We start from the raw sequence: 110,511 nt of genomic DNA on the forward strand, positions 1-110,511 counted from the left end.
GGCATCGTGCGCGAGCTGGGCGGCGAGGGCTTCCAGCCCGGTGTCGAGGCCCGCTTCACCGAGGCCGTCGAGCTCCTGACGTCCGCGGGCGCCGAGGTCGTCGAGGTGTCGATCCCCAGCCTGACGTACGCGCTCGGCGCGTACTACCTCGTCATGCCGAGCGAGGCGAGCAGCAACCTCGCCAAGTTCGACGCGATGCGCTACGGCGTGCGCGTGCCCCCCGCCGGCGTCGACGACCCCAGCGCCGAGCAGGTCATGGCCTCGAGCCGTGACGCGGGCTTCGGCGACGAGGTCAAGCGCCGCATCATCCTCGGCACCTACGCCCTGTCGAGCGGCTACTACGACGCCTACTACGGCTCGGCGCAGAAGGTCCGCACGGTCCTGTCGCGCGACTTCGCGGCGGCGTTCGCCGACGTCGACGTGCTGGTCTCGCCGACGTCCCCGACCACCGCGTACCCGCTGGGCGACAAGCTCGACGACCCGTTGGCGATGTACCTCGGCGACGTCGCCACGATCCCGGCGAACCTCGTCGGCATCCCGGGCCTGTCGCTGCCGGTCGGCCTGGCCGATGAGGACGACCTGCCGGTGGGCCTGCAGTTCCTGGCCCCCCAGAAGGCCGACGACCGCCTGTACAACGCGGCGGCCGCACTCGAGCAGCTGCTCGAGCAGAAGTGGGGCGGCACGCTGCTGTCCCGCGCACCCGAGCTGGAGGCCATCCGATGACCGTCGAGACGCTGGTTCCCTTCGAGGAAGCCCTCACCCGCTACGACCCGGTCATGGGGCTCGAGATCCACATCGAGCTCAACACCGCGACCAAGATGTTCTGCGGCTGCCCGACCGAGTTCGGCGCCGAGCCCAACACCCAGGTCTGCCCCGTGTGCCTGGCGCTCCCGGGTGCGCTGCCGGTCGTCAACGCCAAGGCCGTCGAGTCGGCGATTCGCATGGGCCTGGCGCTCAACTGCGAGATCGCCGAGTGGTGCCGCTTCGCGCGCAAGAACTACTTCTACCCCGACATGCCGAAGAACTTCCAGACGTCGCAGTACGACGAGCCCATCGCCTTCGACGGCTACGTCGACGTCGAGGTCGACGGCGAGACGTTCCGCATCGAGATCGAGCGGGCGCACATGGAGGAGGACACCGGCAAGGCCCTGCACGTCGGCGGCTCGACCGGACGCATCCACGGCGCCGACTTCTCGCTGGTCGACTACAACCGCGCCGGCATCCCGCTGATCGAGATCGTCACCCGCACGATCGAGGTGCCGCCCGAGAAGGCGCCCGCGGTCGCCCGCGCCTACGTGTCGCACGTCCGCGACCTCATCGGCGGCCTCGGCGTGTCCGACGTCCGCATGGACCAGGGGTCGCTGCGCGCCGACGTCAACCTGTCGCTCAAGCCCAAGGGCTCCACGACGCTCGGCACCCGCTCGGAGACCAAGAACGTCAACTCGTTCCGGTCGGTCGAGCGCGCCGTCCGCTTCGAGATCTCGCGTCACGCGGGCATCCTCGACGCCGGGGGCAGGGTCGTGCAGGAGACCCGGCACTTCCAGGAGGACACCGGCACGACGCTCTCGGGCCGTGAGAAGTCCGACGCCGACGACTACCGCTACTTCCCGGAGCCAGACCTGGCCCCCGTCTCGCCGTCGCGCGAGTGGGTCGAGGAGCTGCGGGCGACGCTGCCCGAGCCGCCGGCCGTGCGTCGTGCGCGCCTGCAGGCCGACTGGGGCTTCTCCGACCTCGACATGCGCGACACGATCGGCGCGGGTGCGCTCGACCTGATCGTCGCCACGGTCGAGGCCGGCACCACGCCGCAGGCCGCCAAGAAGTGGTGGCTCGGCGAGATGGCGCGTCGCGCCAACGAGTCGGGGCACGACCTCGATGCGCTGGGCATCACGCCGCAGCAGGTCGCCGAGATCCAGGGGCTGATCGACGCCAAGCGGATCAACGACAAGCTCGCGCGGTCGGTCTTCGACGGCGTCATCGCCGGGGAGGGCACGCCCGAGGAGGTCGTGGTCTCGCGCAAGCTCGAGGTCGTCTCGGACGACGGCGCTCTCGGTGCGGCCGTCGACCGCGCGATCGAGGGTGATCCCGATGCCGCCGCCAAGATCCGTGCCGGCAACCTCGGCGTGGCCGGGGCCCTGATCGGTGCGGTCATGAAGGAGATGCGCGGACAGGCCGACGCGGGCCGCGTCCGCGAGCTGATCCTCGAGAAGCTGTCGTAGCCCGGCTGAGCCGGCCGGGCGACCGCCGGCTCAGTCGACGCGGGCCAGCAGCTCGAGCAGCTCGTCGCGCACGACGTCCGGGAACTCCACCGGGATGAAGTGCGTGCCGCGCAGCTCGCGGTAGCGCGACCCCCTGACCCGCTGCGAGGCCGTCAGCATGTCGCGGGCGCCCGTGAAGACGTCCCACCGGCCGGCGACGAACGTGACCGGTATGTCGAGGTCGCTGAGCGAGACACGGGCGTGCTCGGCCACGCTCAGCGCGAGCTTGGCGTACCAGGCGGGGTGCGTCGTGAAGAACTCCTGCAGGAGCGTCCGCAGCTCGGCGGTGTCGGCCGCGGGCGAGATGATGCGGGCCCGGCGGACCAGGTCCGTCGTGAAGTTGGTCCACGGCAGCTTGCGGGTCACGGGCGCCAGCGCGTGACCCGTGACGGTCGCCGAGTGGGCCAGGCCCACCATGAGGGCCCGCGCGACCGGCGGCGGCACGTGGAGGGGAGCGAGCATCGTCGAGAACGTGTTGCCCGGGACGCCGGCCACGGCCAGGATGCCGGCGACGCGCTCGGGGTGACGGGTGGCCAGCTCGAAGGCGATCGTGACACCGGTCGACCAGGCGGCCACGACGGCGCGATCCAGGCTCGCGTCGTCCATCACGGCAACGGCGTCCTCGATGAACGACTCGAGGTCGACGCGGCCGTCGTCGGGGCGCGCGGACCCGCCCGTCCCGCGGTGGTTCCAGCCGATCACCCGGACTCCGCTCCCGGCGCGCAGCAGCGAGGGCCAGGCGTGCGGATTGGTGCCGAGACCGTTGGAGACCAGCACGGTGGGGCCGTCGGCGTCGTTGGTCCAGGCGCGGATGCGGGTGCCGTCGGCGCTCGTCACGTCGTAGTAGCGCACGAGGGCCGCGGTCGGTGTGGTCACGCGCCGATTGTCCACGGGGTGCCGGGGGTCTGCAATGCCAATCGCATCCGGCGGTGGCCGCGGCGCGTCCCCGTCCGCGCGGACGCGGCGTGGCTCAGTGCAGGGCCAGCACCGCGTCGACGAGGCGGTCCGCCGCGCCGTCGGCGTGGGGGAGGAACAGGCTCGGCTCGGTCAGCTCGAGCTCGATCACCAGCGGGGAGCCGTCGGCGGCCGTCACGAGGTCGACGCGCGCGTACAGCGGGGCGCGGTCGACGCCCATGGCCTCGCACGCGGCGGCGACGGCACGCTCGGCCACCTCGCGCTGCGCGTCGCTCGGGGTGCGCGGCGTGATGCTCTCGCGACTGTCGCGGTCCTGCCGGACGCCCTCGCCCCGCTCTAGCAGCGGACCCTTGCGGATGGCGTGCGAGAACGTGCCCGCGAAGAGCAGCATCGCGGTCTCGCCCTCGTCGTCGACCGAGGAGATGTACGGCTGCGTCATCGACGTGCGGCCGGCCGCGACGAGCTCTGCGCTGTGCGCCCACACCTCGTCGCGCGTGCCCCACCGCGCGGTGTCCTTCGATCCCGCGGAGATCGTGGGCTTGACGACCCACTCGTCGTGCTCGCCGATGTCGTCTCCCGGGGCGACGTCCCACTGCGTCTCGATGATGGGGACGCCGGCCGACTCGAGCTGTCGGAGGTACGTCTTGTCGGTGTTCCAGGCCAGGACGGCGGCGTCGTTCTGCAGGGTGGGCACCGATCGCGCCCAGGCGAGGAACTCGTCGCGCCGGGTCGTGTAGTCCCAGCACGACCGGACGACGACGGTGTCGTAGGCGCTCCAGTCGACGGCCGGGTCGTCCCAGACCACGATCTCGGCGGTGGTGCCGCGCGCGGCTGCGGCTTCCACGACGAGCGGCAGGTCGGCGTCGACGTCGCGGGCGGTCGAGCTGGTGGCGAGGGCGATGGTCACGCTGCCATCGTGGCACGGGCCGTTCACTGCATGAATCAATGCTGTGAAATTGATTGAGCCACATCAATGATGAGTCATTGATTACGTGGTATCAATGTCTGGAAGTTGATACCCTGTGATCATGTTCGTCATGACGATCGATCAGCGGCGCAGCCGGTCCGAGCCCGACGCGGTGCCGGCGCTCGACCTCCTCCTGTCGCCCGACCGCACGGTGCGACCGTTCGAGCGCACGGCCGGCGACGAGGTGCAGGGCCTCCTCGACGATCCCGACGCCGTCGTCGACATGGCGCTGACGCTCGTGCGGGACGGCGGGTGGTCGATCGGCATCGGCGTCGGCGAGGTCGAGCGGCCCCTCGCCGACTCGGTCAGGGCCAACCGCGGACCGGCGTTCGTCGCGGCGCGCCAGGCGGTCGAGCGGGCGAAGTCGTCACCCCTGCACGTCGCGGTCGAGGCCGAGTCGTCCGGTGGCGAGCTCGCCGAGACCGCCCTGCTGCTGGTCGCCGGCATCGTCGACCGGCGCAGCGAGGCCGGCTGGCAGGCCGTCGACGCCATGGCGACCTCCGAGACCCAGGCCGTGGCCGCGGCATCGCTCGGCATCTCGCCGCAGGCCATGAATCGTCGGCTCCGGGTGGCAGGCTATGTCGAGGAGCGGCGCGGACATGCCCTCGTGACCCATCTGCTGGAGGCGGCCCGATGATCCTGCTCGTCCTCGTCGCGGCGGCCCTCGTGCCCGTGGCCGCCGGATGGACCGGTCGTCACCGCGTGGTCGCGGCGGCCGTCGCCACCGTCCTGCTGGCCGCCGCGGTGATCGTCCGGGTGGTCGCGAGCATCTCGGTCGACCAGGGCGTCCTCGGCATCGTCGCGTCCGTGCTGGCCGTGGCCGGTGGATCGGTCGTCACGACGGCGGTGTTCGACGTCATCGACGACCGCTCGACCGATCGCACCGAGTCGCTCGAGGCGGCCGGGCACATCCTGCGCGGCGGCACGTGGGTCGGGGCGCTCGAGCGGCTCGCGGTGTTCGGCTCGCTCGTGGCCGGCATGCCGTCGGGGGTCGCGCTGACCCTCGCCGTCAAGGGCCTCGGCCGCTACCCCGAGCTGCGCAGCGGCGACCGACCCGCCACCGCCGAGCGCTTCATCATCGGCACCCTCGTCAGCGTGCTCTGGGCGGCCCTGTGCGCCTACGTGGCCACGGGATTCGCACCCCTCGACGCGGGCCGCGCGGCCTTCGACGCCTGACCGCTGCCCGGGCTGGTCGGGCGAAGTCGTAATCTTTGGCCATGGCCTCCGAGAACGAGATCGACATCAAGCCGCGCAGCCGCACCGTCACCGACGGCCTCGAGGCCACCGCGTCACGAGGCATGCTGCGCGCGGTCGGCATGGGCGACGACGACTGGCCCAAGCCCCAGATCGGTGTCGCGTCCAGCTGGAACGAGATCACCCCGTGCAACCTGTCGCTCGACCGCCTGGCCAAGCGCGCCAAGGAAGGCGTGCACGCCGGCGGCGGCTACCCGCTCGAGTTCGGCACGATCTCGGTGTCCGACGGCATCTCGATGGGCCACGAGGGCATGCACTTCTCGCTCGTGAGCCGCGAGGTCATCGCCGACTCGGTCGAGACCGTCATGATGGCCGAGCGCCTCGACGGATCGGTCCTGCTGGCCGGCTGCGACAAGAGCCTGCCCGGCATGCTGATGGCCGCCGCCCGCCTCGACCTGGCCAGCGTGTTCGTCTACGCCGGTTCGATCATGCCGGGCAACGTCGACGGCAAGGACGTCACGATCATCGACGCCTTCGAGGCCGTCGGTGCGTGCCTGGCCGGCAAGATGTCGCGTGAGCAGGTCGACAAGATCGAGCGCGCGATCTGCCCCGGCGAGGGCGCCTGCGGCGGCATGTACACCGCCAACACCATGGCGTCGGCAGCCGAGGCCCTCGGCATGAGTCTGCCCGGCTCGTCGGCCCCGCCGGCGATCGACAGCCGCCGCGACGAGTACGCCATCAAGTCGGGCGAGGCGGTCGTCGAGCTGCTCCGCCGCGGCATCACGGCCCGCCAGATCCTGACCAAGGAGGCGTTCGAGAACGCCATCACCGTCGTCATGGCGCTGGGCGGCTCGACCAACGCGGTCCTGCACCTGCTGGCGATCGCGCGCGAGGCCGAGGTCGACCTGACGCTCGAGGACTTCAGCCGCATCGGCGACAAGGTGCCGCACCTCGGCGACCTCAAGCCCTTCGGCCGCTACGTCATGAACGACGTCGACAAGGTCGGCGGCATCCCGGTCATCATGAAGGCACTGCTCGACGCCGGGCTCATGCACGGCGACTGCCTGACGGTCACCGGCAAGACCATGGCCGAGAACCTGGCGCACATCGAGCAGCGCATCGACGGCGACGTCATCCGCGGCCTCGACCGGCCGATCCACCAGACCGGTGGCCTCACGATCCTGCACGGCACGCTGGCCCCCGAGGGTGCCGTCGTCAAGAGTGCCGGCTTCGACTCCGACGTGTTCACCGGCACGGCCCGCGTCTTCGACGGCGAGCGCAAGGCGATGGACGCCCTCGAGGACGGCACGATCGTCGCCGGTGACGTCGTCGTCATCCGCTACGAGGGCCCCAAGGGCGGCCCCGGCATGCGCGAGATGCTCGCGATCACCGGCGCGATCAAGGGCGCCGGCCTGGGCAAGGACGTCCTGCTCATGACCGACGGACGGTTCTCGGGCGGCACGACCGGCCTGTGCGTCGGGCACGTCGCGCCGGAGGCCGTCGACGGCGGACCGATCGCCTTCGTCAAGGACGGCGACCAGATCACCCTCGACGTGGCCAACAAGCGCCTCGACGTCGCGGTCGACGCCGACGAGCTCGAGGCCCGCAAGGTCGGGTGGGAGCCGCTGCCGCCCAAGTACACCAAGGGCGTGCTCGCGAAGTACCGCAAGCTCGTCAGCTCGGCCGCCGACGGCGCCGTCTGCGGTTGATGCAGGCCTTCGCGACCCGGTGGGACTTCCTGTTCGCGTCGGTGCTGATCGGCGTCGACCGCTCGACCGGGGTGTTCTCGGGCAGCGAGCCGGCGCCGGGGCAGCAGATGGTCGCGGTCTGGACGAGCGCCGAGATCGCCGAGGAGGCGCTGCACGTCGAGTCGTGGGAGCTGCGGCCGATCCTGGTCCGTGACCTCCTGCCGCTGCTGCCCGCGGGCGTCGGCGTCCAGGTCGACCCCGAGCGCACGTCCGGCATGACGGCGTCCGCCGCCTACGTGGCCGGCATCCGGCGGTTCGCCGAGCCGTTCCCGGTCGACGCGGCCGTCCGCGTCACGACGTGGGACGAGATCCCCGACGGCGCTCTGGCAGCCGTCGCGCAGGCGGCCGACGAGCAGGGCGTCCGCGAGCTGCACGCGCTGATGTACACGGTCGACGACAGCCCGCCGATCGGCTGCCTCGCGTGGGTCGCGGACGAGTCGGCCGACCCGTCCGCCGTCGGCTGGGCGCTCGAGACGGCTCTCCTGACCGCCGCCGGGCCCGCCGACCTGGCAGTCGTCACGGTCCGCGTGCTGCCGCTGTCGTCGGTGCCGCAGGAGATCCGGGCCGCCATCGGCGACCGTCACGTGCTGCGGCGTCGCCGTCGGACGCGGTTCTGGCGCCGCTGAGCCCGCGCGGGCCCTGTCACGGGGCCTCGGGGACAATGGAGGAATGCCATCTCCACGTCCCGCGTCCTTCACCGAGGACGAGCTCGCGACCGCGCTGAAGGTCCTCGGCGAGGCCCAGTTCCTCGAGGACGAGGACGCGGCCTACGTCGCCCTGCGTCACGCCTGCGGCAAGTTCTACAAGGACGTCAAGAAGCAGCGCCGGCTCGCCAAGCGCGCCGAGGTCGCCGCCGCCGACCGCGCCGTCGTCGCCACGACGGCCACGGGCTCGCCGACCCGCATCGACGACGAGACCGAGGGCATCCCGCTGGTCTCGAACGCCGCCGGCGCATCGGCCGGCACCCTGCTGGTGCCCCGGCCCTGCTACATCTGCAAGCAGAAGTACACCGTCGTCGACGCGTTCTACCACCAGCTCTGCCCCGACTGCGCCGCCCTGAACCGGGCCCGGCGCGACGCCCGCACCGACCTGACCGGCAAGCGCGCCCTGCTGACGGGCGGTCGCGCCAAGATCGGCATGTACATCGCGCTGCGCCTGCTGCGCGACGGCGCCCACACCACCATCACGACCCGGTTCCCGCACGACGCCGTGCGCCGGTTCACCGCGATGCCCGACAGTGCCGACTGGATCGACCGGCTGCGGATCGTCGGCATCGACCTGCGCGACCCGGCGCAGGTCGTGGGCCTGGCCGATTCCGTCGCGGCGCAGGGTCCCCTCGACATCCTGATCAACAACGCCGCGCAGACCGTCCGGCGCACGCCGGGCGCCTACGCGCCGCTGGCCGAGGCCGAGTCGGCGCCGCTGCCCGACGGGCCCCTGCCCGAGCTGCTGACGTTCGGTCACACCAGCGACGCGCACCCCGCCGCGCTGGTGGGGTCGGTGTCGGCGCACCCCGTCCTGGCCGGCGACGCCTACACCGCCGACGAGCTGACGTCGCTGGCGATGGCGGCGGGCTCGGCGGACCTCGAGCGCATCGACGCCGGGGGACTGGTGCCCGACACCGTCGACGTCAACAGCTGGACGCAGCGCGTGCACGAGGTCGACGCCCTGGAGCTGCTCGAGGTGCAGCTGTGCAACACGACGGCGCCGTTCATCCTCGTCAGCCGGCTGCGGCCGTCGATGGCGGCGTCCGCGGCGCGCCGCACGTACGTCGTCAACGTCTCGGCGATGGAGGGGCAGTTCAGCCGCCGCTACAAGGGGCCGGGCCACCCGCACACCAACATGGCCAAGGCCGCGCTCAACATGCTGACCCGCACCAGCGCGGGGGAGATGCTCGAGCAGGACGGCATCCTGATGACGGCCGTCGACACGGGCTGGATCACCGACGAGCGCCCGCACCCGACCAAGGTGCGCCTGGCCGAGGAGGGCTTCAAGGCGCCGCTCGACCTGGTCGACGGGGCCGCGCGCGTGTACGACCCGATCATCCGCGGCGAGGCGGGCGACGACGTCCACGGCGTCTTCCTGAAGGACTACGCGGCCTCGCCCTGGTGAGCCGTGGCCGGACGCACGACGGCCCGGCGAGCGTGCTCGCCGGGCCGTCGTGTCGGTGCTGGGGTCTGGCTACGGGGCCGGCGTCGTGGCCGACGGAGCCGGCGTGCTCGCCGTGATGCACTTGCCGATCTCGGTGGCCGCGTCGCCCTGCGCCTTGGTGTCCTCGTCGCTGGGCTTGTAGTCGGTGTCGTTCTCGGCGACGGCCTTGACGGCCTCGTCCGACAGGTCGGAGTCGACGATCGCCTTGGCGGCGCAGTCGGCCTGCTTGTCGGTGATCGCGCTGCCCGCGGACTTCTTCAGCTGCGCGGCGACGTCGTCGGCGCTCGGGCGGTCGCCGCCACCGCCGCAGGCCGAGGTGAGGGTCAGTGCCGCGACGACGAACGCCGCGCTCAGGGTCTTCTTCATGGCATCTCCAGGATTCGGGTCCGCGACGGAGGGACGCAGCGGACGGGCAGCATTCATGGTCGCACCCGATCGTCCGCCGTGCCGCGTCGGCCCGGGCAGTGAAAGACCCGGCGGGAGGTGGGCTCCCGCCGGGTCGTCACGGTGCCGGTCACCCGGCGGTCGGCATCAGCTGCCGGACGTCGCGCACTTCGTGAGGTCGGACTGGAGGCCGGTGAGGGCGTCCTTGTCCTTGTCGCTGCCCTTGTAGTCCTCGTCGCCCTCGACGATCGCGTTCAGCGTCTTGTCGGAGACGTCGGACTTCTCGAGCGCGCCGGCGATGCAGTCGGCCGCCGCCTCGGGGATCTTCGTCCCGAAGACGCTGTCGTCGCTCGTGATGGCCTTCTTGAGCTCGGCCTGCGTCGGGCGGTCGCCTCCGCCGCCACCGCAGGCCGACGTCAGGGACAGGGCGGCGACTGCGAACAGCGCGGTCAGGGTCTTCTTCATGTGGGTTCCCCCTCGATAGGCGCCTGCCGTCTTCGTGCAGGTCGCCCCCATCTCATCGCATCGAGACAGGTCGGTGCCAATCGGGGAGCCGAACTCACGCCGAGCAGTCCACATGGTGGTACAAGTCGTCTCGCGACTTGATATCTGCGCGCACACGGCCCATGCTGGGGGCATGCATGCGCACCTTCTCGTAGTACGCCACTGACGCGGCGCCCCACCAGGCATCGCGTCTCCCTCGATCGCACCCAGTGAATGCTTCTGGGGCCGGGGGATTTTTTTATGGCTCCACGCTTGACGGGGTCGCAGACGGGGAGGTGCCGGTCCGACCGGCCTCCGAAGAACCGAGCAGTGAGGTAGCACCAGACATGACAGAGCAGATCGCGGAGCAGCTGACCGGGGCCCAGAGCCTCGTCAGGTCGCTGGAGCACGCCGGCGTCGACACGATCTTCGGGATCCCCGGCGGCGCGATCCTGCCGGCCTACGACCCGTTGTTCGACTCCGAGCAGATCCGTCACATCCTCGTCCGCCACGAGCAGGGTGCGGGCCACGCCGCGCAGGGCTACGCGATGGTCACGGGTCGCGTCGGCGTCTGCATGGCGACGTCGGGCCCGGGGGCGACCAACCTGGTCACGGCGATCGCCGACGCCTTCATGGACTCCGTCCCGATCGTGGCGATCACGGGCCAGGTCGCGACGCACCTGATCGGCACCGACGGCTTCCAGGAGGCCGACATCCGCGGCATCACGATGCCGATCACCAAGCACAGCTACCTCGTCACCGACGCCGCCGACATCCCGCGCGTCATCGCCGAGGCGTTCCACATCGCCGGTACCGGGCGTCCGGGCCCCGTGCTCGTCGACATCGCCAAGGACGCCCTGCAGTCGTCGACGACGTTCCACTGGCCGTCCGAGCTGGCCCTGCCGGGCTACCGGCCGACCACGCGCCCGCACGGCAAGCAGGTGCGCGAGGCGGCACGGCTCATCGCCGCCGCCGAGCGGCCGGTGCTGTACGTCGGAGGCGGCGTCATCAAGGCCGAGGCGTCCGCCGAGCTCAAGATGCTCGCCGAGCTGACCCAGATCCCGGTCGTCACGACGCTGATGGCACGGGGCGCGTTCCCCGACTCGCACGAGCTGCACCTCGGCATGCCGGGCATGCACGGCACCGTCGCCGCCGTCACGGCGCTGCAGCGCAGCGACCTGCTGATCTCGCTCGGCGCGCGGTTCGACGACCGCGTCACGGGCCAGCTGTCGTCGTTCGCGCCGCTCGCCAAGGTCATCCACGCCGACATCGACCCGGCCGAGATCTCCAAGAACCGCACGGCGGACGTCCCGATCGTCGGCGACTGCCGCGAGGTCATCTCCGAGCTCATCGGCACGCTGCGCAAGCAGGCCGACGAGGACGGCGTCGAGGGCGACTACGCCGCGTGGCGCGAGCAGGTGCTGGGCATCAAGGCGCGCTTCCCGGTCGGCTACGACAAGCCCGCCGAGGGTCTCGCCCCGCAGACCGTGATCGAGCGGCTCAGCGCGCTGTCGGGCTCCGACGCGACGTACGTCGCCGGTGTCGGCCAGCACCAGATGTGGGCTGCGCACTACGTCGACTACGAGCGTCCCCGCCAGTGGCTCAACTCCGGCGGCGCCGGCACGATGGGCTACTCCGTGCCCGCGGCCATGGGCGCCCAGGTGGGCCTGCCCGGCTCGGTGGTCTGGGCGATCGACGGTGACGGCTGCTTCCAGATGACCAACCAGGAGCTCGCGACGTGCGCGCTCGAGGGCATCCCGATCAAGGTCGCCGTCATCAACAACTCCTCGCTCGGCATGGTGCGCCAGTGGCAGACGCTGCTGTACGAGGGCCGCTACTCCAACACCGACCTCAACACGGGGCCGGAGTCGATCGGCGCGCGTCGCATCCCCGACTTCGTCAAGCTCGCGGACGCCTACGGGTGCGTCGGGCTGCGGTGCGACAGCGAGGCCGACCTCGACGCCACGATCGAGAAGGCCCTGGCGATCACCGACCGACCCGTCGTGATCGACTTCGTGGTCGAGCGCGACGCCATGGTGTGGCCGATGGTCCACGGCGGCGCCTCCAACGACGACATCCAGATCGCCCGCGATCTGGCCCCCACCTGGGACGACGAGGACATCTGATGACGACGCAGCACACCCTTTCCGTCCTGGTCGAGAACACGCCCGGCGTGCTCGCGCGCGTCTCGAGCCTGTTCATGCGACGCGGCTTCAACATCGAGTCGCTCGCGGTGGGCCAGACCGAGATCCCCGAGATCTCGCGCATGACGATCGTCGTCAACGTCGACGAGCTGCCCCTCGAGCAGGTCACCAAGCAGCTCAACAAGCTCGTGAACGTCCTGAAGATCGTCGAGCTCGACTCGGGCAGCGCGGTCGAGCGCGAGCTCATGCTGATCAAGGTGCGCACCGACCCGCAGACCCGCGGACAGGTGCTCGAGACCGTCAATCTCTTCAGGGCTAAGGTGGTCGACGTGGCCACCGACGCCGTCACGATCGAGGCGACGGGCGATGCGGGCAAGCTCGCCGCGATGCTCAACGTCCTCGAGCCGTTCGGCATCCGCGAGATCGCCCAGTCCGGGCGCGTGGCCATCGGCCGCGGGCCCCGCTCGATCACCGACCGCACGCTGCGCACCGTTCCGGGCACGCAGGCGAGCTGACCACCCCCGACCGTTCCACAAGCCCCTCACAAGGAGACATGACCCGTGGCTGAACTCTTTTACGACGACGACGCCGACCTCAGCATCATCCAGGGCCGCAACGTCGCGGTCATCGGCTACGGAAGCCAGGGGCACGCGCACGCGCTCAACCTGCGCGACTCCGGCGTCGACGTCCGCGTCGGCCTGCCCGAGGGCTCCAAGAGCCGTGCCAAGGCCGAGGCCGAGGGCCTGCGCGTCCGCGACGTCGCCGAGGCGGTCGAGGAGGCCGACGTCATCGTGATCCTGGCGCCCGACCAGGTGCAGCGTCACGTCTACGCCGAGCACATCGAGCCCAACCTCGTCGACGGCGACGCCCTCGTCTTCGGCCACGGCTTCAACATCCGCTTCGGCTACATCGCGCCGCCCAAGGGCGTCGACGTCGTGCTGGTCGCCCCCAAGGCGCCCGGCCACACGGTCCGTCGCGAGTTCGTCGACGGCCGCGGCATCCCCGACATCATCGCGGTCGAGCAGGACGCCAGCGGCAAGGCGTGGGACCTCTCGCTGTCGTACGCCAAGGCCATCGGCGGAACCCGCGCCGGCGTCATCAAGACGACGTTCACCGAGGAGACCGAGACCGATCTCTTCGGCGAGCAGGCCGTGCTGTGCGGCGGCATGTCGCACCTCGTCCAGGCGGGCTTCGAGACGCTGACCGAGGCCGGCTACCAGCCCGAGATCGCGTACTTCGAGGTGCTGCACGAGCTCAAGCTCATCGTCGACCTCATGTGGGAGGGCGGCATCGCCAAGCAGCGCTGGAGCATCTCCGACACCGCCGAGTACGGCGACTACGTGTCGGGTCCGCGCGTCATCGACGCCTCGGTCAAGGAGCGCATGCAGGAGGTGCTGGCCGAGATCCAGGACGGCACCTTCGCCAAGCGCTTCATCGACGACCAGGACGCCGGCGCGCCGGAGTTCCTGCGCCTGCGCGAGGAGGAGGCCGGTCACCCGATCGAGAAGACCGGCAAGATCCTGCGCTCGCACTTCTCGTGGAAGCAGCAGGACACCGACTACGTCGACGGCCAGGCCGCCCGCTAGTCACCCGCACCACCGCACCACCGAGGGGCGTCGCACCGACAGGTGCGGCGCCCCTTCGCGCACCCCGCCCACATCCGCCGACGAGTCACGTACGCCCGCCGACGAGTCACGTGCGCCCGCCGACGAGTCACGTACGCCATGTCTGAGTGACTCGTCACCGGGCCTGAGTGACTCCTCACGGGGCGTGGGCGACTCGTCACGGGGCGGGAGTGACTCGTCGGCGCAGGGGGGTGGGTGGTGTGTAGGCTCGACGGCACACGGCCGGGGTGCCCCACGAGGGGCTGAGATGAGACCCGACGAACCTGATCCGGTTAGCACCGGCGCTAGGGAGCTGTCATGAGTAGTCCTGTCACGCCATCCACCAGCACGCCTTCGACCAGCGCGGCGTCGCCGACCACGGCGGCGATCGTCGCCGCGGTGCGCGAGCGGTCGCCGCTGGTGCAGTACATCACCAACTTCGTCTCGATGGACGTCGCCGCCAACGTGCTGAACGCCGTCGGCGCCTCGCCCGCCATGGTCCACGACCCGCACGAGTCGGGTGAGTTCGCCCGCATCGCGTCGGCCGTCGGCGTCAACATCGGCACGCCGTCGCCGTCGTGGGTCGAGGGGATGACCGAGGCGGCACGCGCCGCGCACGAGTGCGGCACGCCGTGGGTGCTCGACCCCGTCGCCGTCGGGGCCACCGCCTACCGTCGCGAGATCGTCGCCGGGCTGCTCGAGCACCGGCCGACGGTCGTGCGCGGCAACGCCAGCGAGATCCTCGCGATCGCCACGGCGCAGACCAGCGGTCGCGGGGTCGACAGCGACGCGGCGGCCTCCGACGCCGTCGAGGCGGCGACGTCGCTCGCCCGCGAGCTGTCGGCCGTCGTCGTCGTGACGGGCGTCGAGGACGTCGTCACCGACGGCACGCGCCGGGTCGTGGTGCACGGCGGCCACCCGTGGATGCCGATGGTCACGGCGCTGGGCTGCTCGGCGACGGCCCTGGTCGCGGCGTGCTGCGCCGTCGAGGACGATGCCGTCGAGGCGTCCGTCGCCGCGATGGCGATGCTCGCCGCGGCGGGCGAGCGGGCCGGGGCGGTGTCGGCCGGACCGGGTTCGTTCCGGGTCGCGCTGCTCGACGAGCTGGCGCGGCTCGACGACGCGCGCATCGCCTCGGTCCGGGTCGACCGGTCATGAGCGTCGACCTACGGGTCTACCTCGTGACGGACCCCCGCACCGACGACCTGATCGACGTCGTGTCGCGGGCCGTCGCCGGGGGAGTGACGAGCGTCCAGGTGCGTCACAAGGACGCGGCGCCCGACGAGAGGATCGATCTGGTCCGGCGCCTGCGGGACGCGCTGCCCGCCCACGTCGCGGTCATCGCCAACGACGACCTCGAGGCCGCCCGGTGGGCCGACGGCCTGCACGTGGGGGTCGACGACGTCGCACCGAGCACCGCCCGAGCGGCCTTGGGCCCCGACGCGGTCATCGGGTGGTCGGTCAACGACCTGGCCCAGCTTGACGACGTCGTCGAGATGTCGGCGTGCGACTACGTCGCGGTCAGCCCCGTGTGGGCCACCGCCACGAAGGCGGACGCGTCGGAGCCGTTCGGTCTCGACGGCGTCCGCGCCGTGGTCGACCGGGTGGACGGCCGGGTGCCGGTCGTCGGCATCGGTGGCATCGACAGCACCACCGCCGGCCTGGTCGTCGGGTCCGGTGCGAGCGGGGTCGCGGTGGTGAGCGCGATCTGCGCCGCCGCCGACCCGACCTCGGCCGCCGCGGACCTGCGGCGCGCGGTCGACGACGCGCTGCGCGCCACGGCGGGGAGGGCGGGCCGATGACGCGCACCCCGGTCATGCTGAGCGTCGCCGGCTCCGACCCGTCCGGCGGCGCCGGCATCCAGGCCGACCTGAAGACCGCGAGCGCGATCGGCGTCTACGGCGCGGCCGTGCTGACGGCGCTGACGGTGCAGAACACGCTGGGCGTCACCGGCATCCACGGCGTGCCCGCACGGTTCGTCGCCGACCAGTACGCGTCCGTCGTCACCGACCTCGACGTCCGTGCGGTCAAGATCGGCATGCTGGGCGGTGCGGACGTCGTCGAGGCCGTCGCGTCGATGCTGCGCGAGCACCCCGTGCCGGTCGTCGTGCTCGACCCCGTCATGGTCGCGACGTCCGGCGACCGGCTGGTCCCCGAGGACGCCGTCGCGGCGATCCGCGAGCTGCTGGTGCCCCTCGCGTCCGTCGTGACGCCCAACGTGCCGGAGCTCGAGGTGCTGACGGGCCTGCCGGTCGCGTCGGCGGACGACCTCGAGATGGCGGGGCGGGTGCTGCTCGGCGCCGGGCCGGGCGCGGTGCTCGCCAAGGGTGGACACCTCGACGGCGACCGCTGCACCGACGTCCTGGTGACGCCCGACGGCGCGCACCGCCTCGACGCGTCCCGCGTGCGCACGCGGCACACGCACGGCACGGGGTGCACGCTGTCGTCGGCGATCGCGTCGTACGTCGTGCTGGGGCTCGACCTGGTCGACGCCGTGACCGCCGCGAAGGCCTACCTGCACCGCGCGCTGGTCGCCGGTGCGAGCCTCGAGCTGGGCGGCGGCAACGGGCCCGTCGACCACCGGGTGCCCGCGTGAGCTCCACGGCGCAGGACTGCTGGACGTCGGTCGACGACTGGTTCGCGGCCATCTGCCGGCACCCGTTCGTCGTCGGCCTGACGGACGGGTCGTTGCCCGAGGACGTCTTCGTCCGCTACCTCGTCGACGACGCCCACTACCTCGACCGCTACGCCCGGGTGCTGTCGCAGCTCGCGAGCCGGGCGCCCGACGTGGCCGGCATCGAGCTGTGGGCGGCGTCCGCCGTCGGGGCCGTCGCCGCCGAGCGCGAGCTGCACCGGTCGTACCTGGTGCCGCGAGGTCTCGACCCCGAGGCCGATGCCGTCCCCGAGGCGTCACCGACCTGCGTCGCCTACACGGGGTCGCTGGAGGCGGCAGCGCACTCCGCGCCGTTCGACGTGGCCCTGGCGGCAGTGCTGCCGTGCTTCCGGGTCTACGCCGAGGTGGGCCGCCACGTCATGGCACGACGTGCGCCCGGCCAGCACCCGTACGGCGCGTGGATCGACACCTACGCGGCGCCGGAGTTCGACGAGGCCGTGCGGCGCGCCGAGGCGTACCTCGACGCGTGGACGACCGACCGGGACGCGGTCGTCGCGGCCTACCGCCGGTCGACCCGGTTCGAGTGGATGTTCTGGGACGCCGCGTGGCGGGCCGATCCGTGGCCCGCTCCCACCTCCTGAGGTGAGGACGGCAGCCACGCGAAGTGTTCGCGTGGGCGTCGTCCGCGCGTCGTCCCGGTCGGGTTGGTTGGTGAGGTGTCCCGGGGGGTCCGGTCCACCGAACCAGAGGAGCAGCACCATGCCACGTCCTTCACGTCCCCGTCTCGTCGGCGCTCTCGTCGTCGCGCTCGCCGCGGCGAGCGTCTCGCCGGCCGCGGCGTCCGGCCGTTACGACGACCACGACCACGGTCAGGCGAGGCTCCTGGCCCGCGCCACGCTGTCGGCCGACCACCAGGCGCCCGGCCCGCCGTCCGGCGCGCTGGCCACCCCGGCCAACGGACGTCAGGGTCCGTTCCCCGGCCAGGTCGTGCCGGGCTTCTCCGCCGCGATCGACAACGGCGACGGGACGTTCTGGGCCCAGCCCGACAACGGCTTCGGCGCGAAGGGCAACTCCGCCGACTTCCTGCTTCGGCTCTACCTGGTGCGGCCGCACTGGAAGACCGCCCGTGGCGGCTCGGGCGAGGTCACGGTGCTGCGCCACATCTCGTTGTCCGACCCGCAGCACCGGATCGGCTTCCCGATCGTCAACGAGTCGACCTCCGACCGTCTGCTGACCGGCGACGACCTCGACATCGAGTCGGTGCAGCGCGGCAGGGACGGAACGTTCTGGATCGGCGACGAGTTCGGTCCGTTCATCGTCCACGTCGACGCGAGGGGCCGGGTGCTGTCGGCTCCCGTCGCCTCGCCCCTCGGCAAGTCGCCGCAGAACCCGCTGCTCGGCGGCGAGCAGCCCCGGACTCAGCAGAGCGGCGGCTTCGAGGCGATGGCGCGGTCGAAGGACGGACGCCACCTCTACCCGATCCTCGAGAACGCGCTCGTGGGTGACACCGACAAGCGACGGCGCGTGGTCGCCGAGCTCGACACGCGCACCGGGCGCTACACCGGACGGACGTGGGACTACCGGGTCGACGCCGACGCGAACCTGGTCGCCGACGCGCAGATCACCTCGCGGGGCGACCTGCTGGTGCTCGAGCGCGACAACGCCGACGGCACCGCGGCCGTCACCAAGAAGGTCTACGCGGTGCGGCTCGGCACGCACGGGACGGCGACCAAGTCGCTGGTCGTCGACCTGCTCGACATTTCCGACCGCCGAGGCGTCAGCACGGGCGGCGGCTGGGGCACGGGGCGGCAGTTCTCGTTCGGCTTCCAGTCGGTCGAGACCCTCGTCCCGCTGTCGGGCGGACGCCTGATGATCGCCAACGACAACAACTACCCGGGCAACTCCGCGCGACGTCCCGGCACGCCCGACGACACCGAGATGATCGTCATCGACCCCGCCCCCCGTCGCTGACGAGTCACGGATGCCCACCGACGAGTCACGGATGCCCACCGACGAGTCGCTCGTGCCCGGCACGAGTGACTCGTCGAGGGGCGTGAGTGACTCGTCGGCGGACGGGGTCAGGCGATCATCTCGAGGGTCTTCGCGGGGGCGGACGGGGACGGCGTGTCGGCAGGGCGGGCGCCGGTCACCTCCTCGTAGGCCGACCGCAACCGCGCGACGGCCTCGGTCATGGTCTCGTGCGACTGGTTGTACGGCAGCCGCAGGTGCCGCTCGCCCGCCGTGCCCGGACGCGTGAAGAACCGGGGGCCGGGCGTCAGCAGCAGGCCGTGCCGCGCCGCGGCCGTCGTGAGTCGCGACGACATGCGGTGGGGGAGCGTCACCCACAGGCTCAGCCCGCCGGCGGGGCAGGGCGCCTGGACGTCGGGCAGCTCGCGCGCGAGCTCGGCCAGCAGGTGGTCACGGGCCGCCCGCAGGCGCGCCCGACCCGCCGCGGCCGTCTGTCCGCCCTCGACCAGCAGCTCGGACAGCACGAGCTGGTCGAACGCCGACGAGCCGAGATCGTCCATCATGCGCGCCTGCACGAGGGGCATGACGGCGTCGCGGGGCGCCCGGATCCACCCGACCCGCAGCCCGCCCCAGTACGACTTGGACGACGAGCCGATCAGCATCGCCCGCGGGTCGTAGGTCGCGAACACGGGCGGCAGGTCCACCCCGTCGAGGTTGAGCTCGCGCAGCGACTCGTCGACGACCGGCACGACGTCGTGGCGCCGCAGCTCGCGGGCCCACGTCGTGCGCTCGGCGTCGGTCATGACCGCGGCGGTCGGGTTGTGGAAGTCGGGGACGAGGTACGCCGCGCGATGGGGCGACCCCGCCAGGACGGAGGTCAGCGCCTCGGTGTCCCACGGGGACCCGTCGACCGGCAGGGGCGACAGCCGCGCCCCCGCCGCGGCGAACGACTCGTGCGCGTGCGGGTAGCCGGTGCCCTCGACGACGACGCGCTGCCCGGGGCTGACGAGCGTCCGTGCCAGCAACGAGATCGCGCCCATCGCGCCGCTGGTGACGACGATCTGGTCGGGATCCGTGGGCAGACCACCGTCGGTGTACCGCTGGGCCAGCACCTCGCGCAGCACCGGCAGGCCGTCCGGGAGGTAGCCCGTCGTCGACAGCAGGCCCGGCAGCTTGGCGGCCGCGGTCTCGAACGCCCGGGCCAGGCCCGGTGGGCCGATCGGCGCCGCGTACGTCAGCGCGATGGTGTCGGCGTCGTCGGCGTCGACGATCAGGCTGCTGGCGGTCGAGCTCTCGAGCGGCAGCCGCACGACGCTGCCCGCCCCCTGCCGCGACCGGACCAGCCCGGCGTCCCGCAGCTCGGCGTAGACGCGTGTCGTCGTGGTGCGGCTGACGTCCATCGCGACGGCCAGCTCGCGCTCGGACGGCAGGCGCGTGCCGTCGGCGACACGGCCGTCGACGATGAGGAGTCGCAGGCGGTCGGCGATCTCGCGGTAGGCGGGGCCGACGCGGTCGAGGCCGCCGAGCAGCTCGGCCAGCCGGCGGGCGGAGACGATGGGAGCCATGAGGCCACTGTTCCACAACTGGCTATAGATCGCGAGGCCAATCGTGATCATGCTGGGACCATGAACGAGCTGCTCGCCCTGATCGGGCTCATCGCGCTGGCCGTGACCGGCATCCTGCTCGCACGTCTCGTGCGCTGCGACGGACTGGGGTCGACCGCGACGCCGCGCAGCCACGCCGCCGAGCTCGGCACGTGGGCCGACCGGGAGATGCGACGATGACCTCCATGACGACGACCGGCCTGCCCGCGCGCCTCGTGCGCCTGTTCGTCGGCCTGTTCCTGTACGGCTTCACGATGGCGATGATGGTCGAGTCGACCTTGGGGCTCGACCCGTGGGACGTCTTCCACGAGGGCGTGACCCGGCACGTCGGTCTGTCGTTCGGCCAGGTCGTCATCGTGACGGGTGCCGTCGTGCTGCTGCTCTGGATACCGCTGCGCCAGCTGCCCGGTGTCGGGACGGTGGCCAACGTCGTCGTGATCGGTCTGGCCGCCGACCTCGGCATCGCCGTGATCGCCCAGCCCGACGACCTGTGGCTGCGGGCCCTGCTGCTGGTCGGCGGGATCGTCGGCAACGGCTTCGCGGGGGCCCTCTACATCGGCGCCGCGCTGGGCCCGGGCCCGCGCGACGGGCTGTGGCTCGGGCTGGTGCGCCGAACGGGGCGCAGCGTCCGCCTGTGGCGCACCGTCATCGAGGTGACGGTGCTGGCGGTCGGCTTCGCGCTCGGCGGCACGGTCGGCGTCGGCACGGTGCTCTACGCCGTGACGATCGGGCCCGTCGTGCAGGCGTTCCTGCCGCTGGTGCAGGTCGAGGTGCCCCCGAAGCGCCGCGGGGACGAGGAGGTCAGCGCCGAGTCGCGATGATGAGCGACGCGTCGACGTCGATCAGCATCTCGACCGCCGCGAACCGCTCGTCGGTCAGCCACTGCTCGCGCACGGTGTCGACGCGCCCCTCGACGATCGGGGGCCAGAACGCGGACGGCACGAAGTCGTCGAGCACCGCGATGCCGCCGGGCTCGAGCAGGTCGGCGATGACGTCGATGCTCTCCATGACCTCGCGGATGTCGATGAACAGCAGCGAGAACGGTGCGTACTGCTCGAGGGTCGACCAGTCGCCGGCGATGACGTCGACGTTGTCGGTGCCGGCGAAGATCTTCTGCACGTCGCCTGCGAGGGCGGGGTCGAGCTCGGCACTGACGACGCGGGCGTCCCGGGGTGCCCCGCTCGACAGCCAGGCCGATCCGACGCCGCAGCCGGTGCCCAGCTCGGCGAGGGTGCCGGTGCGGGAGGCGGCCAGTGAGGCGAGCAGGCGGCCGGTCTCGTTGCGGATCGACGTGATGAACCCGCGCTGGCGCGAGAGGTCGAGCGTGCTCGCGACGAGATCGGGGACTTCGGCGGGTGCGCTCACGCGGTCAGTGTTTCACGGACGGGAGCGGCGGCCGTCGGGCGACGTCTCGTCGGCTGAGACACGCGACGAATGACCCTGCGCCGCGCAGATCCCTGCAGTACGCTCGTCGACATGCGGAAGCAGCTGGTACTCATCGCTTGCCGCGGCAGGGCCTCCTAGGGCCACACCCTGCCGCGGTGTTTCGGCGTTGGCCCGCCGTTCCGCAGCAGGGTACAGAGACCACGACCTGGTCTCAGCACTTCTCGCACTCTCCCGGTGATCCCGGATCTCGAGGCGTTGTTGGACGGCGGACCTACGCCGGACCCGCGCCTGACCGTCCGAACGATCGACTTCACCGAAGGAGAACCATCATGAACAGCTTCTCGACGTCCAGCACGCTCATCGAGTGGGGACCGGCGCACCTGCGCGACGAGGCGACGCAGCACGAGATCGAGCTCAGCGACCGCCCCGACGACAACTGACGGCAGCGGGTGTTCTCACATCCCGGGATGGTGGTTTCACATCCTGAGACGAGACTCCTAGGATGGTCGGCATGACCTCCTCCTTCTCGCTCGCAGTCGTGGCCGGTGACGGCATCGGACCCGAGGTGACCGCCCAGGCCCTCAAGGTCCTCGACGTCATCGCCCCGGCCCACGACATCTCCTTCGCCACGACCGACTACGACCTCGGGGCGCGCCGCTACCACGCGACGGGCGAGACGTTGCCGGACTCGGTGCTGGAGGAGATCCGCGGGCACGACGCGATCCTGCTGGGCGCCGTCGGCGACCCGAGCGTGCCGTCGGGCGTGCTCGAGCGTGGCCTGCTGCTCAAGCTGCGCTTCGCGCTCGACCACTACGTCAACCTGCGACCGTCCAAGCTGTTCACCGGGGTCGCGACGCCGCTGGGCGATCCCGGCGTCATCGACTTCGTGGTCGTGCGCGAGGGCACCGAGGGGCCGTACGTCGGCAACGGGGGAGCCATCCGGGTCGGGACGCCCCACGAGCTCGCGACCGAGGTCAGCATCAACACGGCCTACGGCGTCGAGCGGGTCGTCCGCGACGCCTTCGCCCGCGCGCAGGCGCGCCCGCGCAAGAAGCTGACGCTGGTGCACAAGAACAACGTCCTCGTGCACGCCGGCCACCTCTGGACGCGCACGGTCGACGCCGTCGCGACGGAGTTCCCGGACGTGTCGGTCGACTACCTGCACGTCGACGCCGCGACGATCTTCCTCGTGACCGATCCGGCCCGCTTCGACGTCATCGTGACCGACAACCTGTTCGGCGACATCCTGACCGACCTGGCCGCCGCGATCACGGGTGGCATCGGGCTGGCCGCCAGCGGCAACGTCAACCCCGATCGCACGGCGCCCAGCATGTTCGAGCCGGTCCACGGTTCGGCGCCCGACATCGCGGGCCAGGGCAAGGCCGATCCGACCGCGGCGATCCTCTCGGGCGGCATGCTGCTCGAGCACCTGGGCTTCCCCGAGGCCGCCGCGCAGATCACCGCGGCCGTCGAGGCCGACATCGCCGACCGCGGCGCGTCGGTCCGCTCGACCGAGGAGGTGGGTGAGGCTCTCGCGCAGCGCGTGGCAGACGGACTGGGCGCGGCCGGAGGCGTATCGGTCGCCTAGCGACCCCATCCCTGCGAACCAGAGAGTTGTACCGTGACCAGCATGACCTCCACCACCTACGCCGCCACGTTCGAGCCCAATCCGGCGGCGAGGTCCGCCGAGCAGCGTGACGCGATCCTCGCCGATCCCGGCTTCGGCAACCACTTCACCGACTACATGTTCCTGGCCGAGTGGACGCCCGACACCGGGTGGGCCGACGCCCGCGTCGTGCCGTACGGCCCCCTGCAGATCGACCCGGCGACGGCCGTCCTGCACTACGCGCAGGAGATCTTCGAGGGCCTCAAGGCGTACGTCCACGACGACGGCTCGGCGTGGCTGTTCCGTCCCGAGGCCAACGCGGCCCGCATGCAGCGCTCGGCCCGCCGCCTCGCGCTGCCCGAGCTGCCGACCGACTGGTTCCTCGGGTCGATCGGCTCGCTGATCGAGGCCGACCGCGAGTGGATCCCGGCCGGGGGCGAGAAGAGCCTCTACCTGCGCCCGTTCATGTTCGCGTCCGAGGTGTTCCTCGGCGTCCGGCCCTCGCAGCACGTGACCTACTCGGTCATCGCCTCGCCCGCCGGCGCGTACTTCGCCGGCGGCGTCCAGGCCGTCTCGATCTGGCTGTCGTCGGAGTACTCGCGCGCCGGAGCGGGCGGCACGGGCGCGGCCAAGTGTGGCGGCAACTATGCGGCGTCGCTGCTGCCGCAGCAGGAGGCCGCCGAGCACGGCTGCGCGCAGGTCGCCTTCCTCGACTCCACCGAGAAGAAGTGGATCGAGGAGCTCGGCGGGATGAACCTGTACTTCGTCCAGTCGGACGGCTCGATCGTCACGCCGGCGCTGTCGGGGTCGATCCTCGAGGGCATCACGCGCGACTCGATCATGCAGATCGGACGCGACCTCGGCCACGAGGTCGTCGAGCGTCGGGTGTCGATCGACGAGTGGCGCCAGGGCGCGGCCGACGGCACGATCACCGAGGTGTTCGCGTGCGGCACCGCCGCGGTCGTCACGCCGGTCGCCTCGCTGAAGTGGGACGGCGGCGAGGCGGTCAGTGGCGACGGTGAGCCGGGCAAGGTCACGACCGACATCCGCTCGGCGCTGGTCGACATCCAGTACGGACGCGCCGAGGACCGCCACGGCTGGCTCACCCGCGTCGTCTGAGCGGACCTGTGATTGGGTGGCTGTGACCACCGTCACAGCAACTCAGGAGAGCGCATGTCCGTCGCCACACGATCCGAGCACGACCTGATCGGAGACCGTGAGGTTCCTCTCGAGGCCTACTGGGGAGTGCACACGCTCCGCGCCCTCGAGAACTTCCCCATCACCGGAATCCCCATCGCCGCCAGCCCTTACCTCGTCGAGGCGCTCGCGGCCGTCAAGCAGGCGGCCGCGACCGCCAACCACGACCTCGGGCTGCTCGACGACGAGCGGTTCGCGGCGATCCGCGACGCGTGCCAGGAGATCCGCGCCGGCGGGCTCGCGGACGAGTTCGTCGTCGACGTCATCCAGGGTGGCGCCGGCACGTCGACGAACATGAACGCCAACGAGGTCATCGCCAACCGGGCCCTCGAGCTGATGGGCCACGCGAAGGGCGACTACGCGGTCGTCCACCCCAACGAGCACGTCAACCTGAGCCAGTCGACCAACGACGTCTACCCGACGGCCGTCAAGATCGCGATCATCCTGGCGACGCACGACCTGCTCGCGGCGATGGAGGTGCTCGAGGAGTCGTTCGCCAGCAAGGCCGACGAGTTCCACGACGTCCTCAAGATGGGGCGCACCCAGCTGCAGGACGCCGTCCCGATGACGCTGGGCCAGGAGTTCCGCACGTACTCGCTGATGATCGGCGAGGACCGCGCACGCCTCGGCGAGGCCGTGCTGCTGCTGCACGAGATCAACCTCGGGGCCACCGCGATCGGCACGATGCTCAACGCACCGACCGGCTACGTCCCGTCGGCGTGCGGGCACCTCGCGGCGATCACGGGGCTGCCGCTCGAGACCGCCGTCGACCTGATCGAGGCGACGCAGGACTGCGGAGCGTTCGTGCAGCTGTCGGGCACGCTCAAGCGCGTCGCGGTCAAGCTGTCGAAGATCTGCAACGACCTGCGGCTGCTGTCGTCCGGGCCCCGCGCAGGGTTCAACGAGATCAACCTGCCAGCCGTCCAGGCCGGGTCGAGCATCATGCCCGGCAAGGTCAACCCCGTGATCCCCGAGGTCGTCAACCAGGTCGCGTTCCAGATCATCGGCCACGACATGACCGTCACGATGGCGGCCGAGGCGGGCCAGCTGCAGCTCAACGCCTTCGAGCCGGTCATCTGCTACTCGCTGTCGGCGGGCATCTCGCGGCTCGAGCAGGCGGTGCTGACGCTGGCGCACCGCTGCGTCGACGGCATCACGGCCAATGCCGAGCTGCTGCGCGCCGAGGTCGAGAACTCGATCGGGCTGGTCACGGCGCTCAACCCGTACATCGGCTACGCCGCGGCGACCGAGGTCGCCAAGGAGGCCCTCGCGACGGGGCGCGGCGTCGCCGAGCTGGTGCTCGAGCGCGGCCTGCTGCCGCGCGAGCAGCTCGAGGCGATCCTGCGTCCGGAGGTGCTCGCCAACCTGGCCAAGCGTCCCGAGCGCCGATCGGGCGCCTGACGCGATCGGGACGCCTTCGGGCGGTGCCTCAGCGACCTGTCGGCGGCTGCGACAGGTCGCTCAGGCACCGCCGCCGGACTCGTCAGGGCGCGAACAGGGTGACGGCAGGGTCGCCCAGCAGTCGGACGACCAGACGCTCGGCGGCCGGGTCGTAGGCGATGTCGACGTCGATCGTGCGGTCGTTCGGCGTCTGCGCGGCGGCCGGGTCGCCGAGCCCGTAGGCGATGTCGCGCAGCGTCACGGTCGCGCGGCCGACCGGGTCGTTGGCGGGCCACTCCGCGATCACGCGGTGCACGAGGCCCGCCAGCACGGCGCCGAGCATCGCGTGCTGGTCGGCCTCGACGCCCTCGACGACGATCTCGGGCAACCCGAACGAGACGAGCCCGACGGTCGCGAGCCGCCCAGAGCCCAGCTCGGCGTAGTCGACGACGTACCACTGCGTCGCGTGCGCCAGCGAGACCTCGCCGGGACGCCCGTCGACGACGCGGGGCACCGCCAGGTCGATCACGACCCCGTCGTGGTCCTCGGCGATCGAGAGCGCCTCGACCCGCGCGTCGCGCTGCGCGAACGCGGCACCCTCGGCGTCGGCGGTGCGCAGCAGGAGCGTCTGGTGGTGCCGTGACCGGAGCCGCCGCAGCGCGACCTCGGACGTCCCGTAGCGGCGCAGCAGCTCGGGTGACGGCGGAGGGATCAGGTCGTCGGTCGCGAGCGGCTCGGCGGTCATGACGGCGTACATGACGCGCGTCTGCTCGGGACGCGGGACGGGTCTGGCGGTCATAGGCGGCTCAGTCTAGACTGGCGCGCATGCCGAGCATCTCGATCATTACCGACAGGCGCGCCGCGAGCTGAACACCGCTCCCGACGCGCTGCCTCCCCGATCGTGGGAGGTTTTTTTGTGCCCGAGACGCCGACCCGGACGAAGGACGAAGCTGTGAACGCAGGCCACCAGCACGTGAGTGACTTCCACGTCTACGACACGACCCTGCGCGACGGCGCGCAGCAGGAGGGCCTGAACCTCTCGGTCCAGGACAAGCTGCACATCTCGCGGCACCTCGACGACCTCGGCGTCGGCTACATCGAGGGCGGCTGGCCCGGCTCCAACCCCAAGGACACCGAGTTCTTCCAGCTCGCGTCCAAGGAGCTCGAGCTGCGGCACGCGACGCTCGCGGCCTTCGGAGCGACCCGTCGCCCGAACGTCGCGGCGGCGGACGACGCGCTGCTCGCGGCGCTGCGCGAGTCGGGAGCGTCGGTCGTCACCCTCGTGGCCAAGAGCCACGACCGCCACGTCGAGCTCGCCCTGCGCACGACGCTGGAGGAGAACCTCGCGATGGTCCGCGACTCCGTGACGCACCTGCGCGACGCCGGGCAGCGGGTCTTCGTCGACCTCGAGCACTTCTTCGACGGCTACCGGGCCAACCGCGACTACGCCCTCGAGGTCGTCCGCACCGCCGCCGAGGCGGGCGCCGAGGTCGCCGTGCTGTGCGACACCAACGGCGGCATGCTGCCGCACTGGGTCACCGAGATCGTCGAGGACGTCATGACGACCGGCGCGCGCCTCGGCATCCACGCGCACAACGACACCGGGTGCGCGGTCGCCAACTCGATGGCCGCGGTGCAGGCCGGCGCGACCCACCTGCAGGGCTGCATCAACGGGTACGGCGAGCGGACGGGCAACGCCGACCTCGTCACGTGCGTCGCCAACCTCGAGCTCAAGCTCGGCATGTCGCTGCTGCCGGAGGGCCGCCTCGCCGACGCCACGCGCATCTCGCACGCCATCTCCGAGATCACGAACTACCCGCCGCACGCGCGCCAGCCCTACACCGGCGTCTCGGCCTTCGCGCACAAGGCCGGCCTGCACGCCAGCGCGATCCGGGTCGACGCCGACCTCTACCAGCACATCGACCCGTCGCTGGTCGGCAACGACATGCGGCTGCTGGTGTCGGAGATGGCCGGCCGGGCCACGATCGAGCTCAAGGGCAAGGAGCTCGGCTACGACCTCGCGAGCGATCCCGCGCTGCTGGCGCGCGTCACCGACCGGGTCAAGCAGATGGAGCAGTCCGGCTACACGTTCGAGGCGGCCGACGCCTCGTTCGAGCTGCTGCTGGCCGAGGAGGTCGACGGCGTCCGCACGTCGTTCTTCGACGTCGAGTCGTGGCGCGTGCTGGCCGAGTCGGCGCGGGGTGCCGACGCCGTGTCGGAGGCGACGGTCAAGCTGCGGGCCGGGGGAGTGCGCCTGGCCGTCATCGGCGAGGGCAACGGCCCCGTCAACGCCCTCGACCACGCGCTGCGCCAGGCCATCGAGCAGGTCTACCCCGACGTCGCACGCTTCCACCTGACCGACTTCAGGGTGCGGATCCTCGACCAGGGCCACGGCACGGACGCCGTCACGCGGGTGCTGATCGAGACGACCGACGGCAAGGCCGTGTGGGTCACGGTCGGCGTCGGCGCGAACATCATCGAGGCCTCGTGGGAGGCCCTCGTCGACGCTCTGACGTACGGCCTGCGGCTGCACGGCGTCCGGCCCAGCATCGACGGCTGACCCGCTGGCGTTGCCCGGCGCCGCCCAGGGTGGCACGGTGTTCGGGTGACATCGGTCGGACGGCGGCTCGTGACGTTCCTGCCGATCGTCGTGACGCTCCTGATCGCGGCGGTCGTCGGGGCGCTGATCGTCGTCCAGGACCACCGGGAGTCGCAGCAGGTCGCGCGGGCCGACGAGGCCGCCGAGGACTACCTGTCGGACGTCGGGATGTTCCGCGGTGACGTCGCGCGCGAGGTCGGTGCCGTCGCGGCCGACGACCCGGCCGCCCTGCGGCGGGCGCTGCGCAGCGCGATCGCCGACCCGCCGACGCTGCCCTCGCCGCCACCCGACGGCGTCGAGCGGTCCGAGACGTACGCGACCGCGCTCGAGACCGCCGAGACGCTGCTCGACCGGTACGCACGGCTGGACCGCGAGCTGCGCCGCGCCCAGGTCGCGCTCGACTTCGTGGGGGCCGCCCGCGACGCGCTGGCGCTGCGGGCGACCGACCTGGTGGGCTTCGGCCCGATCGGCGACAGCGCGGCGGTGCGGTCGCGCCTGATCCCGGCGTTCGTCGCGGCGCGCGACGAGCTGGCGCGGGTGCGCGTCCCGAAGGGCCAGGAGGCCCTGGCGAGGACGGTGCGCGACGCGTTGCAGGTCGTCATCGACCGTGCCACGGTGCTCGCCGACAGCATCGACGCGAACCGCAGCTTCTCGTTCTCGTACGCCGACGAGTTCACCGCCGCCATCGCGGCGGTCGACGACTACGCCACGACGGTCGAGGGCGACCTCGCCGAGGCGGTCGCGGCGCTGGAGGACGTCCGCTAGACGTCGTGACCCGCGACGTCGGGCACGTCGCTGCCGGTGAGCGCGGACGTCGACGGCTTGCGCACCATCGGCACGTGGTCGATGCCGGCCTCGACGAAGTTGTCGCCCGACCGGACGTAGCCGTGCAGTCCGTACCACTGCTCGAGGTACGCCTGGGCGTTCAGCTCGAGCGTGCCCGTGCCCCAGCGACGGGTGCACTCCGCCACGAGACGGCCCGACAGGCCACGCCCACGCTGGTCGCGCCGCGTGCACACGCGGCCGACGTGACGCCCGCCGTCCTCGACGAACGAGCGCAGGTAGCTCGTGATGCCGTCGTCGTCGACGAGCCACAGGTGCGTCGTGGTCGGCAGCAGGTCGCGCCCGTCGACGTCCACCTCGTCGCACTGCTGCTCGACGGCGAACACCGCGTCGCGGATGCGCCAGATGTCGTGGACGTCCTGCGCCGTCAGCTCGTCGCCCGTCACGGCCCGAATCGTCATGGCCCCAGCGTAGGCGGCGACGGGTCGCCGCAGGGTGCGGACGGAGCCTCGACGGTCGATCATGTCTCGGGGACGGTCCGGGACGAGGAGGAACCGATGGGCGAGCGCACCGTCGTGGCGTCGATGCCTCGGCACGAGTGGGACCGCGCGACGACGTCCGTGACCCGGGTCCTCGACCGGGCCGCGGCGGTCACGTGGTGGACGGCGGCCGCCACGAGCGTCGTGCTGGTCACGGCCGGCTGGTTCTCGGCAACCGGCATCCTGCGCTGGTCGGCGGTGGTCTACGGGATCGCTCTCGGTGTCGGCGCGGGCTACGGCGTACGCGCCTTGTACGTCGCGGTGCGGGTACGTCGCGCCGTGCGGCCGCTGCGCCGGTTGCTGGTGCCGGACGTCGTGGCCGAGGCGCGGGCGGCACAGCTCGTGTCGCTGCTCGTCAACCACGGGTCGATCGTCGAGCCGTACCTGCGGCTGCGCGCAGTGGTCGGCGAGGCGCGGGTCGACCTCTCGAGCGAGGACCTGACCGATCGCCCGTGGCCACGTCCCGGCTTCTGGCAGCTGCTGTTCACGGGACCCGACGGAACGTACTACGACGACGGCAGCGGCACGATGGACGAGGCGGCCGGTGACGCGGGTGACGGCATGAGTCTCGACCTCGACGTGGACGTCGACGGGACGTAGGCGCCGGGCCTAGGGTGGCGGCATGACCGACGAGCTGCTCTCCGGTGACCAGATCGCGCGGCTGGGGCTCGACGACTGGCGGTCGATGTACGGCGCTCTCGAGGCCCGGTTCGCGACGGGCGACTTCGCGACGGGGCTGCGACTCGTCGCCGCGATCGGCGAGGCGGCGCAGGTCGCGCAGCACCACCCCGACGTCGAGCTGCGGTCCACGCACGTCGACGTGCTGATGACGACGCACGACGCGGGCGGCAAGACCGCGCGCGACGTCGAGCTGGCGCGTCGTGTCAGTGCGCTCGCCGCCGACCTCGGCGTCCCGGCGGAGCCCGCGGACGTCCAGCGGCTCGAGCTGGCCCTCGACACGGCCGACGTCGACGAGATCCGGCCGTTCTGGGCCTCGGTCCTCGACGCTCGCGACACCGGCGGCGACGAGGTCGTCGACCCGCGCGGGCGCATCCCGACCATCTGGTTCCAGGCCAGCGACCCGCACGACGAGCCCCGTCAGCGCTGGCACCTCGACGTGCGGGTGCCGCCCGAGGTCGTCGACCGTCGCATCGCCGCCGCGCTCGCGGCGGGCGGCACGCTCGTCACCGACGAGCACGCGCCGCGCTTCTGGGTGCTGGCCGATCCTCAGGGCAACAAGGTCTGCCTCTGCACGCACGTCACCCGCACCGACTGACGGGGAGCAGCAGGCACGCGTCAGGCGGGGCAGGACGAGCAGGTGCCGAAGATCTCGAGCGTGTGCGCGACGTCGCGGAACCCGTTCTCGTCGGCGATCTTGTCGGCCCAGCGCTCGACCGACGGGCCCTCGATCTCGACGGTGCGGCCGCACGACCGGCACACCAGGTGGTGGTGGTGACCGGCGCTGCACTGGCGGTAGAGGACCTCGCCGTCGTCGTTGCGCAGCGCGTCGACCTCGGCGGCGTCGGCCAGCACCTGCAGGCTGCGGTAGACCGTCGACAGGCCGACCGACTCGCCGCGCCTCTTGAGGATGTCGTGGATCTCCTGGGCGCTGGCGAATCCGTCGAGGTCCTCGAGGATCGCGACGACGGCTCGGCGCTGACGGGTGTTGCGGGGTGCATCGACCATGACGTCCTCCTAGTGCGAATCTACCCGGTGGCGCTGGGGGCGGGTGCGGGCGATGACGGCGCCGGCGAGCGAGGCGAGGGCGAACACCGCGAGCGCGATCATGACGATCGTGGGCCCGGGGGCGGTGTCGGCCTGGTAGCTCGTGAAGAGCCCACCGACCGCCGCGAACAGGCCGATCGCCATGGCCGCGAGGTGCGTCGTGCGGAAGCTGCGGGTCAGCTGCTGCGAGGCCGCCACGGGCACGACCATCAGCGCCGACACGAGCAGCAGGCCGACGGTCTTCATCGCGACCGTGATCGTGACGGCGGCGAGCACCGCGATCAGGATGCTGTAGGCGCGGGTCGGCACGCCGCTGACCTTGGCGTGCTCCTCGTCCTGGCACACCGCGAACAGCTGGGGCGAGAGCCCGAGCGACAGCGCGATCACGACGACGCCCAGGATCCCCACGAGCACGAGGTCGGAGCTGCTGACCGTCGTGATCGCGCCGAACAGGTAGGCGTTGAGCGAGTTGGCGCTCTCGTCGGCGAGGTTGGTCAGCAGCACGCCGCCCGCGATGCCGCCGTAGAACAGCATCGCGAGGGCCACGTCGGCGCTGGTGCGACCGTACATGCGCAGCAGCTCGATCAGCACCGCTCCGAGCGCTGCCACGACGACCGCCGTGAGGATGGGGGCGACGTTCACCAGGAGCCCCAGGGCCACGCCGGTCAGTGCGACGTGCCCGAGCCCGTCGCCGAGCAGCGCGAGGCGCCGCTGCACCAGGAACGTGCCGATGGCCGGCGCGGCCAGGCCCGTGAAGACCGCCGCCACGAGCGCGTACCGCATGAAGTCGTACTGCAGTGCCTCAAACATCGTGCCGCCCCACCGGGTTGCCGCTGAAGCCGTCGGCCTTCTCGGGCTGACCGCTGTGCTGGTGGACGTGGACGTGCTCGGCGTCGCGGATCGCGTCGACGGGCCCGTCGTACGTCACCGATCCGCCGTCGAGCACGACGGCGCGGTGGATCAGGGGACGCAGCGGGCCGAGCTCGTGCGCCACGAGCAGGATCGAGGTGCCCTCGGCGACCAGACCCGCGAGCAGCTCGGCGAGCGTCTCCTGGTTGTCGTGGTCGACGCCGGCGGTCGGCTCGTCCATGATCAGCAGCTCGGCTCCGGCCGCCAGGGCGCGGGCGATGAGGGCCCGCTGCTGCTGGCCGCCCGACATCTCGCTGACGGCCGAGCGGGTGCGGTCGGCCAAGCCGACGCGGGCGATCGCGGCCTCGACGGCGGCGAGGTCGTCCTTCGTGCGCCAGCCGACGAACCGGCGCCGTGCGAGGCGTCCGCTCATGACGACCTCGTGCATCGTGGCCGGCACGCCCGCGACGGCGCGCGACCGCTGGGGGACGTAGCCGAGGCGCTGCCGGTCGCGGAAGCGGCTCAGGGGGGTGCCGAAGAGCTCGACCGTGCCGGAGCTGAACGGCACGAGGCCCACGGCGGCGCGCACGAGCGTCGACTTGCCGGACCCGTTGGCACCGAGCAGGGTGACGAACTCACCGGCGGACACGTCGAGGTCGACCTGTCGCAGGACAGGTCGACCGTCGAGTGCCACGGTCATGCCGCGGACCGCCAGGGGGAGCGGTGCGGTTGACGGTGTGGTGCGCGAAGCGTGTGTCATGAACAGCTGTTGGCCTTCTCCAGGGTGTCGAGGTTCTTCAGCATCAGGCTCACGTAGTCCTCGTCGGCCGTGTTCTCCGACAGTCCCTCGATCGGGTCGAGCGTAGCGGTCGTCGCTCCGGTCTCCTTCGCGATGGTGTCGGCGATCGCCGGGCTGACGAGCTCCTCGGTGAAGATCGTCGTGATGCCCTGGTCCTTGACGAGCTGCGTGATGTCGGCCAGCTGCGACGGCGACGGCTCGTTCGACGGGTCGATGCCGGCGATCGGCACCTGGGTCAGGTCGTACCTCGCGGCGAGGTACTGGAACGCGGCGTGGCTCGTGACGATCGTGCGGGTCCTGCACGTCGCGAGGCCCGACTGGAAGTCCTTGTCGAGCGAGGCCAGGCGGTTGACGAAGGCCGTGGTGTTCGCGGCGTAGGTCTGGGCGTTGTCGGGGTCGACGGCCGCGAGCTTCGTCTCGAGCGCCTTGGCGATCGCGATCATGTTCTGGGGGTCGAGCCACGTGTGCGGGTCCTCGTCGCCGTGGTCGTGGTCGTCCTCCTCGGCGTGGTCCTCGCCCTCGTGCTCCTCCTCGGCGCCCGCCTGCGTGGGCTTGAGCTGGACGACGGAGGCGACGTCGAGCGTGTCGTCGTCGGAGCGGTCGGCCTGGTCGACGGCCTCGTCGACGGCGGCCTGGAAGTGCTCCTCGAACACGACGAGGTCGGCGTCCTGCACCGACGCGACCTGCTTGGGCTTGAGCTCGAGGTCGTGGGGCTCGACACCCGGCGCGGTGAGGTTGTCGACGTCGACGAGGTCGCCGCCGACCTGCTGCGCGGCGTAGGCGAACGGGTAGAAGGACGCGGCGACCGAGATCTTCCCGTCGGCGGCCGCGCCGTCCTCGGAACCACCGCAGGCGGCGAGCGACAGGACCAGGGGGAGGGTGGCGACCAGCGCCAACGTCTTCTTCATGAGAACCATGTTCAATCGTCATGACAACCGTTGTCAAATCGTGTGCCTTGCGGTTTCCCAGGTGAACCTGGGAAACCCTCGTGCCGTCCGCCGCACCCCGGAAGCCGGCACCTCACCCCTGGTGCGATCGGGGTGAGGTGCTGGGAGGCGGGGTGGACCGCCGAACCTTCCGGGGTCCACCTGGGAAACAGCGGAAGGTTCCGGGGTCCACCTGGGAAACCGCGGCCGCGGGACGGTGGGCGGCAGGGGCTCGATAGACTCGGGTGCACCTCGGGCGCGGGACATCACGATGTCGCGCACAGGCCCGCCGACACCCAGCCGGATTGGAAACATCCCCTCATGGCAACGACCGTCGATCACGTCATCAGCCTCAGCAAGCGCAGGGGATTCGTCTACCAGTGCGGCGAGATCTACGGCGGCACCAAGTCCGCCTGGGACTACGGGCCGCTGGGCGTCGAGCTCAAGGACAACATCAAGCGGCAGTGGTGGCGCTCGATGGTGCAGGGGCGCGACGACGTCGTCGGCCTCGACTCCTCGGTGATCCTGCCGACCGCCGTCTGGGAGGCGTCGGGCCACCTGGCGGCCTTCGTCGACCCGCTCGTCGAGTGCCAGAACTGCCACAAGCGCTACCGCCAGGACCACCTGCAGGAGGCGTACGCCGAGAAGAAGGGCCTCGACGACCCCGACGCCGTCGAGATGGACGTCATCGTGTGCGCCGCGTGCGGGACCCGCGGCCAGTGGACCGAGCCGCGCATGTTCAACGGTCTGCTCAAGACGTTCCTCGGCCCCGTCGAGTCCGACGAGGGACTGCACTACCTGCGTCCTGAGACGGCCCAGGGCATCTTCGTGAACTTCGCCAACGTCATGACGACGTCGCGTCGCAAGCCGCCGTTCGGCATCGGCCAGATCGGCAAGAGCTTCCGCAACGAGATCACGCCCGGCAACTTCATCTTCCGCACCCGTGAGTTCGAGCAGATGGAGATGGAGTTCTTCGTCGAGCCCGGCACCGACGAGGAGTGGCAGGAGACCTGGATGAAGATCCGGATGGACTGGTACACGGGCCTCGGCATCTCGCCCGACAACCTGCGCTTCTTCGAGCACCCCGCCGAGAAGCTCTCGCACTACTCCAAGCGCACCGTCGACATCGAGTACCGCTTCGAGTTCGCGGGGTCGACGTGGGGCGAGCTCGAGGGCATCGCGAACCGCACCGACTTCGACCTCAAGACCCACGCCGAGCACTCGGGCAAGGACCTGCAGTACTTCGACCAGGCCGCCAACGAGCGGTGGACGCCGTACGTCATCGAGCCCGCCGCCGGCGTCAACCGGTCGATGATGGCGTTCCTGATCGACGCCTACACCGAGGAGCAGGTGCCCAACGCCAAGGGCGGCACCGACGCCCGCACCGTGCTGAAGCTCGACCACCGCCTCGCGCCGGTCAAGGCCGCGGTGCTGCCGCTGTCGCGCAACGAGGACCTGTCGCCGAAGGCACGCGCCCTGGCGACCGAGCTGCGCGGGTTCTGGAACGTCGAGTTCGACGACGCGCAGGCCATCGGCAAGCGCTACCGCCGCCAGGACGAGATCGGCACGCCGTTCTGCATCACGGTCGACTTCGAGACGCTCGACGACCAGGCCGTCACGATCCGCTCGCGCGACACGATGCAGCAGGAGCGCGTCGCGCTCGACCAGGTGACGGGATACCTGGCGGCGCGCCTTCCGGGCTGCTGAACCCGCGGTGCGCCACAATCGGCGCGTGACGCGATCCACGACACGACCCGCGAGGGCCGCCGCCGCCCTCGCGGCGACGGCCCTCGCGCTGGTCACGGCGGCCTGCTCGTCGTCCGACCCGGCGCCGGCGGAGGCGACCCCCACGGCCGCGACGCCCCGTGGCTTCGACGTCCCGGCGGGCGTCACGATCACGCCGGGCGGGACGAGGCTCGCGGTCGGCAGTCCTGCGACCGTCGTCTACGAGGTCGAGGGCGCCACCAGCGCCGTGACCGTCACCGTGACGAAGGTCGAGGCGGGCTCGATGGACGACTTCCGCTTCTTCTCGCTCGACGCCGCGACGAAGAAGTCGAGCCCGTACTACGTCCGCGCCACCGTCACGAACGACGGGCCGGCGGGCCTGGGTGGGACGTCGCTGCCGCTGTTCGCGCTCGACTCGACCACCACCAACGTCCCCGCGAACGACATCGTCGGCACGTTCAAGCCGTGCCCGACGCGGGCGCTGCCCGCGAGCTTCCTGCCGGGCGCCACGGCCCGGCTGTGCCTGGTCTACCTGCTGCCCGAGGGACGCACCCTGCGGTCGATCAACCTGCAGACCGGCACGACCGCCGACGCCATCGCCTGGAAGCCCTGACCCGGCCCCGGCCGCCTGCGCTGAGTGCATCAGACCGGTGAGCGACGATCCTGCGCATTTCTGGGCTGGGGCCCGGTGCGCGACAATGGGTGAGTGTCTGTAGCTGCCCTGCCCCGCTCCCTGCGGCTCGGCGACCTCGAGGTCGCCACGCCCGTCGTGCTCGCGCCGATGGCCGGGGTCACGAACGCACCGTTCCGGCAGCTGTGCGCCGAGCAGGGCGCGGGCCTGTACGTGTGCGAGATGATCACGTCGCGCGGCATCGTCGAGGGCGATCGCACGAGCCTCAACATGCTGACGTTCGCGCCCAACGAGCAGTTCCGCTCGGTGCAGCTGTACGGCATCGACCCCGACACGATCGGTCGCGCCGTCGAGATCCTGTGCGCCGACCACGGCGTCGACCACGTCGACCTGAACTTCGGCTGCCCCGTCCCGAAGGTGACGCGCAAGGGCGGGGGAGCGGCTCTGCCCTGGAAGGACGTCCTGCTCGGCCAGATTCTGACCAAGGCCGTCGCGGCGGCCGCACCCTACGGCGTGCCCGTCACGATGAAGACCCGCAAGGGCGTCGACGACGACCACCTGACGTACCTCGACGCCGGACGGATCGCCCAGGACACCGGCTGCGCCGCGATCGCGCTGCACGGGCGCACCGCGGTGCAGCACTACTCGGGGCGCGCCGACTGGGCCTCGATCGCCGAGCTCAAGGCGTCCGTCGACATCCCCGTGCTCGGCAACGGCGACATCTGGGAGGCGTCCGACGCGATCCGCATGGTCGAGGAGACCGGGGTCGACGGGGTCGTGGTGGGGCGCGGCTGCCTCGGACGTCCGTGGCTGTTCCGCGACCTCGCGGCCGCCTTCGCCGGCGAGACCGTCGTGGGCCTGCCGGTGCTGGGCGAGGTCGCCGCGATGATGCGACGGCACGCCGAGCTGCTCGGCGGGGTGCTCGGCGAGGAGCGTGGCTGCATCGAGTTCCGCAAGCACATCGCGTGGTACCTCAAGGGGTTCACGGCCGGCAGCGAGATCCGCAGCCGTCTCGGCATGGTCTCGTCGTTCGCCGCGCTCGACGAGCTGCTCGGCCGGCTCGACCCGACCGAGTCGTTCCCCGTCGCCGAGCTCGGTACGCCGCGCGGACGTCAGGGCACGCCCAAGCGCGTCGTCGTGCCGGACGGCTGGCTCGACACGCGCTCGGTCGAGGGCCCGCTCGACCCCCTCGCCGAGGACGCGACCTCCGGCGGCTGACGTCCGTCGCCTCGCGAAGCGTGGGTTCAGGCGCGGGAGGCGCGGGCGCGCTCGAGCTGGGCCAGCATCAGGGCGCGGGCGTCGCCGGCGTCGAGGTGGCGACCGTCGGCGTCGACGGGGCCCTTGGGCGTGTGCACCTCGACCGTCGCGACGCGGCGCAGGCGCTGCAGCGGCCCCTGACGCAGCTCGACCGACTGGGTGCGGCGGTGCGGGACGATGCTCGTCGTCCGCTCGACCCAGCCCTCGTGCGCGACGAACGACGCGTCGTCGGCTCCCGCCCACCGGTAGCGCCACCCGATCGGGGCGAACCACCACGAGCGGCGTGGCGCGGCCGTGCGGGGCACGGCGACCGTCGCGGCCGGCATCAGCTCGGCGATGACGGCGGCCGCGAGCGCCGGGTCGGCGATCGGCAGCAGGATCGACGACGAGTCGCCCCCCTGCTCGTCGCCGTGCGCCGCGTACCCCGCGACGTCGACCTCGAGGCGCTGCCAGCCGAGACGTCGCCACACGAACGGCTCCTTGATCGCGATGCCCTGCACCCGGTCGACCGGGATCGTCTGCGACGTGCGCGACAGCAGGCCGCGCTCGATGCGCAGCCCCCGCTCGCCCCGCGACAGCGTGAAGTTCCACTGCTGCAGCACGCGTCGCGCGACGATCTGAGCGAGCCACGTCGCGAGCGGAACGATGCCGCCGAGCAGCACGACGATGCCGCCGAACCGGAAGACCAGCACCATCAGGACGACCGTGCCGACGGCCGCGAACAGGAAGTCGAGCGACAGCAGCGTGCCGATCACGACGCGCTCGGGCGGCACCCGCGTGATGATGCTGCGGTGCTCGTCGGCCGGCTGCTCGTCGACCTCGCCGTGCGCGCGCGACAGCAGGACGCGGCGCAGGTCGCGCGCGTCGTCGAGCTTCAGGAACCTCAGCGTCGTGCGCGAGTCCTTGCCGCCGGCCATCTCGATGCGCAGCTCGGCCAGGCCCAGGACGCGCGCGACCAGGGGCTCGGCGATGTCGACGGACTGGATGCGCTCGTACGGGATGCGCCGTGACGACTTCGTCACCAGGCCCGTGTTGATGCGCAGCTCGGAGCCGTCGATGACGTACCGCGTGAACAGCCAGCCGACGTAGCCCACGACCATGCCGATCACGAGCCCCGCGACCAGCGCGATGCCGAGACTGAGGAGGGGCGACAACCTGCCCCACGAGTCGCCGGAGAACACCGAGCTCGCCAGGCCGACGACGGCCGCGACCGCGAAGAGCGCCCCGCGGACGACCGCCGTGAGGGGGTGCGTGCGCTGCCCGCGCGTCTCGGACGCCACGGGGAGGGGCGCCGCGACGTCAGAGTCCGGCGCCACGCGACTCGCCCAGCTCGGTCAGCCGGTTGCGCAGCCTCGTCGCCTCGTCGGACGGCAGCCCCGGGATGTCGGCCGCGGTCTCGGTGCTCGCGGTGTGCAGCGTGACGGTCGCGATGCCGAACGCCCGCGCGAGCGGCCCGGCCTGGACGTCGACGAACTGCATGCGCCCGTAGGGGATCGCGACGAGCCGCTTGAACATCACGCCGCGCGTCACGAGCAGGTCGTCGACGTTCTCGGCGTAGCCCCAGCTGCGCTGGTTGCGTCCCGCCCACACGAGCCCCCAGACGCCTCCGACGAGACCCACGACCGCCACGGGCGTGCCGATCCACCAGAAGTCGGGCATCACGGCCAGGAGCACGACGCCGACGAGCACGACGACCGCCGCGCACCCGCCGATCACGAGCCGGCGGACGGTCGCCAGACGGGGCGACACCGGCTGCCACGCCCCCGAGACCGGGGCGAAGAGGTTGTCCATCCGCTCACCCTAGCCACGCGGAGCGGAGTTGACCGGGGGCAGGACGCGGTGGGAGACTGATAGACGCGGATCGTCGATCCTGCCGCGTGCCCAGCAGCTCCTGAGCACGCCTCACCAGCAGCCGAGCTCGCGGAGAACAGCCATGGCCAAAGCACTTGTCGGATACCTCGGCGGACCCACCTCGGCGCAGCACCAGCAGACCGCCTCGCTGCGTCGGCGCATCGCCGACCTCGAGAACGAGGTCCTGCGGCTCAAGGTCGAGAACGACGGCCTGCTGGCCGCCCTGCGCGAGCGCGTCGACCTGGTCTCGGCCAGCGACCTCGCCGAGCCCGTCTCGCACTGAGGCGCGCGACGCGTCACGGACGTCGCGCACCGGACACGCGCGGCACTAGGGTGACTGCCTAGCGCCGAGTGCGCCGTCACCGTCCGTCGTAGGAGCCACGTTGTACCTCAAGAGCCTCACCCTGCGTGGGTTCAAGTCGTTCGCGTCCTCGACGACCCTGCAGCTCGAGCCCGGCATCACGGCCGTGGTCGGCCCCAACGGCTCCGGCAAGTCCAACGTCGTCGACGCCCTGTCGTGGGTCATGGGCGAGCAGGGGGCCAAGTCGCTGCGCGGCGGCAAGATGGAGGACGTCATCTTCGCCGGCACGTCGGGTCGGCCCCCGCTCGGACGTGCCGAGGTCGTGCTGACGATCGACAACGCCGACGGTGCCCTGCCGATCGAGTACAGCGAGGTCACGATCTCGCGCACGATGTTCCGCAACGGCGGCTCGGAGTACGCGATTAACGGCAGCACGTGCCGCCTGCTCGACGTCCAGGAGCTGCTGAGCGATTCCGGCATCGGGCGCGAGATGCACGTCATCGTGGGGCAGGGGCAGCTCGACAGCGTCCTGCGCGCGACCCCCGAGGAGCGCCGCGGATTCATCGAGGAGGCCGCGGGCGTCCTCAAGCACCGCAAGCGCAAGGAGAAGGCGCTCCGCAAGCTCGATGCCACGCAGGGCAACCTGACGCGCCTCAACGACGTCCTGACCGAGCTGCGACGCCAGCTCAAGCCGCTGGGCCGTCAGGCCGAGGTCGCCCGCCGCGCCGCGGTGATCCAGGCCGACGTCCGCGACGCCCGCGCGCGTCTGCTCGCCGACGACATCGTCACGGCCCGCACCACGATCGAGACCGAGCTCGCCGACGAGGCCGCTCTCAAGCAGCGACGCCAGTCGGTCGAGCAGGCCATCGCCGCGGCCCGCGAGCAGGAGACCGAGCTCGAGGACCAGCTGCGCGACGACTCGCCGCGGCTCTCGGCGGCGCAGGAGACCTGGTACGGGCTCTCGGGGCTGCGGGAGCGGCTGCGCGGCACCGCGGGCCTGGCCAACGAGCGCATCCGCCTGGCGGCCGTCGAGTCCGACGACCGGCGCGACGGCCGCGATCCCGAGGAGCTGGAGGCCGAGGCGCGGCGCGCGCAGGAGCAACACGAGCAGCTCAGCGCGGGGGTCGCCGCGGCGACGAAGGCGCTCGAGGCCGTCATCGCCGAGCGGGGCGAGGCCGAGACGGCCTACACCGCCGAGGAGCGACGGGTCGCCGGGCTGCTGCGTGCCGCGGCCGACCAGCGCGAGGGGCTGGCCCGGCTGCACGGCCAGGTCAACGCCCTGCGCAGCCGCTCCACCGCAGCCGGCGAGGAGATCGGGCGCCTGACGGTCGCGCGCGACGAGGCCGAGTCGCGGGCCGTCGAGGCGCAGAAGCAGTTCACGGCCCTCGAGAACCAGATCGCGGGTCTCAACGCGGGTGAGTCGGGGCTCGACGAGAAGCTCGAGGCCGCCGAGGCCGAGCTCGAGCAGGCGACCGCGGGCCTGACGTCGGTCGCCGACGAGCTCAACGCGGCCGAGCGTCAGCAGGCCGGTCTGTCGGCCCGCAAGGAGGCGCTCGAGCTGGGGCTGTCGCGCAAGGACGGCGCCGGCGCGCTGCTCGCCGCGACCGACGAGATCAGCGGCCTGCTCGGGTCCGTCGCAGCGCTGCTGACGGTCCGCAGCGGCTTCGAGGCCGCGATCGCCGCGGCCCTCGGGTCGGCGGCCGACGCCGTCGCGGTCGACCACCTCGACACCGCGGTCTCGGCGATGCAGCGGCTCAAGGCCCACGACCTCGGCCGGGCCGGCATGCTGCTGGGCGGGGGAGACGTCGACGACTCGACGTGGCCCGGGCTGCCCGACGTCGCGACCTACGCGATCGACGTCGTCGAGGGCCCGCCCGCGCTGCAGGGTGCGCTGCGACGCCTGCTGTTCAAGGTCGCCGTGGTCGACACGCTCGAGCAGTCGCAGGAGGTCGTCCGCGTGGCGCCGGACGTCACGGCCGTGACGCGCGACGGCGACCTGCTCGGTGCCCACTTCGCGGCCGGCGGGTCGACGTCCAAGCAGAGCCTGATCGAGGTGCAGGCCGCGCTCGACGCCGCCGAGACCGATCTGGCCGCCGCGGCCCACACGATCGAGCGCCTGCGGTTCGAGCAGGGGCGGCTCGAGGCGTCCCGCGCCGCGGCCCAGGAGCGGGTCGATGCGGCGCTGGGCGAGCTGCACGAGTCGGACGCCACGATGGCCGCCGTCGCCGAGAACCTCGGCCACCTCGGCGCGACGTCGCGCGCCGCGCGCGGCGAGGCCGATCGCCTGACGACGGCGATCGCGACCGCCGAGGAGGCCATGGCCGGCGACCTCTCGGGGCTCGCCGAGCTCGAGGACCGGCTGAGCCAGGCGCAGTCGGCCCCCGAGGAGGAGCCCGACACGACCCTGCTCGAGGAGCTGGCCGAGGCGGCGTCCGCCCTGCGCCGCGCCGAGACCGAGGCGCGCCTCGCGCTGCGCACCAACGAGGAGCGTGCCAGGGCCCTCGCGGCGCAGGTGACGTCGCTGTTCGAGGCTGCCGAGGCCGAGCGCGTCGCCCGCGCACGGGCCGCCGAACGTCGAGCCCGCCAGCTGCGCGAGGCCGAGACCGCGCGGGCCGTCATCGTCGCCAGCGACCACGTGCTGGCGCGCATCGAGGTGTCGATCGCCGAGGCCTCGGCCCTGCGGGCCGCGATCGAGCAGTCGCGCTCGGGCCGCGAGGAGACGCTGCGCACCGTCCGCACCCAGCTGCGCGAGCTGATCGGCCAGCTCGACGGGCTGACCGACTCGGTCCACAAGGACGAGATGGCCCGTGCCGAGCTGCGGCTGCGCCTCGAGGGCCTCGAGAGCCGGGCGCTCGACGAGCTCGGCCTCGACGTCGAGACCCTCGTGACCGACTACGGGCCCGACCAGCTCGTCCCCCCGGTGACGGTCGAGGGCGAGGACGAGTCGCTGCCCGCCGAGGCCGTGCCGTACGACCGCGAGGCGCAGGTCAAGCGCCTGCGGGGTGCCGAGCGGTCGATGGCGATGCTCGGCAAGGTCAACCCGCTGGCGCTCGAGGAGTTCACGGCGCTCGAGGAGCGGCACCAGTTCCTCTCCGAGCAGCTCGACGACCTGCGCCGCACCCGCAAGGACCTCCTCGAGATCGTCGAGGAGGTCGACGCCAAGGTCGAGCAGGTCTTCACCGAGGCCTGGTACGACGTCGAGAGCGCCTTCCAGCACGTCTTCACCCGGCTGTTCCCCGGCGGCGAGGGGGCGTTGATCCTCACCGATCCGCAGAACATGCTGACGACCGGCATCGACGTCGAGGCACGGCCCGCCGGCAAGAAGGTCAAGCGGCTCTCGCTGCTGTCGGGCGGCGAGCGCTCGCTCGTGGCCGTGGCGTTCCTGGTGGCGCTGTTCAAGGCGCGTCCGAGCCCGTTCTACATCCTCGACGAGGTCGAGGCGGCCCTCGACGACGCCAACCTCGGCCGCCTGCTCGAGCTGTACGAGGAGCTGCGCGCCAACTCGCAGCTCGTCGTCATCACCCACCAGAAGCGGACGATGGAGGTCGCCGACGCGCTCTACGGCGTCTCGATGCGCGGCGACGGCGTCTCGGCCGTCATCAGCCAGCGCCTGCGCGACGAGGAGGCATCCGCCGGATGAGCGACGACACGACCGGACCACGTCTGCGCACCGAGTTCGCCGCGCTGCGCACCATCACGACGCGGTGGGAGGACGAGGACGTGTACGGCCACGTCAACAACGTCGTCTACTACTCGTACTTCGACACCGCCGTCAACGGCTTCCTGATCGACGCGACGGGCACCGACATCCGGCGCCTCGACGCCGTCGGGCTCGTCGCCGAGACGCGCTGCGAGTTCCTGCGCGAGCTGCGCTACCCGGGCGACGTCGAGGTCGGGATCGCGGTGGCGCGCCTCGGCACGTCGAGCATCGTCTACCGGCTCGCGATCTTCCAGGGCGACACCGACGAGCCGGCGGCGATCGGCCGGTTCGTGCACGTCTACGTCGACGCCTCGACGCGCGCCGTGACGCCCGTGCCCGACGCCGTCCGCGCCGCCGTGACGCCGCTCGTGGTGGCGTGACGCGTGGGCTCGCGTAGGGTCCGAGCATGACGGATCGCACCACCTACGTCCTGGTCGACGGCGAGAACATCGACGCGACCCTCGGTCAGTCGATCCTGGGCCGGCGTCCCCAGCCGCACGAGCGTCCGCGCTGGGACCGGCTGCTGCAGTTCGCCGAGGACCACTGGGACCAGCAGACGCGTGGTCTGTTCTTCCTCGCCGCCAACGGCGAGCTGCCGATGCCGTTCGTGCAGGCGCTGACGTCGATGGGCTTCCGGCCCGTGCCGCTGTCGGGGCGCCCCGACGAGAAGGTCGTCGACATCGCGATCCAGCGCACGCTCGAGGAGCTCGCGCGGCGCGAGGCCGACGTCATGCTCGCGAGCAACGACGGCGACTTCATCGAGCAGCTCGCGCCGCTGGTGACCGACGGGCGGCGCACGGCGCTGCTGGCGTTCCACGAGTTCCGCAGCTCGGGCTACGTCCCGCTGTTCGACCGGGGCCTGGAGTTCCACGACCTCGAGTACGACGTCCGTGCGTTCAACGACAAGCTGCCGCGCATCCGCGTCATCCCGATCGCCGAGTTCGACCCCAACGAGTTCCTCTGACCCACCGCCGACGAGTCACGCACGCCCGGTGACGAGTCGCGCACGCCGGGCAGGAGTGACTCGCGGGTGGGTGTCAGTGACTCGTGAGCGGGGGTGAGTGACTCGCGGGTGGGCGTACGTGACTCGTCGGCGAAACGGGGGTCAGAGGGTGAGGGTCTGCCAGGCGTGCAGCATCCAGGGGACGGCCAGCAGGACGGTCGGCGCCACCAGCACGACCGCCGAGATCGCGTAGGCCGCGGCGGACGCCCACGGGTGGCGCGGGTCGGGCTCCTGCAGGCGTGACATGCGCACGGTCGCGGCGCCGCCGACGCCCAGCGCTCCCGCCGGGGTCGGCGACCCGGCCAGCGCGACCAGCGCGCCCGCCACGGGGGCCTGGCCGAACGAGCGACGCGCGACGTCGTCGGCGAGCAGCTCGACCATGATCTGGCTCTGCACCAGCGGCGCGTCGGTGCGCAGGAACCGGGGGAACGCGCGGTGCAGCACCGTGAACGCCTCGAGGACGAGGTCGTGGCGGCGTCGCACGTGCGCCCGCTCGTGCTCGAGGACGGCGGCGTACTCCGTGGCGGACAGCGTCGAGATCGTGCCCTGAGACACCACGATGCGCGGCGAGCCGATGCCCGGGACGCAGTACGCGATGGGCGTCTCCTCCTGCAGGATGCGCAGGGCGGGCGCCATGCCGTCGGCGTCGCCCAGCAGGTCGACCAGCGCGCGCTGCCGGCGTCGGCGGGCCTGCGTCTCGCGGTAGACGGTCCACGCGGCCCACCAGAAGCGCGCCCACACCAGGACGCCGATCGCCATGATCGTCAGGTGCAGGGCGACCCGCCACCACGTCAGCTCGTCGTGGGTCACGAGCCACAGGGCCGTCGACAGGGCCGCGCCCGAGATCGCCAGCACGGCGGCCAGCGCGAACGACTGCCACAGCACGATGCCGGCCCGGGGGACGAGCATCGGCCACGAGGTGCGGGCCAGGAGGGCCGGCACCGGCAGCGCCAGCGCCAGCCCGATCAGGCCGAGCAGGACGGGGGTCACGGCGAGGTCCGCGACACGATCTCGTCGAGGGCGGCGCGCAGGGCCTTGGCCTCGTCGGGGTCGACGGTGCGGGCGAAGTGCACCAGGGCCGCGGTGCGGTCGGTGCCGGCCTCGTCGAGCGCGGCGTGCAGCAGCTCGGACGTGGCCTCGTCGCGGCTCAGCGCGGGGGCGTAGTGGAAGGCGCGGCCGTCGCGCTCGCGGCGCACCATCTCCTTGGTGCCGAGGCGGTCGAGCACCGTCATGATCGTGGTGTAGGCGAGGTCGCGCTCGCCGAGGGCGTCGAGGACCTCGCGCACCGTGAGCGGCGCGGGCGCGTCCCACAGGACGTTCATGACGGAGCGTTCGAGCTCTCCGAGTCGGGGCATGTGACCCAATCTACTACGTGGGGTAGTAATTCGCCTTGCCCGTGACCCCCGGTTCTTACTACAGTCGGTAGTAGTTACTACGGCATGTAGTAGAAGAAGGAGCTGACATGGAAGTCCTCGACCTCGCGCGGTGGCAGTTCGGCATCACGACGGTGTACCACTTCTTCTTCGTGCCGCTGACGATCGGCCTGTCGGTGCTGGTCGCGACGATGCAGACGGTGTGGTGGCGCACGGGGGACGAGCGGTGGCTGCGGCTCACCAAGTTCTTCGGCAAGCTCTTCTTGATCAACTTCGCGATGGGCATCGCGACGGGCATCGTCCAGGAGTTCCAGTTCGGCATGAACTGGAGCGACTACTCGCGCTTCGTCGGTGACATCTTCGGAGCCCCGCTCGCGATCGAGGGCCTGCTGGCGTTCTTCCTCGAGTCGACGTTCCTCGGCCTGTGGATCTTCGGCTGGGAGCGGCTCAAGCCGGGTCTGCACCTGGCCTGCATCTGGATCGCGGCCCTCGGCACGGTCTTCTCGGCCTACTTCATCCTCGCGGCCAACTCGTTCATGCAGAACCCCGTCGGCTACACGCTCAACGCCGAGAAGGGACGCGCCGAGCTGACCGACTTCGGTGCCGTCCTCACCAACAAGGTGCTGGTCGTGACGTTCCCGCACCAGATCTTCGGCTGCTTCATGGTGGCCGGCGCCTTCGTGGCCGGCATCGCGCTGTGGCACATGATGCGTCGCCCCGACCACGCGGACGCCTCGGCGTTCCGCCCCGCGTTCCGGATGGGTGCGGTCGTGCTGCTCGTCGCGGGCCTCGGCACCATGATCTCGGGCGACTTCCAGGGCAAGGTCATGACCGAGGTGCAGCCCATGAAGATGGCCGCCGCCGAGGGGCTGTACGACGACGCCCGGCCGGCCCCCTTCTCGATCCTGACGATCGGGACGCTCGACGGATCGCAGGAGGTCTACAAGCTCGAGGTGCCCAAGCTCCTGTCGTTCCTCGGCACGGGCAGCTTCGACGGCGAGGTGCGCGGCATCGACTCGCTGCAGGCCGAGTACGAGCAGAAGTACGGGCCCGGCGACTACGCCCCCAACATCCCCGTGACCTACTGGACCTTCCGGCTCATGATCACGACCGGCGGCCTCGCGATGGCGGCGGGCGCGATCATGCTCTGGGCGACCCGCCGGGGCCGCACGCCCACCTCGAAGTGGCTGCTGCGGTCGGCGATCGTGCTGCCGCTGCTGCCGATGGCGGCCAACTCGTTCGGCTGGATCTTCACCGAGATGGGACGCCAGCCGTGGGTCGTCTTCGGTCTCATGCCGACGTCCGCCGGGGTCTCGCCCAGCACGTCGGTGGCCGAGGTCGCGACGTCGCTGGCGGTGTTCACGGCGCTCTACGGCGTCCTCGCGCTCATCGAGGTCAGGCTGCTGCTGCGCTACGTCAAGGCCGGCCTGCCCGACCTCGAGCCGCCGTCCGACCCCGACGACGCCGACGCGCCCCTCGCGTTCGCGTACTGAGCCGACCGAGAGAACAGGACAGATCCCATGGAGCTGACGACCTTCTGGTTCATCGTCATCGCGGTGCTGTGGATCGGCTACCTCGTGCTCGAGGGCTTCGACTTCGGCGTCGGGATGCTGATGGCGCTGCTCGCGCGCGACGACAAGGAGCGGCGCGTGCTGCTCAACACGATCGGACCGGTCTGGGACGGCAACGAGGTGTGGCTCCTCGTAGCCGGCGGCGCGACGTTCGCGGCGTTCCCCGAGTGGTACGCGACCCTGTTCAGCGGCTTCTACGTGCCGCTCCTGCTGATCCTGATGGCGCTGATCGTGCGGATCATCGGCATCGAGTTCCGCAGCAAGCGCCCCGAGCCCGCCTGGAAGCTGCGCTGCGACATCGCGATCGTGTTCGGCTCGGTGGTCCCCGCGCTGGTGTGGGGCGTCGCCCTGGCCAACATCGTCCGCGGCGTGCCGATCGACGCCGACAAGGAGTACGTCGGCGGGCTGCTCGACCTGTTCAACCCGTACGGCGTGCTGGGCGGCCTGGTGACCCTCACGGTGTTCCTGGTGCACGGCGCGTTCTTCGTCGGGCTCAAGACGACCGGCCCGATCCGCGAGCGGGCGATCGCGATGGGCCTGCGGGTCGGGGTGTTCGCGGCCTTCTTCACGACGGTCTTCGTGGGCTGGACCGCGATGCGCGACGACACCCTGCAGGTGTGGGCCGCCGCCGCGGGCGTCCTGGTCGCGTTCGTCCTGGCGCTCGCGGCGGCCACGGCCGGCCGGGACGGTTGGGCGTTCGTCGGGACCGCCGTCGCGATCGGCCTGCTCGTCGTGATGCTCTTCGCGGCACTGTTCCCGGACGTCATGGTGTCGTCGCTCGACCCGGCGTGGTCGCTGACGACCGAGAACGCCGCATCGACGCCCTACACGCTGAAGATCATGTCGTGGGTCGCGGTGGCCTTCACCCCGATCGTCGTCGGCTACCAGAGCTGGTCGTACTGGGTGTTCCGCCGGCGCATCGGCGTCCAGCACATCCCGGGGTGACGGCGATGCCTCCTCTCGACCCCCGCCTCGTGCGTCGCTCGCGCGGTGTCCGCCGGCTGCTCGCCACCAGCGTCGCCCTCGGCGTCGGCACGGCCGCGACCGTCGTCGGAGTCGCGTACCTCGTCGCCGACGTCGTGGCCCGGCGCTTCGACGCCGAGCCCGTCGCGGCCGTGCCGCTCGCGATCCTGGCCGGGCTCGCGCTGCGGGCCGCGATCGCCTGGGTGCACACCGCCGTCGCCGCCCGCGCCGCGGCGACCGTCAAGGCCGAGCTGCGCCACGAGGTCGTCGACGACCTGATGGATCCGCGACGGCTCGGCCCGCGGCCGAGCAGCGCGGGGGTCGTGACGCTGCTCGGTCCCGGCCTGGACGCCTTCGACGGCTACGTCGGCCGGTTCCTGCCGCAGGTCGTCCTCTCGGCACTGGTCCCGCCGGCCATGGTCGTCGCGATCGCCGTCGCCGACCCGCTCTCGGCGGTCGTCGTGGGCGTGACGCTGCCGATGACGGTCGTGTTCCTGGTGCTGGTGGGCCTCGTGACCAAGGACCGCATCGATCGGCGCTGGCAGGCACTCGAGCGCGTCGGCCGGCACTTCGCGGACGTGCTCGACGGACTCACGGTCCTGAAGGTCTTCGGACGTCGGCAGGAGGAGGGTCTGCGACAGGTCGGCGACCGGCACCGCCGCGAGTCGGGACGTGCCCTGCGGCTGGCCTTCCTGTCGTCGTTCGTGCTCGACCTGTTCTCGACGCTCGCGGTCGCGCTCGTGGCGGTCAGCGTCGGGCTGCGGGTCGTCGAGGGCCACCTGGCGCTCGCGCCCGCCCTGTTCGTGCTGCTGCTCGCGCCGGAGGCGTTCGCGCCCGTCAAGCGGCTGGGGTCGCTGTTCCACGACAGCACCGAGGGCGCCGAGGCGACGGCCGGGCTGCTCGCGCTGCTGGAGCACGACCGCCACACCGGGACGCTGCCCGCACCCGACCTCGGGTCGGCCGACATCGTCCTCGACGGACTGGTCGTGCGCCACGGTGGACGCTCGTCGGCGAGTCTCGCGCTGTCGCACCACCGCATCCGCCCGGGCGAGTTCGTGGCCGTGACGGGGGAGTCGGGCAGCGGCAAGTCGACCCTGCTGTCGTTGCTGATGGCCTTCGAGCGGCCGACGTCCGGCCACGTGCTCGTCGACGACGTCGACCTCGCGGCGATCGACCCCGTCGCGTGGCGCGAGCAGGTCGCGTGGGTGCCGCAGGTGCCGGGTCTGGTCGAGGGGACGATCGAGGAGAACGTGCGGCTCGGTGACCGCGGGTCGTCCCGGGCGGACGTCGTCGCGGCCCTGCGGGGCGCCGGCGCCGACGACCTCGGGCTCGACCGCGTGGTCAGCGAGTCCGGCGACGACGTGTCGGCGGGGGAGCGTCGTCGCATCGCGATCGCCCGCGCCGTCCTGCGCATCCGGCGCGGCGACGCGCGGCTCCTGCTGCTCGACGAGCCGACCGCGGGCCTCGACGGTGCCCGCGAGGCGGCGGTGCTGGCGACCCTGCGGGGGCTCGCCGTCACGGTCGTCGTCGTGGCGCACCGGCCCGAGACGATCGGCGCGGCCGACCGCGAGCTGCGCCTCGCGCGGCAGGTCGCCGCCGACCGCACGGAGGTGTCGGCATGACGAGGTTGGCGTGGGGTCGCACGTTCGGGGTGCTGTCGCAGCTCGCCGCGATCGGGCTGCTGCTGGTGTCGGCGTGGCTGATCGTGCGGGCGGCGGAGCAGCCGCCCGTCCTGTACCTGATGGTCGCGATCGTCGCGGTGCGCTTCTTCGGCCTGAGCAGGGCCGCGCTGCGCTACGTCGAGCGGCTGCTGACGCACGACGTCGCGCTCGCCCGGGTCACCGAGGCGCGGGTCGCGGCGTACCGCGACCTCGACCGCGTCGCGCCGGTCGGCGTGCCGGGACGGCGGCGGGGCGACCTCGTGAGCCGCGTCGTGTCCGACGTCGACGCGGTGCAGGACCGCATGCTGCGCCTTCGCAGCCCGTGGATCGTGGCGCTCGCGTCGTCGCTCCTGACGATCGCGCTGCTCGTGGTCGTCGATCCCGTCTCCGGCCTGGTGGTGGGCGTCTGCACCGCCGTCGTGCTCGTCCTGGTGCGCCTCGTCGTGCCGCGGGCGGTGCGCCGGTCGGGAGACCGGTCCTCGGGGTGGCGGGGCGACCTGGCCGCCGACGTCAGCCACGGGGTCGTGGCCGCCCCCGACCTCGTCGCCTACGGCGCGACCGACCTGCTGCGCGCGTCGGCGCACCGCAGCATCGATCTGCTGTCGGACGCGCAGCGGCGCACGTCGCGGCTCGCGGGCGTGGGCGAGGCGATCGTCCTGCTCGGCGCGGGGGTCGCGGTCGCCGCGGTCGCGGCGCTGTCCGGGGGGCTCGACCCCGTGCTGGTGGGCGTCGTCGTGCTGGCGCCCCTCGCGCTGGTCGAGCCGTTGACGGCCGTCGCCGACGCCGAGGGGCTGCGGCCCGGCATCGAGGACGCCGAGCGGCGCCTGGCCGAGCTCGCCGAGACGTCCGAGGCCGTCGTCGATCCCGCACGCCCGGGCGGTGCACCCTCCGGGTTCGAGCTCGAGCTCGAGGGTCTCGCGATCGGCTGGGACTCGACGCTGGTCTCCGGCATCGACCTCGTGGTGCCGGAGGGCGGGGTCGTCGCGGTCAGGGGGCCCAGCGGATCGGGCAAGAGCACCCTCGCGCTGACGATCGCGCGCCTGATCGAGCCACGCGCCGGCACGGTGCGCCTCGGCGGTGTCGACGTGCGGACGCTGGCGGCCTCGGACGTCCGCTCGACGATCGGGTACCTGGGCCAGGACGAGATCGTGTTCGACACCACGATCCGCGAGAACCTGCGCATCGCCGACCCGTCCGCGACCGACGACGAGCTGCTGGCGGCCCTCGGGCGGGCCGGGCTCGGCGACTTCGTGCGGTCGCTGCCCGATGGTCTCGACACCGAGGTCGGCGAGCGGGGCGGGCGCCTGTCGGGCGGCGAGCGCCAGCGCCTGTGCCTCGCGCGGCTGGTGCTGGGCGGTCACCGCGTGCTGGTGCTCGACGAGCCCACCGAGCACCTCGACGAGCGGGCCGGCGACGCGCTGCTCGACGACGTCCTGGCGCTCGGACCCGGGCGGAGCATCGTCGTGGTCACCCACTCGCCCCGCGTGCTCGACCGCATCGACGAGGTGCTGACGATCGGCGCCCGCGGGCCGTTGGCCGCCGCGTCGACGCCGGGGCGGTGACGGCCGCTAGAGCTTCTCGCGCCAGCGGTGCGTGATCGGCACGCGGCGGTCGCGGCCGAAGTTGCGGCGCGAGACCTTGGGTCCCGGCGGGTACTGGCGCCGTTTGTACTCGGCGCGGTCGACCAGGCCGATGACCCGTTCGACGAGGGCCGGGTCGAAGCCCTCGGCGACGACGTCCGCCGAGCCGAGGTCGCGCTCGACGTATGCGTCGAGAACGGCGTCGAGCAGGTCGTAGGGGGGCAGCGAGTCGGAGTCGAGCTGGCCCGGGCGCAGCTCGGCCGACGGCGGCTTGCTGATGGTGTCCTCGGGGATCGGGGGCGTCTCGCCCCGCTCGGCGGCGTACGCGTTGCGCCACGTCGCGAGCTCCCAGACCAGTGTCTTGGGGACGTCCTTGATCGGCGCGTAGCCGCCGACCGCGTCGCCGTAGATCGTCGAGTAGCCCGTCGCGAGCTCGGACTTGTTGCCGCACGCCAGCACGAGGTGGCCGTGCTGGTTGGACAGCCCCATCCAGATGACGGCGCGGATGCGCGCCTGCAGGTTCTCCTCGGCCAGGCCGTCGAGGTGCAGCGCGTCCTGGTACTGGTCGAAGATCGGCGCGATCGGCACGGTCTGCAGCGTCAGGCCCGTGCGGCGCGCCTGCTCGGCCGCGTCGGACGTCGAGTGCTCGGTCGACCACGCGCTGGGGTTCGACACGCCGAAGACCCGGTCGGCCCCGAGCGCGTCGACCGCGATCGCGGCGACCAGGGTCGAGTCGATGCCGCCGGACATGCCGAACAGGACCGACGAGAAGCCGTTCTTCGCGACGTAGTCGCGCAGGCCCGTGACGAGCGCCGTCCAGATCTCCTGGTGCCGCGGCAGCCGCTCGTTCGTGACGGTCGGCAGCGGCTCGTAGGCGTCGAACGGCTCGGCGGAGATGATCGTGCGCTTGATCTCGAGCCCGCCGAAGCGCTCGTCGGAGTCGGGCATCGACGGGGTCGCCGCCGGCAGCTCGAGGTCGACCACGAGCAGCTCGGGATCGAACTGGCCCGTGCGCCCGAGGACCTCTCCGTGCTGGTCGACGACGATCGAGTCGCCGTCGAAGACCAGCTCGTCCTGGCCGCCGACCAGGTTGACGTAGGCCAGCACGCAGTCGCCCTCGGCGGCACGGCGCGAGCACAGCTCGAGGCGCACGTCGTCCTTGTCGGCCTCGTAGGGCGAACCGTTGGGGACGACCAGCAGGGCCGCCTCGGCCGCCTTGGCCGCCGCCGACGGACCGTCGCGCCACAGGTCCTCGCAGATCGCGAGCGCGACGTCGATGCCGCCGATCTGGACGACGTTGATCGTGTGGCCGGGGACGAAGTTGCGGATCTCGTCGCCGACGCCGTAGTTCCAGAGGTGGTGCTTGGCCTGACGCGCCACGACCCGTCCGCCGTGCAGCACCGCGACGCAGTTGGTCGGCGCGTTCTTCGGGATGCCCAGCCCCTCGGCGAGGCCCTCGGCGCGGTCGAGGTATCCGACCACGGCCACGACGTCACCGCACCCCTCGTCGAGGAGCCGGGTCGCGAGGTCCTCGATCGCCGCCTGCGAGGCCTTGATCAACGAGGCCCGCATCGCGAGGTCCTCGATCGGGTAGCCCGTCAGCACCATCTCGGGGAACACCACGAGGTGGACGTCCTGCGCTACGGCGTCGCGGCAGTGCTCGACGACGAGATCGGCGTTGCCGGGCAGGTCGCCGACGGTCGCGTTGACCTGGGCCAGGGCGAGGCGGAGCTGGGGCATGCGAGGAGCCTATCGTCGGCCCGCGGGGCCCGTCCCGCGCCGCCACCGGTCGGCACGGGACGAAGCGCCCCGGTTCACCTCGCCGTAACACCGTGCATGCGAGGATGACGACATGGGAAAACAGGAAGACTTCGTGCTGCGTGCGCTCGAGGAGCGCGACGTCCGATTCGTGCGTCTGTGGTTCACCGACGTCCTCGGATCGCTGAAGTCCGTGGCGATCGCCCCGGCCGAGCTCGAGGGTGCCTTCGCCGAGGGCATCGGCTTCGACGGCTCGGCGATCGAGGGCTTCGCCCGCGTGCACGAGGCCGACATGCTGGCGATGCCCGACCCGTCGACGTTCCAGATCCTGCCGTGGCGCGGCGAGACGCCTGCGACGGCCCGCATGTTCTGCGACATCCTGCTGCCCGACGGCACCCCGTCGTACGCCGATCCGCGGCACGTCCTCAAGCGGGCGCTGCAGAAGGCTGCCGAGGCCGGGTTCACGTTCTACACGCACCCCGAGATCGAGTTCTTCCTGTTCAAGGGCAAGCCTGACAAGGGTGACCGCCCCGTCCCGGTCGACGACAGCGGCTACTTCGACCACACGGCCCAGGGCGGCGGCCAGGACTTCCGTCGCGAGGTGATCACGATGCTCGAGAACATGGGCATCTCGGTCGAGTTCAGCCACCACGAGGGCGGCCCCGGCCAGCAGGAGATCGACCTGCGCTACGCCGACGCGCTCTCGACGGCCGACAACATCATGACGTTCCGCACCGTCGTGCGCGAGGTCGCGCTGAGCCAGGGCAAGTGGGCCTCGTTCATGCCCAAGCCCTTCACGGAGCACCCCGGCTCGGGCATGCACACGCACGTCTCGCTGTTCGAGGGCGACGAGAACGCGTTCTACGAGGCGGGCGCCGAGTACCAGCTGTCGCAGATCGGCCGCGCGTTCATCGCCGGCGTCCTGCACCACACGCCCGAGATCACGGCCGTGACCAACCAGTGGGTCAACTCCTACAAGCGCCTGGCCGGCGGGGGAGAGGCGCCCAACTACGTGTGCTGGGGCCACAACAACCGCTCGGCCCTGATCCGGGTCCCGATGTACAAGCCGCACAAGGGCAACTCGGCGCGGGTCGAGAACCGTGCCATCGACGCGGCCTGCAACCCGTACCTGGCGTTCGCGCTGGTGCTCGCCGCGGGTCTCAAGGGCATCGAGGAGAAGTACGAGCTGCCGCCCGAGGCCGAGGACGACGTCTGGTCGCTCAGCGAGAACGAGCGCAAGGCCATGGGCATCGCCCCGCTGCCGCGCAACCTCGACGAGGCCATCCGCACGATGGAGGCCAGCGAGCTGGTCGCCGAGACGCTCGGCGAGCACGTCTTCGACTTCTTCCTGCGCAACAAGCGCGCCGAGTGGCAGGACTACCGGTCGCAGGTCACGCAGTTCGAGATCGACCGCCTCATGCCCATGGTGTGAGGCAGCCTGACGCGGCCCGGCGGGTCCCCGTCCGTCGGACGGTAGCCTGAGCCGGTGGTCATCGACGCACGAGAACTCGTCCGCAAGGGCTTCCGCGACGGCGAGGGGGCCGTCGGCCTGCTCACATCGATGGGCGAGGTGCCCCCCGACCTGGTCGACCAGATCGCGACGGTCGCGAGCCCCGACATCGCGCTGTCGTCGCTGGCGGGCATCGCCGGTCGCATGGGTGCCGCCGAGCTGTTCGCGCTGCTCGAGGGCGATGCCGAGCTGCGGCAGCGCCTCCTGGTCGTCCTCGGCACCAGCGAGGCGCTCGGCGACTTCCTGACCAAGCGGCCCGAGCACGTGCGCGACCTCGCGTCCGGCGAGCTGTCGCCCGTGCCGATCGCGCTGGAGCAGAGGCGCCGGCAGATGGAGGAGGCGACGACGGCCGACGAGCTCCGCGTGGCCTACTACCGCAAGTTGCTGCACGTCGCGGCACGCGACCTGACGGCGCTGACGACGTTCGAGCAGTCGTCGGCCGAGCTGTCCGACCTCGCGGTGGCGACGCTCGGCGCTGCCCTCGCGATCGCGCGGGCCAACGAGCCGACCGCCGACCGGTGCCGCCTGACGATCATGGCGATGGGCAAGACCGGCGGTCACGAGCTCAACTACCTCAGCGACGTCGACGTCATCTTCGTCCACGAGCCCGTCGAGGGCGCCGACGACCACGAGGCCGCGACGGCCGCGACCCGGCTGGCGTCGGCCGTCATGAAGCTGTGCCGCGAGCACACCGGCGAGGGGACGATCTGGGAGGTCGACGCCGACCTGCGACCGGAGGGCAGGAACGGCTCGCTCTCGCGCACGCTCGGCAGCCACGTCGCGTACTACGAGAAGTGGGCCAGCACGTGGGAGTTCCAGGCGCTGCTCAAGGCCCGGTTCGCGGCGGGCGACGAGGAGCTCGGCCGGGCCTACGTCGACGCCCTGACGCCCATGATCTGGTTCGCCAGCACCCGCCCGAACTTCGTGCCGGACGTCCGCGCGATGCGCAAGCGCGTCATCGAGCACATCCCCTCGGCGCACCGTGAGCGTCAGCTCAAGCTGGGGGCCGGGGGCCTGCGCGACGTCGAGTTCGCGGTGCAGCTGCTGCAGCTCGTGCACGGCCGCGCCGACGAGAGCCTGCGCAGCCCCACGACCCTGACGGCGCTGACGGCGCTGATCGACGGCGGGTACGTCGGTCGCCGCGACGGCGCCGCGATGGAGGAGGCGTACGAGTTCCTGCGCACCCTCGAGCACCGCATCCAGCTCTACCGCCTGCGGCGCAGCCACATCGTGCCCGACGACATGGAGGACCTGCGCCGCATCGGCCGCAGCATGGGCTTCCGGTCGAACCCGGCCGACAGCCTGGTCAAGGAGTGGCAGGCGCACCGTCGCATCGTGCGGCGCCTGCACGAGAAGCTGTTCTACCAGCCGCTGCTCGAGGCCGTCGCCTCGCTGCCGACCGACGGTCTGCGCCTGACCCCGCTCGCGGCCGAGCAGCGGCTGACCGCGTTGGGCTTCATCGACCCCAAGGGGGCGCTGACCCACATCCAGGCGCTGACGTCGGGGCTGTCGCGTCGGGCGTCGATCCAGAAGTCGCTGCTGCCGGCGATGCTCGCGTGGTTCGCGGCCTCGCCCGACCCCGACGGCGGCCTGCTGGCGTTCCGCAAGATCTCCGAGGGACTCGGCGAGACGCACTGGTACCTGCGCAAGCTGCGCGACGAGGGCGCGGGAGCCGAGCAGCTCGCGCACGTCCTGTCGTCGAGCCGTTACGTCACCGACCTGATCCTGCGCGCGCCCGACTCCGTCGCGCTGCTGGGCGACGACGCCGAGCTGCGGCCCCTCGAGCGCGAGCGCCTGCGCACCGAGGTCGACCTCGCGGCCGACCGTCACCACAGCTCGGCCGACGCGATCCGCGCCGTCCGCCGGGTGCGGCGCCGCGAGCTGTCACGCGTCGGCATCGCGGACGTGCTGGGCCGGCTCGACATCACGGAGGTTGGCGAGGCGCTGACCGACATCTCCACCGCGACGCTGGCCGGGGCGCTGAAGGCGTCGACCGCCGCGGTCGAGGCCGACCGCGGGCCGATGCCGACGCGCATGGCGATCATCCTGATGGGCCGCCTCGGCGGTGGCGAGGCGGGTTACGGCTCCGACGCCGACGTCATGTTCGTCCACGACCCGCTCGAGGGTGCCGACGAGGGGGCCGCGGCGTCGGCCGCGATGGCCGTCGCCCAGGGACTGCGCAAGATGCTGGCCGCGCCCGGCGACGACCCCGCGCTCGAGGTCGACGCCGAGCTGCGCCCGGAGGGCAAGAACGGGCCGCTCGTGCGCTCGTTCGCGTCGTACCGCGCGTACTACGAGAAGTGGTCGGCGGTGTGGGAGGCGCAGGCCCTGCTGCGGGCCAGCGCGACGATCGGCGACGCCGACCTCAGCGCGCGCTTCACCGACCTGATCGACCCCCTGCGGTGGCCCGCCGGCGGCGCGACGGCGGCCGAGGTGCGCGAGATCCGCCGCATCAAGGCGCGGGTCGACTCCGAGCGGCTGCCGCGTGGCGCCAACGCCAAGACGCACCTCAAGCTGGGTCGCGGCGGGCTCGCCGACGTCGAGTGGACCGTGCAGCTGCTGCAGATGCAGCACGCCCACGAGGTGCCCGGCATGCGGACGACCCGCACCCTCGACGCCCTGCACGCCGCGGTCGAGGCCGGGCTCGTGCCGCCGGACGACGCCGAGACGCTCGAGACGGCGTGGCGGCTCGTCAGCCGCATCCGCAACGCCGTCGTGCTGATGCGCGGCAAGCCCGCCGCGTCGATGGTCGAGCACGCCGGCGAGCGGGCGGGCGTCGCGCACCTGCTCGGCTACGGCATGGAGCACAGCGAGCGGCTCATGGACGACTACCTGCGCACGACGCGCCACGCGCGGCAGGTCGTCGAGCGAATCTTCTACGCCTGAGCCTTGGCCGAGCCCCGGCACGATCGTCGACAGGTATCGTCAGGGAGTCGTCGACCACGGGGAGTGCCGATCATGACCATGTCCATCAGGGGTGCCGCGGCCCTCGTCACCGGCGCCGCCCTGACGGCGTCGCTGCTGCTGGCCACGCCGGCCGTCGCCGACGAGGCCGTCGTCAGCACCACGCCGCCGACCGTCACCGGCACGGCGCAGCTCGAGCAGACGCTCACGGCGCAGCCGGGCGCGTGGACGCCCGGCGACGTCTCGTTCTCGTACCAGTGGCTGCGCAACGGCGCGCCGGTCGGGACCGACTCGCCGGCCAACACGACCCGTGCGCTCTCGGACGTCACGGACGTCGGCACGACGTACGCCGTCCGGGTGACCGGCACGCGTCCGGGAGCCGCACCCGTGTCGGTCACCAGCGCCGCGACCGGGCCGGTCGCCAAGGGGACGTTCGCCAGCACGCGCCGTCCGAGCATCACGGGCAGCCCTAAGTACGGCAAGAAGCTGACGGGGCGCACGGGCTCGTTCTCGCGCCGGGCCGATCTCGACTACCGGTGGCTGCGCGACGGCCGGCCCATCGGCGGCGCGAAGGGACGCCACTACCGCGTCCGGTCCGCCGACGTCGGGCACCGCATCACGTTCCGCGTCAAGGCCTCGCGTGCGGGCTTCTCGACCGTGACGGCGGTGTCGCGGGCCAGGACCGCCACCAACCTGCGCAGCGTCCGCAAGACCGTGACGTACTCGGTGCGCACGCGGGGCTCGGTCTCGGCGAGCGTCGCAACTTTCACGAGGCTCGCGCAGGAGACGTACGACGACCCACGCGGGTGGCGCGCGATGGGCGTCCGGTTCAAGCGGGTGTCGTCGGGCGGCGACTTCACGCTGTGGCTCAGCCAGGCGTCCAAGGTGCCGAGCTTCTCGTCGGCGTGCAGCACGACCTACAGCTGCCGCGTCGGCCGCAACGTCGTCATCAACGAGACGCGGTGGCAGAAGGCCACGCCGGCGTGGGACGACCGCAACGGCACGCTGCGCGACTACCGCCACATGGTCGTCAACCACGAGACCGGCCACTGGTTCGGCCGCGGCCACGTCTCGTGCGGCGGCAAGGGGCAGAAGGCGCCCGTCATGCAGCAGCAGTCGAAGGGCCTCAAGGGCTGCTCGATCAACCCGTGGCCGAAGCGCAACGAGCTGCACGCCCCCCGCTACGGCTGGTGACGCGGCTCGCTGCGTGCGTCAGGCGGTCTCGCGCAGCAGCTGGTCGCGCTCGTTGATCGTGAGCCCACCCCAGACGCCGTACGGCTCACGGACGGTCAGGGCGTGGTTGAGGCACTCCTGCACGACGGGGCACACCGCGCACAGGGCCTTGGCCGCCGACTCGCGCGCGCGTCGGCGCGGTCCGCGCTCGGCGTCGGGCGAGAAGAACGTCTCCGGGTCGACCCCGCGGCAGGCACCGTCGTACTGCCACTCGTAGGTCTCCTGGATGGGCATCGGAAGGCGGGAGATCGCGGCCATGGTCAGGCCTCCTTCGGGCGGGTCATCTGCAGCTGGAACACGTCGATGTACCCCACGCGGAAGCCGGCCTCGCAGTACGCGAGGTAGAACTCCCACATGCGGCGGAACGTCTCGTCGAACCCCTGGGCGTTGATCGTGTCCCAGTTGCGGTTGAACGCGTCGCGCCACTCGTGCAGCGTGCGGGCGTAGTCCTGGCCCAGCGAGCGCCGCTCGGTGACCTCGAGCGTCGTGTGACCGGCGAGCGTCTCGTCGATCGCGTCGAGCGACGGGATCAGGCCGCCCGGGAAGATGTACTTCTGGATCCACCCGTACGAGTTGCGGGTCTTCAGGTAGCGGTGGTGCTCCATCGTGATGGCCTGGATCGAGACCTTGCCGCCCGGCGCGAGCAGACGGTCGATGGTGTGGAAGTACGTCGGCCAGTACTCCTCGCCGACCGCCTCGATCATCTCGACGCTGACGATCGCGTCGTACTCGCCCGTCACGTCGCGGTAGTCGACGAGCTGCAGGTCGACGTCGACGCCGGCCTCGGCGAACCGCTGCTCGGCCAGGGCGGCCTGCTCGTTCGAGATCGTGATCGTGGTGACCTTCGCGCCGCGCTGCGCGGCGCGGATCGCGAGCGCACCCCAGCCGCTGCCGATCTCGAGCACGCGCGTGCCCTCGGTGACGCCCGCCTGGTCGAGGATGCCGTCGATCTTGCGCAGCTGCGCCGACTCGAGGTCCTGCTCGGCGCTCTCGAACCACGCGGCGGAGTAGCTCATGCTCGGGTCGAGGAACTGGGCGAACAGGTCGTTCGACAGGTCGTAGTGGGCCTCGATGTTCTTCTTCGAGCCCTCGACGGAGTTGCGGTGCGCGTGCGGCAGCTTCTTGTCGACGAAGACGCGGAACTTCTGCAGCGGCACCGGGACGATCGCGGTCAGGCGCTCCGCGAACGGGGCCAGCAGGTCGGCGAGGTCGGTCGAGTCGCCCGTCGTCCAGTCGCCGGCCATGTACGCCTCGCCGAAGCCGATCTTGGTGTCGGCGCCGAGGCGCGAGAAGAACGCCTTCGGGCGGACGACCCGCATCTCGGGGGAGCGGGGTCCACCGGCGCCCCACGTGCTGCCGTCGGCGAACGTGAGGCGCACCGGCACACGGTTCACCGTGGGCCGCAGGATCGCCTTGGCCGCTCGCGCCTTCAAGGGCGTACGGGGGGTGTTCGCGATGCCGGGCCATCGAGAGGTGGCGAGCTGCGTCATCGGGTGCCTTCCTGCGGTTCGTGAGCCGGACGTCGGACGACCGGCAGCCGTCTCATCCAGAGCCAGACACCTTGTATTCGGATCAGGGCGCTGGTGCGATGGGTCATGAGCGGCAATTTGATGAGAAGTCGTGCGAGCCTGCCGCCCGTGGCTGGCCGGGGTGTTCCCCGAAACGTCGCGCTGAAAACGGCATCGCCGCCCTGACGCAGGATGATCGTGGACGACACCCTGTCGGGCGTCAGCGCGAACTGCAGGTCGTACGAGCCCTCGACGGTGAAGAACGGGGAGACGTAGAAGGCCTTGTCGACCGAGTCGCGCCCCTCGGCGTCGGGGCGCAGGACGTACGCGTGGCGCTCGCCGTACGTGTTGTGCACCTCGGCGACGATGCACGTCAGCGATCCGTCGGGGGCGAGGGCCCAGAAGACGCTGAGCGGGTCGAAGGTGTGGCCGAGGACCCGGGCGTTCGCCAGCATGATCAGGCGGTGGCCCGTCACGTCGACGCCCTGCGCCGCGCAGAACCGCTCGATGTTGGCGCGGATCGTGTCGTCGGGGTCGCCGATGTGGTCGGACGCCTTGAACGTCGAGAACGGACGCAGGGGGAGCGCCATGCGGGGGAGGTCGTCGACGTCGACGAGCCACTGGTAGATGCGGTACGAGAAGCGGTGTCGCAGGGGAGTGCGGCGGGTGTGCCCGACGGTTCCCTCGACGAGCGCCGGGAGCGGGGGCAGCCCCGTCGTCACCATGCAGTGCCCAGGGCGGCCGCCGCGTCGACGCCCGACCGGCAGCCGTCCTCGTGGAACCCCCACCCGTGGTACGCGCCGGCGTACACCGTGCGGTCGGAGAACAGGCGCTTGAGCTCGCCCTGCGCCGCGACGGACGACGGCGTGTAGATGGGGTGCGTGTAGGCCATCGTCGCCAGCACCGTGGACTGGTCGATGCTCTCGGCGGAGTTGAGCGTCACGAGGAACGGCTCGGCGCTCTCGATGCCCTGCAGGCGGTTCATCCAGTACGTCACGGCGGAGTGGTCGCTGCGGTCGGAGCAGCCGTCCATGCGGTAGTTCCACGCCGAGCGGGCCGCGGGCGCCGACGGCAGCAACGACGGGTCGCGGTGCAGCTGGACCTCGTTGTCGGAGTAATCGAATGCTCCGAGGACGCTGCGCTCGTCGTCGGTGGGATCGGTCAGCAGGGCCAGGGCGTCGTCGGCGTGGGTCGCGATGACGACGGCGTCGGCACGGTGCGTGGTGCCCGAGGCGTCGACCAGCTCGACCCCGTCAGCCGTGCGGGTGATCGAGGTGATCGCGCTGGACGCCTGCACGCTGCAGCCGTCGCGCTCGGAGATCGCGGCCCGCACCTTGTCGACGTACGTGCCGGAGCCGCCGACGACCGTGAACCACTGCGGCGAGCCCTTGATCGACAGGAAGCCGTGGTGCTTGAGGAACTCGAACAGGTAGCGCGCGGGGTACTCGAGCGCCGTCTCGTGCCCCGACGACCAGACGCACGAGACGACCGGGATCGCGTAGTGCGAGACGAAGTAGTCGCTGAAGCCGTGGGCCTCGAGGAAGTCACCGTACGTCTGCGGCTCGCGGTCGTCCGCCGGGCTGTCGAGCAGGGCGTGCGCGAGGCGGCCGAACCGCTTCACGTTGACCAGCATCGCGAGGTAGCGGGGGTCGAGCAGACGCCGGCGCTGGGCGAAGATCCCCTTGCCGCCACGGCCGCCGGCGTACTCCAGCCCGCACCCGTCGCAGTGGATGCTCATGCTCATCTCGGTGGGGTGCACCTCGACGTCGAGTTCGCCGAACAGTCGGCGCAGCAGCGGGTACGTGCGGTCGTTGTGCACGATGAATCCGGTGTCGACGCGGTGCGTCGCACCGGGATCGGCGATCGTGTGGGTGTGCGCGTGGCCGCCGACGCGGTCGTCGGCCTCGAACACCGTGACGTCCCACTCGTCGCGCAGGACGTAGGCCGCGGTGAGTCCCGAGACCCCTGATCCGACGACGGCGACGCTGCGTCGGTGACTGTCTTTCTGCATGTCGGTGATTCGTCGCTAGGAGCGGACGGGATTGGTGTCGTCGAGGTCTTCGCCGGCGCGCTTGCTGGCCTCGGCGATCTCGAAGATCTCGGTGCCGAAGGCGCCGACCTCGGCCGTGATCTTGCGAGCCGTCTCGAACAGGATCGCCACGACGTGCCCTGCGCTGCCGATCGCCGCCTCGGTCGACTGCTGGACGACGTCCTTGGCGATCTCTCGCCGGCTCAGCGCCATCGGGGTGCCTCTTCTCGCTCGCAGGTGACTACGAGGTCAATTGTGTCCCACGGAGGGCCTCGACGCGACGGGCGGCCTCCTCGCGCTTGGCGCGACGCAGGGCCTTGGACTCGGGGCTGTTGCCGACCTTGAGCGGATCGCTCGGCTTGCGTCCGTAGACCGCGAGCTGGCGGGCCACGCTGGCCAGCTGCTTGGACAGGCGACCCGTGTTGTACGTCAGTCCGTACTGCTCGACGAGACGCTTGACGTCCTCGGCGACCTCGGGGTAGCGACGGGCCGGGATGTCGGGGAACAGGTGGTGCTCGATCTGGTAGCTCAGGTTGCCCGTCAGGACGTGGAAGGGGGCGTGGCCCGAGATGTTGGCCGAGCCCAGCAGCTGGCGCAGGTACCACTGGCCGCGCGACTCGTTCTGCGCGTCCTCCTCGGCGAACGTCTGCACCTCGGCGGGGAAGTGGCCGCAGAAGATGATCAGGAACGTCCAGATGTTGCGGATGATGTTCGACACGACGTTGGCGCCCAGGATCGCCAGCGGGGCCCACCAGCCGACGAACGGGACCAGGGCCAGTCCGACGACGGGCCACGCGACGTAGTCCTTGAACACCTGGCGGCGGATCTTCTGCATCGCGCGCTTCTTGCGGGCCTGGAAGTCGGCCTTGCTGATCTTGCCCTGGAGGTACTGGTCGAGCTCGATGCCGTGGTACATGACGCCCCACTCGAACACGATCATCAGGACGAACGCGAGCGGCAGGTTGAACCGGTGCGTGCCGTACCAGGGCTGGTCGGCGTCGATGCGCAGCAGGTTGTAGCCGATGTCGCGGTCCATGCCGTGGATGTTGGTGTACGTGTGGTGGATGTAGTTGTGGCCGTGCTTCCAGTCCTGCGCGGGCGCCATGTTGTCCCACTCGTAGCGCGCGCCGTTGACCATGGGGTCGTTCATCCAGTCGTACTGGCCGTGCATGACGTTGTGGCCGATCTCCATGTTGTCGAGGATCTTGGCCAGGCCGAGGAAGACGATGCCGGCGATGAACGCGGGCGGGAAGAACGGCATGAAGATGCCGATGCGGCCCAGCACCTCGCTGGCGCGCTGCGCGCGGATGACGCGGCGGATGTAGTCGGCGTCCTTCTGGCCCAGGTCGTCGAGGACGCGCTGGCGGACGGCGTCGAGCTCGCGGCCGAACTCGTCGAGCTGCTCGTACGTCATGTGGTCGAGGCCGATCGTGGCCGGCTTGTCGGAGAACGGGTTGATCAGCGTCAGGGGTGCCGCGTTGTGCGAGCTGGCGCTGCGGGGCTTGATCGCGGCCTTCTTGGACCGGCGGAGCGTGATGGCCATGTGACGTCCTTCGTGGTGGGCGAGGTCGTGGGTCGGTGGGGTGGGAGGCGGTCGGGTCTCAGAGGGCGACGTTGACGTCGCCGACGGGGACCTGCACGCAGATCTTGATGGTCTGGTCGGTGTCGGCGCTGATCTCGCCGGTCACGACGTGACGGACGGCGCCGCTGTTCTTCTTGAGGGCGCACGTGTTGCAGACACCCATGCGGCAGCCGAAGTCGGGCTGGAGGCCCGCCGCCTCGGCCTGCTCGAGGATCGTCTGTCCCGTGTTGGGGGCCTCGACGAGCGAGTCGTCGAAGGCCAGGGTGCCGGTCGCATCGGCGGCGTCGACGTCGACGCTCGGCACCTTGAAGTACTCCTGGCGCAGCTGGTCGGCCGCGCCGAGCTCGTCGTACGTGTCGCGGACGGACGCGATGAGGCCCGCGGGGCCGCACACGTACGTCAGGGTCGTGGCGGGATCGAGGCCGAGGTGCTTGAGGTGGTCGACGTGGAAGCGTCCGGCCAGCTCGGCGCCGGGCTCGGGGGCACGGGTGTAGACCCGCACGACCCGCATCGACGTCGTCGCCGCGATCTCGTCGAGCTCGTCGGTGAACATCTCGTCGTCGCGGCTGCGGGCGTAGTGCAGGAACGTGACGTCGCCGGCGTGTCCCTCGTCGCGCAGCGTGCGCAGCATCGACATGACGGGCGTGACGCCCGATCCGCCGCTGACCAGCAGCAGCGTCGAGGGGACGACCTCGGGCAGGACGAACTCTCCCTCGGCCTGCGACAGGTAGACGATCGTTCCCGGGGCGAGCTCGCGGTGCAGGAACTGCGAGACGTAGCCGTCGGGGTGGGCCTTGACCGAGACGCTGAACGTCCGGTCGCTGCGCCGGGACGTGGGGGCGCTGGAGACCGAGAAGACGCGGATGCGTCGGGTGCCGTCGACCTCGACGCCGAACTGGACGTGCTGGCCGGGGCGGAATCCCCGCCAGGCGCCGTTGGGGCGCATTACGACGGTGCTGGCCTCGCCGGTCTCGCGGCGCACCTCGACGACGCGGGCCCGCACGTGGTCGGCGGCGAGCATGGGGTGCACCTGCTCGAGGTAGTCGTCGATCGAGTTGGGCGAGGTCAGGGACCGGACCGCCCTGGAGGTCAGCGCCGTGCGGATGATGCCCATGCGTGGCCCCCGTCAATTCAGTGAACGTGCGTACACTCAAAGTGTGCCCGACCGACGCCGCCGAGGCAACCGACGCGCCGCGTGAGGTGAGGCACGGTGAACACAGGTGTTCACCCAAATCGGCGCGTTACGCTGTCGCCATGACCGAGTCCGTGCAGGCTGCCTCGCGCCAGGAGCAGAAGGGGCGCACGCGGCAGGCGATCCTGGCCGCCGCGCTCGAGCTGACCCAGCACCAGGGATTCGCCCAGATCAGCCTGCGCCAGGTGGCCCGTCACGCGGGGATCGTGCCGACGGCGTTCTACCGGCACTTCGACTCGATGGACGAGCTGGGGCTCGCGCTCGTCGAGCAGTCGTTCTCGACGCTGCGCCGCATGATCCGCGAGGCGCAGCGCGATCCCAAGGTCTTCGACAACATCATCGACGCCGCGGCCGACGTGCTGGTCGAGGCGGTCAAGCACAGCAAGGCGCACTTCGCCTTCGTCGCCCGTGAGCGGGTCGGCGGCTCCGAGGCCGTCCGGCGTGCCATCCGCCACGAGCTCGACCTGTTCGTCAGCGAGCTGGCCGTCGTCCTGGCGCGTCTGCCCAACATCGAGACGTGGTCGACCGAGGACGTCCAGATGGTGTCGCGGCTGTTCGTCCGCAACATGGTCTCCAACGCCGAGGAGGTCGTCGAGATGCCCGACGGCCGGCCCGACCTGGAGGAGCGCATCAAGGAGGGCGCGCGACGGCAGATGCGTCTGATCGTCGTCGGCTTCAAGGACTGGCGCAGCTGACGGGACAGCCCCGGACGCGGAGAAGCGGACCGTCCCGTCGTCCGGGCTCGGTCCGCTTCTCGGCAGATCGGGGTGGGGCGGTCGGTCAGGTCGCCTTGGCGACCTGCTCGGCGCCATAGGAGTCCTGCGCCGCCGTCGCGAGGCGGTCGAGGGCCTGCTTGAACACGTCATCGCCCAGGGAGTCCTCGAGCTCCTGCAGGTCGGCCTCGTCGGCCGTGAACTCGGCCGACCAGGTCACGTAGGACGTGCCCTCGTGCGCGGCCTGCTCGACCAGGATCGTCGCGCGGTGGTCCTTGATCGGGAACGGCGGCTCGGGCATCGAGTACGACAGCGTGCGCGCCTCGTCGTCCTTCGACACGATCGTCACGACGAGCTCGGCCGACGCCTCGGGCCCGTTGGTGTAGATGCGCAGCTTCGGGTGCCACTCGGCGAAGTCGCCGGCCAGGGACCACACCACCTCGGCGGGAGCGGCGACGAACGTGCGACGGGAGATGCGGGGCATGGATGTCCTCTGGTGCGGTGGTCCGGGTGTCGTGACATTCAACCCCGAGCGGGGGTCGTCCGCCCCATTTTCGCATGAGGCGTACCTCACCTGCGACAGGCCTTCGCGGGCCGGACGTGTCTGACGGGACGCGAGGGACGGGAGGGTCAGGCGCCCATGACCGAGAGCATCTCGAGGCGCGTCCGCCAACCGAGCGTCGTGTAGAGAGCGCGGCCCTGCGCGCTGGCGGCCAGCAGCCCGAGGCTCGCGCCCCGGCCGTGGGCCTGCGCCGTGAGGACGGCCATGACGTGCCGGCCCAGCCCTCGCCGCTGGAAGGCGGGCATCGTCTCGACCCGGTCGAACGTCGCGACGTCTCCGAGGATCCCGACGGTGCCGACCGCGGCGACGGCGTCGCCGGACTCGAGCGTGTAGGTCGTGCGGTGCCCGTCGAGGTCCCAGCGGGACGTCAGTCCGTCCGGCAGCGCGGGGACGGGGGAGTCGTCGAGTCGCACCGACATCAGCGCCTCGTCGTCGCGGTCGACACGGACGCCGTCGCGGCGCCTCGCCGTCAGGTAGGGACCGACGTCGTGGGCCATCACGGTCAGCATCACGCGCGGGTCTCCGGCGACGTGACGCGTGAGGTCCTGCCACGTCGCGACCCCGGGGTCGACGCACACCAGCTCGGTCTCGCGCGACGGCTCGGCGACGTGCACCAGGGGCCAGCCGTCGAGGCGCGACGTGGTGAGGTCGCGGGTGTGGGTCCAGGCGGCGAGCCACTGGTCGACGATCTGCTGGGACGTGTCGGTGACCATGTGTCGATCCTCGCAGGAGCGCGTGACTAGGATTGGGGCGGTTGTGCAGCAGCCAGGCGGCGGGCCGTTCGTCCGCCCATGATTCGACGCATCGGCGTTTCGACGTATCGGGGATGAGGCATGACGCAGCAGCTGACGGTGGGAGTCCGGCATCAGGACCCCTTCACCGTGATCGAGGTCGCGGGCGAGATCGACATCGACACCGCGCCGCAGCTGCGCGACGTCGTCGTCGAGGTCACCGACGCGGGCGCCGACCGCCTGGTCTTCGACCTGTCGGGCGTGACGTTCGTCGACTCGATCGGCCTGGGCGTCTTCGTGCTGGCACGCAAGAAGATGCTGCTGCGTCAGGGATCGGTCGCGATCGTCGCCCCCACGCGGCGGGTCGTCGCGATCTTCCGGATCTCGGGCCTCGACGAGCTGTTCCGCCTGCGCCCGACGCTCGCGGCGGTCTTCGCCGACGCCGACCCCGCCGAGCCCGCCTGATCCACCCCGGGAACGAGAGTGTCCCCGCGCCGTTGGTGCGGCCGGGGACGTCGAGCCCGTGATCGCTAGATAGGGCGACCCGGTGCTGATCCCATCCTAGCCGTGTTGCGGGACCTCCCGCTGCCGTGCACGCTGGTGACGTGCTGCAGGTCACACCCGGGTCGGGACTTCGGTCCGTACCCGCCGGTAGGACGCCGGGTTACGCTGACGGCCGAGTGTGCGTGATGCTCCTCATACGGGCAATCTTCCCCATACGCTGCTCCGAATCGTTGGACATAGACATACAGCTCATGTGCCGTCGGGGGACGGACGATCCCAGGGGAAGAACATGCACGGCAGTACCGCTCACGTCCACGCGTACATCGACGACGCCGAGGGCGAGGTCGACGACGCCGTGCTGATCGCGCGGACCCGCGCCGGCAGTGACGACGCGTACTCCGAGCTCTACCGCCGCTACGAGTACAGCGCCTTCCGCCTGGCCCGCCACCTGGGGCGGCGTGAGGAGGCCGACGACGTCGTCAACGAGGCGTTCGCCCGCGTGCTCGACCTGCTGCAGCGAGGCAAGGGCCCCACCGAGTCGTTCCGCGCCTACCTGTTCACGACGATCCGCCACGAGTGCGGCGCGCGCGCCAAGCAGGAGAAGCGCGTCCGTCCCACCGACGACGACACGCAGATCGACTCGGCCGTCGAGTTCGGCGCCGGCACGCTCGACGCGTTCGAGCGCGAGACCGTCCGCGCCGCCTACGCCTCGCTGCCCGACCGCTGGCGCGAGGTGCTCTGGGCGCTCGACGTCGACGGCCGCAAGCCGCAGGAGATCGCGGCGATGCTCGACCTGAGCCCCAACAGCGTCTCGGCGCTGGTCTACCGCGCCCGGGCCGGGCTCCGCGAGGCCTACCTGCGCCAGCACGTCAAGACCGAGGCGCCCGAGGGCGAGGCGCACACCGAGGTGCGCGCGCTGTTCGTCCGCGTGCTGCGTCGCACCGCGACGGCCCGCGACCAGGAGCGTGTCCACACGCACCTGGCGTCGTGCTCTTCGTGCATGACGGTCTACCTCGAGCTGGCCGAGGACGCCGCGCGCGTCGCCTGAACCACCGACTGCACCGATCCCGCGACGCTCGAGCGTCTGCGCAAGCGCAACATCGGCCAGAAGCGGTCGATGGCGCTGCGCGAGTACGCGCTGGGGCTGGAGGCCGTGCGGCGGGCGGTGGCGGGGGAGCCCGTCTGGCGGATGCACCAGTGCGTCTTCGCGGTGCTGGCGATGGAGTCGAAGGCCGTCGACCCGCGCCTGTGACGGTCGTGACCCCGCACTAGGGTCGATGCGTGACGGGGGTCTTCGAGGGGTTCGCGACGATCGGCGTCCTGATCGCCCTCGGCATCCTGCTGGCGCACCTGGGGATCATCGACGCGGCGGGGCAGCGGACGCTCTCGACCCTCGCGTTCTTCGTCGCGAGCCCCGCGCTGCTCGTGACGGTGCTGGAGTCGAGCGACGTCGCGGAGATCTTCTCGGGCGCCCTGCTCGCGACGGTCGCGGCGGTCCTGGTGACGGGGGCGGTGTTCGTCGTCGTCGCCGTGGTGCGTCGCGAGCCCCTCGGCGAGACGGTCGTCGGGACGCTGTGCTCGGCCTACGTGAACGCGGGCAACCTGGGCCTCCCGATCGCGTCGTACGTGCTGGGCGACCCGGCGCTCGTCGCGCCCGTCATCCTGATGCAGCTGCTGGTGCTGCAGCCCCTCGCGCTGGTGCTGCTCGACGCCGACGCCAGCGAGAACCGGCTGTCGTGGCGCGCCGTGCTCGCCCGTCCGCTCAAGAACCCCATCACGATCGGCTCGTTCCTCGGCCTGATGCTGGCCGTCACGGGCACGAGCCTTCCCGCGACCGTCCACGACCCCCTCGAGCTGGTGGGGGGCATGGCGGTGCCGTCGATGCTGCTGGCCTACGGGGTGTCGCTGCGGCTCGGCCCCCTGCCGGGGCGCGGCGTCCCCGTCGGCCGGCTCGGCCTGGTGGTCGCGCTCAAGCTCGTCGTCCAGCCGGCGGTGGCGTACCTCGTGGGCCGGTTCGCGCTCGACCTCGACACCCCCGCGCTGCTGGCGGTGACGGTGCTGTCGGCGCTCCCGACGGCCCAGAACGTCTTCATCATCGCGTCGCGCTACGAGCGGGCGCAGCTCATGGCGCGTGACGCGATCTTCGTCAGCACGCTGGCGTCGGTGCCGGCGGTCATCGTCATCACGGCGCTCGTCGCCTGACCGCGCCCGACGGGCGTCAGGCCAGCAGGGCCGCCAGCACGACCAGGACGGCCGACGCGATCGCGACGCCGACGTACAGGTTGAGCCATCCGGGGAGCCGGTCGATCGGCAGCACCGCGGCGAGCGCCAGCAGCACCAGCACCAGCACCAGCGAGACGACGAGCACGGCCGGCTCAGCTGCCGCCGGCGGGCAGCTCGTCGAGCAGGACGTCCGGGAACTCGCGGGCCGCGTTGTTGGCCCGCCACTTGTCGATGAACAGCGCCAGGTAGGTGCCGTCGGTGCGCTGCAGCACCTCGGCGCCGCGGAAGCCGCTGAGCGTCCGCGCGCCGTCGGCGTCGGTCAGGCGCGCCACCGAGTAGTCGAGGCGGGTGAGCCGGATCGGCGACGTGAACTCGTGCGTCATCCGCTCCTCGACGACCTCGAACTGCAGGGGGCCGACGGCCGCCAGCACGGGGCTCTGGTCGCCGCGCAGGTCCGAGCGCAGCACCTGGACGACGCCCTCCTGGTCGAGCTGCTCGATACCGCGCCGGAACTGCTTGTAGCGGCCGATGTCGCGCGCGCTCACGGCCATGAAGTGCTCGGGGGCGAAGCTCGGCACGGGCGGGAAGTCGATCGGCTCGCCGTCGTACACCGTGTCGCCGACGCGCAGGGCCTGGGCGTTGACGAAGCCGATGATGTCGCCGGGCGAGGCCTGCTCGACCGAGCTGGTCTCGCGGCCGAACAGCGACTGCGCGTACTTCGTGGCGAACGGTCGCCCCGTCGAGGCGTGCGTCACGACCATGCCGCGCTCGAACGTGCCGGACACGACCCGGGCGTACGCCATGCGGTCGCGGTGCGAGCTGTTCATGCCCGACTGCACCTTGAACACGAATGCGCTGAACGGGTCGTCGACCTGGCGCACCGAGCCGTCGACGCCCTCGGTCGCGCTGGGGGCGGGCGCCAGGTCGAGCAGCAGGTCGAGCAGCTGTGCGACGCCGAAGTTCTGCAGGGCCGAGGCGAACATGACGGGGGTCGTCTCGCCGGCCAGGAAGCGCTCCTGGTCGTGGTCGGCGGCGTCGAGCGACAGCAGCTCGTGCTCGTCGACGGCGTCCGACCAGGCCTGGGCGTCGACGTCCTCGACCTCCGACGACGCCATGCGACGCTCGGGCGCGCGCGTCGCGCCGCCCGCGGTGCGCGTGTACTTGACGAACTCGCCCGTGCGTCGGTCGAGGACGCCCCGGAAGTCGCCGGCCTCGCCGACGGGCCAGGTGAGGGGAGTGGGGCGCAGCTTGATCTGCCGCTCGATCTCGTCCATCAGGCCCAGCGGCGACAGGCCCGGGCGGTCCCACTTGTTGATGACCGTGATGACCGGGATGCCGCGCAGGGCGCACACCCGGAACAGCTTGAGGGTCTGGGGCTCGAGCCCCTTGCCGGCGTCGACCAGCATGACCGCGGAGTCGACGGCCGACAGGACGCGGTACGTGTCCTCGGAGAAGTCGCTGTGGCCCGGGGTGTCGACGAGGTTGACGACGTGGTCGCGGTAGACGAACTGCAGCGCGGCGGACGTGATCGAGATGCCGCGGGCCTTCTCCATCGCCATCCAGTCGGACACCGTGGCGCGCCGGTCGCCCTTGCCGTGCACGGCGCCGGCCTCGGTGATGACCCGGGCGTGCAGCGCGAGGGCCTCGGTCAGCGTCGACTTGCCCGCGTCGGGGTGGCTGATGACGGCGAACGTGCGGCGGGGGCGGTTGTCGGACACCTGCCGAATTTACCGGTCCGAGCCCGACGCCGCCGAGGCCGGGTCGGTGCTGAGCACCCGGATCGCGAGCGACGTCGTCGCCTCGACCCCCAGGAAGCCGACGACGGTCGCGATCCGGTGGGCGTCGAGCGGCAGCAGGCCCGGGGTCCCGGGGACGTCGGGGGTCAGGCCGAGGTCGAGGTCGTCGCGGCCCGACATGATGCGGACGTTGAAGTCGTAGCGCTCACGGGCGCCGTCGGCGGTCAGACGTCGGACGACCGTGCGGCCGATCCGGCGGGCGCCGGTGTCGGCGGCCCACGAGTCGAGCGTCGAGGCCACGCCGCGGCCCTCGTTGCGGTCGACGTCGGCCCACACCGTCCGCATCGACCCGACCTGCGTGAGCAGGGTCGCGGCGGTCTTCTCGCCGATGCCGGACACGCCCGGCAGGTTGTCGCTGGCGTCGCCGCGCAGCGCCGCGAACTCGAGGTAGTGCTCGGCGGGGACGCCGTACATCGCGACGAGCCGGGCCGGGGTCAGCAGGGGCGAGGCGCTGACGCCGCCGTTGATGAGCCGCAGCACCCGGGTGTGGTCGCTGATGTGGGCGAACGCGTCGCGGTCGGACGTCACGATGACGCAGTCCCACCCGTGGGCGCCGGCCCACGTGGCCGCGGACGCGCTGACGTCGTCGGCCTCGAGCCCCGGGGGAGTCAGCGTCGCGAGACCCAGCGCGTCGAGCATCGCGCCGGCGCGGTCGAGCTGCTCGACCAGCGCGGGGTCCTTCTCGGCGCGGCCCGCCTTGTAGGCGGGGTAGAGATCGGCCCGCTCGGACGCACGCCGGTCGTCGAGCCCGAAGACGACGGCGTCGGGGGCGAAGCCGTCGATGACCTCGAGGATCTGCCCCAGCATGCCGTGCAGCGCCCACGCCGGGCGTCCGGCACGGTCCGTCGTGCCGGTGTGGGCGCGGGCGTGGTGGCTGCGGTGCAGCAGCGACGGGGCGTCGACGACCACCAGCAGCCGGCGGGGACGGTCGGGGGCGGGCGCGGTCATCGTCGCCATCGTACGGCCCGGTGGTCGCGGGGAGCGCGGCTCAGATCGGCGACAGCCCGGGGCGCTTGGGCTGCACGCCGTCGCCCGTCGAGCGTCCGGTCAGGCGGCGGTACGCCCACGGCCCCACGAAGGTGCGGGCCCAGCCGAGGTCGGCGCGCAGGCGCGCCTGCCGGGTCGCGGCCTCGGCCGCCGAGAGCTCGAACACCGGGTGCTCGTGGGGGACGCCGAGCACGTCGAGCACCTCCAGTGCGGCGCGGTGGTGGCCCAGGGGCGAGAGGTGGACGCGGTCGACGTCCCACAGGCGCGTGTCGCGCGCCTCGCGGACGCGCCAGTTGTCGACGAGCACCGCGTCGCGGGTGTCGACGACCTCGCGGACGAGCTCGTTGAAGATCGCGATGCGTCCGCGCAGCGCCGCGAACGGTCCGGAGGCCGGCGAGCCGTGGGTGAACAGCACGACGGTCGCCCCGACGTCGTTGGCCCGCCCCACCGCCGTGTCGATCTCGCCGACCAGGGCGTCGAGGTCGACCCGGGTGCGCAGGATGTCGTTGCCGGCGCCCTGCAGCGTGAGCAGGTCGGGGCGCAGGTCCAGGGCGGGGCCGAGCTGCTGATCGACGATCTCGCCGACGCGGTGGCCGCGGATCGCGAAGTTGGCGTAGCCGAAGTCGTCCGAGCGGGTGGCCAGCACCTCGGCGACCCGGTCGGCCCAGCCGCGCAGCCCGTTCGGCCGGGTGGGGTCGGGATCGCCGACCCCCTCGGTCCACGAGTCGCCGACGGCCACGAAGCGGTGGAAGTTCTTCACCTTTCAACCATCTCATCCCGCGACGTAATGTGGGGAAACACCCTCTTCACGGGCCTTTGTTCCGAGCGTGACCATTCGGAAACATCGCGGGCGCTGACTGGATGCATGCCCCAGCGAGTCTTCGACAGCCACCGCCACATCGGCGCGCTGCCCGAGTTCCCCTTCTACGGCGGGCCGGCGATCCGCGCCGACGTCACGGCCAAGGAGACCGTCGGCGCGTTCTTCGCCGATCTCGACCGCGAGGGCACCGAGCGCGCCCTGGTGCTGCCCAACTACGGCGTCCCCGTCCCCGACGCGGCCTTCGACCTCAACCCCCTGGCGATCGAGGCGGCGCAGAAGGACGACCGTGTCAGCTGCGGGCTGTGGGTCTCGCCCAAGGCGTCCGACGCGGACCGCAACACCGAGGCGCTGAAGCTCGTCGGCGAGTCGGGCGTCAAGGCGCTCAAGACCAGCTTCCTGCTGGGCGGCAGCCCGACCGACCCCGACTGCGCCGACGAGATCGACCGGATCTTCACGACCGCCGCCGAGCACGACCTCGTCGTCCACGTGCACACGTCGCCCGGCGCGGCGTCCGACGTCGACCAGGTCGGCACCCTCGTCGACCGCTACGGCGACGACACCAAGATCCACCTCGTCCACCTCGGCGGCGGCATGAGCGGGCACATGAAGCTCATCGGCGGCCGGCTGTTCGACTGGATCGAGGCCGGCAAGCAGGTCTACACCGACACGAGCTGGACGATCGGCTTCGCCCCGGTCTGGCTCGTGCAGGAGATCGAGCGGCGAGGCGTCGGTCACGACCGCATCCTCTTCGCGACCGACTGCCCGTGGGGCGACTTCGAGGGCGAGTACGCGCGCCTGTCGGCGGTCGCCAAGGACCCCGAGCTCGCCGAGGCGTTCTTCCGCGGCAACTTCACCTCGCTCTACGGCTGACGCGACACCCCTGATCCCTGGTCCGCAGCGGCCAGTGCACGACCCCACCCTCACCCTCACCCCAGGAGAACCATGACCGAGATCGACGACCAGCTCGCCGCCAACATCGAGGCCTCGCTCGCCGAGATTCAGCACCCCTCGCTGCCCAAGGGCACGAACCTGTACGGCTCGACCAAGCTGTTCCCCGACTACCAGGCCGAGGAGGGGCAGTCGTACTTCACGCTGATCCACGGCATCCCGCACGAGTCGTCGGTCAGCTTCGTCGCGATCCTGCAGGCCACCCGCGCGCTGCGCAAGGGCTTCGAGACCGCGATCTACTTCTACGGCCCCGGCACGCTGGCCTGCTCGGCCAACCGCGGCTTCCCGACGACCGGCGACGCGGGCTTCCCGGGCGAGCTCAACATGAACGCCTCGCTCGAGACGTACATCGCCGAGGGCGGCACGGTCTACTGCTGCCGCTTCGGCCTGGCGCTGCACGGCATCCGCGAGGAGGACCTCATCGAGGGCGTCATCCCCGCCCACCCCCTCGACGTGCAGGACGCGATCATCCACTACGCCCGCAAGGGCGCGATCATCAACTCCGTCTACAACCTCTGATCCCGGCCGGACCCAGCACGGACAACGAGGAGGAGACCCCATGAACGCACCCGCCTGCGGCGGATCCACCGCCACGCGCGCGACGGTCGACACCCGGGTCGACGTCGCGATCCAGGGCATCCGGCTGCTCGACGCACCGGTCAGCCGGCAGTCGGGTGCGGGGCCCAGCGACGACGGGCACGTGCTGCTCGGGGGAGTCGGCACCGCGATCCCGATCAACCCGAGCAGCCCGTTCACCGTCAACCGTGGACGTCTGCTGCTCGACGGGGCCGACACGGGACTCGGCGTCGAGCCGGTGCGCCGTCCGCGCTTCTACGACCTCGAGACCGCGGACGGCGTGTCGTACGAGAAGATCGCGCGCCTGCACTCGGCGAACGTCCTCGCGACGACCGTCGTGCAGACGTGCGTGCGGTACGACGAGGCCGAGCGGTGCCGCTTCTGCGCGATCGAGAAGTCGCTCGAGGCGGGCTCGACGATCGCGGTGAAGACCCCGACGCAGATCGCCGAGGTCGCGCGGGCCGCGCACGAGCTCGACGGCATCACGCAGATGGTCATGACGACCGGCACGTCGAACGGGCGCGACCGGGGTGCGACGCACCTGGCCCGCTGCGTGCGGGCCGTCCGCGAGGTGCTGCCCGACCTCGCGATCCAGGTGCAGTGCGAGCCGCCCGCCGACCTGCGCACCATCACCGACCTGTACGAGGCGGGTGCCCGCTCGATCGGCATCCACGTCGAGTCGATGGACGACGACGTCCGCCGGCGCTGGATGCCGGGCAAGTCGTCGGTGTCGCTCGACGAGTACCGCGCCGCGTGGCGCGAGGCCGTCCGGGTGTTCGGCCACAACCAGGTGTCGACGTACCTGCTGGTCGGTCTCGGCGAGGACCCCGACGAGATGGTCGCGGCGGCCGAGGAGCTCGTCGGCATGGGCGTCTACCCGTTCGTCGTGCCGTTCCGTCCGCTGGCCGGCACGCTCGCGACCGACGTCGACGGCGTCCCGCCACCGCCGGCCGAGGTGCTGCAGGACGTCACCCGGCGGGTGGCGCACGCGCTCATGGAGGCCGGCATGCACGGCGCCGACCAGGCGGCCGGCTGCGCCGCGTGCGGGGCCTGCAGCGTGCTGCAGAGCGAGGGGGCCTAGGCCATGACGATCGTCGACCTCGACCGCGGCATCCTCACGGGCACCCGTCCGTCGCCCGCGCCCACGTTCCTCGTCTCGCAGGCGGTCGGGAGGGCCGACCTCGACGCCTACCGCGCGCTGCGGCGCGACGTGTTCGTCGCCGAGCAGGGCATCTTCGACCGCGACGACTCCGACCGCGTCGACGACGACCCACGCTCCGTCGTGCTCGTCGCGCGGGCCACCGACGGCACGCTGCTCGGCGGCGTGCGGCTGGCCCCGGCCGTCGAGGGACGCGACATCGGTTGGTGGTCGGGCAGCCGGCTGGCCGTCAGCGCCGCCGCGAGGACGCACGCAGGCATCGGCGCCGCGCTCGTCCGCGCGGCGTGCGCACGGGCCGAGCGGGAGGGCGCGCTGCGCTTCGACGCGACCGTCCAGGCGCAGAACGAGGGCCTGTTCCGGCGTCTCGGGTGGACGACGCTGGCGACCCTCGACGTCCACGGCCGCCCGCACGTGCACATGCTGTGGCCGATCGACCGCGTGCAGCGGCTCGCGGACGCCACCAAGGCCGTCCTCGGCTCGCTGCTGCACGACCTCGGAGGCGCTCACGGCGCCCTCGGGGGTGCCGGATTCGTCGGCGACGACGCGGCTCCCGTGCCCGGCAGCGACCTGCTCGCGGCCTGCGACGCGATCCTGCCGTCGATGGTCGAGCGCGATCCCGAGTGGGCGGGCTGGTGCGGCGTCCTGGTCAACCTGAACGACGTCTCCGCGATGGGCGCCTCGCCCGTCGGCCTGCTGGACGCCGTCGGCGCCCGCGACGCCTCGTTCGCCCGTCGGATCCTCCGCGGCCTGCGCGCCGCGTCGCAGGCGTGGGGCGTGCCGGTCATCGGCGGCCACACGCAGCTCGGCGTGCCCGCCTCGCTGAGCGTCACGGCCCTCGGCCGCACCGACCGTCCGGTCGCGGGCGGCGGCGCGGCTCCCGGCGAGTCGCTGCGGCTGACCGCCGACCTCGGCGGGCAGTGGCGCCCGGGCTACACCGGCTCGCAGTGGGACTCGTCGTCCCACCGCCGGTCGGACGAGCTGCGCGCGCTGGCCGGCGTCGTGCCGTCGCTGCACCCGACCGCCGCCAAGGACGTCAGCATGACCGGGGTCATCGGCACGACCGGGATGCTCGCCGAGGCCAGCGGGTGCCGGGCCGTGCTCGACGTCGCCGACGTCCCGATGCCGCCGCCCCACGCCGCGACGGCGGGCGACTGGCTGACCTGCTTCCCCGGGTTCGCGATGGTCTCGGCCGAGCGAACCCCCGCCCGGGCGACGCTGCCGGGCTTCGTCGACACCTCCGTCTGCGGACGCCTCACCGAGGGCCGCGGGGTCGACCTGCGCTGGCCCGACGGTCTCGTGACGTCCGCGATCACCGGCCCCGTCACGGGGCTCGGCCCCACCGGAAAGGACTGGTCATGACCATCACCCATCTCGCCGCGGCCTCGGCCGCCTTCGGGCGCGACCTCGACGAGGCGTACGCGCAGATCGCCCGACTCGTCGCGGAAGCCCGGTCGCGGGACGTCCGCCTGCTGGCGCTGCCGGAGGCCACGCTGGGCGGCTACCTGTCGACGCTGCACACCGACGGCGACGGACCCGACTCGCTGCCGCCGATCATCGACCTCGACGGCCCCGAGCTGCGCCGGGTCGCGGAGATCGCCGGCGACATGACGCTCGTCCTGGGATTCTGCGAGGCCGACGGGGGCACCCGCTACAACAGCGCCGCCGCACTCACCGGCGACGGCGTCATCGGCGTCCACCGCAAGGTTCACCAGCCCCTCGGCGAGAACCTCTACTACGAGGCCGGCGACGTCTACCAGACGTTCGAGACGCCGATCGGTCGTCTCGGCATGCTGATCTGCTACGACAAGGCCTTCCCCGAGGCGGCCCGTGCGCTGGCCCTCGACGGTGCACAGGTCGTGGCCTGCATCTCGGCGTGGCCGTCGTCGCGCACCGCGGGTGCGGCCGACATCGCCGAGGACCGGTGGACCAAGCGGTTCAACCTGTTCGACCAGGCCCGCGCCCTGGAGAACCAGATCGTCTGGGTCGCCGCGAACCAGGTGGGCACGTTCGGGTCGATGCGGTTCGTCGCGAACGCCAAGGTCGTGGGCCCCGGCGGCGACGTGCTCGCCACGACGGGCGCCGACGCGGGGCTCGCGATCGCGGGGGTCGACCTCGACGAGGCGCTCGGCACGGCACGGCGGGCGATGTTCCACCTGCGCGACCGTCGTCCCGACACGTACCCCGTGCACGCGGGGGTGCCGGCCCATGCCTGAGATGACCGTGACGGTCCGCTGGCCCGACGGCGGGGTCGCCGACTGCTACTCGCCTTCGCTCGTCATGCACGACCACCTCGAGCCGGGCGCGACCTACCGCGTCGACGAGTTCACGCGCCGGTCGTCCACCGCGCTGGCCGAGGCGAGCGAGCGGGTGCGCGCGAGGTACGGGTTCACGTGCTCGGCCTCGGCCGCGTCGCTCGACCGGATCCGGGCCACGGCGTCGCGCTTCGACGCCGCCGACCTGGTCGAGGTGCTCGACATGCAACCACCCCTGCCACCCGCGTCCAAGGAGACCCCATGAGCATCCCCGTCGCGATCGTCGGTGCCGGCCAGGCCGGTCTGTCGGTCAGCTGGTTCCTGACGCGCGAGGGCGTCGACCACGTGCTGCTGGAGGCGTCGACGACCGCCCACGAGTGGACCGACCGCCGGTGGGACAACTTCACGCTCGTCACCCCCAACTGGCACTGCCGGCTGCCGGGCTACGCCTACGACGGCGACGACCCCGACGGGTTCATGACCCGCGAGCAGGTCGCCGACTGGCTCGCCGGCTACGCGGCGTCCTTCGACCCGCCGGTCCGCGAGCACACCGCCGTCACGCTGCTGACCGAGCGTGAGGGCGGTGGCTTCGTCCTCGAGCTGGCCGGTCCGGACGGTGCGGAGACGCTGGAGGCCGAGCACGTCGTGCTGGCGACCGGCGGCTACCACCTGCCGATCGTCCCGGCCTTCGCCGCCGCGATCGACCCGTCGATCACGCAGGTGCACTCGGCCGACTACCGCAACGCAGCCCAGCTGCCCGACGGCGACGTGCTGGTCGTCGGGTCGGGCCAGTCGGGGGCTCAGATCGCCGAGGACCTGCACATCGAGGGACGCCGGGTGCACCTCGCGCTGGGCGACGCGCCGCGGGTCGCGCGCACCTACCGCGGGCGCGACTGCATGACGTGGCTCGCCGACATGGGGCTGTACGACACCCCGGTGCAGCAGTACCCGGGTGGTCGGGCCGCCCGGGAGAAGACCAACCACTACGTGACGGGACGCGACGGCGGACGCGACATCGACCTGCGCCAGTTCGCCGCCGAGGGCATGCGGCTGTACGGGCTGATGTCGGGCGCCGAGGGGACGCGCCTGTCGTTCGAGCCGACGCTGACCGGCGCGCTCGACTCCGCGGACGCCGTCTACAACTCGATCTGCCGCGACATCGACGCGTACATCGAGCGCGAGGGTGTCGACGCACCGCCCGGCAGCCGGTACGAGCCGGTCTGGTCGCCCGACCACGAGCCGCGCATGCTCGACCTGCGCGAGGCCGGCATCACCTCGATCGTGTGGGGCATCGGCTACCGGCCCGACTACCGGTGGGTCAAGATCGGCGTCTTCGACGGCGCCGCGGCACCGACCCACACGCGGGGCGTGACGTCGGTGCCGGGGCTCTACTTCCTCGGCCTGCCGTGGATGCACACCTGGGGGTCGGGCCGGTTCGCCGGCATCGCCCGCGACGCCGAGCACGTCTTCGGCTGCATCGTCGGCGCGAGGCGCCCGGCCCCGGTCGAGCGCTAGGCCGTGCGCCTCGCCTCCGTCGCCGCGCACTTCGGGCGCGACATCGACCGGTCGCTGCAGAAGATGGCCGGCATCGTGGCCGATGCCCGGGCGGCCGCCGTCGACCTGCTGGTCTTCCCGGACGCGACGCTCGGGGGCTACCTGTCCGACCTGCGTCATCCCGACGCGCACGCCCTGCCGCCGGCCCTGCGGGAGGACTCGTTCGAGGTCGGACGCGTCATCGCGATGGCCGGCGACATGGTCGTCTGCTTCGGCTACACCGAGGACGCGGGCATCGGCCTCGACGGCGAGCAGGTGCACTACAACGCCGCGCTGTGCGTCACGGGTGACGGCGTCCTGGGCCGCCACCGCAAGGTGCACCAGCCGGCGGGCGAGGCGCTCGTGTACCGCGCCGGTGACGTCTTCGCCGCGTTCGACACACCGGTCGGACGACTCGGCATGCTGATCGACTACGACAAGACGTTCCCGGAGTCGGCGCGGTCGTTGGCGCTGGACGGCGCGCACGTCGTCGCGTGCCTGTCGGCGTGGCCGGCGAGCGTGACCGACCGGGCGTCCCGCCTGCCGCAGGACCGCCAGTCGCGCCTGTTCGACCTGTACGACAGCGCCCGCGCGGCGGAGAACCAGATCGTCTGGATCTCGTCCAACCAGACGGGCGTCATGGGCGGCCTGCGGTTCCTGGGTCAGGCCAAGGTCGTCGGCCCGGGCGGCGACGTGCTGGCCCGCACCTGGTCGAAGGGGGCCCTGGCGGTGGCCGAGGTCGACGTCGAGGCCGAGATCACGCGCTCGCGCCGGCTCCTCCACCACCTGGACGAGCGGGCGCCCGCGAGCTACGTCGTCGCCATGCGGGGCGAGTCGTGAGGATCGCCCTGCTGACGTACTCGACCAAGCCGCGCGGGGGAGTCGTCCACACCCTCGCGCTGGCCGAGGCGCTGAGCCGCGCCGGTGCCGACGTCGACGTCTGGACGCTCGGACGGGGCGGCGACTCGACGTTCTACCGCCCCGTCGACCCCGCCGTCGGGGTGCGGGCGGTGCCGTTCCCGGAGGTGCCGGGCGAGGACGTCGGCGCCCGCATCCAGCGATCGATCGCGGTGCTGCGCGACGCGTTCACGCCCGGGGACTACGACGTCGTGCACGCGCAGGACTGCATCAGCGCGAACGCCGCGCTGCCGTGCCTGCGCACGATCCACCACCTCGACACCTTCACGACGCCCGCCCTCGTCGCGTGCCACGAGCGGGCCGTCGTCGAGCCCGTCGGACGGGTGTGCGTCTCGGAGTCGGTCGCCGCCGAGGTCAAGGCCGGCTGGGGGCTGACGCCGACCGTCATCCCCAACGGTGTCGACGCCGACCGGTTCGCGCGTGCGGCCGGGCCCGCGGGCGACGCCGACCGGGCGATGTGGCGGGCCAGGCTCGGGCCGTACGTGCTGGCGCTCGGCGGGATCGAGCCGCGCAAGGGCAGCATCGACCTGCTCGAGGCGTACGCGCTGATCCGCCGGCGTCGCCCCGACGTGCGCCTGGTGTTCGCCGGCGGCGAGACGCTCTTCGACTACCGCGACTACCGGGCGGCCTTCGAGCGGCGGGCCGCCGAGCTCGGCGTGCACCACGAGATGCTCGGCGTCGTCGACGAGGACGTCCTGCCGGGGCTCGTCGCCGGCGCGTCCGCGATGGCGTTCGTCTCGACGAAGGAGGGCTTCGGGCTCGCGGCGATGGAGGCACTGGCAGCCGGCGTGCCCGTCGTGGCACGCGACCTCCCGGTGCTGCGCGAGGTGTTCGGCGACGCGGTCCGGTTCGCCGCCGAGCCCATGGCGATGGCGGGGTCGCTGGCGTCCGTCCTGGCGGATCCGCCCGACCCGGCCCCGGGGCGCGCGCTGGCCGCGTCGTACACCTGGGAGGCGGCCGCGGCCGCGCACCTCGCGTTCTACGCGCAGCACCTGTCGGAGGGCGGCGGCCGCAGGTGACGTCGATGTCGATCGGTCGGGCGTTCGCGCACCTGGCCGACGAGGCACCCGACGCGGTCGCCGTTCGATGCGGCGACGACGTGCTGACCCGACGCGAGCTCGACCTCGCGTCGAACCGCGTCGCCCACGCCTGGGCGGGTCGCGTGTCGCACGACGACCTGGTCACGATCGCCCTGCCGAACGGCACCGACTTCGTGGTGGCGTGCGTGGCGGCGTGGAAGCTCGGGGCGACGCCGCAGCCCCTCTCGCCGCGCATCGGCGCGGGGGAGCGTGCCGCGATCCTCGACCTCGCCCGTCCTGCCGTGGCGGTCGACGGGCCCGTCGACGCGTCAGACGACGACTCGCCGCTGCCCGACCGGGCCGCGTCGTCGTGGAAGGCGCCGACGTCGAGCGGCAGCACGGGGCGCCCCAAGATCGTCCGTGCCACGGCGCCTGCGACGGTCGACCCCGACGGGACGGTCGCACCGTTCGTGCCGCGTCGGGCCGTCCAGCTCGTGGCCGGGCCGCTGTTCCACGCCGCGCCGTTCGTCTACGCGATGCGCGGACTCATGACCGGCCACGAGCTCGTCGTGATGCGACGGTTCGACGCCGAGGAGGCCTTGGGCGCGATCGAGCGGCACCACGTCACGTGGACGATGCTCGTGCCGACGATGATGCACCGCATCTGGCGCCTGGGGGAGTCGGTGCGCGGGGCCCACGACGTCTCGTCGCTCGAGAGCGTCCTGCACCTGGGTGCCCGGTGCGCGCCGTGGCTCAAGCGGTCGTGGATCGAGTGGCTCGGGCCCGACCGGGTCGTCGAGGTGTACGCCGGCACCGAGTCGCAGGGCCTGACCATGATCACGGGGCGCGAGTGGCTCGAGCGCCCCGGATCGGTCGGCCGGGCCGTCTCCGGCTCGCGGTTCCGGGTGCTGCGGGCCGACGGCACGACCGCCGCACCGGGGGAGCCCGGAGAGGTCGTGATGCGGCGGGACGGTCCGCCCACGTACTCGTACGTCGGGGCCGAGGCGGTCGTCCGGGACGGCTGGCACACGCTCGGCGACGCGGGACGCATGGATGCCGACGGCTACCTCTGGATCGACGACCGTCTCGACGACGTCATCGTCACGGGAGGGGTGAAGGTGCAGCCGGCCGACGTCGAGGCCGTGCTGGAGGAGCACCCGCAGGTGCGGTCGGCGGTGGTCGTCCCCCGGTCGGACGAGGTGAGGGGGCAGGCCGTGCACGCGGTCGTCGACGTCGCGGAGGGCGAGGTGACGACCGACGAGCTGGACGTCTGGGCGCGGGCGCGGCTCGACCCCGAGAAGGTGCCGCGATCGTGGCGACTGACCCGTGATCCCGGGCGGGACGACACCGGCAAGGTCAGGCGCCGGTCGTTCCGCGACCTGCCGACGACCTGACGGCCTCGAGCACCGCGGGCCACGACGCGGCGAAGCCGGCGTGCAGGGGGACGCCCGCGATCTCGTCGGCCGTGAGCCAGGCGAACCCCTCCGGCCCGGTCTCCCAGCCGTGCTCGACGGCGGCGAAGCTCGCGGGCGACCGGACGATGACGGTGCTGTAGGCCCAGCCGCCGTGGTCGTCGGTGAAGGTCGTGACGTGGGTCAGCCCGCCCGGCAGGTCCTCGAGCTCCTCCTCGGCCTCGCGGAGCGCACCCTGCTCGGGCGTCTCGCCATGGGCGAGGGCACCACCGGGGACGGCCCACGTGCCACCGTGGTGCACCTGCTCGGAGCGGTGCTGCATCAGGAAACGCCGCTCGGCGTCCGCGTCGTGGACGACCAGCAGACCCGCGGCTCCCACGAGCCCCCAGTGACGGTGGCCCTGGTCGCACCGGGTCCAGCCGTCCGCATCCATCCTCCGAGCCTAGCCACCCGCCCCACCCCGGAACCGCGAGTGGTGTGGACTGGACATTCTGGGACGGCGTGTCTGACCAGGCCGCAGCACTCGCGGGCCGGAATGCACCACTCGCGGGCCTTGGATCGCCCGGCCAGACTCGACGCATGCGATTCATCGGACTCGGACTGGCAGCGGTGCTCGTGGCGGGCTGCTCGGCGGACGCCGAACGGTCGGGCGGCGACGACGCCTCGTCGGCCTCGGTGCCGGCCAGCATCGCCGAGGGGGAGCGCCCCTTCGACGTCGAGGAGGTCGACACCTTCGACGACCCGTGGGCCATGACGTTCCTGCCCGGCAGCGGCGACCTGCTCGTCACCGAGCGCAGCGGCACCCTGCACCTGCGCGACGCCGACACCGGCGAGCGGGTCGAGGTCGCCGGCGTCCCCGACGTCACGGTGGCCGGCCAGGGTGGTCTCGGCGACGTCGTGGCCGGGCCGACGTTCGAGGACGACGGGACGGTCTACCTGAGCTGGGTCGAGAGCGGTGCGGGCGACGGCACCTCGGGAGCGGTCGTGGGCCGTGCCCGGCTGCGGACGTCCGACGCCGCCGCCTCGCTCGACGGTCTCGAGGTCATCTGGCGCCAGGCGCCGAAGGTGTCGGGCACGGGTCACTTCTCGCACCGCATCGCGGTCGCGCCCGACGGCGAGCACCTGTTCGTCTCGTCCGGCGACCGGCAGAAGAAGGATCCCGCGCAGGACACCTCCAACACCCTCGGCACGATCGTGCGGCTGACGCTCGACGGCGAGCCCGCTCCCGGCAACCCGCTGGCCGAGGACGCCGGAGCGTCGCCGGAGATCTGGAGCTACGGGCACCGCAACGTCCTCGGCCTCGAGGTCGCCGCCGACGGCTCCCTGTGGGCCAGCGAGATGGGCCCCGAGGGCGGCGACGAGCTCAACCTCGTCGAGGCGGGCGGCAACTACGGCTGGCCCGAGGCGTCCAACGGCAGCGACTACGGGGGCGGCGAGATCCCCGACCACGCTCCCGGCGACGGCTTCGTCGCGCCCGCGGCGTCGTGGACGCCGTCGATCTCCCCGGGCAGCCTCATGGTCTACACCGGTGACCTGTTCCCCGACTGGACGGGCGACGCCTTCCTCGGCGCGTTGTCGGGCGAGGGGCTCGTTCACGTCGACCTCGAGGGCACGACCGCCGGCGACGACGAGCTGTTCGAGATGGGCGAGCGCATCCGGGCCGTCGAGCAGGCTCCCGACGGCGCGATCTGGCTGCTCGAGGACGAGGGGTCGGGCCGACTGCTGCGGCTGACCCCCACCGCCTGACCCAACCGCGTCAGCGCGAGATGCCCTTGCGCCACGCGCTGTACGACGTGAGCCGCTGCGAGCCGGGCCGCTCGAGCCACGGCCACGGGTGGACGGCCGCGAGCGACAGGGCCTGCGAGCGGCGGGCGAAGATCGGTACGGGTGCGAAGGTGACGGCCAGCGGCGTCCCCGCCAGCTCGTCGGCGACGTCGCCGAGGCGCACCTCGACGTCCCGCCGTGCCGCGAGGTCGGCGAGGCACTCGGTGACGAACACGAGGCGCTTGCCCGACAGCGGCAGGGCGCGCAGGCCCGGCTCGTCGAACACGAAGACGACCGGGAGGTCGGGGTGGGCCGCGAGGGCGGGATCGGCGTCGCCCAACGACTCCGCGGTGAGCCAGACGGCGGACGGCTCACCGTCCGTGACGACGTGCTCGGGTCCGGGGCCGGACGCGCCGCGCGACCACCCCGTGCGGACGGGGCTGTCCTCCACGCGCGGTCCGGTCGACGTCTCGGGCCACTCCTGGATCGGGCAGTCGTCGCGCAGGGCGCACGAGCGGCACAGCTGGGGCGCGCGCTTCTCGACCTGCCAGCGGCTGAAGCCGTAGGGCTTGCCCGAGCCGGTGCCGACGGTCCACTGCCAGCCGAGGCGGTTCGCGGCACGCGAGCCGTCGAGCAGGTGCTGGAAGAAGTAGTCCTCGCCCTCGCGCCAGTCGCGGCCGTGCCGCACCGTCCAGTGCGACGACCACCACATGCGGGTCTGGTTCACCAGCCATCCGTCGGTCTCGAGCTCGTCCTGCACCCAGGTGGTGCACGCCATGCGGTCGTCCCACGACGGTCCCTCCGCTGCGACGGGCGGTTCGTTGCGGAGCGGCTCGGCGAGGGCCGGTCCGAGCCGCGCATACAGGTGGCGGGCGTACTCCTGCCACAGCAGCTCGTCCCGGTAGCGGCGGCGGTCGGACGACGGCGCGTCGGCCACGGCGTCCCACACGGTCGGCAGATCCAGCAGGCCGTGGCAGATGTACGGCGAGAGCCGCGTCGCCCCGCGTCGGCTCTCGGGCAGGACGGTCGAGCGGGCGCGTGCGTACGCCGTGACGTCGAGCGAGGCCAGGGCGGCGTCGGCGGCGGCCTGACCGCCGCGGTGGCCTCCGGATCGCACGCCGTCGGCCCCCTCGAGGCTCAGGTGACCCAGCTCCGACGCCACCCACGCCTGCACGGCCTCGGTGTCGTCGGCGAGGGGCAGCGGAGCGAGAGCGGGCACCTCAGCAGCCTGCCAGCGGGGCGACGGGTCGGCGAGTCGAGTGGCACCCAGTAGTACAATTTTCAATTATCGGCGGGTGTGCTGCCGATCATCTCCAGGAGGACCTGTGAAGGCAGTCGTGTTCGACCAGTACAAGACCACCCCGACGTTGAAGGACGTCGAGAAGCCGACCCCCGGCCCCGGCGAGGTGCTGCTGAAGGTCGCCGGCGCGGGAGCGTGCCACTCCGACGTCGCGGTGTACCGCGACTTCGACGAGTCGTTCGGCCCGGCGCAGCTCAAGCCGTCGTTCGTCCTCGGGCACGAGAACTCCGGCTGGGCCGAGGCGCTCGGCGAGGGTGTCGAGGGCATCACGGTGGGCGACGCCTTCCTCGTCTACGGCCCGATGGGCTGCGGCCACTGCCGTGCCTGCTCGCGCGGCCAGGACACCTACTGCGAGAACGCGGCGACGATGCCGCACCTCGCCGCAGGCCTCGGCCGCGACGGCGGCATGGCGGAGTACGTCTCGGTGCCGGCTCGCAACCTGGTGCCCCTGGGTGACGCCGACCCCGTCGCCGCCGCGCCGCTCTCCGACGCCGGGCTGACGCCGTACCACGCGATCAAGAAGTCGCTGCCCGTCCTGGCGGGTGGCGGGAAGTTCGCCCTGGTCATCGGGCTCGGTGGGCTCGGGCAGATCGCCGTCCAGATCCTGACGGCCCTCACGGGCGCGACCGTCATCGCGACCGACACCAAGCAGGACGCGATGGAGCGGGCCGCCGCCAACGGGGCCGTGACCGTCCCCGGCGGTGACGGGCAGTCCGAGGCCATCCGCGAGCTCACCGGCGGCAAGGGCGTCGACGCGGTCTTCGACTTCGTCGGCGCGACGCCCACCATCGCCCTCGCGATGGGCGTCGTGGCGCTGCGCGGACGTGTCACGGTCGTGGGCATCGCCAACGGGACGTTCGAGTGGAACTTCTACGCCGTCCCGTACGAGGTCGAGCTGACCGGCACCTACTGGGGCACGATCGAGGAGCTGCACGAGGTCGTCGACCTCTACCGCGCCGGCCAGGTCACGCCCGACGTGACCGTGTACGCGCTGGACGACGCGCTCGAGGCCTACCGTGCGCTCGAGGCCGGTGAGCTCAGCGGTCGTGCCGTCGTCGCTCCGCACGGTGCCACCGGCGTCTGAGCCGGACGCACCGGCGCGACGTCGTCGCGACGGCTTCGTGGTCGCGCCGAACCCGTGCGCCGGCGACCAGACGTCCTGGTCGTCGGCGACGGGCTGCAGGGCGCGTGCTCAGGTCGTGAGGCGGTGCAGGTCGACGTCGAGACGGGCCCGCAGCGCGTCGACGCCGATGCCGAAGGTCTCGACCACGGTCGCACCGTCGGGGCCCACCACGAAGGTGGCGTGCTCGGTGTAGACGCGGCTCACGCAGGCGAGGCCGGTGAGCGGGTACGTGCACGCGCGGACCAGCTTGGCGGTGCCGTCCTTCGCGAACAGGCTCATCACGACGAAGACCTCCTTGGCGCCGATCGCGAGGTCCATGGCGCCACCGACCGCCGGGATCGCGTCGGGTGCCCCGGTGTGCCAGTTGGCCAGGTCGCCGCCTCCCGAGACCTGGAACGCCCCGAGCACGCACACGTCGAGGTGCCCGCCGCGCATCATGGCGAACGAGTCGGCCTGGTGGAAGTACGAGGCGCCCGCCAGCTCGGTGACCGGGATCTTGCCGGCGTTCGTCAGATCCGGGTCGACGTCGTCGCCCGTGGCGGCGGGGCCCATGCCGAGCATCCCGTTCTCGGTGTGCAGGACGACGCCGCTGTCGGCATCGAGGTGGTCGGCGACGAGGGTCGGCTGGCCGATGCCGAGGTTGACGTACGACCCGTCGGGGATGTCGCGCGCGATCATCGCCGCGATCTCGTCCTTCGAGAGCGGCCCGCGGTGGAGGTGCTCCAGCGTGCCGCTCATGCGACGTTCCCCTCGAGTGCCGACAGGTCGAGCACGTGGTCGACGTAGATGCCGGGCGTGACGACCGACTCGGGGTCGAGCGCGCCGGTGGGCACGACCTCGCGCACCTCGACGATCGTCGTCGCGGCGGCGGTCGCCATGACGGGGCCGAAGTTGCGGGCCGTCCGGCGGTAGACGAGGTTGCCGAGACGATCGGACCGGTGGGCGCCGATCAGCGCGACGTCGCCCCTGATCGGCATCTCGAGCACGTAGTCGCGTCCGTCGATGGTGCGGGTCTCCTTGCCCTCGGCCAGCGGGGTGCCGACGCCCGTGGGGCTGAAGAACGCCCCGATGCCGGCCCCGGCGGCGCGCATGCGCTCGGCCAGGTTGCCCTGCGGCACGACGTCGAGCTCGATCCTGCCGTCGCGGTAGAGGCCGTCGAAGACCCATGAGTCCTTCTGGCGCGGGAAGGAGCAGACGATCCTGCGCACCCTCCCGGCGGACAGCAGCGCGGCGAGGCCGGTGTCACCGTTGCCGGCGTTGTTGCTGACGACGGTCAGGTCCGTCGCGCCCTGCCGGATCAGCGCGTCGATCAGGGTGACCGGCATGCCTGCCATCCCGAAGCCTCCGACCAGCACGGTCGCGCCGTCGGCCACCGAGGCGACCGCGGCGTCGGCGTCGTCGTGGATCGTGACCGTGCTCATCGCGATGCCTCGACGTTCTCGAGCACGACGGCCAGGCCCTGTCCGACGCCGATGCAGATCGCGGCGACGCCCCACCGCTCGTCGCGTTCCCGCAGGACGTGCGCCAGCGTGCCGATGATGCGGGCGCCGGAGGCGCCGAGGGGGTGCCCGATCGCGATCGCGCCGCCCTTGACGTTCACGATGGCGGGGTCGATGTCCCACGCGTCGACGCAGGCGAGCGACTGCACCGCGAACGCCTCGTTGAGCTCGACGGCGCCGACGTCGGACCACGTGATGCCCGCACGGCGCAGCGCGGTGTCGGCGGCCTCGACCGGCGCGAAGCCGAACATCTGCGGGTCGAGCGCGGATGCGCCGCGGCCGGCGACGCGGGCCAGGGGAGGGGTGCCGAGCCGCTCGGCGGCACCGGCCGATCCGAGCAGCAGGGCGGCGGCCCCGTCGTTGAGCGGCGAGGCGTTGCCGGCGGTGATGGTGCCGTCGGGACGGAACACGGTCTTCAGGCCGGCGAGCTTCTCGACGTCGGTGCCGGGTCGGATGCCCTCGTCGCGGACGAGGTCGACGCCGTCGACCGGCACGACGAGGTCGTCGTAGAACCCGGTCTCCCAGGCCGCGTCGGCGAGCTCGTGAGACCGGGCTGCGAAGGCGTCCTGCCGTTCGCGCGAGATCGAGAACCTCTCCTGGAGCTGCTCGTTGCACTCGCCCAGCGAGACGGTCCACTCGGCGGGCATGCGGTCGTTGACGAGCCGCCAGCCCAAGGTGGTCGACACGGCTGTCGTGTCGCCGGCCGGGAATCCCCGGGACGGCTTGGGCAGCACCCACGGCGCCCGGGTCATCGACTCGACGCCTCCGGCGACGACGAGGTCGGCGTCACCCGTCTCGATCGAGCGGGACGCCATCATGGCCGCGTCGAGGCTCGAGCCGCACAGGCGGTTGACCGTCGTGGCCGGCACGGACGTCGGCAGGCCAGCGAGCAGGACCGCCATGCGTCCGACGTTGCGGTTGTCCTCGCCCGCGCCGTTGGCATTGCCCCAGACGACCTCGTCGATCGTCGCGGGGTCGAGATCGGTGTGCGCAGCGGTCAGGCCGCGCAGCGCGGCGGCCGCGAGGTCGTCGGGCCGGACCCCGGCCAGGGCGCCGTTGAAGCGGCCGAACGGCGTGCGGGCGGCCGAGAGGAGGAATGCGTCAGTCACGGTGATCCTGTTCGCTCTACGTACAGACGTTCGTAATGTGAACATCGTAGGGCCGCGCCTCCCTTGGATCAAGCACGACGGCAGGCCCCCGCCGGCAGGCTCCCGGGGAACCCCCGACGGGGGCCGCTGTCGACCGGGTCGGGTCCTCCAGGTCGACCAGCGGTCCCGCGACCCGTCGTGGCGTCAGGCGCCGATCTCGTCGAGCCACGCCGCGACGCCGCGCGGGGAGAGCCCGAGCAGCTGCTGGGCGGAGGTGGCGGCGTCGATGACGTCCGACGGCTGCGTCTGGCGCCATGCATAGGAGTCGATCACCGGACGTGCGCCGGCCTCGCCGAACATCGGGATGATGTCGCGTCCGAAGTCCTCGGGGTCCTGGGGCTCGAAGGTGATGTCGGTGCCGTGGTGCTCGGCGAATCCCGCGGCCAGGTCGGCGCCCACCAGCGGCGGGAGCGCGCCGACACCGATGCGACCCGTGATCGTCCGGTCGAGGAGCAGCGCCACCACGGCGTCCGCGACGTCCAGGTGCGACGCCCACGACAGCGGGTAGTCGGCTCGCACCGGGTAGCGCAGGACGCCCTCGGCCTGCACCGCCTCGGTCACGGGCGGCAGCAGCAGGTTCTCGAGGAAGAGGCGCGGCTGGACCACCGCGAAGGAGACGTCGTCCGCGGTCAGCGCGTCCACGAGGGCCGCCAGGCCTGACCCCGGTTCCAGCGGGTAGCCGCTGGTCGAGACCACCACTCGCGGGACCTCCGCCCTCACCACGGCGGTGCCGATGTTCTGCCCGGCCGCGAGCTGCTGCTCGGCGCTGCCGACGGGCAGGTGGACGAAGACGCCGGTCGCGCCGCGGTAGGCGGAGGTCAGCGAGTCGACGGACGCGACGTCGACGCTGACGGCGGGGCCGTCGGTCGACGAGGTGTCGCGGACCGCGGCCGTGGCGGAATGGCCGGCGGCGCGCAGGAAGGACAGGACGGGGGAGCCTTGGGCGCCGGTGGCGCCGTGGACGAGGTAGGTCATGCAGCCATTAGTGCATGTGATGCATCGGTTACGTCAACTGCACTAATGGCCTATCGTGAAGGTCATGGGAAATGAACAGGTCTGTGTGCCCGAGTGCGGCGTCGCTCGGTTCCTGATGCTCCTCGACGGGCCCTGGGCGACGTTGATCGTCCGGGAGCTCATGCACGGCCCCCACCGCTTCAACGAGCTGGTCGAGGCGCTGCCCGGCATCAGTGCCCACACCTTGACGCATCGCCTCAAGCGCTTCGAGGCGCATGGGCTGGTCACGCGCACCGCGTACGCCGAGATCCCTCCGCGGGTCGTGTACGAGCTGACACCGGTGGGCCTGCAGCTGCGTGACGTGCTCGAGGCCATGAACGCGTGGGCCGACGCGGTCCCTGCGCCGGCCTACGAGGCTGCGATGAGCGAGACCGGTCCGGTGCAGCGGTTGGCCGCCAACTACGCCCGCGCCGCTCGGCTCGACCGCTAGCGACCGTCAGGCGCGTGCGTGCACACGCGAGCAGCCCCCGCCGGCGGGCTCCCGGAGGAGCCGCCGGCGAGGGCTGCTGAATCGTGCACGTCGGGGCCTGCTCGGCCCGTCCGATCAGATGTCGTAGTACAGCTCGAACTCGTGGGGGTGCGGCCGCAGCTGCACGGGCAGGATCTCCTCGGTGCGCTTGTAGTCGATCCACGTCTCGATCAGGTCGGGCGTGAACACGTCACCGGCGGTGAGGAACTCGTGGTCGGCCTCGAGCGAGTCGAGGACGGCGTTGAGCGACGTCGGCACCATGTTGATGGCGTCGTACTCCTCCGGCGGCAGCTCGTAGATGTTCTTGTCGATCGGGGCAGCGGGCTCGATCTTGTTCTTGATGCCGTCGAGACCGGCCATGAGCAGCGCCGAGAACGCGAGGTACGGGTTCGCCGACGGGTCGGGGCAGCGGAACTCGATGCGCTTGGCCTTGGGGTTCGAGCCCGTGATCGGGATGCGGACGCACGCCGAGCGGTTGCGGGCCGAGTAGACCAGCGCGATGGGGGCCTCGAAGCCCGGCACCAGACGACGGTAGGAGTTGACCGACGGGTTGGTGAAGGCCAGCAGCGACGGCGCGTGCTTCAGGATGCCGCCGATGTAGTGACGCGCGAGGTCCGACAGTCCGCCGTAGCCCGACTCGTCGTAGAACAGCGGCTTGCCGTCGTTCCAGATCGACTGGTGCACGTGCATGCCCGAGCCGTTGTCACCGAAGATCGGCTTCGGCATGAACGTCACGGTCTTGTCGTTGGCCCACGCGGTGTTGCGGACGATGTACTTGAACTTCATGACGTCGTCGGCAGCCTTGAGCAGGGTGTCGAACTTGTAGTTGATCTCGGCCTGGCCGGACGTGCCGACCTCGTGGTGACCGCGCTCGAGGACGAGACCGGCGTTGGTCAGGTTCGTCATCATGTCGTTGCGCAGGTCAGCGGTCTTGTCGGTCGGCGCGACCGGGAAGTAGCCACCCTTGTAGCGGACCTGGTAGCCGCGGTTGTCGTCGATGCTGTCGCCGGTCGACCAGGCGGCCTCGGACGACTGGATCTCGTAGAACGACTTGTTGGCAGCCGTGCCGTAGTTGACGCGGTCGAAGATGTAGAACTCGGCCTCGGGGGCGAAGAAGGCGGTGTCGCCGATGCCGGTGGTCGCGAGGTACGCCTCGGCCTTGCGGGCGATGTTGCGCGGGTCACGCGAGTAGGCCTCGCCCGTGATCGGGTCGTGGACGAAGAAGTCCATCGCGATGGTCTTGCGGGCCTTGAACGGGTCGACGTACGCGGTCTTGATGTCCGGGAACAGCACCATGTCGGACTGGTCGATCGTCTGGAATCCGCGGATCGACGAGCCGTCGAACGCCACACCGCTCTCGACCATGTCGGCGTCGAACGTCGACGCGGGCAGCGTGACCTGCTGCTGGATGCCCGGCAGATCGGTGAAACGGACGTCGAGGTACTCGACACCCTCGTCCTTGATGAACTTGAACAGCTCGTCGGCATTGCCGAACATGTGGCCTCCTAGACCGCGGGGGGCGGCCTTCGTTTGTCGAACCGGCAGGAAAGTGCGTCACTGCACCGTATCGTCGACGCTAGGAGGATGCAGTTACCCGGCGGAGTCCGAAGTGTTTCAGGAGTGTTACAAGTGCCCGTCCGTGCCGTCCGAGGGCCCGCTCGATAGGCTCGCGGTGTGGAGATCCCCTCGCTGGTCCGGCGCCTCGGCGCCCTGCTGATCGACTGGATCATCGCGGCGCTCAGCGCCGTGACGCTCGCCGGCGTGCGCTACCCGCCCGCGCCGCTCGACGAGGACCCGAGCCAGACGTTCATCATCATCGGCTTCTTCATCGCCGAGGTCGGCATCCTGACCGGCCTGGTCGGACGCTCGATCGGCAAGCGGCTGCTGGGCATGCGCATCGAGAACCCCGACGGGCGCCCCATCGGCGTCCCGCGCGCCCTGCTGCGCACGCTGCTGCTGTGCACCGTGCTGCCGGCCATCGTCATGACCGACGACAAGCGGGGCATCCACGACCTCGCGGCCGGCTCCCGCGTCGTCAAGGACTGACACCGGTCGCCAGGGAGGCCGCCTGCGGCCGAGCGTGAGCGAAGCGAGGCGACGTACGTTGGTGGTTCGCCTCGGGCTTCGCCCTCACAGGCCCCCACTCGCTGCGCTCGCGGGAGGTACCCCCAGCTCCGCTCCCTGGCGAACGGTGGCTCTCGGTCGCCAGGGAGGCCGCCTGCGGCCGAGCGTGAGCGAAGCGAGGCGAATCAGGTGAGGACGCGGACTCGCCCGAGCCGTCCACCTCACCACGCCTCGCAGACCGGCGGGACGCTCACGCTCCGCTGGCGCGCGGCTCCCGCGACGCCGCAGGCGGCGTCGGTCAGCCGCGCATCGCCTTGCGGTTGCCCTTCATGCTGGTCGGCACGGGGCCGCGCGGCATGGGGGCGGCCGGACGCATCGCGTCGAGGGCCTTGAGCTTGTAGACCAGCTCGCTCATCTGCGCCGGCTTGATCTTCTTGGGCAGCTTGTTGACGTGCTTGACGAGCTTGGTGAGGGGGACCTGGCCCTCGTCCATGCCGACGATGATGCCGGTGACGGGCACCGACTCGCCGCCCACGCGGGCGTGCTTCTTGACCTCGGACGCGAGCAGACCGCGCACCGCGGTCGGGTTGCCCTCACCCACCAGGACGATGCCGGGACGGCCGACGACCCGGTGCACGACGTCCTGGTTCTTGTTGAACGACACGGCCGGCTTGACCTCCCAGCCGCGGCGCAGCATCTGCAGCGCGCCGGCGGCGGCTCCGCGCTGGCCCTCGACCTGGGCGTAGGCGGCCTTCTCGGCGCGACGGCCGAAGACGATCAGGACGCCGAGGGTGCCGGTGAGCAGGCCGAACACGATCGTGATCGTGAGCCCGATCCAGCCGGTGCCGAACAGGAAGTAGCCGAGCGCCGCGAACACCCCACCCACCACGAGGAAGGTCAGCAGCAGGATCAGACCGATGTTGCGGTCGCTGCGCTTGGTGATCTGGTACGCCTGGCGCATCTGGCCGAGGCGGCCCGTGGCCGGCGTGGGGACGGAGTTCGACATGGGGGGCAGTCTACGGCGCGACGGGGGCCGCGCCCATGCCGCGTCCTGACTCGCGGGCCTGCTGGTAGAGCGATCCGGCGCGGTAGGACGAGCGCACGAGCGGTCCGGACATGACGCCGGCGAAGCCGATCTCGTCGGCCTCGGCCTTGAGCTCGACGAACTCCTCGGGCTTGACCCACCGCTCGACGGGGTGGTGGCGCACCGACGGACGCAGGTACTGCGTGATCGTGATGAGGTCGCAGCCCGCCTCGTGCAGGTCGACCAAGGCCTGGGAGACCTCTTCGCGGGTCTCGCCCATGCCCAGGATCAGGTTGGACTTGGTGACCAGGCCGAAGTCGCGGGCCTGGGTGATGACGTCGAGCGAGCGCTCGTAGCGGAACGCCGGACGGATGCGCTTGAAGATGCGCGGGACGGTCTCGACGTTGTGGGCCAGCACCTCGGGACGCGACTCGAAGACCTGGGTCAGCAGCTCGGGGATGCCGTTGAAGTCGGGGATCAGGTTCTCGACGCCCGTGTTCGGGTTGAGCTCGTGGATCTTGCGCACCGTCTCGGCGTACAGCCACGCGCCGCCGTCGGGCACGTCGTCGCGCGCGACACCGGTGATGGTCGCGTACCGCAGCTCCATCTTCTGGACGGACTCGGCGACGCGGCGGGGCTCGTCGCGGTCGATCGGGTCGGGCTTGCCGGTGTCGATCTGGCAGAAGTCGCAGCGACGGGTGCACTGCTCGCCGCCGATGAGGAACGTGGCCTCGCGGTCCTCCCAGCACTCGAAGATGTTGGGGCAGCCGGCCTCCTGGCACACCGTGTGCAGGCCCTCGCCCTTCACGAGCTTCATCAGCTCGTTGTACTCAGGACCCATCTTCGCGCGGGTCTTGATCCAGGCGGGCTTCTTCTCGATCGGCGTCTCGGCGTTGCGGACTTCGAGCCGAAGCATCTTGCGTCCCTCAGGTGCGATGGTCACACCCTCAAGGGTACGCCTGTCCGGAAACGTGCCCTAGGCTCGGTCGCGTGCTCGACCTGGACCGCGCGTGGGCCCGCCCCGCACCCGACCGCGCACAGGTGCGGGCGGACGTCGTCGGTGGCGTCGTCGCGGCGGTCGCCTCGGTGGTGTCGGTCGAGGTGTGGCGCAGCGGCGCGCGCATCGAGCTGTCCGACCCGTTGCTCGTCTACGGGCTGTTCGCCCTGGCGGGCCTGCTGTTCGCCGGACGTCGACGATTCCCGCTGACGACGCTGATCCTCGAGTCCGTGATCTTCATCGTCATCGGCGAGCACCAGGCGCAGCTCGGCGTCGTCTTCACGCTGCAGATCGTCCTGTTCGTCGCGCTCTACTCGGCCTGGGCGTGGTCGCGGCGCCCGCGCGCGCTGATGGCGACCAGCGCCGTCGTGATCGTCGCGATGTTCGGCTGGCTGGTGTGGCAGTTCGTCCGCGAGGACCCGCCCACGGCTCCCCGGGTCGGTCTGCTGCCGCAGTACGGCGCGATGATCGCGTACTCGCTGACGATCAACGTCATCTACTTCTTCGGCGCGATGGCCTGGGGTCACGGCGCGTGGCGCAGCGCCCGTCAGCGGGCCGAGATCGCTGACCGCATCGTCGCCGAGCGTCACGCGCAGGACCGCGACCGCGACAGCGCCGTGCAGGCCGAGCGGGTGCGCATCGCCCGCGACCTCCACGACGTCGTCGCCCACCACGTCAGCGGCATCGGGGTGCAGGCCGCCGGTGCCGGACGCGTCATGGACGCCCGCCCCGAGGTGGCCCGTGAGGCGCTGTCGGTCATCGAGACCTCGTCGCGCCAGGCGGTCCAGCAGATGCACCAGCTCGTGGGGCTGCTGCGGGCCGACGACGAGCGCGGCGACCGGGTGCCGCAGCCCGGGCTGGCCGAGATCGCGTCGCTCGCGTCGCCGGACGACCGCCCGGCCGTGACGTTCCGGCGCGTCGGTGACCCCTTCGACGTGCCGCCGACCGTCGGCCTGTCGATGTTCCGCATCGCGCAGGAGGCCGTGTCGAACCTGCGCCGCCACGCAGGCGCGTGCGCCGGCGAGATCGTGCTGCGGTTCGTCCCGGCGGGGGAGCAGGAGGCCGCCGCCGTCGAGGTCGAGGTCATCGACGACGGCTCGGCCACGACGTCCGGCGCGGGCTCGGCCCCCACGTCGTCCTCGGGCGGGTTCGGGCTGACCGGCATCCGCGAGCGGGCGGCGATGCACGGCGGCGAGGCCGAGATCGGTGCGCGGCCCGACGGGGGCTTCCGCGTCCGTGTCCGCATCCCGGTGGCGACATGAGCGAGCGCCAGCGAGCTCACGGACGGTGCGTCATGGCGGCGCCCTCGTACGATGGGGTTTCTTCGGGGGTGGCGACATGACGACGACGCGGGTGCTGGTCGCCGACGACCAGGCGCTGGTCCGCACGGGCTTCGGCATGATCCTCAGCGCCGAGGACGATCTCGAGGTCGTGGGCGAGGCCGACGACGGCGACGTCGCGGTGCGGCAGGCGAGCGCCCTGCGTCCCGACGTCGTCCTGATGGACGTGCAGATGCCCCGCATGGACGGCATCGAGGCGACGCGCCGGGTCATCGAGGCGGTGCCCGACTGCAAGGTGCTGATCCTGACGACGTTCGACGACGACGACTACCTGTTCGCGGCGCTGCAGGCAGGGGCCAGCGGCTTCATGCTCAAGAACTGCCCGCCCTCCGACCTGGTCGCCGCGATCCGCGTCGTCGCGCAGGGCCACTCGCTGCTGGCGCCCGAGGTGACGCAGCGGGTCATCGCCCGCTCGACCGGACGTCCGCGGGGCGTCAGCGTGCCGGGGCTGGCCGAGCTCACCGAGCGCGAGCAGGACGTGCTCGTGGCGATGGGCCGCGGTCGGAGCAACGGCGAGATCGCGAAGGACCTGTTCGTCAGCGAGGCGACCGTCAAGTCGCACGTGTCGAAGGTGCTGACCAAGCTCGCGGTCCGTGACCGCGTGCAGGCCGTCATCGTGGCGCACGAGTCGGGCCTGATGGACGAGCGCGGCACCGCCTGACCCCACCTTTGGGATGAGGGGCGCTTCATCCTCGTGGCCGATGTGCGACGCGCGTCCGGCTCCTAGCGTGGACGGCATGTTGGACATCTCCTCCCTCAGCAGGTCGTACGACGGCACCGTCGTCGTGGACGACGTCACCTTCCGGGTCGTGCCCGGCCGCATGACGGGGTTCGTCGGTGCCAACGGCGCCGGCAAGACCACGACGATGCGGATGATCCTCGGCGTCCTGGCGCCGAGCGCGGGCCAGGTGCTGTGGAACGGCAGCCCCATCACGACGGGCCAGCGCCGACGCTTCGGCTACATGCCGGAGGAGCGGGGCCTGTACCCGCGCATGCGGATCACCGACCAGCTCGTGTTCCTCGCGCGGCTCCACGGGATAGACCGCGCCGAGGCGCACCGTCGGGCGCGCGAGCTGCTCGACCACTTCGACCTCGCCGACCGCGCCGACGACGTGCTCGACACGCTCTCGCTCGGCAACCAGCAGCGCGTGCAGATCGCCGCGTCGCTGATCCACCGACCCGACGCCCTGGTGCTCGACGAGCCGTTCAGCGGGCTGGACCCCGTCGCGGTCGACGCCATGGCGTCCCTGCTGGCGAAGGAGGCGGGCGACAAGCCGCTGCTGTTCTCGAGCCACCAGCTCGACCTGGTCGAGCGGCTGTGCGACGACCTCGTGATCCTGTCGAAGGGCAGGGTCGTCGCGGCGGGCTCGGTCGAGGAGCTCCGGGGCACGGGGGCCGACCGCTACCGCATCACCCTCGACGGGCCGGGCTCCGATGCGGCGTGGATCCGTGGCCTGCGCGGCATCGAGGTCCGCGACGTCGACGGCGGCACGGCCCTGGTCGACCTGGCGGGCACGACCGCGTCCGACCTGCTCGCGCAGGTCGTCGCGAAGGAGCCCGTCGCCGAGTTCAGCCGCGTCCGTCAGCCCCTGTCCGCCATCTTCCGGGAGGTCAACCGATGAGCACCGTCACCCCTGCACGCACCGACGACCGGACGTCCACCGACGACGAGGTCCGTGGCGCGTGGCGCGTCGTCGCCGAGCGTGAGGTCACGACCCGCGTCCGCGAGAAGTCGTACGTCTACAGCGCCCTGTTCATGGTCGTCGGCGTCGTCGCGATGGTCGTGCTGACGTCGATCCTGGGCGGCCGTCCGACCGACTACACCGTCGCGGTGACCGACCAGGCGTCCGCAGCGATCGTGTCGTCGGCGTCGGACGTCGTGGACCGGTCCGACGACGGATCGACCGCCGAACCGCGCGAGTTCACGTCGACCGCGGCCGCGGAGAAGGCGGTCCGCGACGGCGACGTCGACGCCGCCCTCGTCGCGACCGAGACGGGCTACGAGGTCGTCGGCGACGAGGAGGTCGACTCGACCCTGTCGGCCGCGCTGACGGCGGTCGGCACGAGCGAGGCGCTGCAGGCCAACGCGGAGCGCCAGGGCGTCGACCTCGACGAGCTGCAGGCCGGCTCGACCGTGTCGGAGCGCCTGCTCGACCCCGCCGAGAGCGACGCCGGCGCGCGCCAGCTCGCGGCCTACGTGTTCCTGATCCTCTTCTACATCACGGCGATCACGTTCGGCATGTCGATCGCGCAGAGCGTCGTGCAGGAGAAGGAGAGCAGGGTGGTCGAGATCCTCGCCGCGGCCGTGCCGATCCGCGCGATGCTGTGGGGCAAGATCGCCGGCAACACGCTGCTGGCGTTCGCGCAGATCCTGCTGCTGGCCGCCGCGGGCATCGGCGCGCTGGCGCTGACCGGCGAGACGGGGCTGCTGTCGTCGCTCGGCCCGGCGGTCGGCATGTACGTCGTGTTCTTCGTGCTCGGCTTCGTCGCACTCGCCGGCCTGTGGGCCGTGGCCGGGTCGCTCGCGTCACGGCAGGAGGACCTGCAGTCGACCACGATGCCGGGCCAGGTGCTGCTGTTCGCGCCCTACATCATCGCCTTCTCGGCGGGTGCCGGCGTCAAGACCGTCGTGTCGATGCTGCCGATCATGTCGGCGATGCTGATGCCGTCGAGGATGGCCGAGGGGGGTGTCCCCGTGTGGCAGATCGTCGTCGCCGTGGTCGTCAACGTCGTGGGCGCGGTGCTGATCGTGCGGCTGGCCGCACGGCTCTACGAGCGGACCCTGATGCGCACCGAGCGCAAGATCGGGTTCGGGGAGGCGCTGCGCCTCAGCGAGTGAGCCCCAGCACCGGCACGGACGGCCCGGTCTCGGCCTGCTCGGCGAGATCGGGCCCCGGCGTGTAGGGGTGCCACTCGAGCAGCTCGCGCAGGTGGGGCGCGATCGCGGCTGCCGCCTCCGGCACCGTGACGTCGCGGCCGAGCTCGGCCGACAGCGACGTGACGCCGGCATCGGCGATGCCGCACGGCACGAACCGGTCGTAGTACGACAGGTCGACGTCCGCGTTCAGCGAGAAGCCGTGCATCGTGACACCGCGCGCGACGCGGATGCCCACGGCGCCGACCTTGCGCTCGGCGCGCGCCGGCGTGGCGCCGAGCCACACGCCCGACCGTCCGGGCACGCGTCCCGTCGTCACGCCCAGGTCGGCGGCCGCGCGGATCATGGCCTCCTCGACGCGTCGCACGAAGTCGACGACCAGGACGTGCGAGGGCAGCTTCGTGATGGGGTAGCCGACGAGCTGGCCGGGGCCGTGGAACGTGATCTTGCCGCCGCGGTCGACGTCGACGACGGGTGTGCCGTCGAAGGGACGCTCGAACGGCTCGGTGCGGCGTCCGGCCGTGTAGACCGGCGGGTGCTCGAGGAACAGCGCGGTGTCGCCGACCTCGTCGGCGACACGGCGGGCGTGCAGGTCGCGCTGCAGGTCCCACGCGTCGACGAAGTCGATCGCGGAGGGGCCGAACCAGTCGTCGATGATCTCAAGCGTCACGCCTCCAGCGTAGCCCCGCGGTCGAGACGCCTGTGGACGGAGCGGGGCGGCCGTCGGCGTCGACGACGACAGTGGGCGCATGGACTGGCTGTGGGTTCTCCTCGTCGCGGTGCGCGTGCTGTCGCCGTCGCCGGACGACCAGTGGGCGGTGCGCCTGGCCGCGCTCGACGACGTGCGCGAGCAGGCGTTCGCCTCGGCCGACGCCTCGCTGCTGCGCGACGTCTACGTCGAGGCCAGCGCGGCCCGTCGTGCCGACGCGCGGCTGATCGCGGCCTACGGACGTCGTGGCGGCCGGGTCGTCGGCGCCGAGCTGCGGGTGCTCGGCTGCCGGGTGGTGCGCGAGAGCCGACACCGGGTGCGGCTCGACGTCGTCGACCAGCTGGGGCCGGCCCGGGTGCGGTGGGACGACGGCACGTCGACCGCGCTGCCGCGAGACCGGCCGACCCGCCGAACCGTCACGCTCGCGCGGGAGCCCGGGCAGGACGCCCGCTGGCGCATCGCGGGCACCCGGCAGGCACAGGACGCCGGTTGAGCGTCCTGCGCCGGCCGGCTAGGCCAGGGCGGAGTCGAGCACGGCCCGCAGGTCGGGGTCGGCGAAGGTGAAGCCGGCGTCGACCAGGGCGTCGGGGGAGACCCGCAGCGATCCGATCAGGTCGTCGGCGATGCCGCCGAGCGCCGCCTTGATCGCGAACCGCGGGACGGCCAGGAACGTCGGACGGTGCACCGCCTCGCCCAGGGCGTCGGTGTACTCGGCGTTGGTCGCCGCACCGGGGCTCGAGAAGTTGAACGGTCCGCTGGCGTGGTCGTTCTCGAGCAGGAACTCGACCCCGCGCACCCAGTCGTGGAGCGAGATCAACGACATGTACTGACGTCCCGTGCCGAGCCTGGCCCCGCCGCCGAGCTTCCACACGGGGAGCATCAGCTTGAGCACGCCGCCGTCCTTGCTGAGCACGAGCGACGTGCGCACGAAGCACGTGCGGGCTCCCGCGTCGATCGCCGGCTGCGCCGCGGCCTCCCAGGCCTGCGACACCTCGGCCAGGAAGCCCGTGCCGGGGCTGCTGGCCTCCGTGAGCTCCTCGGCGCCGCGGTCGTCGCCGTACCACGACATGCCGGACCCCGAGATGAACACGGTCGGCGTCGCCGAGGCCGCGACGGCCTTGGCGAGCGTCGTGGTGGCGGCGAGGCGGGACGACCGGATCTCGTCCTTGGTGCCGGCGGTGCGGGGCCACTTCGAGATCGAGGCACCCGTCAGGTTGACGACGGCGTCGGCCCGGTCGATCAGCCGCTGGTCGACGCTCCCGGCGTAGGGATCCCACCGGGACGCGTCGGCCGAGGCGTCACCCGACCGGACGAGCCGGGTGACCTCGTGTCCGCGCGCACGCAGGTGGGTGGTCAGGGCCGTGCCGAGGAAGCCCGAGGCCCCTCCCACCACCACGTGCACGACGTCAGGACCCGAGCTCGGACTCGAACGAACCGGCCTGCAGACGCTGCTTGACCGCGGTCAGGAAGCGACCGGCGTCGGCACCGTCGACGATGCGGTGGTCGTACGTCAGGGCCAGGTAGACCATGCTGCGCACCGAGATGCTGTCGTTGCCGTGGTCGTCGGTGACGACGACCGGACGCTTGACGACGGCACCCGTCCCGAGGATCGCGACCTGGGGCTGGTTGATGATCGGCGTGTCGAACAGGGCGCCGTTGCTGCCCAGGTTGGTGATCGTGAACGTCGCGCCGGACAGCTCGTCCGGCGTGATCTTGTTGGTGCGGGTGCGCTCGGCGGCGTCGGCGATCTTGCGGGCCAGGCCCGCGATCGACAGGTCGCCGGCGTCCTTGATCGTCGGCACGAGCAGCCCGCGCTCGGTGTCGACCGCGATGCCCAGGTGCTCGCCGGCCGGGTACGTGATCGTGCCCGCCTCGAGGTCGAGCGCCGAGTTGAGCTGCGGGTACGACTTGAGCGCCTCGATCGCGGCCTTCGCGAAGAACGGCAGGAACGTCAGCTTGACGCCCTCGCGCTCGAGGAAGGCGTCCTTGTGGCGGGCCCGCAGGCGGGCGACCTCGGTGACGTCGACCTCGTGCACCTGCGTCAGCTGGGCCGAGACCTGCAGCGACTCGACCATGCGCGAGGCGATGACCTTGCGCAGGCGGGTGACCTTCTCGGTCTTGCCCCGCAGGGCCGACGGCTCGGCCGTCGGTGCGGTGGCCGCGGGAGCGGCGGCGGCCGCGGGAGCCTCCGGGGCGGGGGCCGAGGCGGCCTCCTTGGCGGCGACGGCGTCGAGGACGTCCTGCTTGCGGATGCGTCCGCCCACGCCGGTGCCGGTGACGGCGGCGAGGTCGACGTCGTGCTGCTTGGCGAGCTTGCGGACGATCGGGGTGACGTAGGTGTCACCACCGTCGCTCGAGCCGCCGTTGCCGCTGTCGCTCGGCGCCGCGGGCGCCGGGGCGGGCTCGGGGGAGCCCTGGGTCTCGGGCTGCGCCGGGGTGGGCTCGGGCGCCTTCTCCGGCTCCGGCTCGGGGGCCTTCTCCGGCTCGGGAGCCTTCTCCTGCGGGGCCTCGGCCTCGGGCTTCTTCTCCTCGACGAGGTTCTCGTCGGAGACCGGCGCGGTCGCCGAGTCGGTGGTCGTGGAGCCCTCGGCGCCGATGACGGCCAGGACGGCGCCGACCTCGACGGTCTCGTCCTCGTCGGCGCGGATCTCGAGCAGCTTGCCCGCGACGGGCGACGGGATCTCGGTGTCGACCTTGTCGGTCGAGATCTCGAGCAGCGGCTCGTCGACCTCGACGTCGTCGCCGACCTGCTTGAGCCACTGCGTCACGGTGCCCTCGGTGACGCTCTCGCCCAGTGCGGGCAGCGTGACCTCGGTGCCGCCACCGGATGCCGGAGCGGTCTCGGCCTGGGGCGCGGCGGCCGTCTCGGCGGCGTCGTGCTGCTCCTCGGCGCTGTCGGACGGCTGGTTGGACCGCTCCTCACCGACCGACTCGGGCTCGGGCTCGTCGCCGGCCGAGGCCTGCTCGCCGGACGAGTCGGACTTCTCCTCGACGAGGTTCTCGTCCGAGACGGGGGCGGTGGCCGAGTCGTCGGTCGTCTCACCCTCCTCGCCGACGACGGCCAGCACCGCGCCGACCTCGACGGTCTCGTCCTCCTCGGCCTTGATCTCCAGCAGCACGCCGGCCACGGGGGAGGGGATCTCGGTGTCGACCTTGTCGGTCGAGATCTCGAGCAGCGGCTCGTCGACCGCGACGGTGTCGCCGATCTGCTTGAGCCATTGGGTGACGGTGCCCTCGGTGACGCTCTCGCCGAGAGCGGGGAGGGTGACTTCAGTTGCCATGGGTGGTCTCCGGATCAGGCGTGCGAGTGAAGGGGTTTGCCGGCCAGTGCGAGGGCGGCTTCGCCGATGGCCTCGTTCTGGGTCGGGTGAGCGTGGATGAACTGCGCGACGTCCTCGGGGTACGCCTCCCAGTTCACGATGAGGGATGCCTCGCCGACCTGCTCGCCGAAGCGCGATCCGAGCATGTGGACGCCCACGATCGGGCCGTCCTTCTCGCGGACCAGCTTGACCGTGCCGGCGGTGCCGAGGATCTGGCTCTTGCCGTTGCCGCCGAGGTTGTACTCGACGATCTCGACGTTGTCGTCGCCGTACTTGGCCTTGGCCTGCGGCTCGGTGATGCCGACCGACGCGATCTCGGGCTCGCAGTACGTGACGCGGGGGATGCCGGCGTCGACGACGACCTGGGGCTCGAGGCCCGCGATCTCCTCGGCGACGAAGATGCCGTGCGCGAAGCCGCGGTGCGCCAGCTGCAGGCCGGGCACCAGGTCGCCGACGGCGAAGACGCCCTTGACGTTGGTCGCGAGGCGCTCGTCGGTCGGCACCCAGCCACGGTCGACCGTGACGCCGGCCTCCTCGTAGCCCATGCCGGCCGAGTTCGGCCCACGGCCCACGGCCACCAGGACCAGGTCGGTCTCGATCGTGTCGCCGTTCTCGAGCGTGACGGTGACGCCGGAGTCGGTCTGCTTGACCGAGTCGAACTTGACGCCGGTCTTGAAGTTGATCTTGCGCTTGCGGAACGCGCGCTCCAGGCCCTTGCTGAGCGCCGGGTCCTCGAGCGGGACGAGCGTGGGCAGGCCCTCGATGATCGTGACGTCGGCGCCGAAGGACTTCCAGACGCTCGCGAACTCGACGCCGATGACGCTGCCGCCGATGATGACGACCTTCTCGGGCACCTCGGTCATCGACAGCGCCTCGGTGGACGTGATGACGCGGCCGCCGATCTCCAGGCCCAGCGTGCGCGAGACCGAGCCGGTCGCCAGGACGACGTTGGTGCCGGTGTACTGCTGGCCGTTGACCTCGACGGTGCCGCCGCCGTTGGGGTCGGTGGAGACGAGCTTGCCCTCGCCCTCGACGACCGTGATGCCGCCGGACTTGATGAGTCCCTGCAGGCCCTTGTACAGGCGGTCGATCACGCCGTCCTTGTACGTGTTGACCTGGGCCATGTCGATGCCGTCGAACGTCGACCTGATGCCGAAGTTCTGGCCCTCGCGGGCCAGGTCGGCGACCTCGGCGGAGTGCAGCAGCGCCTTGGTCGGGATGCATCCCCAGTGCAGGCAGGTGCCGCCGAGCTTGGACTTCTCGATCAGCGCGACCGACTTGCCGAGCTGCACGGCGCGCAGCGCGCAGGCGTAGCCGCCGCTTCCGCCGCCGAGAATCACGATGTCAAAGGTGTTGCCGGCGCCGTCCGCCACGGTGTCCTCCCAGAAAGTGTGTGCATCGTCATCTTGTCACTGCGCGCAACCGGCGCACCACCGGGGTTCACCGGGTGTCGGCCTCCATCGGGCACACTTGGCGCATGGGAATCTTCGGAGGCCGGAAGGCCAGGACGGACGGCGGCGCCGTCGTCTCGGACCGCGGCTCCAGCCGGGCCGACCTCGACGCGTTGAAGCAGTTCGTTCAGACGCGTCAGGGCGTCGAGGGCTGGATCGAGCCCCAGACGTCGGTGACGCACACGACGCTCCTGCTGGTCGCCCACGACGGCGAGTCGATCCGCCGCCGGGTCACGTCGGCGCAGGCGGGGCACGACTTCGCCCGCAAGAAGCTCAAGATCCCCGTGTACGACTCCAACCTCGTCCCGATCGCCGCCCGCAAGCGCGACTACGACCTCCGCAAGGCCGGCGCGACGTCGTCCGGGCGCACGACGACGACGTCGCGGCCGACGTCCGCCCGGACCACGCCGACGTCCGCACCGGCGCCGTCCGCTCCGGCCCGCCGCTCACCGCGCGAGATGCGCGCGATCATGACGCTCGAGTCGGTCGCGGGCACCGAGCCGCTGCCCGACGACCCGTCGTTCGACCAGCTCATGAAGGTCTACCGCAAGGCCAGGTCGCAGGCGCACCCCGACCGTCAGGGTGGAGCCCGCGAGAAGTGGGACACCGTCGAGGACGCCGCCCGCGTCCTGGGCCTGCCCGACTGACCCCGCCGTACGACGGCTCAGTGCCAGTGGTGGGCGTCGAGCCCGCCCGGTACGTCGGCGTCCGCGGCGTACGGCGTGCGGGTGAACACGAAGCTCGCCAGCACCAGCCGCCGCGGCGTCCCGTCGGCGTCGCGGTCGACGCGCAGGGGCTCGCCGCGGTAGTAGCCCTCGCGGCCCGTCCAGCCGGCGCCGTCCGCATCGCGCGAGAAGCGGGCACCGCGTCCGACGCCCGGCTCGCCCAGCCGCAGGCCGCCGTCGGCCTCCAGCGCCAGCGTGAACGGGTACGTGCCCCAGAACCACGGCCCGACGACGTCGAGGGCGCCGGCGTGGCCGGCGTCGGCGTGCCAGGGCGACGGACGGGCGGGCTCGCGTTCGCGGTGGAGCTCCAGCAGGTCGGCCGCGAGCGGGCCCATGCCGCTGGTCGCGTTGGCCATCGCCACGACGCCGTCGCCGGTCTCGAGGTCGACCCGCAGGTTCGCGAGGAATCCGGGCATCGACCCGCCGTGACCGGCTGAGCGGCGTCCCGCGACGTTCCACGTCTGCCACCCGAGCCCGTGGGCGCCGGTCCACGCGGTGCCCGGCACGTCGTTGACGGCCACGGGTCGCAGCATCTCGGCCAGGGTCGCGCGGTCGAGGACGTCGCCGGTGTGCCCGCCGAGGAACGCCGCCCACCGCGCGAGGTCGGTCGTCGTCGACCACAGCTGGCCGGCCGGCGCCATCGAGACGTGGTCGTGCTCGGGCTCGACGTGCACCAGGTCGGCCAGGGGGTGCACGGCCAGCCCGGGGGCGGCGGGGGCGACGGGACGTCGCGTCGTGCGGGCCATGCCGAGCGGGTCGAGGATGCCGACCTGGACGGCCTCGTGCCACGGGACGCGTCGACGTCGCGCGATCAGCTCGCCGAGCACGCCGTAGCCGGTGTTGGAGTAGTGGAACGAGGTGCCGGGGGTGAACCGGAGCGCCACGCCGGACGCCAGCAGGTCGTCCCAGGTGCCGCCGGGGGTGCGCTCCCACCACTCGCCGTCGGTCTCGGCCTGCAGCCCCGACGTGTGCGTCAGCAGCTGCGCGACGGTCACGTGGCCGAACGGCACCTCGGGCAGGTGCGCGCCGATCGTGTCGGCCAGGTCGAGCAGTCCCGCGTCGCGCAGCCGCAGCACCTCGACCGCGACGAACGTCTTCGAGATCGAGCCGATCCGGTACTGCGTGTCGGCGCCCGGCGACTCCCCGTCGGAGCGACCGTCGAGCGTCCCGGCCGCTCCCGACCAGACGAGCTCGCCGCCGCTCACGACACCGGCGACGACCGAGGGGAGGCGCTGCTTCGACTGCTCGACGGCGAGACGGTGGTCGAGGGCCCGCGCCGTCGCGGCGTCGAGCGTCATCGCGAGCCGGCCAGCTCCGTCGCGAGCCGCACGAGCGTGCGGACGCCCGTGCCCGTGCCGCCGACGGGGGTGTAGTCGACGGCCGAGCCCTCGTTGAACGACGGTCCGGCGATGTCGAGGTGAGCCCACGGCACGTCGCCGACGAACTCGCGCAGGAACGCGGCCGCGAACAGCGCACCGCCGTACGGCTTGGGGTTGTGCTGGCGCAGGTCGGCGACGGTCGAGGACGTCACGATCCCCTTCATCTCCTCGGTGATGGGCAGTCGCCACATCGACTCGCCCGCCGCGGCGGAGGCCGCCAGCACGGTCTCGGAGAAGTCGTCGTCGTTGCCCAGGATGCCGCTGGTGTGCGAGCCGAGCGCCACGATGCAGGCGCCCGTCAACGTCGCGACGTCGACGATGTGGTCGGGCTGCGCCTCGGCCGCGAGCGCGAGCCCGTCGGCCAGCACCAGGCGGCCCTCGGCGTCGGTGTTGTGCACCTCGACCGTCGCGCCGCTGCGCATGTGCAGGACGTCGCCCGGACGGGTCGCCCGTCCGCTGGGCATGTTCTCGGCGAGGCACGCGTAGGCCGTGATGCGCACGGGCAGCCCCAGCGTCGCGATCGCGACGGTCGCCGCGACGACCGCGGCGGCACCGGCCATGTCGAGCTTCATGGTCTGCATCGAGGCGCCGGGCTTGATCGAGAGTCCGCCCGAGTCGAACGTGATGCCCTTGCCGACGAGTGCGAGGTGCGCGACCGCGTTGTCCGGCTCGTACGAGAGCGTCACGAGGCGCGGCGGGCTGTCGGAGCCCTGGCCGACGCCGAGGATGCCGCCGCAGCGCTCCTTCGCGAGACGCTTCTCGTCCCACACCGACACCTTCACGGCGGTGCCGGCGGCCGCGGTGACGTGCGTCGTGATGGCCTCGACGAGGTCGGCCGGGCGCTTGTCGCCGGGCGGCGTGTTGACCCAGTCGCGGGCCGTGTTGACCGCGAGCGCGACGGTCGAGGCCCGCTCGACGGCCTTGGTCGCGGTGGTCTGGCGCGCGAAGGGCGTGAGGATCACGGCGCTGGCGATCTCGACGGGTGCCGCGTCCTTGGCCGCGTTCCTGGTCTTGTAGGTGTCGAACCGGTAGGCGCCGAGGTCGATGCCCTCGGCGATCGCCTCGACCTCGTCGACACCGGCGGGGTGCAGGGCGATCGCGACGGTCGTGGCGTTCTTGGCGGCACGGATGCCGCGGGCGGCGGCGCGTCGCAGGTCCTCGTCGGTCGGCTCGTCGGGCAGCGCGAGGGCCACGACGACGGGTGCCTTGACGAGCCCTCCGGACGGGAAGCGGACGCTCTGTCCCTTCTCGCCCGAGAAGCCCAGGAGGTCGAGGGTCTCGGCCAGGTCGCCCTTGTCCTCGTCCCCCCGGATCCCCAGGATCAGGACGTCGGCGCTGGCGGTGGTCGGCTTGGACGTGCTCAGGGTGACGGACGGCATGTCAGCCACTCTAAGGTTGCCGGTTCGGGCCGGGGAACCGTCCCCTAGGTTGAGGACCATGGATCTGCTTCATTCCCCGCTGCACGACCGTCACGTGGCCCTCGGTGCGAAGCTCGCCGAGTTCGGCGGCTGGGAGATGCCGCTCGAGTACGCGGGGGGAGGCGTCCTGGCCGAGCACAAGGCCGTCCGCGAGGGGGTCGGGCTGTTCGACGTCAGCCACCTCGGCAAGGCGCTGGTGCGGGGCACGGGCGCCGCGCAGTTCGTCAACACGTGCTTCACCAACGACCTCGAGCGCATCGCGCCGGGCAAGGCCCAGTACACGCTGTGCTGCGACGACGACGGTGGCACGGTCGACGACCTGATCGCCTACCTGCGCAGCGACTTCGAGGTCTTCCTGATCCCCAACGCGGCCAACACCGCCGCCGTCGTGGCCCGTCTGCAGGCCGCGGCACCCGAGGGCATCGACGTCGTCGACCAGCACCGCGAGTTCGCGGTGCTCGCGATCCAGGGCCCGTCGAGCGACGAGGTCCTTCAGGCGCTCGACCTGCCGGTCGACCACGAGTACATGTCGTTCGCCGACGCGACGGTCGCCGGTGCCGCGATCACGGTGTGCCGCACCGGCTACACGGGCGAGCGCGGGTACGAGCTGGTCGTCCCGGCCGCCGCGGCCGTCGACGTCTGGGACGCCGTCGTGGCGGCGGGCGAGCCGTTCGGCATCCGCGCGTGCGGCCTGGGCGCGCGCGACACGCTGCGCACCGAGATGGGGTACCCGCTGCACGGGCACGAGCTGTCCGCCGAGATCAGCCCCGTGATGGCCCGAGCCGGCTGGGCCGTGGGCTGGAAGAAGCCCGCGTTCTGGGGCAAGGCGGTGCTCGAGGCGCAGCGCGCCGAGAAGACCGTCCGCACGCTGCGCGGCCTGCTGGCGCAGAAGCGCGGCATCCCGCGCCCCGGCATGGTCGTCGCCGACACCGACGGCGGCCCGCTCGGCGAGATCACGTCGGGCACGTTCTCGCCGACCCTGCGGCAGGGCGTCGCGCTTGCGCTGCTCGACCAGTCCGTCGAGGATGGCGCCACCGTCGTCGTCGACGTCCGCGGCCGGTCCGAGGCGTTCACGGTGACCAAGCCGCCGTTCGTGCAACCGTCGACCAAGGAGTCATGACATGAGCTGGACCTGGACGTTCGAGACCTCGGCCGGCGACGTGACCGGCCGGTCGGAGGCCTTCGAGAGCCGCGGAGACGCCGAGTCGTGGGTCGGCGAGGCATTCGGCGAGCTGCTCGAGCAGGGCGTCGACCAGGTGCGCCTGTTCGACGGCGAGGCCGAGATCTACGGCCCGATGTCGCTGCACCCCGACACGTAGGTCGGCGGGGGCCCGCGTCAGCGGTAGGTGCCGCTCAGCACCTCGCCGCGCTTGACCTGCGGCTTGGGCAGTCGGAAGCGGCGCAGCTGCGTGCTGCGCAGCACGGCGTACGTCGTCGAGCCCTTGACGTTGTCGGGGCCGAAGCGCTCCTTGAGCTGCTTCTTCAGGCCGCGCACCATGATGATCTCGTCGAGGACCGTGCCGACGATCAGGAACGGGTAGACGAAGGCCGTCAGGACGGCCGAGGCGTTGCTGCTGATGCTGCCGG

General features: G+C 71.8%; 110 protein-coding genes, 1 pseudogene and 1 riboswitch (2 of these 112 only partly in view). Of the genes and pseudogenes, 65 read left to right on the forward strand and 46 right to left on the reverse strand.

Features of this window, described 5'->3' with window-relative positions; genetic code table 11:
• Together gatA and gatB are read left to right on the forward strand one after the other, a co-directional pair.
• Positions 1-723: the 3' portion of an Asp-tRNA(Asn)/Glu-tRNA(Gln) amidotransferase subunit GatA gene (gatA, locus tag IFT73_RS14425; protein WP_192168228.1), read on the forward strand. The gene continues 792 nt to the left of window position 1, outside the view; 723 of the gene's 1,515 nt are visible here — the last part of the coding sequence; the start codon falls outside the window, past its left edge; its stop codon occupies positions 721-723.
• Positions 720-2,216 (forward strand): Asp-tRNA(Asn)/Glu-tRNA(Gln) amidotransferase subunit GatB, encoded by a 1,497-nt coding sequence (gatB, locus tag IFT73_RS14430; RefSeq protein ID WP_192168229.1) that lies wholly within the window; start codon positions 720-722, stop codon positions 2,214-2,216. Before gatA ends, gatB begins: the two co-directional genes overlap by 4 nt.
• A gap of 30 nt (positions 2,217-2,246) precedes the next feature.
• On the opposite strand, the gene IFT73_RS14435 is transcribed toward gatB, so the two are convergent.
• A complete protein-coding gene (locus tag IFT73_RS14435; protein WP_192168230.1) occupies positions 2,247-3,131 on the reverse strand; it encodes an alpha/beta fold hydrolase in 885 nt (294 codons plus the stop codon).
• A 94-nt stretch (positions 3,132-3,225) separates the two neighbouring features.
• Positions 3,226-4,077 (reverse strand): RimK family alpha-L-glutamate ligase, encoded by an 852-nt coding sequence (locus IFT73_RS14440; protein WP_197984270.1) that lies wholly within the window; start codon positions 4,075-4,077, stop codon positions 3,226-3,228.
• 130 nt (positions 4,078-4,207) lie between these two features.
• Here IFT73_RS14440 and IFT73_RS14445 point away from each other — a divergent pair, with 130 nt between their 5' ends.
• From IFT73_RS14445 to IFT73_RS14465, 5 genes are read left to right on the forward strand one after another with little or no spacing between them, the layout of a single operon-like run.
• Positions 4,208-4,774 (forward strand): hypothetical protein, encoded by a 567-nt coding sequence (locus IFT73_RS14445; RefSeq protein ID WP_197984271.1) that lies wholly within the window; start codon positions 4,208-4,210, stop codon positions 4,772-4,774.
• Positions 4,771-5,313, forward strand: a complete 543-nt coding sequence (locus IFT73_RS14450; protein ID WP_192168233.1) for a hypothetical protein — start codon at positions 4,771-4,773, stop codon at positions 5,311-5,313. The genes IFT73_RS14445 and IFT73_RS14450 overlap by 4 nt, the downstream gene beginning before the upstream one ends.
• Before the next feature lie 41 nt (positions 5,314-5,354).
• Positions 5,355-7,040: a dihydroxy-acid dehydratase gene (gene ilvD / locus IFT73_RS14455; protein WP_192168234.1), complete on the forward strand. Its 1,686-nt coding sequence runs from the start codon at positions 5,355-5,357 to the stop codon at positions 7,038-7,040.
• Entirely contained in the window at positions 7,040-7,705 is a 666-nt protein-coding gene (locus tag IFT73_RS14460; RefSeq protein WP_192168235.1) for a hypothetical protein, read from the forward strand. Before ilvD ends, IFT73_RS14460 begins: the two co-directional genes overlap by 1 nt.
• A gap of 43 nt (positions 7,706-7,748) precedes the next feature.
• On the forward strand, positions 7,749-9,191 hold the full coding sequence (locus IFT73_RS14465) for an SDR family NAD(P)-dependent oxidoreductase (protein WP_192168236.1): 1,443 nt from the start codon (positions 7,749-7,751) through the stop codon (positions 9,189-9,191).
• A gap of 69 nt (positions 9,192-9,260) precedes the next feature.
• Here the strand turns inward: IFT73_RS14465 and IFT73_RS14470 are convergent, their stop codons facing one another.
• A complete protein-coding gene (locus IFT73_RS14470; protein ID WP_192168237.1) occupies positions 9,261-9,596 on the reverse strand; it encodes a hypothetical protein in 336 nt (111 codons plus the stop codon).
• Positions 9,597-9,761: 165 nt separating this feature from the next.
• On the reverse strand, positions 9,762-10,079 hold the full coding sequence (locus IFT73_RS14475) for a hypothetical protein (protein WP_192168238.1): 318 nt from the start codon (positions 10,077-10,079) through the stop codon (positions 9,762-9,764).
• 365 nt (positions 10,080-10,444) lie between these two features.
• Between IFT73_RS14475 and IFT73_RS14480 the strand changes: the two genes are divergently transcribed.
• From IFT73_RS14480 to IFT73_RS14515, 8 genes are all read left to right on the forward strand, one after another.
• The gene (locus IFT73_RS14480) at positions 10,445-12,223 is read left to right on the forward strand and encodes an acetolactate synthase large subunit (protein ID WP_082556219.1); all 1,779 of its coding nucleotides are present in this window, start codon (positions 10,445-10,447) and stop codon (positions 12,221-12,223) included.
• Entirely contained in the window at positions 12,223-12,756 is a 534-nt protein-coding gene (ilvN, locus tag IFT73_RS14485) for an acetolactate synthase small subunit (protein WP_056609584.1), read from the forward strand. Before IFT73_RS14480 ends, ilvN begins: the two co-directional genes overlap by 1 nt.
• Before the next feature lie 45 nt (positions 12,757-12,801).
• Entirely contained in the window at positions 12,802-13,827 is a 1,026-nt protein-coding gene (ilvC, locus tag IFT73_RS14490) for a ketol-acid reductoisomerase (protein WP_056609582.1), read from the forward strand.
• Positions 13,828-14,079: 252 nt separating this feature from the next.
• Positions 14,080-14,174: riboswitch (TPP riboswitch) on the forward strand.
• The gene (thiM, locus tag IFT73_RS14495) at positions 14,164-15,003 is read left to right on the forward strand and encodes a hydroxyethylthiazole kinase (RefSeq protein ID WP_192168239.1); all 840 of its coding nucleotides are present in this window, start codon (positions 14,164-14,166) and stop codon (positions 15,001-15,003) included. Its footprint overlaps the riboswitch before it by 11 nt.
• Positions 15,000-15,647, forward strand: coding sequence for a thiamine phosphate synthase (gene thiE / locus IFT73_RS14500; RefSeq protein WP_192168240.1), 648 nt, complete (start codon positions 15,000-15,002; stop codon positions 15,645-15,647). Before thiM ends, thiE begins: the two co-directional genes overlap by 4 nt.
• Positions 15,644-16,441, forward strand: a complete 798-nt coding sequence (gene thiD, locus IFT73_RS14505; protein WP_192168241.1) for a bifunctional hydroxymethylpyrimidine kinase/phosphomethylpyrimidine kinase — start codon at positions 15,644-15,646, stop codon at positions 16,439-16,441. The genes thiE and thiD overlap by 4 nt, the downstream gene beginning before the upstream one ends.
• Positions 16,438-17,100: a TenA family protein gene (locus tag IFT73_RS14510; RefSeq protein WP_192168242.1), complete on the forward strand. Its 663-nt coding sequence runs from the start codon at positions 16,438-16,440 to the stop codon at positions 17,098-17,100. Before thiD ends, IFT73_RS14510 begins: the two co-directional genes overlap by 4 nt.
• Positions 17,101-17,218: 118 nt before the next feature.
• Entirely contained in the window at positions 17,219-18,430 is a 1,212-nt protein-coding gene (locus IFT73_RS14515; RefSeq protein ID WP_192168243.1) for an esterase-like activity of phytase family protein, read from the forward strand.
• A 107-nt stretch (positions 18,431-18,537) separates the two neighbouring features.
• Here the strand turns inward: IFT73_RS14515 and IFT73_RS14520 are convergent, their stop codons facing one another.
• On the reverse strand, positions 18,538-19,992 hold the full coding sequence (locus tag IFT73_RS14520; protein WP_192168244.1) for a PLP-dependent aminotransferase family protein: 1,455 nt from the start codon (positions 19,990-19,992) through the stop codon (positions 18,538-18,540).
• A gap of 60 nt (positions 19,993-20,052) precedes the next feature.
• On the opposite strand from IFT73_RS14520, the gene IFT73_RS14525 reads away from it, so the two are divergent.
• Entirely contained in the window at positions 20,053-20,211 is a 159-nt protein-coding gene (locus IFT73_RS14525) for a hypothetical protein (RefSeq protein ID WP_192168245.1), read from the forward strand.
• Positions 20,212-20,216: 5 nt separating this feature from the next.
• Entirely contained in the window at positions 20,217-20,852 is a 636-nt protein-coding gene (locus IFT73_RS14530; protein WP_197984272.1) for a YitT family protein, read from the forward strand.
• On the opposite strand, the gene IFT73_RS14535 is transcribed toward IFT73_RS14530, so the two are convergent.
• On the reverse strand, positions 20,833-21,396 hold the full coding sequence (locus tag IFT73_RS14535) for an O-methyltransferase (RefSeq protein ID WP_056609568.1): 564 nt from the start codon (positions 21,394-21,396) through the stop codon (positions 20,833-20,835). The genes IFT73_RS14530 and IFT73_RS14535 overlap by 20 nt on opposite strands.
• Positions 21,397-21,928: 532 nt before the next feature.
• Between IFT73_RS14535 and IFT73_RS14540 the strand changes: the two genes are divergently transcribed.
• The 3 genes from IFT73_RS14540 to IFT73_RS14550 are packed head-to-tail and all read left to right on the forward strand — an operon-like array spanning position 21,929 to position 25,621.
• Complete coding sequence (locus IFT73_RS14540) at positions 21,929-23,005, forward strand: 3-isopropylmalate dehydrogenase (protein ID WP_192168247.1); 1,077 nt, start codon at positions 21,929-21,931, stop codon at positions 23,003-23,005.
• Between the two features lie 42 nt (positions 23,006-23,047).
• Entirely contained in the window at positions 23,048-24,142 is a 1,095-nt protein-coding gene (locus tag IFT73_RS14545; protein ID WP_192168248.1) for a branched-chain amino acid aminotransferase, read from the forward strand.
• A 54-nt stretch (positions 24,143-24,196) separates the two neighbouring features.
• Positions 24,197-25,621 (forward strand): aspartate ammonia-lyase, encoded by a 1,425-nt coding sequence (locus tag IFT73_RS14550; RefSeq protein ID WP_192168249.1) that lies wholly within the window; start codon positions 24,197-24,199, stop codon positions 25,619-25,621.
• Positions 25,622-25,703: 82 nt separating this feature from the next.
• On the opposite strand, the gene IFT73_RS14555 is transcribed toward IFT73_RS14550, so the two are convergent.
• Entirely contained in the window at positions 25,704-26,399 is a 696-nt protein-coding gene (locus IFT73_RS14555) for a hypothetical protein (protein ID WP_192168250.1), read from the reverse strand.
• Between the two features lie 174 nt (positions 26,400-26,573).
• Here IFT73_RS14555 and cimA point away from each other — a divergent pair, with 174 nt between their 5' ends.
• Both cimA and IFT73_RS14565 read left to right on the forward strand, forming a co-directional pair.
• Complete coding sequence (cimA, locus tag IFT73_RS14560; RefSeq protein ID WP_192168251.1) at positions 26,574-28,160, forward strand: citramalate synthase; 1,587 nt, start codon at positions 26,574-26,576, stop codon at positions 28,158-28,160.
• 45 nt (positions 28,161-28,205) lie between these two features.
• Positions 28,206-28,964 (forward strand): hypothetical protein, encoded by a 759-nt coding sequence (locus IFT73_RS14565; RefSeq protein WP_192168252.1) that lies wholly within the window; start codon positions 28,206-28,208, stop codon positions 28,962-28,964.
• Here IFT73_RS14565 and IFT73_RS14570 read toward each other — a convergent pair.
• Positions 28,961-29,443 carry a GNAT family N-acetyltransferase gene (locus tag IFT73_RS14570; RefSeq protein WP_192168253.1) on the reverse strand — a complete coding sequence of 161 codons (483 nt, stop codon included), beginning with the start codon at positions 29,441-29,443 and terminating at the stop codon, positions 28,961-28,963. The two genes, IFT73_RS14565 and IFT73_RS14570, sit on opposite strands and share 4 nt — an antisense overlap.
• 96 nt (positions 29,444-29,539) lie before the next feature.
• Here IFT73_RS14570 and IFT73_RS14575 point away from each other — a divergent pair, with 96 nt between their 5' ends.
• A complete protein-coding gene (locus tag IFT73_RS14575; RefSeq protein WP_192168254.1) occupies positions 29,540-30,121 on the forward strand; it encodes a hypothetical protein in 582 nt (193 codons plus the stop codon).
• Positions 30,122-30,143: 22 nt separating this feature from the next.
• Positions 30,144-30,797 carry a VOC family protein gene (locus tag IFT73_RS14580; protein WP_192168255.1) on the forward strand — a complete coding sequence of 218 codons (654 nt, stop codon included), beginning with the start codon at positions 30,144-30,146 and terminating at the stop codon, positions 30,795-30,797.
• A gap of 20 nt (positions 30,798-30,817) precedes the next feature.
• Here IFT73_RS14580 and IFT73_RS14585 read toward each other — a convergent pair whose 3' ends face one another.
• From IFT73_RS14585 to IFT73_RS14600, 4 genes are read right to left on the reverse strand one after another with little or no spacing between them, the layout of a single operon-like run.
• A complete protein-coding gene (locus tag IFT73_RS14585; RefSeq protein ID WP_056609555.1) occupies positions 30,818-31,207 on the reverse strand; it encodes a Fur family transcriptional regulator in 390 nt (129 codons plus the stop codon).
• Positions 31,208-31,216: 9 nt separating this feature from the next.
• Complete coding sequence (locus tag IFT73_RS14590; RefSeq protein WP_192168256.1) at positions 31,217-32,056, reverse strand: metal ABC transporter permease; 840 nt, start codon at positions 32,054-32,056, stop codon at positions 31,217-31,219.
• Positions 32,049-32,795 (reverse strand): metal ABC transporter ATP-binding protein, encoded by a 747-nt coding sequence (locus IFT73_RS14595; RefSeq protein ID WP_244633471.1) that lies wholly within the window; start codon positions 32,793-32,795, stop codon positions 32,049-32,051. The genes IFT73_RS14590 and IFT73_RS14595 overlap by 8 nt, the downstream gene beginning before the upstream one ends.
• Before the next feature lie 56 nt (positions 32,796-32,851).
• The gene (locus IFT73_RS14600; protein ID WP_244633472.1) at positions 32,852-33,802 is read right to left on the reverse strand and encodes a metal ABC transporter solute-binding protein, Zn/Mn family; all 951 of its coding nucleotides are present in this window, start codon (positions 33,800-33,802) and stop codon (positions 32,852-32,854) included.
• Positions 33,803-34,141: 339 nt separating this feature from the next.
• Here IFT73_RS14600 and IFT73_RS14605 point away from each other — a divergent pair, with 339 nt between their 5' ends.
• The 3 genes from IFT73_RS14605 (at position 34,142) to dusB (ending at position 37,394) form a co-directional block, all read left to right on the forward strand.
• On the forward strand, positions 34,142-35,527 hold the full coding sequence (locus IFT73_RS14605) for a glycine--tRNA ligase (protein WP_192168259.1): 1,386 nt from the start codon (positions 34,142-34,144) through the stop codon (positions 35,525-35,527).
• Between the two features lie 25 nt (positions 35,528-35,552).
• On the forward strand, positions 35,553-36,158 hold the full coding sequence (locus IFT73_RS14610) for a hypothetical protein (protein ID WP_192168260.1): 606 nt from the start codon (positions 35,553-35,555) through the stop codon (positions 36,156-36,158).
• 93 nt (positions 36,159-36,251) lie between these two features.
• Entirely contained in the window at positions 36,252-37,394 is a 1,143-nt protein-coding gene (gene dusB, locus IFT73_RS14615) for a tRNA dihydrouridine synthase DusB (protein ID WP_192168261.1), read from the forward strand.
• A 26-nt stretch (positions 37,395-37,420) separates the two neighbouring features.
• On the opposite strand, the gene IFT73_RS14620 is transcribed toward dusB, so the two are convergent.
• Together IFT73_RS14620 and IFT73_RS14625 are read right to left on the reverse strand one after the other, a co-directional pair.
• Entirely contained in the window at positions 37,421-38,749 is a 1,329-nt protein-coding gene (locus IFT73_RS14620; protein WP_192168262.1) for a PH domain-containing protein, read from the reverse strand.
• Positions 38,733-39,224 (reverse strand): PH domain-containing protein, encoded by a 492-nt coding sequence (locus IFT73_RS14625; protein ID WP_192168263.1) that lies wholly within the window; start codon positions 39,222-39,224, stop codon positions 38,733-38,735. The genes IFT73_RS14620 and IFT73_RS14625 overlap by 17 nt, the downstream gene beginning before the upstream one ends.
• A gap of 142 nt (positions 39,225-39,366) precedes the next feature.
• Between IFT73_RS14625 and IFT73_RS14630 the strand changes: the two genes are divergently transcribed.
• The 4 genes from IFT73_RS14630 (at position 39,367) to IFT73_RS14645 (ending at position 44,249) form a co-directional block, all read left to right on the forward strand.
• Positions 39,367-39,567 (forward strand): hypothetical protein, encoded by a 201-nt coding sequence (locus IFT73_RS14630; protein ID WP_192168264.1) that lies wholly within the window; start codon positions 39,367-39,369, stop codon positions 39,565-39,567.
• A gap of 100 nt (positions 39,568-39,667) precedes the next feature.
• On the forward strand, positions 39,668-43,225 hold the full coding sequence (gene smc / locus IFT73_RS14635) for a chromosome segregation protein SMC (RefSeq protein ID WP_192168265.1): 3,558 nt from the start codon (positions 39,668-39,670) through the stop codon (positions 43,223-43,225).
• Positions 43,222-43,665, forward strand: coding sequence for a thioesterase family protein (locus IFT73_RS14640; protein ID WP_192168266.1), 444 nt, complete (start codon positions 43,222-43,224; stop codon positions 43,663-43,665). The genes smc and IFT73_RS14640 overlap by 4 nt, the downstream gene beginning before the upstream one ends.
• A 26-nt stretch (positions 43,666-43,691) precedes the next feature.
• Positions 43,692-44,249: an NYN domain-containing protein gene (locus IFT73_RS14645; protein ID WP_192168267.1), complete on the forward strand. Its 558-nt coding sequence runs from the start codon at positions 43,692-43,694 to the stop codon at positions 44,247-44,249.
• A 141-nt stretch (positions 44,250-44,390) separates the two neighbouring features.
• On the opposite strand, the gene IFT73_RS14650 is transcribed toward IFT73_RS14645, so the two are convergent.
• A complete protein-coding gene (locus IFT73_RS14650) occupies positions 44,391-45,278 on the reverse strand; it encodes a M56 family metallopeptidase (RefSeq protein WP_056609530.1) in 888 nt (295 codons plus the stop codon).
• Positions 45,275-45,643 carry a BlaI/MecI/CopY family transcriptional regulator gene (locus IFT73_RS14655; RefSeq protein WP_082556217.1) on the reverse strand — a complete coding sequence of 123 codons (369 nt, stop codon included), beginning with the start codon at positions 45,641-45,643 and terminating at the stop codon, positions 45,275-45,277. Before IFT73_RS14655 ends, IFT73_RS14650 begins: the two co-directional genes overlap by 4 nt.
• A gap of 107 nt (positions 45,644-45,750) precedes the next feature.
• On the opposite strand from IFT73_RS14655, the gene IFT73_RS14660 reads away from it, so the two are divergent.
• Genes IFT73_RS14660 through cydC form a run of 4 tightly spaced genes read left to right on the forward strand, consistent with a single transcriptional unit; the run spans position 45,751 to position 51,418 of the window.
• A complete protein-coding gene (locus tag IFT73_RS14660; RefSeq protein WP_192168268.1) occupies positions 45,751-47,154 on the forward strand; it encodes a cytochrome ubiquinol oxidase subunit I in 1,404 nt (467 codons plus the stop codon).
• A 27-nt stretch (positions 47,155-47,181) separates the two neighbouring features.
• Positions 47,182-48,177 (forward strand): cytochrome d ubiquinol oxidase subunit II, encoded by a 996-nt coding sequence (gene cydB, locus IFT73_RS14665; protein WP_192168269.1) that lies wholly within the window; start codon positions 47,182-47,184, stop codon positions 48,175-48,177.
• Positions 48,178-48,182: 5 nt separating this feature from the next.
• A complete protein-coding gene (gene cydD, locus IFT73_RS14670) occupies positions 48,183-49,817 on the forward strand; it encodes a thiol reductant ABC exporter subunit CydD (RefSeq protein WP_192168270.1) in 1,635 nt (544 codons plus the stop codon).
• Positions 49,814-51,418, forward strand: a complete 1,605-nt coding sequence (gene cydC, locus IFT73_RS14675) for a thiol reductant ABC exporter subunit CydC (RefSeq protein WP_192168271.1) — start codon at positions 49,814-49,816, stop codon at positions 51,416-51,418. The genes cydD and cydC overlap by 4 nt, the downstream gene beginning before the upstream one ends.
• Before the next feature lie 6 nt (positions 51,419-51,424).
• On the opposite strand, the gene IFT73_RS14680 is transcribed toward cydC, so the two are convergent.
• Positions 51,425-53,176 carry an NAD+ synthase gene (locus IFT73_RS14680; RefSeq protein ID WP_192168272.1) on the reverse strand — a complete coding sequence of 584 codons (1,752 nt, stop codon included), beginning with the start codon at positions 53,174-53,176 and terminating at the stop codon, positions 51,425-51,427.
• A gap of 112 nt (positions 53,177-53,288) precedes the next feature.
• On the opposite strand from IFT73_RS14680, the gene glnA (IFT73_RS14685) reads away from it, so the two are divergent.
• The 3 genes from glnA (IFT73_RS14685) to IFT73_RS14695 all read left to right on the forward strand — a co-directional run bounded on the left by glnA (IFT73_RS14685) (position 53,289) and on the right by IFT73_RS14695 (position 58,802).
• Positions 53,289-54,626 carry a type I glutamate--ammonia ligase gene (gene glnA / locus IFT73_RS14685; protein ID WP_192168273.1) on the forward strand — a complete coding sequence of 446 codons (1,338 nt, stop codon included), beginning with the start codon at positions 53,289-53,291 and terminating at the stop codon, positions 54,624-54,626.
• 54 nt (positions 54,627-54,680) lie between these two features.
• A complete protein-coding gene (locus tag IFT73_RS14690; RefSeq protein ID WP_192168274.1) occupies positions 54,681-57,590 on the forward strand; it encodes a bifunctional [glutamine synthetase] adenylyltransferase/[glutamine synthetase]-adenylyl-L-tyrosine phosphorylase in 2,910 nt (969 codons plus the stop codon).
• Positions 57,591-57,662: 72 nt separating this feature from the next.
• Positions 57,663-58,802 (forward strand): DUF3152 domain-containing protein, encoded by a 1,140-nt coding sequence (locus IFT73_RS14695; protein WP_192168275.1) that lies wholly within the window; start codon positions 57,663-57,665, stop codon positions 58,800-58,802.
• A gap of 18 nt (positions 58,803-58,820) precedes the next feature.
• Here the strand turns inward: IFT73_RS14695 and IFT73_RS14700 are convergent, their stop codons facing one another.
• From IFT73_RS14700 to IFT73_RS14730, 7 genes are read right to left on the reverse strand one after another with little or no spacing between them, the layout of a single operon-like run.
• Positions 58,821-59,099 carry a WhiB family transcriptional regulator gene (locus tag IFT73_RS14700; RefSeq protein WP_056609514.1) on the reverse strand — a complete coding sequence of 93 codons (279 nt, stop codon included), beginning with the start codon at positions 59,097-59,099 and terminating at the stop codon, positions 58,821-58,823.
• Positions 59,100-59,101: 2 nt separating this feature from the next.
• A complete protein-coding gene (locus IFT73_RS14705) occupies positions 59,102-60,331 on the reverse strand; it encodes a cyclopropane-fatty-acyl-phospholipid synthase family protein (protein WP_192168276.1) in 1,230 nt (409 codons plus the stop codon).
• Positions 60,328-61,074, reverse strand: a complete 747-nt coding sequence (locus tag IFT73_RS14710; protein WP_192168277.1) for a DUF1365 domain-containing protein — start codon at positions 61,072-61,074, stop codon at positions 60,328-60,330. Before IFT73_RS14710 ends, IFT73_RS14705 begins: the two co-directional genes overlap by 4 nt.
• Positions 61,068-62,360, reverse strand: a complete 1,293-nt coding sequence (locus IFT73_RS14715) for an NAD(P)/FAD-dependent oxidoreductase (protein WP_192168278.1) — start codon at positions 62,358-62,360, stop codon at positions 61,068-61,070. The genes IFT73_RS14710 and IFT73_RS14715 overlap by 7 nt, the downstream gene beginning before the upstream one ends.
• A 15-nt stretch (positions 62,361-62,375) precedes the next feature.
• Positions 62,376-62,591 carry a hypothetical protein gene (locus IFT73_RS14720; RefSeq protein ID WP_192168279.1) on the reverse strand — a complete coding sequence of 72 codons (216 nt, stop codon included), beginning with the start codon at positions 62,589-62,591 and terminating at the stop codon, positions 62,376-62,378.
• Between the two features lie 28 nt (positions 62,592-62,619).
• Positions 62,620-63,921 carry an acyl-CoA desaturase gene (locus tag IFT73_RS14725; protein ID WP_192168280.1) on the reverse strand — a complete coding sequence of 434 codons (1,302 nt, stop codon included), beginning with the start codon at positions 63,919-63,921 and terminating at the stop codon, positions 62,620-62,622.
• 58 nt (positions 63,922-63,979) lie between these two features.
• Positions 63,980-65,074, reverse strand: a complete 1,095-nt coding sequence (locus IFT73_RS14730) for a ferredoxin reductase (protein WP_192168281.1) — start codon at positions 65,072-65,074, stop codon at positions 63,980-63,982.
• Between the two features lie 140 nt (positions 65,075-65,214).
• Here IFT73_RS14730 and IFT73_RS14735 point away from each other — a divergent pair, with 140 nt between their 5' ends.
• Positions 65,215-65,847 (forward strand): TetR family transcriptional regulator, encoded by a 633-nt coding sequence (locus tag IFT73_RS14735; protein ID WP_056609499.1) that lies wholly within the window; start codon positions 65,215-65,217, stop codon positions 65,845-65,847.
• Positions 65,848-65,932: 85 nt separating this feature from the next.
• Here the strand turns inward: IFT73_RS14735 and IFT73_RS14740 are convergent, their stop codons facing one another.
• Positions 65,933-66,349 (reverse strand): SRPBCC family protein, encoded by a 417-nt coding sequence (locus IFT73_RS14740; RefSeq protein WP_192168282.1) that lies wholly within the window; start codon positions 66,347-66,349, stop codon positions 65,933-65,935.
• Between the two features lie 146 nt (positions 66,350-66,495).
• Entirely contained in the window at positions 66,496-67,140 is a 645-nt protein-coding gene (locus IFT73_RS14745; RefSeq protein ID WP_192168283.1) for a GNAT family N-acetyltransferase, read from the reverse strand.
• A gap of 120 nt (positions 67,141-67,260) precedes the next feature.
• Here IFT73_RS14745 and IFT73_RS14750 point away from each other — a divergent pair, with 120 nt between their 5' ends.
• The 4 genes and pseudogenes from IFT73_RS14750 (at position 67,261) to IFT73_RS19650 (ending at position 69,864) form a co-directional block, all read left to right on the forward strand.
• On the forward strand, positions 67,261-67,623 hold the full coding sequence (locus tag IFT73_RS14750; protein WP_192168284.1) for an STAS domain-containing protein: 363 nt from the start codon (positions 67,261-67,263) through the stop codon (positions 67,621-67,623).
• Between the two features lie 328 nt (positions 67,624-67,951).
• Positions 67,952-68,710: an RNA polymerase sigma factor gene (locus IFT73_RS14755; RefSeq protein ID WP_192168285.1), complete on the forward strand. Its 759-nt coding sequence runs from the start codon at positions 67,952-67,954 to the stop codon at positions 68,708-68,710.
• 18 nt (positions 68,711-68,728) lie between these two features.
• A pseudogene (locus IFT73_RS14760) lies at positions 68,729-68,914 on the forward strand (hypothetical protein); the annotation flags it as partial.
• 29 nt (positions 68,915-68,943) lie between these two features.
• A complete protein-coding gene (locus IFT73_RS19650) occupies positions 68,944-69,864 on the forward strand; it encodes an AEC family transporter (RefSeq protein WP_192168286.1) in 921 nt (306 codons plus the stop codon).
• Between the two features lie 16 nt (positions 69,865-69,880).
• Here IFT73_RS19650 and IFT73_RS14770 read toward each other — a convergent pair whose 3' ends face one another.
• Genes IFT73_RS14770 through IFT73_RS14785 form a run of 4 tightly spaced genes read right to left on the reverse strand, consistent with a single transcriptional unit; the run spans position 69,881 to position 73,428 of the window.
• A complete protein-coding gene (locus IFT73_RS14770) occupies positions 69,881-70,030 on the reverse strand; it encodes a hypothetical protein (RefSeq protein ID WP_192168287.1) in 150 nt (49 codons plus the stop codon).
• Between the two features lie 7 nt (positions 70,031-70,037).
• A complete protein-coding gene (locus IFT73_RS14775; protein ID WP_056609482.1) occupies positions 70,038-71,603 on the reverse strand; it encodes a peptide chain release factor 3 in 1,566 nt (521 codons plus the stop codon).
• Positions 71,604-71,612: 9 nt separating this feature from the next.
• Positions 71,613-72,629 carry a 5'-3' exonuclease H3TH domain-containing protein gene (locus IFT73_RS14780; protein ID WP_192168288.1) on the reverse strand — a complete coding sequence of 339 codons (1,017 nt, stop codon included), beginning with the start codon at positions 72,627-72,629 and terminating at the stop codon, positions 71,613-71,615.
• A gap of 40 nt (positions 72,630-72,669) precedes the next feature.
• Entirely contained in the window at positions 72,670-73,428 is a 759-nt protein-coding gene (locus IFT73_RS14785) for a GDSL-type esterase/lipase family protein (RefSeq protein ID WP_192168289.1), read from the reverse strand.
• A 105-nt stretch (positions 73,429-73,533) separates the two neighbouring features.
• Between IFT73_RS14785 and IFT73_RS14790 the strand changes: the two genes are divergently transcribed.
• The 10 genes from IFT73_RS14790 (at position 73,534) to IFT73_RS14835 (ending at position 83,287) form a co-directional block, all read left to right on the forward strand.
• A complete protein-coding gene (locus tag IFT73_RS14790) occupies positions 73,534-74,358 on the forward strand; it encodes an amidohydrolase family protein (RefSeq protein WP_192168290.1) in 825 nt (274 codons plus the stop codon).
• A 72-nt stretch (positions 74,359-74,430) separates the two neighbouring features.
• Positions 74,431-74,955, forward strand: a complete 525-nt coding sequence (locus tag IFT73_RS14795; protein ID WP_056609476.1) for an MSMEG_0572/Sll0783 family nitrogen starvation response protein — start codon at positions 74,431-74,433, stop codon at positions 74,953-74,955.
• A gap of 40 nt (positions 74,956-74,995) precedes the next feature.
• Positions 74,996-76,093, forward strand: a complete 1,098-nt coding sequence (locus tag IFT73_RS14800) for an MSMEG_0568 family radical SAM protein (protein WP_192168291.1) — start codon at positions 74,996-74,998, stop codon at positions 76,091-76,093.
• A gap of 3 nt (positions 76,094-76,096) precedes the next feature.
• Positions 76,097-77,530 carry an MSMEG_0567/sll0787 family protein gene (locus IFT73_RS14805; RefSeq protein WP_192168292.1) on the forward strand — a complete coding sequence of 478 codons (1,434 nt, stop codon included), beginning with the start codon at positions 76,097-76,099 and terminating at the stop codon, positions 77,528-77,530.
• Entirely contained in the window at positions 77,527-78,384 is an 858-nt protein-coding gene (locus IFT73_RS14810; RefSeq protein WP_192168293.1) for a carbon-nitrogen hydrolase family protein, read from the forward strand. The genes IFT73_RS14805 and IFT73_RS14810 overlap by 4 nt, the downstream gene beginning before the upstream one ends.
• Positions 78,377-78,688: an MSMEG_0570 family nitrogen starvation response protein gene (locus IFT73_RS14815; RefSeq protein WP_192168294.1), complete on the forward strand. Its 312-nt coding sequence runs from the start codon at positions 78,377-78,379 to the stop codon at positions 78,686-78,688. Before IFT73_RS14810 ends, IFT73_RS14815 begins: the two co-directional genes overlap by 8 nt.
• Positions 78,685-79,938 carry an MSMEG_0569 family flavin-dependent oxidoreductase gene (locus IFT73_RS14820; protein ID WP_192168295.1) on the forward strand — a complete coding sequence of 418 codons (1,254 nt, stop codon included), beginning with the start codon at positions 78,685-78,687 and terminating at the stop codon, positions 79,936-79,938. The genes IFT73_RS14815 and IFT73_RS14820 overlap by 4 nt, the downstream gene beginning before the upstream one ends.
• 3 nt (positions 79,939-79,941) lie before the next feature.
• Entirely contained in the window at positions 79,942-80,796 is an 855-nt protein-coding gene (locus IFT73_RS14825; protein WP_192168296.1) for a carbon-nitrogen hydrolase family protein, read from the forward strand.
• Positions 80,793-81,893: an MSMEG_0565 family glycosyltransferase gene (locus IFT73_RS14830; RefSeq protein ID WP_192168297.1), complete on the forward strand. Its 1,101-nt coding sequence runs from the start codon at positions 80,793-80,795 to the stop codon at positions 81,891-81,893. Before IFT73_RS14825 ends, IFT73_RS14830 begins: the two co-directional genes overlap by 4 nt.
• 5 nt (positions 81,894-81,898) lie before the next feature.
• Positions 81,899-83,287 carry an AMP-binding protein gene (locus IFT73_RS14835; protein ID WP_192168298.1) on the forward strand — a complete coding sequence of 463 codons (1,389 nt, stop codon included), beginning with the start codon at positions 81,899-81,901 and terminating at the stop codon, positions 83,285-83,287.
• On the opposite strand, the gene IFT73_RS14840 is transcribed toward IFT73_RS14835, so the two are convergent.
• Positions 83,250-83,738 carry an NUDIX domain-containing protein gene (locus IFT73_RS14840; protein WP_192168299.1) on the reverse strand — a complete coding sequence of 163 codons (489 nt, stop codon included), beginning with the start codon at positions 83,736-83,738 and terminating at the stop codon, positions 83,250-83,252. The genes IFT73_RS14835 and IFT73_RS14840 overlap by 38 nt on opposite strands.
• Positions 83,739-83,884: 146 nt before the next feature.
• On the opposite strand from IFT73_RS14840, the gene IFT73_RS14845 reads away from it, so the two are divergent.
• Positions 83,885-85,051: a PQQ-dependent sugar dehydrogenase gene (locus IFT73_RS14845; RefSeq protein ID WP_192168300.1), complete on the forward strand. Its 1,167-nt coding sequence runs from the start codon at positions 83,885-83,887 to the stop codon at positions 85,049-85,051.
• 10 nt (positions 85,052-85,061) lie between these two features.
• On the opposite strand, the gene IFT73_RS14850 is transcribed toward IFT73_RS14845, so the two are convergent.
• Complete coding sequence (locus IFT73_RS14850) at positions 85,062-86,288, reverse strand: FAD-binding domain-containing protein (protein WP_192168301.1); 1,227 nt, start codon at positions 86,286-86,288, stop codon at positions 85,062-85,064.
• A gap of 106 nt (positions 86,289-86,394) precedes the next feature.
• Here IFT73_RS14850 and IFT73_RS14855 point away from each other — a divergent pair, with 106 nt between their 5' ends.
• The gene (locus tag IFT73_RS14855) at positions 86,395-87,453 is read left to right on the forward strand and encodes an alcohol dehydrogenase catalytic domain-containing protein (protein WP_192168302.1); all 1,059 of its coding nucleotides are present in this window, start codon (positions 86,395-86,397) and stop codon (positions 87,451-87,453) included.
• A 108-nt stretch (positions 87,454-87,561) separates the two neighbouring features.
• On the opposite strand, the gene IFT73_RS14860 is transcribed toward IFT73_RS14855, so the two are convergent.
• The 4 genes from IFT73_RS14860 to IFT73_RS14875 all read right to left on the reverse strand — a co-directional run bounded on the left by IFT73_RS14860 (position 87,562) and on the right by IFT73_RS14875 (position 91,114).
• Positions 87,562-88,230, reverse strand: coding sequence for a 3-oxoacid CoA-transferase subunit B (locus IFT73_RS14860; protein WP_192168303.1), 669 nt, complete (start codon positions 88,228-88,230; stop codon positions 87,562-87,564).
• A complete protein-coding gene (locus IFT73_RS14865) occupies positions 88,227-88,913 on the reverse strand; it encodes a 3-oxoacid CoA-transferase subunit A (RefSeq protein ID WP_192168304.1) in 687 nt (228 codons plus the stop codon). Before IFT73_RS14865 ends, IFT73_RS14860 begins: the two co-directional genes overlap by 4 nt.
• The gene (locus IFT73_RS14870; protein ID WP_192168305.1) at positions 88,910-90,100 is read right to left on the reverse strand and encodes an acetyl-CoA C-acyltransferase; all 1,191 of its coding nucleotides are present in this window, start codon (positions 90,098-90,100) and stop codon (positions 88,910-88,912) included. Before IFT73_RS14870 ends, IFT73_RS14865 begins: the two co-directional genes overlap by 4 nt.
• 183 nt (positions 90,101-90,283) lie before the next feature.
• Positions 90,284-91,114 carry an SDR family oxidoreductase gene (locus IFT73_RS14875; protein WP_192168306.1) on the reverse strand — a complete coding sequence of 277 codons (831 nt, stop codon included), beginning with the start codon at positions 91,112-91,114 and terminating at the stop codon, positions 90,284-90,286.
• 64 nt (positions 91,115-91,178) lie between these two features.
• On the opposite strand from IFT73_RS14875, the gene IFT73_RS14880 reads away from it, so the two are divergent.
• Positions 91,179-91,583, forward strand: coding sequence for a helix-turn-helix domain-containing protein (locus IFT73_RS14880; protein ID WP_192168307.1), 405 nt, complete (start codon positions 91,179-91,181; stop codon positions 91,581-91,583).
• 114 nt (positions 91,584-91,697) lie between these two features.
• Here IFT73_RS14880 and glnA (IFT73_RS14885) read toward each other — a convergent pair whose 3' ends face one another.
• Positions 91,698-93,119: a type I glutamate--ammonia ligase gene (gene glnA / locus IFT73_RS14885; RefSeq protein ID WP_056609447.1), complete on the reverse strand. Its 1,422-nt coding sequence runs from the start codon at positions 93,117-93,119 to the stop codon at positions 91,698-91,700.
• Between the two features lie 177 nt (positions 93,120-93,296).
• Here glnA (IFT73_RS14885) and IFT73_RS14890 point away from each other — a divergent pair, with 177 nt between their 5' ends.
• Positions 93,297-93,668, forward strand: a complete 372-nt coding sequence (locus tag IFT73_RS14890) for an RDD family protein (protein WP_192168308.1) — start codon at positions 93,297-93,299, stop codon at positions 93,666-93,668.
• Between the two features lie 316 nt (positions 93,669-93,984).
• On the opposite strand, the gene IFT73_RS14895 is transcribed toward IFT73_RS14890, so the two are convergent.
• Together IFT73_RS14895 and lipA are read right to left on the reverse strand one after the other, a co-directional pair.
• On the reverse strand, positions 93,985-94,692 hold the full coding sequence (locus IFT73_RS14895; protein ID WP_192168309.1) for a DUF4191 domain-containing protein: 708 nt from the start codon (positions 94,690-94,692) through the stop codon (positions 93,985-93,987).
• Positions 94,693-94,702: 10 nt separating this feature from the next.
• The gene (gene lipA / locus IFT73_RS14900) at positions 94,703-95,626 is read right to left on the reverse strand and encodes a lipoyl synthase (RefSeq protein ID WP_197984293.1); all 924 of its coding nucleotides are present in this window, start codon (positions 95,624-95,626) and stop codon (positions 94,703-94,705) included.
• A 74-nt stretch (positions 95,627-95,700) separates the two neighbouring features.
• Between lipA and IFT73_RS14905 the strand changes: the two genes are divergently transcribed.
• The 4 genes from IFT73_RS14905 to IFT73_RS14920 all read left to right on the forward strand — a co-directional run bounded on the left by IFT73_RS14905 (position 95,701) and on the right by IFT73_RS14920 (position 99,886).
• Positions 95,701-96,969 (forward strand): histidine kinase, encoded by a 1,269-nt coding sequence (locus IFT73_RS14905; RefSeq protein ID WP_192168311.1) that lies wholly within the window; start codon positions 95,701-95,703, stop codon positions 96,967-96,969.
• 76 nt (positions 96,970-97,045) lie between these two features.
• Positions 97,046-97,708 carry a response regulator transcription factor gene (locus tag IFT73_RS14910; RefSeq protein WP_192168312.1) on the forward strand — a complete coding sequence of 221 codons (663 nt, stop codon included), beginning with the start codon at positions 97,046-97,048 and terminating at the stop codon, positions 97,706-97,708.
• Positions 97,709-97,784: 76 nt separating this feature from the next.
• On the forward strand, positions 97,785-98,669 hold the full coding sequence (locus IFT73_RS14915) for an ABC transporter ATP-binding protein (protein ID WP_192168313.1): 885 nt from the start codon (positions 97,785-97,787) through the stop codon (positions 98,667-98,669).
• Entirely contained in the window at positions 98,666-99,886 is a 1,221-nt protein-coding gene (locus tag IFT73_RS14920; RefSeq protein ID WP_192168314.1) for an ABC transporter permease, read from the forward strand. Before IFT73_RS14915 ends, IFT73_RS14920 begins: the two co-directional genes overlap by 4 nt.
• Here the strand turns inward: IFT73_RS14920 and lipB are convergent.
• Positions 99,876-100,664, reverse strand: coding sequence for a lipoyl(octanoyl) transferase LipB (gene lipB, locus IFT73_RS14925; protein WP_371811303.1), 789 nt, complete (start codon positions 100,662-100,664; stop codon positions 99,876-99,878). The genes IFT73_RS14920 and lipB overlap by 11 nt on opposite strands.
• Before the next feature lie 7 nt (positions 100,665-100,671).
• On the opposite strand from lipB, the gene IFT73_RS14930 reads away from it, so the two are divergent.
• Entirely contained in the window at positions 100,672-101,124 is a 453-nt protein-coding gene (locus tag IFT73_RS14930) for a hypothetical protein (protein WP_192168316.1), read from the forward strand.
• 18 nt (positions 101,125-101,142) lie between these two features.
• Here the strand turns inward: IFT73_RS14930 and IFT73_RS14935 are convergent, their stop codons facing one another.
• Genes IFT73_RS14935 through lpdA form a run of 3 tightly spaced genes read right to left on the reverse strand, consistent with a single transcriptional unit; the run spans position 101,143 to position 105,324 of the window.
• A complete protein-coding gene (locus IFT73_RS14935) occupies positions 101,143-102,027 on the reverse strand; it encodes a TIGR01777 family oxidoreductase (protein ID WP_192168317.1) in 885 nt (294 codons plus the stop codon).
• Positions 102,028-102,037: 10 nt separating this feature from the next.
• On the reverse strand, positions 102,038-103,912 hold the full coding sequence (gene sucB, locus IFT73_RS14940; protein ID WP_192168318.1) for a 2-oxoglutarate dehydrogenase, E2 component, dihydrolipoamide succinyltransferase: 1,875 nt from the start codon (positions 103,910-103,912) through the stop codon (positions 102,038-102,040).
• Between the two features lie 14 nt (positions 103,913-103,926).
• Positions 103,927-105,324, reverse strand: coding sequence for a dihydrolipoyl dehydrogenase (lpdA, locus tag IFT73_RS14945; RefSeq protein WP_192168319.1), 1,398 nt, complete (start codon positions 105,322-105,324; stop codon positions 103,927-103,929).
• A 104-nt stretch (positions 105,325-105,428) separates the two neighbouring features.
• On the opposite strand from lpdA, the gene IFT73_RS14950 reads away from it, so the two are divergent.
• Positions 105,429-106,049, forward strand: a complete 621-nt coding sequence (locus IFT73_RS14950; protein WP_192168320.1) for a hypothetical protein — start codon at positions 105,429-105,431, stop codon at positions 106,047-106,049.
• Between the two features lie 17 nt (positions 106,050-106,066).
• On the opposite strand, the gene IFT73_RS14955 is transcribed toward IFT73_RS14950, so the two are convergent.
• Both IFT73_RS14955 and IFT73_RS14960 read right to left on the reverse strand, forming a co-directional pair.
• A complete protein-coding gene (locus IFT73_RS14955) occupies positions 106,067-107,425 on the reverse strand; it encodes a serine hydrolase (RefSeq protein ID WP_192168321.1) in 1,359 nt (452 codons plus the stop codon).
• Positions 107,422-108,885, reverse strand: coding sequence for a leucyl aminopeptidase (locus tag IFT73_RS14960; RefSeq protein ID WP_192168322.1), 1,464 nt, complete (start codon positions 108,883-108,885; stop codon positions 107,422-107,424). Before IFT73_RS14960 ends, IFT73_RS14955 begins: the two co-directional genes overlap by 4 nt.
• 58 nt (positions 108,886-108,943) lie before the next feature.
• Here IFT73_RS14960 and gcvT point away from each other — a divergent pair, with 58 nt between their 5' ends.
• Complete coding sequence (gcvT, locus tag IFT73_RS14965) at positions 108,944-110,044, forward strand: glycine cleavage system aminomethyltransferase GcvT (protein ID WP_244633473.1); 1,101 nt, start codon at positions 108,944-108,946, stop codon at positions 110,042-110,044.
• A 1-nt stretch (position 110,045) separates the two neighbouring features.
• A complete protein-coding gene (locus tag IFT73_RS14970; RefSeq protein ID WP_056609412.1) occupies positions 110,046-110,243 on the forward strand; it encodes a hypothetical protein in 198 nt (65 codons plus the stop codon).
• A gap of 17 nt (positions 110,244-110,260) precedes the next feature.
• On the opposite strand, the gene IFT73_RS14975 is transcribed toward IFT73_RS14970, so the two are convergent.
• Positions 110,261-110,511 carry the 3' end of a DUF3043 domain-containing protein gene (locus IFT73_RS14975; RefSeq protein WP_235501881.1) on the reverse strand. It continues 307 nt past the right edge of the window, so 251 of the gene's 558 nt are visible here — the last part of the coding sequence; its start codon lies off the right edge, out of view; its stop codon occupies positions 110,261-110,263.

Origin of the sequence: Aeromicrobium sp. CFBP 8757, from assembly GCF_014841755.1 — a bacterium.
In the GTDB taxonomy this organism is placed as follows: domain Bacteria; phylum Actinomycetota; class Actinomycetes; order Propionibacteriales; family Nocardioidaceae; genus Aeromicrobium.

Bases quoted from the DNA above. Each gene is read 5' to 3' on its own strand.
- gatB (WP_192168229.1), top strand. From the start codon at position 720: ATGACCGTCGAGACGCTGGTTCCCTTCGAGGAAGCCCTCACCCGCTAC.
- IFT73_RS14445 (WP_197984271.1), top strand. From the start codon at position 4,208: ATGACGATCGATCAGCGGCGCAGCCGGTCCGAGCCCGACGCGGTGCCG.
- IFT73_RS14450 (WP_192168233.1), top strand. From the start codon at position 4,771: ATGATCCTGCTCGTCCTCGTCGCGGCGGCCCTCGTGCCCGTGGCCGCC.
- ilvD (WP_192168234.1), top strand. From the start codon at position 5,355: ATGGCCTCCGAGAACGAGATCGACATCAAGCCGCGCAGCCGCACCGTC.
- IFT73_RS14460 (WP_192168235.1), top strand. From the start codon at position 7,040: ATGCAGGCCTTCGCGACCCGGTGGGACTTCCTGTTCGCGTCGGTGCTG.
- IFT73_RS14465 (WP_192168236.1), top strand. From the start codon at position 7,749: ATGCCATCTCCACGTCCCGCGTCCTTCACCGAGGACGAGCTCGCGACC.
- IFT73_RS14470 (WP_192168237.1), bottom strand. From the start codon at position 9,596: ATGAAGAAGACCCTGAGCGCGGCGTTCGTCGTCGCGGCACTGACCCTC.
- IFT73_RS14475 (WP_192168238.1), bottom strand. From the start codon at position 10,079: ATGAAGAAGACCCTGACCGCGCTGTTCGCAGTCGCCGCCCTGTCCCTG.
- IFT73_RS14480 (WP_082556219.1), top strand. From the start codon at position 10,445: ATGACAGAGCAGATCGCGGAGCAGCTGACCGGGGCCCAGAGCCTCGTC.
- ilvN (WP_056609584.1), top strand. From the start codon at position 12,223: ATGACGACGCAGCACACCCTTTCCGTCCTGGTCGAGAACACGCCCGGC.
- thiM (WP_192168239.1), top strand. From the start codon at position 14,164: ATGAGTAGTCCTGTCACGCCATCCACCAGCACGCCTTCGACCAGCGCG.
- thiE (WP_192168240.1), top strand. From the start codon at position 15,000: ATGAGCGTCGACCTACGGGTCTACCTCGTGACGGACCCCCGCACCGAC.
- thiD (WP_192168241.1), top strand. From the start codon at position 15,644: ATGACGCGCACCCCGGTCATGCTGAGCGTCGCCGGCTCCGACCCGTCC.
- IFT73_RS14515 (WP_192168243.1), top strand. From the start codon at position 17,219: ATGCCACGTCCTTCACGTCCCCGTCTCGTCGGCGCTCTCGTCGTCGCG.
- IFT73_RS14520 (WP_192168244.1), bottom strand. From the start codon at position 19,992: ATGGCTCCCATCGTCTCCGCCCGCCGGCTGGCCGAGCTGCTCGGCGGC.
- IFT73_RS14525 (WP_192168245.1), top strand. From the start codon at position 20,053: ATGAACGAGCTGCTCGCCCTGATCGGGCTCATCGCGCTGGCCGTGACC.
- IFT73_RS14530 (WP_197984272.1), top strand. From the start codon at position 20,217: ATGACGACGACCGGCCTGCCCGCGCGCCTCGTGCGCCTGTTCGTCGGC.
- IFT73_RS14540 (WP_192168247.1), top strand. From the start codon at position 21,929: ATGACCTCCTCCTTCTCGCTCGCAGTCGTGGCCGGTGACGGCATCGGA.
- IFT73_RS14545 (WP_192168248.1), top strand. From the start codon at position 23,048: ATGACCTCCACCACCTACGCCGCCACGTTCGAGCCCAATCCGGCGGCG.
- IFT73_RS14550 (WP_192168249.1), top strand. From the start codon at position 24,197: ATGTCCGTCGCCACACGATCCGAGCACGACCTGATCGGAGACCGTGAG.
- IFT73_RS14555 (WP_192168250.1), bottom strand. From the start codon at position 26,399: ATGACCGCCAGACCCGTCCCGCGTCCCGAGCAGACGCGCGTCATGTAC.
- IFT73_RS14570 (WP_192168253.1), bottom strand. From the start codon at position 29,443: ATGACGATTCGGGCCGTGACGGGCGACGAGCTGACGGCGCAGGACGTC.
- IFT73_RS14575 (WP_192168254.1), top strand. From the start codon at position 29,540: ATGGGCGAGCGCACCGTCGTGGCGTCGATGCCTCGGCACGAGTGGGAC.
- IFT73_RS14580 (WP_192168255.1), top strand. From the start codon at position 30,144: ATGACCGACGAGCTGCTCTCCGGTGACCAGATCGCGCGGCTGGGGCTC.
- IFT73_RS14585 (WP_056609555.1), bottom strand. From the start codon at position 31,207: ATGGTCGATGCACCCCGCAACACCCGTCAGCGCCGAGCCGTCGTCGCG.
- IFT73_RS14590 (WP_192168256.1), bottom strand. From the start codon at position 32,056: ATGTTTGAGGCACTGCAGTACGACTTCATGCGGTACGCGCTCGTGGCG.
- IFT73_RS14595 (WP_244633471.1), bottom strand. From the start codon at position 32,795: ATGACCGTGGCACTCGACGGTCGACCTGTCCTGCGACAGGTCGACCTC.
- IFT73_RS14600 (WP_244633472.1), bottom strand. From the start codon at position 33,802: ATGAAGAAGACGTTGGCGCTGGTCGCCACCCTCCCCCTGGTCCTGTCG.
- IFT73_RS14605 (WP_192168259.1), top strand. From the start codon at position 34,142: ATGGCAACGACCGTCGATCACGTCATCAGCCTCAGCAAGCGCAGGGGA.
- IFT73_RS14625 (WP_192168263.1), bottom strand. From the start codon at position 39,224: ATGGACAACCTCTTCGCCCCGGTCTCGGGGGCGTGGCAGCCGGTGTCG.
- IFT73_RS14630 (WP_192168264.1), top strand. From the start codon at position 39,367: ATGGCCAAAGCACTTGTCGGATACCTCGGCGGACCCACCTCGGCGCAG.
- IFT73_RS14640 (WP_192168266.1), top strand. From the start codon at position 43,222: ATGAGCGACGACACGACCGGACCACGTCTGCGCACCGAGTTCGCCGCG.
- IFT73_RS14645 (WP_192168267.1), top strand. From the start codon at position 43,692: ATGACGGATCGCACCACCTACGTCCTGGTCGACGGCGAGAACATCGAC.
- IFT73_RS14655 (WP_082556217.1), bottom strand. From the start codon at position 45,643: ATGCCCCGACTCGGAGAGCTCGAACGCTCCGTCATGAACGTCCTGTGG.
- IFT73_RS14660 (WP_192168268.1), top strand. From the start codon at position 45,751: ATGGAAGTCCTCGACCTCGCGCGGTGGCAGTTCGGCATCACGACGGTG.
- cydB (WP_192168269.1), top strand. From the start codon at position 47,182: ATGGAGCTGACGACCTTCTGGTTCATCGTCATCGCGGTGCTGTGGATC.
- cydD (WP_192168270.1), top strand. From the start codon at position 48,183: ATGCCTCCTCTCGACCCCCGCCTCGTGCGTCGCTCGCGCGGTGTCCGC.
- cydC (WP_192168271.1), top strand. From the start codon at position 49,814: ATGACGAGGTTGGCGTGGGGTCGCACGTTCGGGGTGCTGTCGCAGCTC.
- IFT73_RS14680 (WP_192168272.1), bottom strand. From the start codon at position 53,176: ATGCCCCAGCTCCGCCTCGCCCTGGCCCAGGTCAACGCGACCGTCGGC.
- glnA (WP_192168273.1), top strand. From the start codon at position 53,289: ATGGGAAAACAGGAAGACTTCGTGCTGCGTGCGCTCGAGGAGCGCGAC.
- IFT73_RS14695 (WP_192168275.1), top strand. From the start codon at position 57,663: ATGACCATGTCCATCAGGGGTGCCGCGGCCCTCGTCACCGGCGCCGCC.
- IFT73_RS14700 (WP_056609514.1), bottom strand. From the start codon at position 59,099: ATGGCCGCGATCTCCCGCCTTCCGATGCCCATCCAGGAGACCTACGAG.
- IFT73_RS14705 (WP_192168276.1), bottom strand. From the start codon at position 60,331: ATGACGCAGCTCGCCACCTCTCGATGGCCCGGCATCGCGAACACCCCC.
- IFT73_RS14710 (WP_192168277.1), bottom strand. From the start codon at position 61,074: ATGGTGACGACGGGGCTGCCCCCGCTCCCGGCGCTCGTCGAGGGAACC.
- IFT73_RS14715 (WP_192168278.1), bottom strand. From the start codon at position 62,360: ATGCAGAAAGACAGTCACCGACGCAGCGTCGCCGTCGTCGGATCAGGG.
- IFT73_RS14720 (WP_192168279.1), bottom strand. From the start codon at position 62,591: ATGGCGCTGAGCCGGCGAGAGATCGCCAAGGACGTCGTCCAGCAGTCG.
- IFT73_RS14725 (WP_192168280.1), bottom strand. From the start codon at position 63,921: ATGGCCATCACGCTCCGCCGGTCCAAGAAGGCCGCGATCAAGCCCCGC.
- IFT73_RS14730 (WP_192168281.1), bottom strand. From the start codon at position 65,074: ATGGGCATCATCCGCACGGCGCTGACCTCCAGGGCGGTCCGGTCCCTG.
- IFT73_RS14735 (WP_056609499.1), top strand. From the start codon at position 65,215: ATGACCGAGTCCGTGCAGGCTGCCTCGCGCCAGGAGCAGAAGGGGCGC.
- IFT73_RS14740 (WP_192168282.1), bottom strand. From the start codon at position 66,349: ATGCCCCGCATCTCCCGTCGCACGTTCGTCGCCGCTCCCGCCGAGGTG.
- IFT73_RS14745 (WP_192168283.1), bottom strand. From the start codon at position 67,140: ATGGTCACCGACACGTCCCAGCAGATCGTCGACCAGTGGCTCGCCGCC.
- IFT73_RS14750 (WP_192168284.1), top strand. From the start codon at position 67,261: ATGACGCAGCAGCTGACGGTGGGAGTCCGGCATCAGGACCCCTTCACC.
- IFT73_RS14755 (WP_192168285.1), top strand. From the start codon at position 67,952: ATGCACGGCAGTACCGCTCACGTCCACGCGTACATCGACGACGCCGAG.
- IFT73_RS14780 (WP_192168288.1), bottom strand. From the start codon at position 72,629: ATGACCGCGCCCGCCCCCGACCGTCCCCGCCGGCTGCTGGTGGTCGTC.
- IFT73_RS14790 (WP_192168290.1), top strand. From the start codon at position 73,534: ATGCCCCAGCGAGTCTTCGACAGCCACCGCCACATCGGCGCGCTGCCC.
- IFT73_RS14795 (WP_056609476.1), top strand. From the start codon at position 74,431: ATGACCGAGATCGACGACCAGCTCGCCGCCAACATCGAGGCCTCGCTC.
- IFT73_RS14800 (WP_192168291.1), top strand. From the start codon at position 74,996: ATGAACGCACCCGCCTGCGGCGGATCCACCGCCACGCGCGCGACGGTC.
- IFT73_RS14805 (WP_192168292.1), top strand. From the start codon at position 76,097: ATGACGATCGTCGACCTCGACCGCGGCATCCTCACGGGCACCCGTCCG.
- IFT73_RS14810 (WP_192168293.1), top strand. From the start codon at position 77,527: ATGACCATCACCCATCTCGCCGCGGCCTCGGCCGCCTTCGGGCGCGAC.
- IFT73_RS14815 (WP_192168294.1), top strand. From the start codon at position 78,377: ATGCCTGAGATGACCGTGACGGTCCGCTGGCCCGACGGCGGGGTCGCC.
- IFT73_RS14820 (WP_192168295.1), top strand. From the start codon at position 78,685: ATGAGCATCCCCGTCGCGATCGTCGGTGCCGGCCAGGCCGGTCTGTCG.
- IFT73_RS14835 (WP_192168298.1), top strand. From the start codon at position 81,899: ATGTCGATCGGTCGGGCGTTCGCGCACCTGGCCGACGAGGCACCCGAC.
- IFT73_RS14840 (WP_192168299.1), bottom strand. From the start codon at position 83,738: ATGGATGCGGACGGCTGGACCCGGTGCGACCAGGGCCACCGTCACTGG.
- IFT73_RS14845 (WP_192168300.1), top strand. From the start codon at position 83,885: ATGCGATTCATCGGACTCGGACTGGCAGCGGTGCTCGTGGCGGGCTGC.
- IFT73_RS14860 (WP_192168303.1), bottom strand. From the start codon at position 88,230: ATGAGCGGCACGCTGGAGCACCTCCACCGCGGGCCGCTCTCGAAGGAC.
- IFT73_RS14865 (WP_192168304.1), bottom strand. From the start codon at position 88,913: ATGAGCACGGTCACGATCCACGACGACGCCGACGCCGCGGTCGCCTCG.
- IFT73_RS14875 (WP_192168306.1), bottom strand. From the start codon at position 91,114: ATGACCTACCTCGTCCACGGCGCCACCGGCGCCCAAGGCTCCCCCGTC.
- IFT73_RS14880 (WP_192168307.1), top strand. From the start codon at position 91,179: ATGGGAAATGAACAGGTCTGTGTGCCCGAGTGCGGCGTCGCTCGGTTC.
- glnA (WP_056609447.1), bottom strand. From the start codon at position 93,119: ATGTTCGGCAATGCCGACGAGCTGTTCAAGTTCATCAAGGACGAGGGT.
- IFT73_RS14895 (WP_192168309.1), bottom strand. From the start codon at position 94,692: ATGTCGAACTCCGTCCCCACGCCGGCCACGGGCCGCCTCGGCCAGATG.
- lipA (WP_197984293.1), bottom strand. From the start codon at position 95,626: ATGCTTCGGCTCGAAGTCCGCAACGCCGAGACGCCGATCGAGAAGAAG.
- IFT73_RS14910 (WP_192168312.1), top strand. From the start codon at position 97,046: ATGACGACGACGCGGGTGCTGGTCGCCGACGACCAGGCGCTGGTCCGC.
- IFT73_RS14915 (WP_192168313.1), top strand. From the start codon at position 97,785: ATGTTGGACATCTCCTCCCTCAGCAGGTCGTACGACGGCACCGTCGTC.
- IFT73_RS14920 (WP_192168314.1), top strand. From the start codon at position 98,666: ATGAGCACCGTCACCCCTGCACGCACCGACGACCGGACGTCCACCGAC.
- IFT73_RS14930 (WP_192168316.1), top strand. From the start codon at position 100,672: ATGGACTGGCTGTGGGTTCTCCTCGTCGCGGTGCGCGTGCTGTCGCCG.
- sucB (WP_192168318.1), bottom strand. From the start codon at position 103,912: ATGGCAACTGAAGTCACCCTCCCCGCTCTCGGCGAGAGCGTCACCGAG.
- IFT73_RS14950 (WP_192168320.1), top strand. From the start codon at position 105,429: ATGGGAATCTTCGGAGGCCGGAAGGCCAGGACGGACGGCGGCGCCGTC.
- IFT73_RS14955 (WP_192168321.1), bottom strand. From the start codon at position 107,425: ATGACGCTCGACGCCGCGACGGCGCGGGCCCTCGACCACCGTCTCGCC.
- IFT73_RS14960 (WP_192168322.1), bottom strand. From the start codon at position 108,885: ATGCCGTCCGTCACCCTGAGCACGTCCAAGCCGACCACCGCCAGCGCC.
- gcvT (WP_244633473.1), top strand. From the start codon at position 108,944: ATGGATCTGCTTCATTCCCCGCTGCACGACCGTCACGTGGCCCTCGGT.
- IFT73_RS14970 (WP_056609412.1), top strand. From the start codon at position 110,046: ATGAGCTGGACCTGGACGTTCGAGACCTCGGCCGGCGACGTGACCGGC.